Origin of the sequence: Providencia rustigianii (genome assembly GCF_900637755.1) — a bacterium.
Taxonomy (GTDB): Bacteria; Pseudomonadota; Gammaproteobacteria; order Enterobacterales; family Enterobacteriaceae; genus Providencia; species Providencia rustigianii.
On sequence record NZ_LR134396.1, the window covers coordinates 3228111 to 3343453 of the forward strand.

102 protein-coding genes, 1 tRNA gene and 6 pseudogenes (1 of these 109 only partly in view) are annotated in these 115343 nt (G+C 40.9%); 39 read left to right on the plus strand and 70 right to left on the minus strand.

Annotated elements, in window-relative coordinates; translation table 11 throughout:
* The 3 genes in view from EL244_RS14850 to EL244_RS14860 are tightly spaced (at most 1 nt apart) and all read left to right on the plus strand, a layout consistent with a single transcriptional unit that may run on beyond the window.
* On the plus strand, positions 1-239 hold the 3' portion of the coding sequence (locus tag EL244_RS14850; RefSeq protein ID WP_126461887.1) for a beta-eliminating lyase-related protein. The gene continues 325 nt to the left of window position 1, outside the view; 239 of the gene's 564 nt are visible here — the last part of the coding sequence; its start codon lies off the left edge, out of view; the stop codon is at positions 237-239.
* 1 nt (position 240) lies between these two features.
* Positions 241-1407 (plus strand): MFS transporter, encoded by a 1167-nt coding sequence (locus EL244_RS14855; RefSeq protein WP_230084809.1) that lies wholly within the window; start codon positions 241-243, stop codon positions 1405-1407.
* On the plus strand, positions 1379-2599 hold the full coding sequence (locus EL244_RS14860) for an ATP-grasp domain-containing protein (RefSeq protein WP_126461890.1): 1221 nt from the start codon (positions 1379-1381) through the stop codon (positions 2597-2599). Before EL244_RS14855 ends, EL244_RS14860 begins: the two co-directional genes overlap by 29 nt.
* A 111-nt stretch (positions 2600-2710) precedes the next feature.
* Here EL244_RS14860 and EL244_RS14865 read toward each other — a convergent pair whose 3' ends face one another.
* Both EL244_RS14865 and EL244_RS14870 read right to left on the minus strand, forming a co-directional pair.
* The gene (locus EL244_RS14865) at positions 2711-3412 is read right to left on the minus strand and encodes a tryptophan 2,3-dioxygenase family protein (protein WP_126461893.1); all 702 of its coding nucleotides are present in this window, start codon (positions 3410-3412) and stop codon (positions 2711-2713) included.
* A gap of 303 nt (positions 3413-3715) precedes the next feature.
* The gene (locus EL244_RS14870; RefSeq protein ID WP_112837363.1) at positions 3716-5296 is read right to left on the minus strand and encodes a methyl-accepting chemotaxis protein; all 1581 of its coding nucleotides are present in this window, start codon (positions 5294-5296) and stop codon (positions 3716-3718) included.
* Positions 5297-5735: 439 nt separating this feature from the next.
* On the opposite strand from EL244_RS14870, the gene EL244_RS14875 reads away from it, so the two are divergent.
* Positions 5736-6173 (plus strand): DUF411 domain-containing protein, encoded by a 438-nt coding sequence (locus tag EL244_RS14875; RefSeq protein ID WP_006814266.1) that lies wholly within the window; start codon positions 5736-5738, stop codon positions 6171-6173.
* 75 nt (positions 6174-6248) lie between these two features.
* Here the strand turns inward: EL244_RS14875 and EL244_RS14880 are convergent, their stop codons facing one another.
* The 6 genes from EL244_RS14880 to EL244_RS14905 all read right to left on the minus strand — a co-directional run bounded on the left by EL244_RS14880 (position 6249) and on the right by EL244_RS14905 (position 11933).
* Positions 6249-7415 carry an aromatic amino acid transporter gene (locus EL244_RS14880; RefSeq protein ID WP_230083566.1) on the minus strand — a complete coding sequence of 389 codons (1167 nt, stop codon included), beginning with the start codon at positions 7413-7415 and terminating at the stop codon, positions 6249-6251.
* 149 nt (positions 7416-7564) lie between these two features.
* Positions 7565-8968 (minus strand): tryptophanase, encoded by a 1404-nt coding sequence (locus EL244_RS14885; RefSeq protein WP_006814268.1) that lies wholly within the window; start codon positions 8966-8968, stop codon positions 7565-7567.
* A 535-nt stretch (positions 8969-9503) separates the two neighbouring features.
* Complete coding sequence (locus EL244_RS14890; RefSeq protein ID WP_006814269.1) at positions 9504-10160, minus strand: DUF799 domain-containing protein; 657 nt, start codon at positions 10158-10160, stop codon at positions 9504-9506.
* Positions 10157-10513: a DUF4810 domain-containing protein gene (locus EL244_RS14895; protein WP_006814270.1), complete on the minus strand. Its 357-nt coding sequence runs from the start codon at positions 10511-10513 to the stop codon at positions 10157-10159. Before EL244_RS14895 ends, EL244_RS14890 begins: the two co-directional genes overlap by 4 nt.
* Before the next feature lie 6 nt (positions 10514-10519).
* The gene (locus EL244_RS14900; RefSeq protein ID WP_126461896.1) at positions 10520-11194 is read right to left on the minus strand and encodes a CsgG/HfaB family protein; all 675 of its coding nucleotides are present in this window, start codon (positions 11192-11194) and stop codon (positions 10520-10522) included.
* 382 nt (positions 11195-11576) lie between these two features.
* Complete coding sequence (locus tag EL244_RS14905) at positions 11577-11933, minus strand: YcgJ family protein (RefSeq protein ID WP_006814272.1); 357 nt, start codon at positions 11931-11933, stop codon at positions 11577-11579.
* A gap of 244 nt (positions 11934-12177) precedes the next feature.
* On the opposite strand from EL244_RS14905, the gene EL244_RS14910 reads away from it, so the two are divergent.
* Complete coding sequence (locus EL244_RS14910) at positions 12178-13470, plus strand: MFS transporter (RefSeq protein ID WP_006814273.1); 1293 nt, start codon at positions 12178-12180, stop codon at positions 13468-13470.
* 52 nt (positions 13471-13522) lie between these two features.
* On the opposite strand, the gene EL244_RS14915 is transcribed toward EL244_RS14910, so the two are convergent.
* Together EL244_RS14915 and EL244_RS14920 are read right to left on the minus strand one after the other, a co-directional pair.
* Positions 13523-14653: a hypothetical protein gene (locus EL244_RS14915; protein WP_126461899.1), complete on the minus strand. Its 1131-nt coding sequence runs from the start codon at positions 14651-14653 to the stop codon at positions 13523-13525.
* Positions 14653-15903 carry a hypothetical protein gene (locus EL244_RS14920; RefSeq protein WP_126461902.1) on the minus strand — a complete coding sequence of 417 codons (1251 nt, stop codon included), beginning with the start codon at positions 15901-15903 and terminating at the stop codon, positions 14653-14655. The genes EL244_RS14915 and EL244_RS14920 overlap by 1 nt, the downstream gene beginning before the upstream one ends.
* A 284-nt stretch (positions 15904-16187) precedes the next feature.
* Here EL244_RS14920 and EL244_RS14925 point away from each other — a divergent pair, with 284 nt between their 5' ends.
* Positions 16188-16901: a UTRA domain-containing protein gene (locus tag EL244_RS14925; RefSeq protein ID WP_126461905.1), complete on the plus strand. Its 714-nt coding sequence runs from the start codon at positions 16188-16190 to the stop codon at positions 16899-16901.
* Positions 16902-17050: 149 nt separating this feature from the next.
* Here EL244_RS14925 and EL244_RS14930 read toward each other — a convergent pair whose 3' ends face one another.
* The 7 genes from EL244_RS14930 to hutU form a co-directional block, all read right to left on the minus strand.
* Positions 17051-18733: an electron transfer flavoprotein-ubiquinone oxidoreductase gene (locus tag EL244_RS14930; protein ID WP_126462870.1), complete on the minus strand. Its 1683-nt coding sequence runs from the start codon at positions 18731-18733 to the stop codon at positions 17051-17053.
* Between the two features lie 12 nt (positions 18734-18745).
* The gene (locus EL244_RS14935; protein ID WP_126461907.1) at positions 18746-19696 is read right to left on the minus strand and encodes an electron transfer flavoprotein subunit alpha/FixB family protein; all 951 of its coding nucleotides are present in this window, start codon (positions 19694-19696) and stop codon (positions 18746-18748) included.
* Between the two features lie 15 nt (positions 19697-19711).
* Entirely contained in the window at positions 19712-20467 is a 756-nt protein-coding gene (locus tag EL244_RS14940) for an electron transfer flavoprotein subunit beta/FixA family protein (protein WP_126461910.1), read from the minus strand.
* A gap of 159 nt (positions 20468-20626) precedes the next feature.
* Positions 20627-22066 (minus strand): purine-cytosine permease family protein, encoded by a 1440-nt coding sequence (locus tag EL244_RS14945; RefSeq protein WP_006814280.1) that lies wholly within the window; start codon positions 22064-22066, stop codon positions 20627-20629.
* A 273-nt stretch (positions 22067-22339) separates the two neighbouring features.
* Positions 22340-23476, minus strand: a complete 1137-nt coding sequence (locus EL244_RS14950; protein ID WP_006814281.1) for an acyl-CoA dehydrogenase family protein — start codon at positions 23474-23476, stop codon at positions 22340-22342.
* Positions 23473-24657 carry a CaiB/BaiF CoA transferase family protein gene (locus EL244_RS14955; RefSeq protein ID WP_126461913.1) on the minus strand — a complete coding sequence of 395 codons (1185 nt, stop codon included), beginning with the start codon at positions 24655-24657 and terminating at the stop codon, positions 23473-23475. The genes EL244_RS14950 and EL244_RS14955 overlap by 4 nt, the downstream gene beginning before the upstream one ends.
* A 57-nt stretch (positions 24658-24714) precedes the next feature.
* Positions 24715-26382 (minus strand): urocanate hydratase, encoded by a 1668-nt coding sequence (hutU, locus tag EL244_RS14960; protein ID WP_126461916.1) that lies wholly within the window; start codon positions 26380-26382, stop codon positions 24715-24717.
* Between the two features lie 595 nt (positions 26383-26977).
* Between hutU and EL244_RS14965 the strand changes: the two genes are divergently transcribed.
* Positions 26978-27787 carry a hypothetical protein gene (locus tag EL244_RS14965; protein ID WP_126461919.1) on the plus strand — a complete coding sequence of 270 codons (810 nt, stop codon included), beginning with the start codon at positions 26978-26980 and terminating at the stop codon, positions 27785-27787.
* Positions 27788-27858: 71 nt separating this feature from the next.
* On the opposite strand, the gene livF is transcribed toward EL244_RS14965, so the two are convergent.
* The 5 genes from livF to EL244_RS14990 all read right to left on the minus strand — a co-directional run bounded on the left by livF (position 27859) and on the right by EL244_RS14990 (position 32750).
* A complete protein-coding gene (gene livF, locus EL244_RS14970) occupies positions 27859-28560 on the minus strand; it encodes a high-affinity branched-chain amino acid ABC transporter ATP-binding protein LivF (protein ID WP_006814286.1) in 702 nt (233 codons plus the stop codon).
* Positions 28560-29339 (minus strand): high-affinity branched-chain amino acid ABC transporter ATP-binding protein LivG, encoded by a 780-nt coding sequence (gene livG, locus EL244_RS14975; protein WP_006814287.1) that lies wholly within the window; start codon positions 29337-29339, stop codon positions 28560-28562. Before livG ends, livF begins: the two co-directional genes overlap by 1 nt.
* Positions 29336-30607, minus strand: coding sequence for a high-affinity branched-chain amino acid ABC transporter permease LivM (locus EL244_RS14980; RefSeq protein WP_006814288.1), 1272 nt, complete (start codon positions 30605-30607; stop codon positions 29336-29338). The genes livG and EL244_RS14980 overlap by 4 nt, the downstream gene beginning before the upstream one ends.
* On the minus strand, positions 30604-31530 hold the full coding sequence (livH, locus tag EL244_RS14985) for a high-affinity branched-chain amino acid ABC transporter permease LivH (RefSeq protein WP_039854771.1): 927 nt from the start codon (positions 31528-31530) through the stop codon (positions 30604-30606). The genes EL244_RS14980 and livH overlap by 4 nt, the downstream gene beginning before the upstream one ends.
* Before the next feature lie 110 nt (positions 31531-31640).
* Positions 31641-32750 carry a branched-chain amino acid ABC transporter substrate-binding protein gene (locus EL244_RS14990; protein WP_039854774.1) on the minus strand — a complete coding sequence of 370 codons (1110 nt, stop codon included), beginning with the start codon at positions 32748-32750 and terminating at the stop codon, positions 31641-31643.
* Positions 32751-33130: 380 nt separating this feature from the next.
* Between EL244_RS14990 and panM the strand changes: the two genes are divergently transcribed.
* Together panM and gloA2 are read left to right on the plus strand one after the other, a co-directional pair.
* Positions 33131-33541, plus strand: coding sequence for an aspartate 1-decarboxylase autocleavage activator PanM (panM, locus tag EL244_RS14995; protein ID WP_126461922.1), 411 nt, complete (start codon positions 33131-33133; stop codon positions 33539-33541).
* 1 nt (position 33542) lies between these two features.
* Entirely contained in the window at positions 33543-33929 is a 387-nt protein-coding gene (gloA2, locus tag EL244_RS15000; protein ID WP_126461925.1) for an SMU1112c/YaeR family gloxylase I-like metalloprotein, read from the plus strand.
* Positions 33930-34005: 76 nt separating this feature from the next.
* On the opposite strand, the gene rpoH is transcribed toward gloA2, so the two are convergent.
* From rpoH to ftsY, 4 genes are all read right to left on the minus strand, one after another.
* Positions 34006-34881 (minus strand): RNA polymerase sigma factor RpoH, encoded by an 876-nt coding sequence (rpoH, locus tag EL244_RS15005; RefSeq protein WP_006814293.1) that lies wholly within the window; start codon positions 34879-34881, stop codon positions 34006-34008.
* Positions 34882-35110: 229 nt separating this feature from the next.
* Positions 35111-36088, minus strand: coding sequence for a permease-like cell division protein FtsX (ftsX, locus tag EL244_RS15010; protein WP_006814294.1), 978 nt, complete (start codon positions 36086-36088; stop codon positions 35111-35113).
* On the minus strand, positions 36081-36746 hold the full coding sequence (gene ftsE / locus EL244_RS15015; protein ID WP_006814295.1) for a cell division ATP-binding protein FtsE: 666 nt from the start codon (positions 36744-36746) through the stop codon (positions 36081-36083). The genes ftsX and ftsE overlap by 8 nt, the downstream gene beginning before the upstream one ends.
* Positions 36747-36752: 6 nt before the next feature.
* The gene (ftsY, locus tag EL244_RS15020) at positions 36753-38711 is read right to left on the minus strand and encodes a signal recognition particle-docking protein FtsY (RefSeq protein ID WP_126461928.1); all 1959 of its coding nucleotides are present in this window, start codon (positions 38709-38711) and stop codon (positions 36753-36755) included.
* A 216-nt stretch (positions 38712-38927) separates the two neighbouring features.
* Between ftsY and rsmD the strand changes: the two genes are divergently transcribed.
* Together rsmD and EL244_RS15030 are read left to right on the plus strand one after the other, a co-directional pair.
* Complete coding sequence (gene rsmD / locus EL244_RS15025) at positions 38928-39509, plus strand: 16S rRNA (guanine(966)-N(2))-methyltransferase (protein WP_006814297.1); 582 nt, start codon at positions 38928-38930, stop codon at positions 39507-39509.
* Positions 39510-39517: 8 nt separating this feature from the next.
* Positions 39518-39808, plus strand: coding sequence for a DUF1145 family protein (locus EL244_RS15030; protein WP_006814298.1), 291 nt, complete (start codon positions 39518-39520; stop codon positions 39806-39808).
* Positions 39809-39811: 3 nt separating this feature from the next.
* Here EL244_RS15030 and EL244_RS15035 read toward each other — a convergent pair whose 3' ends face one another.
* A complete protein-coding gene (locus tag EL244_RS15035) occupies positions 39812-40165 on the minus strand; it encodes a DUF2500 domain-containing protein (protein WP_006814299.1) in 354 nt (117 codons plus the stop codon).
* Between the two features lie 160 nt (positions 40166-40325).
* Here EL244_RS15035 and EL244_RS15040 point away from each other — a divergent pair, with 160 nt between their 5' ends.
* From EL244_RS15040 to EL244_RS15050, 3 genes are all read left to right on the plus strand, one after another.
* Positions 40326-40955 carry a lysoplasmalogenase gene (locus EL244_RS15040; RefSeq protein ID WP_006814300.1) on the plus strand — a complete coding sequence of 210 codons (630 nt, stop codon included), beginning with the start codon at positions 40326-40328 and terminating at the stop codon, positions 40953-40955.
* 141 nt (positions 40956-41096) lie between these two features.
* Positions 41097-43433: a zinc/cadmium/mercury/lead-transporting ATPase gene (locus EL244_RS15045; protein ID WP_126461931.1), complete on the plus strand. Its 2337-nt coding sequence runs from the start codon at positions 41097-41099 to the stop codon at positions 43431-43433.
* A gap of 256 nt (positions 43434-43689) precedes the next feature.
* Positions 43690-43956: an RpnC/YadD family protein gene (locus tag EL244_RS15050; protein WP_230084808.1), complete on the plus strand. Its 267-nt coding sequence runs from the start codon at positions 43690-43692 to the stop codon at positions 43954-43956.
* Between the two features lie 43 nt (positions 43957-43999).
* Here EL244_RS15050 and tusA read toward each other — a convergent pair whose 3' ends face one another.
* Positions 44000-44254, minus strand: a complete 255-nt coding sequence (gene tusA / locus EL244_RS15055) for a sulfurtransferase TusA (RefSeq protein WP_126461934.1) — start codon at positions 44252-44254, stop codon at positions 44000-44002.
* A 167-nt stretch (positions 44255-44421) separates the two neighbouring features.
* Between tusA and EL244_RS15060 the strand changes: the two genes are divergently transcribed.
* Positions 44422-45090, plus strand: a complete 669-nt coding sequence (locus EL244_RS15060) for a 7-cyano-7-deazaguanine/7-aminomethyl-7-deazaguanine transporter (RefSeq protein ID WP_126462873.1) — start codon at positions 44422-44424, stop codon at positions 45088-45090.
* Positions 45091-45186: 96 nt separating this feature from the next.
* Here EL244_RS15060 and glpC read toward each other — a convergent pair whose 3' ends face one another.
* Genes glpC through glpA form a run of 3 tightly spaced genes read right to left on the minus strand, consistent with a single transcriptional unit; the run spans position 45187 to position 49320 of the window.
* Positions 45187-46383 (minus strand): anaerobic glycerol-3-phosphate dehydrogenase subunit GlpC, encoded by a 1197-nt coding sequence (gene glpC, locus EL244_RS15065; protein ID WP_006814307.1) that lies wholly within the window; start codon positions 46381-46383, stop codon positions 45187-45189.
* Complete coding sequence (gene glpB, locus EL244_RS15070) at positions 46380-47675, minus strand: glycerol-3-phosphate dehydrogenase subunit GlpB (RefSeq protein WP_126461937.1); 1296 nt, start codon at positions 47673-47675, stop codon at positions 46380-46382. Before glpB ends, glpC begins: the two co-directional genes overlap by 4 nt.
* A complete protein-coding gene (gene glpA, locus EL244_RS15075; RefSeq protein ID WP_126461940.1) occupies positions 47665-49320 on the minus strand; it encodes an anaerobic glycerol-3-phosphate dehydrogenase subunit A in 1656 nt (551 codons plus the stop codon). Before glpA ends, glpB begins: the two co-directional genes overlap by 11 nt.
* Positions 49321-49756: 436 nt before the next feature.
* Between glpA and glpT the strand changes: the two genes are divergently transcribed.
* Positions 49757-51106, plus strand: coding sequence for a glycerol-3-phosphate transporter (gene glpT, locus EL244_RS15080; RefSeq protein WP_126461943.1), 1350 nt, complete (start codon positions 49757-49759; stop codon positions 51104-51106).
* 166 nt (positions 51107-51272) lie between these two features.
* Positions 51273-52346: a glycerophosphodiester phosphodiesterase gene (gene glpQ / locus EL244_RS15085; protein ID WP_126461946.1), complete on the plus strand. Its 1074-nt coding sequence runs from the start codon at positions 51273-51275 to the stop codon at positions 52344-52346.
* A 133-nt stretch (positions 52347-52479) separates the two neighbouring features.
* Here the strand turns inward: glpQ and EL244_RS15090 are convergent, their stop codons facing one another.
* From EL244_RS15090 to epmA, 9 genes are all read right to left on the minus strand, one after another.
* Complete coding sequence (locus tag EL244_RS15090; protein WP_230084807.1) at positions 52480-53601, minus strand: hypothetical protein; 1122 nt, start codon at positions 53599-53601, stop codon at positions 52480-52482.
* Positions 53601-53864, minus strand: coding sequence for a PAAR domain-containing protein (locus EL244_RS15095; RefSeq protein WP_006814313.1), 264 nt, complete (start codon positions 53862-53864; stop codon positions 53601-53603). Before EL244_RS15095 ends, EL244_RS15090 begins: the two co-directional genes overlap by 1 nt.
* 12 nt (positions 53865-53876) lie before the next feature.
* Positions 53877-54878: an SEL1-like repeat protein gene (locus EL244_RS15100; RefSeq protein WP_126461952.1), complete on the minus strand. Its 1002-nt coding sequence runs from the start codon at positions 54876-54878 to the stop codon at positions 53877-53879.
* A 5-nt stretch (positions 54879-54883) separates the two neighbouring features.
* A complete protein-coding gene (locus EL244_RS15105) occupies positions 54884-55888 on the minus strand; it encodes an SEL1-like repeat protein (protein WP_126461955.1) in 1005 nt (334 codons plus the stop codon).
* A 5-nt stretch (positions 55889-55893) separates the two neighbouring features.
* A complete protein-coding gene (locus EL244_RS15110) occupies positions 55894-56898 on the minus strand; it encodes an SEL1-like repeat protein (RefSeq protein ID WP_126461958.1) in 1005 nt (334 codons plus the stop codon).
* 5 nt (positions 56899-56903) lie between these two features.
* Positions 56904-57845, minus strand: a complete 942-nt coding sequence (locus EL244_RS15115) for an SEL1-like repeat protein (RefSeq protein WP_230084801.1) — start codon at positions 57843-57845, stop codon at positions 56904-56906.
* 2 nt (positions 57846-57847) lie between these two features.
* Positions 57848-59638, minus strand: coding sequence for a phospholipase D-like domain-containing protein (locus EL244_RS15120; RefSeq protein ID WP_126461961.1), 1791 nt, complete (start codon positions 59636-59638; stop codon positions 57848-57850).
* Between the two features lie 2 nt (positions 59639-59640).
* Positions 59641-62367 carry a DUF2345 domain-containing protein gene (locus tag EL244_RS15125; protein ID WP_126461966.1) on the minus strand — a complete coding sequence of 909 codons (2727 nt, stop codon included), beginning with the start codon at positions 62365-62367 and terminating at the stop codon, positions 59641-59643.
* 279 nt (positions 62368-62646) lie between these two features.
* Positions 62647-63624, minus strand: coding sequence for an elongation factor P--(R)-beta-lysine ligase (gene epmA / locus EL244_RS15130; protein WP_126461969.1), 978 nt, complete (start codon positions 63622-63624; stop codon positions 62647-62649).
* Between the two features lie 784 nt (positions 63625-64408).
* On the opposite strand from epmA, the gene frdA reads away from it, so the two are divergent.
* The 5 genes from frdA (at position 64409) to EL244_RS15155 (ending at position 68456) form a co-directional block, all read left to right on the plus strand.
* A complete protein-coding gene (frdA, locus tag EL244_RS15135; RefSeq protein WP_006814320.1) occupies positions 64409-66205 on the plus strand; it encodes a fumarate reductase (quinol) flavoprotein subunit in 1797 nt (598 codons plus the stop codon).
* Positions 66198-66932 (plus strand): succinate dehydrogenase/fumarate reductase iron-sulfur subunit, encoded by a 735-nt coding sequence (locus tag EL244_RS15140; protein WP_006814321.1) that lies wholly within the window; start codon positions 66198-66200, stop codon positions 66930-66932. The genes frdA and EL244_RS15140 overlap by 8 nt, the downstream gene beginning before the upstream one ends.
* A gap of 14 nt (positions 66933-66946) precedes the next feature.
* Positions 66947-67342 carry a fumarate reductase subunit FrdC gene (gene frdC, locus EL244_RS15145; RefSeq protein WP_006814322.1) on the plus strand — a complete coding sequence of 132 codons (396 nt, stop codon included), beginning with the start codon at positions 66947-66949 and terminating at the stop codon, positions 67340-67342.
* A 15-nt stretch (positions 67343-67357) separates the two neighbouring features.
* Positions 67358-67711, plus strand: a complete 354-nt coding sequence (gene frdD / locus EL244_RS15150; protein ID WP_006814323.1) for a fumarate reductase subunit FrdD — start codon at positions 67358-67360, stop codon at positions 67709-67711.
* 160 nt (positions 67712-67871) lie between these two features.
* A complete protein-coding gene (locus tag EL244_RS15155; protein ID WP_126461972.1) occupies positions 67872-68456 on the plus strand; it encodes a TetR/AcrR family transcriptional regulator in 585 nt (194 codons plus the stop codon).
* A 35-nt stretch (positions 68457-68491) separates the two neighbouring features.
* On the opposite strand, the gene EL244_RS15160 is transcribed toward EL244_RS15155, so the two are convergent.
* Positions 68492-69685, minus strand: coding sequence for an MFS transporter (locus tag EL244_RS15160; protein ID WP_126461975.1), 1194 nt, complete (start codon positions 69683-69685; stop codon positions 68492-68494).
* 52 nt (positions 69686-69737) lie between these two features.
* Positions 69738-70514: a hypothetical protein gene (locus EL244_RS15165; RefSeq protein ID WP_112837372.1), complete on the minus strand. Its 777-nt coding sequence runs from the start codon at positions 70512-70514 to the stop codon at positions 69738-69740.
* A gap of 219 nt (positions 70515-70733) precedes the next feature.
* Here EL244_RS15165 and EL244_RS15170 point away from each other — a divergent pair, with 219 nt between their 5' ends.
* Entirely contained in the window at positions 70734-70985 is a 252-nt protein-coding gene (locus EL244_RS15170) for a helix-turn-helix domain-containing protein (RefSeq protein WP_126461978.1), read from the plus strand.
* An 86-nt stretch (positions 70986-71071) separates the two neighbouring features.
* On the opposite strand, the gene sugE is transcribed toward EL244_RS15170, so the two are convergent.
* Positions 71072-71386: a quaternary ammonium compound efflux SMR transporter SugE gene (sugE, locus tag EL244_RS15175; protein WP_039854780.1), complete on the minus strand. Its 315-nt coding sequence runs from the start codon at positions 71384-71386 to the stop codon at positions 71072-71074.
* A 266-nt stretch (positions 71387-71652) separates the two neighbouring features.
* Between sugE and EL244_RS15180 the strand changes: the two genes are divergently transcribed.
* The 3 genes from EL244_RS15180 to EL244_RS15190 all read left to right on the plus strand — a co-directional run bounded on the left by EL244_RS15180 (position 71653) and on the right by EL244_RS15190 (position 75433).
* Positions 71653-72561 carry an EamA family transporter gene (locus EL244_RS15180; RefSeq protein WP_126461981.1) on the plus strand — a complete coding sequence of 303 codons (909 nt, stop codon included), beginning with the start codon at positions 71653-71655 and terminating at the stop codon, positions 72559-72561.
* Positions 72562-72902: 341 nt separating this feature from the next.
* Complete coding sequence (cstA, locus tag EL244_RS15185; protein WP_392397985.1) at positions 72903-74996, plus strand: pyruvate/proton symporter CstA; 2094 nt, start codon at positions 72903-72905, stop codon at positions 74994-74996.
* 233 nt (positions 74997-75229) lie between these two features.
* The gene (locus tag EL244_RS15190; protein WP_006814332.1) at positions 75230-75433 is read left to right on the plus strand and encodes a YbdD/YjiX family protein; all 204 of its coding nucleotides are present in this window, start codon (positions 75230-75232) and stop codon (positions 75431-75433) included.
* A gap of 105 nt (positions 75434-75538) precedes the next feature.
* Here EL244_RS15190 and efp read toward each other — a convergent pair whose 3' ends face one another.
* On the minus strand, positions 75539-76105 hold the full coding sequence (gene efp / locus EL244_RS15195) for an elongation factor P (protein WP_006814333.1): 567 nt from the start codon (positions 76103-76105) through the stop codon (positions 75539-75541).
* A gap of 42 nt (positions 76106-76147) precedes the next feature.
* On the opposite strand from efp, the gene epmB reads away from it, so the two are divergent.
* Positions 76148-77176 carry an EF-P beta-lysylation protein EpmB gene (gene epmB, locus EL244_RS15200; RefSeq protein ID WP_006814334.1) on the plus strand — a complete coding sequence of 343 codons (1029 nt, stop codon included), beginning with the start codon at positions 76148-76150 and terminating at the stop codon, positions 77174-77176.
* A 51-nt stretch (positions 77177-77227) separates the two neighbouring features.
* On the opposite strand, the gene EL244_RS15205 is transcribed toward epmB, so the two are convergent.
* The 4 genes from EL244_RS15205 to EL244_RS15220 all read right to left on the minus strand — a co-directional run bounded on the left by EL244_RS15205 (position 77228) and on the right by EL244_RS15220 (position 80653).
* Positions 77228-77572 carry a DUF4156 domain-containing protein gene (locus tag EL244_RS15205; RefSeq protein ID WP_039854784.1) on the minus strand — a complete coding sequence of 115 codons (345 nt, stop codon included), beginning with the start codon at positions 77570-77572 and terminating at the stop codon, positions 77228-77230.
* A 400-nt stretch (positions 77573-77972) separates the two neighbouring features.
* Positions 77973-79616, minus strand: coding sequence for a chaperonin GroEL (gene groL, locus EL244_RS15210; RefSeq protein ID WP_006814337.1), 1644 nt, complete (start codon positions 79614-79616; stop codon positions 77973-77975).
* 53 nt (positions 79617-79669) lie between these two features.
* Positions 79670-79960: a co-chaperone GroES gene (locus EL244_RS15215; protein WP_006814338.1), complete on the minus strand. Its 291-nt coding sequence runs from the start codon at positions 79958-79960 to the stop codon at positions 79670-79672.
* A gap of 159 nt (positions 79961-80119) precedes the next feature.
* Positions 80120-80653 carry an FxsA family protein gene (locus EL244_RS15220; RefSeq protein WP_006814339.1) on the minus strand — a complete coding sequence of 178 codons (534 nt, stop codon included), beginning with the start codon at positions 80651-80653 and terminating at the stop codon, positions 80120-80122.
* A gap of 401 nt (positions 80654-81054) precedes the next feature.
* On the opposite strand from EL244_RS15220, the pseudogene aspA reads away from it, so the two are divergent.
* Together aspA and EL244_RS15230 are read left to right on the plus strand one after the other, a co-directional pair.
* Positions 81055-82478 (plus strand): annotated as a pseudogene (gene aspA, locus EL244_RS15225) (aspartate ammonia-lyase).
* A gap of 139 nt (positions 82479-82617) precedes the next feature.
* Entirely contained in the window at positions 82618-83940 is a 1323-nt protein-coding gene (locus tag EL244_RS15230; RefSeq protein ID WP_006814342.1) for an anaerobic C4-dicarboxylate transporter, read from the plus strand.
* 79 nt (positions 83941-84019) lie between these two features.
* Here the strand turns inward: EL244_RS15230 and EL244_RS15235 are convergent, their stop codons facing one another.
* The 8 genes from EL244_RS15235 to EL244_RS15270 form a co-directional block, all read right to left on the minus strand.
* The gene (locus EL244_RS15235) at positions 84020-85129 is read right to left on the minus strand and encodes an acyl-CoA desaturase (RefSeq protein ID WP_126461984.1); all 1110 of its coding nucleotides are present in this window, start codon (positions 85127-85129) and stop codon (positions 84020-84022) included.
* Positions 85113-86240: a sterol desaturase family protein gene (locus tag EL244_RS15240; RefSeq protein ID WP_006814344.1), complete on the minus strand. Its 1128-nt coding sequence runs from the start codon at positions 86238-86240 to the stop codon at positions 85113-85115. Before EL244_RS15240 ends, EL244_RS15235 begins: the two co-directional genes overlap by 17 nt.
* On the minus strand, positions 86237-86851 hold the full coding sequence (locus EL244_RS15245; RefSeq protein ID WP_154600431.1) for a phosphatase PAP2 family protein: 615 nt from the start codon (positions 86849-86851) through the stop codon (positions 86237-86239). Before EL244_RS15245 ends, EL244_RS15240 begins: the two co-directional genes overlap by 4 nt.
* Complete coding sequence (locus EL244_RS15250) at positions 86851-88128, minus strand: F390 synthetase-related protein (RefSeq protein WP_126461987.1); 1278 nt, start codon at positions 88126-88128, stop codon at positions 86851-86853. Before EL244_RS15250 ends, EL244_RS15245 begins: the two co-directional genes overlap by 1 nt.
* Complete coding sequence (locus EL244_RS15255) at positions 88125-88925, minus strand: MBL fold metallo-hydrolase (protein ID WP_126461990.1); 801 nt, start codon at positions 88923-88925, stop codon at positions 88125-88127. Before EL244_RS15255 ends, EL244_RS15250 begins: the two co-directional genes overlap by 4 nt.
* Positions 88922-89929, minus strand: coding sequence for an NAD-dependent epimerase/dehydratase family protein (locus EL244_RS15260; protein ID WP_126461992.1), 1008 nt, complete (start codon positions 89927-89929; stop codon positions 88922-88924). The genes EL244_RS15255 and EL244_RS15260 overlap by 4 nt, the downstream gene beginning before the upstream one ends.
* Positions 89926-90924, minus strand: a complete 999-nt coding sequence (locus EL244_RS15265; RefSeq protein WP_126461995.1) for a 3-oxoacyl-[acyl-carrier-protein] synthase III C-terminal domain-containing protein — start codon at positions 90922-90924, stop codon at positions 89926-89928. The genes EL244_RS15260 and EL244_RS15265 overlap by 4 nt, the downstream gene beginning before the upstream one ends.
* 160 nt (positions 90925-91084) lie before the next feature.
* A complete protein-coding gene (locus tag EL244_RS15270) occupies positions 91085-92239 on the minus strand; it encodes a glycerate kinase family protein (RefSeq protein WP_126461998.1) in 1155 nt (384 codons plus the stop codon).
* 525 nt (positions 92240-92764) lie between these two features.
* Between EL244_RS15270 and EL244_RS15275 the strand changes: the two genes are divergently transcribed.
* From EL244_RS15275 to EL244_RS18405, 7 genes and pseudogenes are all read left to right on the plus strand, one after another.
* Positions 92765-93058 carry a helix-turn-helix domain-containing protein gene (locus tag EL244_RS15275; protein WP_006814351.1) on the plus strand — a complete coding sequence of 98 codons (294 nt, stop codon included), beginning with the start codon at positions 92765-92767 and terminating at the stop codon, positions 93056-93058.
* Positions 93059-93276: 218 nt separating this feature from the next.
* A complete protein-coding gene (gene dicD / locus EL244_RS15280) occupies positions 93277-93849 on the plus strand; it encodes a division control transcriptional repressor DicD (protein ID WP_409339372.1) in 573 nt (190 codons plus the stop codon).
* Positions 93850-93974: 125 nt separating this feature from the next.
* A tRNA-Phe gene (locus tag EL244_RS15285) sits at positions 93975-94050 on the plus strand.
* 195 nt (positions 94051-94245) lie between these two features.
* Entirely contained in the window at positions 94246-95520 is a 1275-nt protein-coding gene (locus tag EL244_RS15290) for a tyrosine-type recombinase/integrase (RefSeq protein ID WP_126462004.1), read from the plus strand.
* Positions 95521-95680: 160 nt separating this feature from the next.
* A pseudogene (locus EL244_RS15295) lies at positions 95681-95872 on the plus strand (integrase); the annotation flags it as partial.
* A gap of 338 nt (positions 95873-96210) precedes the next feature.
* The gene (locus EL244_RS15300) at positions 96211-96795 is read left to right on the plus strand and encodes an antirestriction protein ArdA (RefSeq protein ID WP_126462010.1); all 585 of its coding nucleotides are present in this window, start codon (positions 96211-96213) and stop codon (positions 96793-96795) included.
* 158 nt (positions 96796-96953) lie between these two features.
* Positions 96954-97283, plus strand: a pseudogene (locus EL244_RS18405) (integrase core domain-containing protein); the annotation flags it as partial.
* Positions 97284-97547: 264 nt separating this feature from the next.
* Here the strand turns inward: EL244_RS18405 and EL244_RS15315 are convergent.
* From EL244_RS15315 to EL244_RS15365, 11 genes are all read right to left on the minus strand, one after another.
* Positions 97548-97757 (minus strand): hypothetical protein, encoded by a 210-nt coding sequence (locus EL244_RS15315; RefSeq protein ID WP_126462013.1) that lies wholly within the window; start codon positions 97755-97757, stop codon positions 97548-97550.
* Between the two features lie 23 nt (positions 97758-97780).
* Positions 97781-98803 carry a UDP-glucose 4-epimerase GalE gene (gene galE / locus EL244_RS15320; RefSeq protein WP_126462016.1) on the minus strand — a complete coding sequence of 341 codons (1023 nt, stop codon included), beginning with the start codon at positions 98801-98803 and terminating at the stop codon, positions 97781-97783.
* Between the two features lie 9 nt (positions 98804-98812).
* Positions 98813-99802, minus strand: a complete 990-nt coding sequence (locus EL244_RS15325; RefSeq protein WP_232004555.1) for a polysaccharide biosynthesis tyrosine autokinase — start codon at positions 99800-99802, stop codon at positions 98813-98815.
* Between the two features lie 151 nt (positions 99803-99953).
* On the minus strand, positions 99954-101120 hold the full coding sequence (locus EL244_RS15330) for a nucleotide sugar dehydrogenase (protein WP_126462020.1): 1167 nt from the start codon (positions 101118-101120) through the stop codon (positions 99954-99956).
* A gap of 51 nt (positions 101121-101171) precedes the next feature.
* Positions 101172-102170: an NAD-dependent epimerase gene (locus EL244_RS15335; RefSeq protein WP_126462023.1), complete on the minus strand. Its 999-nt coding sequence runs from the start codon at positions 102168-102170 to the stop codon at positions 101172-101174.
* Positions 102171-102294: 124 nt separating this feature from the next.
* Positions 102295-103383, minus strand: a complete 1089-nt coding sequence (locus EL244_RS15340) for a glycosyltransferase (RefSeq protein WP_126462026.1) — start codon at positions 103381-103383, stop codon at positions 102295-102297.
* A 79-nt stretch (positions 103384-103462) separates the two neighbouring features.
* A complete protein-coding gene (locus tag EL244_RS15345) occupies positions 103463-104596 on the minus strand; it encodes a glycosyltransferase (RefSeq protein WP_126462029.1) in 1134 nt (377 codons plus the stop codon).
* On the minus strand, positions 104593-105837 hold the full coding sequence (locus EL244_RS15350; protein ID WP_126462032.1) for an O-antigen polymerase: 1245 nt from the start codon (positions 105835-105837) through the stop codon (positions 104593-104595). Before EL244_RS15350 ends, EL244_RS15345 begins: the two co-directional genes overlap by 4 nt.
* A 113-nt stretch (positions 105838-105950) precedes the next feature.
* Positions 105951-107168 (minus strand): oligosaccharide flippase family protein, encoded by a 1218-nt coding sequence (locus EL244_RS15355; protein WP_126462035.1) that lies wholly within the window; start codon positions 107166-107168, stop codon positions 105951-105953.
* Between the two features lies 1 nt (position 107169).
* Positions 107170-108285 (minus strand): Rossmann-fold NAD(P)-binding domain-containing protein, encoded by a 1116-nt coding sequence (locus EL244_RS15360; protein ID WP_126462038.1) that lies wholly within the window; start codon positions 108283-108285, stop codon positions 107170-107172.
* Entirely contained in the window at positions 108285-109286 is a 1002-nt protein-coding gene (locus EL244_RS15365; protein WP_126462041.1) for an ATP-grasp domain-containing protein, read from the minus strand. Before EL244_RS15365 ends, EL244_RS15360 begins: the two co-directional genes overlap by 1 nt.
* 341 nt (positions 109287-109627) lie before the next feature.
* Between EL244_RS15365 and EL244_RS15370 the strand changes: the two are divergent.
* A pseudogene (locus tag EL244_RS15370) lies at positions 109628-110808 on the plus strand (IS3 family transposase).
* Here EL244_RS15370 and EL244_RS15375 read toward each other — a convergent pair.
* Positions 110786-111430 (minus strand): annotated as a pseudogene (locus tag EL244_RS15375) (reverse transcriptase/maturase family protein); the annotation flags it as partial. The pseudogenes EL244_RS15370 and EL244_RS15375 sit on opposite strands and share 23 nt — an antisense overlap.
* A gap of 166 nt (positions 111431-111596) precedes the next feature.
* Between EL244_RS15375 and EL244_RS15385 the strand changes: the two are divergent.
* Positions 111597-111722, plus strand: a pseudogene (locus EL244_RS15385) (IS3 family transposase); the annotation flags it as partial.
* An 89-nt stretch (positions 111723-111811) separates the two neighbouring features.
* On the opposite strand, the gene EL244_RS15390 reads toward EL244_RS15385, so the two are convergent.
* Together EL244_RS15390 and EL244_RS15395 are read right to left on the minus strand one after the other, a co-directional pair.
* The gene (locus tag EL244_RS15390) at positions 111812-112021 is read right to left on the minus strand and encodes a helix-turn-helix transcriptional regulator (protein WP_126462044.1); all 210 of its coding nucleotides are present in this window, start codon (positions 112019-112021) and stop codon (positions 111812-111814) included.
* A 94-nt stretch (positions 112022-112115) separates the two neighbouring features.
* A complete protein-coding gene (locus tag EL244_RS15395) occupies positions 112116-112685 on the minus strand; it encodes an inovirus Gp2 family protein (RefSeq protein ID WP_126462047.1) in 570 nt (189 codons plus the stop codon).
* A gap of 1107 nt (positions 112686-113792) precedes the next feature.
* Between EL244_RS15395 and EL244_RS15400 the strand changes: the two genes are divergently transcribed.
* Positions 113793-114776 carry a hypothetical protein gene (locus EL244_RS15400; RefSeq protein ID WP_172597528.1) on the plus strand — a complete coding sequence of 328 codons (984 nt, stop codon included), beginning with the start codon at positions 113793-113795 and terminating at the stop codon, positions 114774-114776.
* Positions 114777-115343 lie beyond the last annotated feature (567 nt).

The following is a 115343-nucleotide window of genomic DNA, read 5'->3' on the forward strand; positions in this document are numbered from 1 at the left end:
ATGCAGCTCATCTTGCGTCTATTGCATCAAAGTATTTTCAATTGGCTTACCCTGTGGAAACCAATATTGTCATGGTAAAAACTCAAGATGCAGATAAGCTTGTGCAGTCACTAAAAAGCCATGGAATATTATCGACTGCTTGGACATCCGATATTGTACGTTTTGTTACTAGCAGTAATATTTCAGAGTCTATGATAATGCAGATAGACCCCCTATTTCAAAAAATAGAGTTTTTTTAATATGATAAATAAAATCATGAAAACTCGATTTTTATCGGGTATCTCATTTTACAGTTTCCTTCCATTTTTTTCTTTATACCTTCTTCATTATAAAAATATAAACGAGAGCCATATTGCTATTATTATATTTACATTCTTATTCATTAGCCGAGCATTTTCTCTTTTCACACACTTTATTATTAGCTATCTGAACTATAAAATAACACTATTTTTAAGTTACTTAATTTCTTGTTTATCCATTCTTTCTATCTATTTCATTTCAAATTTTTACTTTATATTTTTATCAACTGCTTTTATCGGTGCAGGGTTTTCTATTGCTAATGTCTGTTGTAGTTTATTCATCGCTGAAAGTCATAATCATTCAGAAAGAGTGAAAAATTTTCCAATATTAAATGTTATTGTCAATCTTTCATCTGCATTGGGAGGAGCTATAGGAGAGTGGTTTTATAATGGATTTTATTCTGGTGTAATTTTTCTTCCTGCCTGCATTATGTTTTTTGCTGCTCTATATTCACTAACTATCATTGATATAAAGCATGTTAAGCCAATCCCAAACCAACAAAACAAAATAACCGTCAGTCTTTTTGAATGGATAGTTTTTTTGGGTTATAGCGCTATTCCCTTTTTTATGTTGGGTTTAGTTTTTCGAAATCTGGCTTACTTGTTTGAATTAAATTATCAAGGTGGTAGCGACTATATTAGTGTCTCTTATTTGTTTATTTTGAATGCGTTTATGATCATATCCCTCCAAATAAAAATCACGCAATTAATTGATAAACAAACAAAAATAGCCCAATCCATTATTTATAAATTTAGCATAATCTTAATAGCGGTACTGTTGTTATTTCTAAACTTTAGTGCATTGATGCAAATCTATTTACTCATCATCTTATTTACCTTCAGCGAGCTCATTTGGAGTCCATACAACAATAGCCTCGCGATTGAAAAGTGCCCATTTAACAACCAAAAATTGTCACTTTCGATCTGTATTTTCTTTTGGGGGCTCGCAGAATCCTTTGGGGCATATGTCGGGATTATCGCTAATCAAGATCAAATACATATTTTTATCCCAGTGACATTGCTTTCACTACTGATTCTCTTATTTGGAATTGAATATATTATCAGCATGAGGAAACAACATGAAAACCATCATATTTCTGGAATGTAATATCTCAGGCACTGGCGTCAAGGCCATTAAGATAGCCAAAGAAAGAGGGTATCACACTGTACTTTTTACTAAAGAAAATGATTTTTATAACCTATTAGCAGATAACCCAACGCTCTATGTTGATACCCTCGTTGAACTAAATACAGACTGTATTGCCTCCATTCTTAGTCATGCAATGGAGCTTGATACCCATGGTATCGTGGCTTTTGATGACTACCGACTCATCAATGCTGCCGCTGTATCCCATGCTCTAGGGCTGCCTGCACCAAACTTAACTTCACTTGCAACTTGCCGATATAAACATCAAACTCGACAGCAGCTACATCACCTTGATGCCAATTGTCGCTATAAAGTGTGTAATATCAATAGCACATTAGATATCTCAAAAATGTGTTTTCCTTTAGTCGTTAAACCTTGTGATGACAGTGGCAGCAGTAAAGTGACGGTTTGCCATTCAATGGAAGATCTCGATTTAGCTATAAAAGAATTAACCGAATTCAGAACGAACCATCGAGGATATAAACTTTCGTCAACCTATCTCGTTGAAGAGTTTATTGAAGGTGATGAATATAGCGCAGAGGCTTATTGGGACACAACATTAGCGTGCTGGCAAATTTTGGGGATCACAAAAAAATATACGACATCAGGAAAATATTCCGTCGAAATTGGTCATGACTTCCCTTATGAATCACCATTATCTGCAAAGATAATACAGACGGTTATTCTCTGGCTAACTCACGTTAATTTATCCCATACCGTCGCCCATGTTGAATTTAAGCTGCATAACAATGATATAAAACTGATTGAAATTAACCCTCGAGTCGCCGGAGGGATGATTGATAAGCTTTGTGAAAGAGCTACAGGCTTCGATTTAATCGAATGTTATCTTTCTTTGCATGTCAAAAACATGGCGTATACACCACCGCAGCATCATGTCCCGAAATATACTGCAATTCGTTTTTTAACCTCCGAAAAATTAGGCGTTATAACAAAGATCCAAGTCAATTCATTATCCTCGACGCCTTTATTATTCAATTTTGTACCGACACCAATACAAGTTAATGCACTAAAAGACAGTTACAGCCGTCTTGGCTATGTCATCACCGAAGCTCAAAAAGCTGAGTTAGCTGCTCAATTCGCAGAAAAATGGTTAAGAAGCGTAGAAATTCAATACCAAGAAAAACCAATATAAACCTAAGCCTATACTAAATTTTTATTCCGTATTCGAACATTTATCGACTTTATCTTCAGCTAACAGTTTTTATTTCCCGTTAGCTGAAATTTATTTGGATAAATAATAATATTAATTTGTTGTAATTTCTGTAAGCCTAGCTCTTAACTCCCATAACCTAGGGAAATACTTTATATTTAATTTTTCAGAAAGTTTATCTAGATTATCACCCTTAGTCCCAATACTTCCATGCCCAAGGGTTCTAACTGCAATTTTATAATGACGAACTCTCCATGTCGATATCATGTCATCCCATTGAACCAAAATCTCACATAGATTATATAATTCACTGTGTGCTTGATGAATATATATCTGTATAAGATCAATTTCATTTTCTTTTATATATTGTTCAAATTGCTCGGCTAGAAATCGTCCTTGTATACCTAAATTTTTCCAGCCCGGTGATTCCATTCCGGAACCATTTCCAAATGCAGGGCGAATTTTTAAAAAATCCCAAGGAGTCATAAATGTTAAAATTTCGAGTTGTCCGATTATTAAACGAATACACTCAAGAGCACGTGTGACTAATGCGATCACTTTTGATAGCTTCATATCTTTTAGCTGATTTAAGGCTTCTTTGAGCTCCTCATTATGCAGTTTTAGCCATAACTCTGTAGATTGGTGGGTTATTTGAAATAGCAACTCATCGCGGTCTAACCATTGTTCACTATTTTTTTGCAAAGATAACAATATTTTTGATTTTATATATTTTTCATAATCATTATTCCCATCACCTGAAAGTAATGATTTAGAATAATCTTTATTTTTATTCATAGTTAGTCCTTATAATAATTTAGCTTATAGAATAAAAAATCACTGATTTATAATTAATATAGCCAGAATAACAATAGCAAAAAAAAATCAATTAAATTTTAAATATTAATTTAAGCATCATAATAAAGTTTAACACTAGCTAATAAACACGTATAAAAATCAAAAAATAAATTATTGGAACCTTAAATTTAAGAATAAAATAAAGCATTAAAAACTCTGATGGTAACCCAAGAAAACCCAATATAAGCCCTAAGCCTATACTGAGTTTTTATTTTTAATTGTGACTCAATCAATCTTACTCAATTAGGCAACTTTAGGTTCAGCTAACACTCGGGTATCACTCGTTAGCTGAAACTTACTCACCGACTGTTGTAACTCTTCAGTTTGGTGCTCTAAAGAGCTAGCGGCCGTGGCAACTTGTTCAACTAAAGATGCGTTCTGCTGCGTCACACTGTCCATCTGAGTGATAGCAACACCGACTTGAGCAATACCTTTACTCTGTTCTTCTGAAGCCGTCGTGATCTGCTTCATAATTGCGGTCACTTGATTAATACCTTGCAGAATATTGGTCATCGTTGAGCCCATTTCATGAACTAAATGCGTCCCTTTTTCTACACATGTACTCGACTCGGCAATCAATTTTTCAATTTCCATTGCGGCATCGGCACTATGACTGGCCAACTTACGAACCTCGGCGGCAACCACCATAAACCCGCGACCATGAACCCCAGCTCTCGCGGCTTCAATCGAGGCATTTAATGCCAAGATATTGGTTTGAAAACTGATATCATTCATCATGCTAATAATGTCTGAAATCTTCTTCGAACTTTGCGAAATTTCGCCCATAGTACTCACAACCGACTCAACGATGGAATCCCCTTGATTCGCCACCACAAATGCATCTGCTGCCAGCTGATTCGCTTGATGGGTATTTTCAACATTGAGCTGTACTGCGGCGGTGATCTCTTCCATACTCGCAGCCGTTTCTTCTAACGCTGCAGCCTGTTGCTCCGTTCTTGATGATAAATCACTATTCCCATTAGAAATTTCTGTCGCGCCTCGATAAATACTTTCACTCCCATTGCGAATAGTGAGTACAGCCTCGCGTAAACTATTTTGCATCTCATCTAATAATGGAAATAAACGCCCAGCACAGTTACGCCCAAAAGGTTCTATTGGTTGGCTTAGATCTCCTTTGGCAATTTGCGTAAAATACTGGCGGATCCTATCCAATGGTCGCTGCATCATATGAACCAGATAGCGGTCTGTAAAAATCAGAATGAATAAACCAAAAATGGCAGCAACGACAATAACAATACGAGTGATGCTCATTAGCCCATCAACTGTCTCCCGCGTGTGTTCAATCATGACATCGGCACTTTGATTGAATTGAGTGATAGCCGCACCAAAAGCGCGACTTAAAACAGGGGTCACATTATGTGCATGAGCAAGATAGGCATTTTTATCATCTCCCATAGAGATAGCCAGTTGAGGTTTCACGCCCTCATCAAGTAACGCCTGCCATGAATTAATCACTTGATCCGCAATCTCTTTATCCATGGGCCCCGGAGAAATAGATTTCATTTCTTCCAGATATTTCTCCATGTTAACCAACGCGTCTTTAACTAGGGTATAGTCACCCTCTTTTCCTTCATTTTTAGTTTCCATGACTCGGGTTAAACGGGTAACAAAACGAAAATACTGGTCATTTCCCTGACTCAGTACGGTCATCTGTTTTACCAATTGCCGGTCAACATGAATACCATCGGAAATACGGGAAAGGGACCAGCCGGTAAATAGACTGATTCCACCTAAATTTAGACATAGAATGCCTAACAGTACGAGCATCACAGCACGTATTGAATAGTTACGGAGTTTCTGCATGGAATTTCTCTTTTGGTGAGATAAAATGGTAATTGTTTAATTTATCGGCTTCATAACGAAAAATTTTAATAATTTACAATCACTTCTTTCTCTTTTTATTGAATAAATTCCTCACAATACCCTTACTTTAAACATGGCTTAGCGCTTGATTTTTAAACACTCTTTTTTATTTGCTTTAAGATACACAGCAAATTAATTCCACTTAAACAAACTACCCAGTTTGTGATTGGTATCCCAAACATCAGTTTCTGTAAATTAAAGCAAAAATCTGTTTTCTCTCTTGAGCTTCCCCCTACAGGAAGTTATATGGTAGCAAGCGTATTAAGACAACTAAATATTAGAAAAACTGCAAAAATAACCTGCTGTTATATTGATAGATTGCCATTTCCACCCACATGGAATGGACATTATTTAATTTCTCTGGAGTGATAGGTAACTTATGAAAAAGCTATTATTAACCGCCCTGCTAGCCACCTCTTTCTCATCGATGGCAGCGATCAATACGATTGAGCTATATAAAGATGAAAATTGTGGCTGCTGCCATCTTTGGGGGGAAGCTGTTAAAGCAGCAGGATATGATGTCAAAGTGAATGATGTCTCTTACGAAGAAATCGATAAGATTAACCAAGAAGCTAACTTACCGCTGTCTTTACGTAGCTGCCATACCGCTAAAATTAATGGGAAATTGATCGTTGGGCATGTGCCACTCGATAGTTTAGCAAAAATAAGTACACTTCCTGCTGATGTTGTAGGTATCGCGGTAGGCGGTATGCCTGCTGGTAGTTTAGGCATGGAACAGCCTAGTGGATTTAAGCAACCTTATTCTGTAATGAGTTTTAAAAAGGATGGCAGCCAAGCCGTTTTCCAAACCTATTAATCCTTTCTCCTAAAAAAAGGTACAGCAAACCCTGCTGTACCTTTGACAGTTATTTTTACAACGAGATTTGAAAAATTAACGGTATATCGGTAACAAATTAAACTGCGCTAACAACTGACAAATAATGCCAACTACACCAAAGGCTATAACGGCATAGATTAGCCCCTTGCCTCCCCAGACTTTAAACCGTGATTCAGGGAAGCGCTCTCTCACTTTTAGTGCCATAACTGCTGGACAAATAATTGCCCAGATACAGGCTGCCATTCCCGCATAAGCAATCGCAATTAAAAAGCCATTAGGAAATAGCATGCACAAAATCAGTGGTGGTAAGAAACATAATAGTGCAGCTTTCATTCTGCCTGATGAATTATCGTTAAGATTTAAAGAGGCAAGAATGTAATCAAATAAGCCAATTGCCACACCTAAGAAAGAACAAAATACTGCACTGATAGAAAACCATAATAGGAAGGTTGCAATATGAGGGCTACTTAATACTGCATACAGAGATTCAATGAATGCATCAAGATTCCCCCCTTTATTGATAATAGTTAAAAACTCCGTTCTTGGTAAATTACCCATCGTTCCCAATATCCAAAGGAAGTAGAGTACTAATGCCAACACGCACCCAATCACGCAGCTTTTCACAACCTTTCTTTCATTTTCATGGTACAACTTATACAAACTACAGACGTTTCCATGATACCCAAACGACGTAATCGCATAAGGAATAATAATAAAGACAAATGGTAACAAAGATAACTGACTATCTCCGACTGGAGATTTCAATAATAAATCAGTTTTGACAATTAAAAATAGCCCTGAAAATGCAAGAATAAACAAAACAATTTTAATAAATAAGAACAGTGAAGTTAAGCGACTAGCTGCTATTCCGCTCCACCAAATACTGGCACCTAATACTAAGGTAAAACAAATAAATACAATATTTAAATTAACTTTAAATCCATATATTGCTGAAGCTTCTTTTATCACTGATCCAGCCGCAGAAATATAGGCGTATATCAATATATATAAAACAAATATCAATGCTGCATTGGCTACATAGCAAGCCCACTTAGGTAATAATTCTTTAGATATATAAAAGTAGTTAGTGCCTGCTCCATATTTAGAAATGCATTCTAAAATATAAATCCCTGAATGAAACATAAAAAAACAAACAATCAGTAATATTACAATCGAGTTAATAAACCAAGCTCCTGCCATAATAGTTGGCAAGCTAAACATACCCGCCCCTATCATTGCACCGCCTAGCACAAAACCCCCTACCATAATGGAGGGTTCTTTCTTGGCTGTCGAATTGTTCATGTTGTTGTTCACCTTACGAAATAAGGGATAAGGTTCCCGCATTGCACGGGAACCCACAGAGCGACTTATTATTTGATAGGTTTTAATCTTGCAGTAAAGTGTCTCAATACTGGTGGCTCATATTCGAAATCTAAGCCTTTCAGTGTGGCAAATTTATCTTTTAAGCCAATCAGAGCATCTGCAATATAATCCATATGGTCGTTGGTATAAACACGTCTTGCGATGGTTAAACGCATGAACTCCATATCCGCATGTTTTTGTTTACCTGTTTCAGGGTCACGACCTAATAAGAATGAACCGATTTCAACAGCACGAACCCCTGACTCTAAATACAATGCATTTATCACTGCTTGAGCTGGGAATTGATCACCAGGGATCTGCGGTACCAATTTTTTACAGTCAACGAATACCGCATGCCCACCGGTAGGATATTGAATCGGAATGCCGCCTTCACGTAAACGATCGCCCAAATACTTCACTTGACCGATACGATAATGCAGATAATCTTCCCCAGCACCTTCTTCTAAACCTTGCACCATTGCCGCCATATCACGACCGGCTAAACCGCCATAAGTTACGAAGCCTTCCATTGGTACGCAACGCTGTCTTGCTAAGGTAAAGATTTTTTCATCATTTCTAATCGCAACCAGACCACCAATATTTAATAGTGGGTCTTTTTTCGCTGACATGGTTAATGCGTCAGCATATTTGTACATATCCAGAATAACTTCTTTGATCGTCGCGTTTTTATATTTAGGGTCACGCTCTTTAATGAAATAGGCGTTTTCACAGAAACGAGCAGAGTCCATAACAACAAAAATATTATGTTGTTTTGCAATTTCATACACTTCTTTCAAATTATCCATTGCGACTGGCTGACCACCAGCACTGTTACACGTTACTGTGGAAACGATAGCAACCACGTTTTCAGCACCATGTTTTGCAATATTATCTTTTAATTTTTGGATATCAAAGTTACCTTTCCAATCATCATAAGTTTCTGAGTCATAGGCTTTTTCGGTAACGATGTTAATTGCTTTACAACCATTTAATTCAACATGAGCAGCGGTAGTATCAAAGTGGAAGTTAGAAATAAATACTGGCTTTTTCCCACCACCTTGCTCTTGTTTTACTTTGAGTAAAACAGGGAACAACATATTTTCTGCACCACGGCCTTGGTGAGCTGGGATCACATAATCATAGTCAAACATCTCTTTGACTTTATCTTTCAAATCATAATAGTTGCGAGAACCAGCATAAGCCTCATCACCCGTGATCATTGCTGCCCATTGGCGGTCACTCATTGCGTTAGTACCGGAGTCAGTCAGTAAGTCAATATAGACCGCGCTACTTGGTAATAGGAATGGGTTATAACCTGCTTCTTTCAATGCAGCTTCACGTTCTTCTCTTGATGGAATACGGATGTTTTCTACCATTTTAATGCGGAACGGTTCTACGATTCTTTTAGCCATGATAATACCTTTAATTTTTCATCAAATAATAAAAATAAAATAGCAATTCGAACTTATAAAAATAAGCGAATAAGTCTTTTGAGAGAGAAAAAAGAAAGGTTATTTATTTGGAAAGAAAAAGGCTAAAGAAATGTCAACATTGAACCATTTCTTCATATAGAAGAAATGCCTAGATTTGAGGGACTCACTTAACAAGAACATACTATTACTCCTATCAGCAAGGAATTAGTACAACCATGAGTATGGTATATAACAATTTTTAGATAAAATTAATCGTAATTGTCTATTATTTGTATCTCTATCACAGAATGAATCAAATCCGCCTACGCATTATGATTAGCATCACAGTATTTATATATTAATTAAGTTTATTAGCTATTATACAATAGTTAATTATTAGTGTTTTTATATTGAAATAATTCTACGTAATAAAATCTTTAATCATCTAAAACTAAAAGACTATTTAACTTAGGTTGGAATAAATATAAGTAAAGCCAGATACAATGGCTTTACTTATTAAAATAATGATTAACAATTATTCGGCATCTTTGCCATATTTTGGTGATCTTGGCCCATACAGAATGCCATTCGGCTTACCAGCAGATAACAATCTCACACTCGTAATGCCCGCAATGCCATAACTCTTATCAGTCATTGTATCTGCGATTTGGTTAACAACGGCAGAGACTAAGATACCGACAATACCATTAGATGATGAGTTACCTTCTGTACTTGATGCCGTCGCCGACCCACTCCAGAGTAAAGCGCCTGTGCGCGCATCAACTAATTTGGCACTCGCCGTGACTCGGGTATCACTTGCAATGACCTGATAGCTAGTTCCATATTCAGTAATGCTCAAATACAAAATGGCATCATTACCAAAAATTTCACGTAATTTTGCAGGAGGAACAGCCTGAATATCACCCGCGTTTGTCATCCCATTTTGTTTGAAAGTTTCTTCAACAACAGCAACAGGGAAAACATAATAACCCGCTTCCGCTAATGGCAGGGTTGTTTGGGCTAATAACCCATGGCTAGCTTGTACTTCAGGCGTACTATTTTGAGGCAATAAAACCAAAATACTTTTAGGCTTACTTTGCTTAAATGCACTGTAATCTACTTTAGTTGGTTGCGCACACCCAGCCAGCAGCCACGCCATAATTAAACTACTCATAATCATTAAGCGTTTCATTTTATTTTCCCTTTATTTTTCATTAGAAAATCCATGTAAGCGGCAGATTCTGGATACAACGCTTTTTCTGTTTTGAATTCAGCCATCGCTGAATCAATCGCACCTGTTGTTGAATACAGTAATCCTAAATGCGCATGTAAACCTGGGGCGACTGCGAGCCCTTTGGCTTTACTTGTCTCAATATTTTTTTTCAGTACTTCAATTTGTTCTTGCGGGCTAGTTTCAGTTTGCTGGTAATATTGATATACCGTTGTTTGATAGCCATCCCAGTTATATATCGGCTTTGGTTCATTAGCACAGCCATTTAATAAAATAGCACTTGCGATAATGAGCAATAATTTAGTTTTCATCATATTCCCTTATTTTGCAGGCTGCCAAGTACCACTTTCAATGCCTGATACTAAGTTATTTACCGCTTCCCTAATCGCTAAGTCTAAAACTTTACCATTCAAAGTAGAGTCATAACTTGCAGTACCACCGAAGCCAATCACCTCTCTGTTAGAGAGTTCATATTCCCCTGCACCTTGAGCAGAGAATACAACTTCCGATGTTTGAACATTAACAACATTTAAATTTACTTTGGCATAGGCTATTTGTGATTTACCGCGGCCTAAAATACCAAAGAGTTGGCGGTCGCCGACTTCTTTGCGTCCAAACTCAGTGACATCTCCAGTAATAACATAAGTCGCCCCTTTTAATTGTTGGGTCTGACCTTTAATTCCGGCTTCTTCTTTTAATTCCTGCATATTAGTACGGTCTAATACATTGAATCGCCCAGTTTGTTGCAAATGTGTTGTCAGAATAGTTTTTGACTGATTACCTAAACGATCAACGCCATCAGAAAAAATACCATTCATATAACTAGAACGATTATCAAATTTTCCTATTGATATTGGGTTTTTAGGACCAGAGTAATTCGTATTATAGGTAGCGACTTTCTCTACCGCTAACGAGCGTGATGACTCACTAGCACAACCACTTATTAATGCACTTGCAACAAAAATAGAAGCAATACTTATTTTGGATATATTCATTTAGCACTCTCAATTAGATTTCATATTTATATTATTTATTACTTTTTTATTTTGCATCAATAGCAGAAATTACTCCAGTTCAAATAGCACTCTCACTGAGATAATTTGAATGTGTTTAAGATATTTATATTTATACTTTATTTATGAATAAATTAAACACAATGAAATAATTTAATCTAATTTCATTTATTTAGGATTAGTCTATTTTTAATATAACAAAAAAGTAACGCTATTCGTTCATTACGTTAAAGAATATTTGAGAATAATCTCAATTGAATTAGATAAGAGTGAAATTTAACCACTCTAACGATTTACTCAATAGAAACCACATAATTCAATAGTCTCTATGTGGTTTCTATCTCAATTTGAATATGCTTAATGTTTATTTTCCAAATAACTTTTTAGTATATTTGTCAGATATTGCACTTCTTTTTCCATCCGCTTCAAAATAGCGATCCACATGGCACTTTTGCTCATTCACATCGCAAAAAATACCATTCGCAAACGTCACGGCGGTTTTATCAAAATCCCCCGCATTTTGAATCGCCTTGGCTTGCTTGCTACCTAAATATTTCTGCGTTAACTCAACAGAAACGCCCTCTTTTCCGCTGACACAAACAAACTTATCGCATAACACATTTTTTTCTGGCGATGTTAATACTGGCGCTGTTTTAGCATTGGCCAGCATGGGAGATAGTGCAATCGCGAGTCCAAATACTGAGATAACGTTTAAATTCATATGGCACCTTCAAGCTAAGTAATAACCGTAATGATAACGTCAGATTTGACTATAAAAACCGATTTTAATTCCATGAATTTCTAGCCATCTCATCTTTACTGCAAACAATATCCAAATCCTGCACAATTTTAACCTTTCATTAACATAACGGATTGTGCTTTCCCGTAGAAAAGATAAGTGTAGTGGGTGGCAATTTAAACAATAAAAAACACCTGCAATAATACTCCAAATAAGAGAGTGAAATATGACAATAGAGACAGCCGCAATAACCTCATTCGGCTCAACGAAAACGACTTCAAAGGTACTGTTTATTTGTTGGATGAGTATCTTATTCGAAGGCTATGACGTAGGCGTCATGGGCGCAGTACTGCCAACCCTCGCAGAATACAAACAATGGGATCTCAGTCCGTTAGAACTAGGCGCACTAAGCAGTTATGCACTGGTTGGTATGTTTTTTGGCGCATTTATTATTGGCACGCTGAGCGAACTATATGGTCGTCGTCGTATGCTGTTAGCCTGTGTGACATTATTCTCAATAACCATGTTAGCTGCCGCTCTTGCACCGACACCGTGGTTCTTTGGTTTAATGCGTTTTATCGGTGGTATTGGGCTTGGTGGCGTTATCCCCGTAGCCGCAGCGCTCACCATCGAATACTCCCCCGCGGAAAAACGGTCATTCAACTATGGCATCATGTACTCGGGGTATTCTTTAGGTATTTTAAGTGCTGCCGCGGTTGCCATGTGGCTACTTGAGCACTTTGGTTGGCGCAGTGTCATCGGCTTTGGTGCTTTACCTTTATTACTGATCTGGCCGATGGCTCGACTTCTACCAGAATCCCTCGAATATCTCTCTCATAAAGGGCTTCATACCGAAGCAAAACAGCTCGCGCAAAAATTGGACATGGATTATCAAGCACCTCCTGAGCAGCAGAAGCATCAACCACAAAGTCTAAAACAGATTGTCTCTGTGGTATTTGCATGGAACCATTTACGAGCCACGACGTGTTTCTGGATTGCTCTATTCTGTGGGATGTTACTGGTTTATGGTTTAAATACCTGGCTGCCATCGATTATGAGAAAAGAGGGATATAACCTCGGTTCTAGCCTGACATTCTTAATTGTGTTCAGTTTAGCGTCTGCGTTAGGCGGGTTATTCTTAGGAAAAATTGCAGATAAATATGGTGTTCGCGGTTCTGTTGCCTTTTTCTTTTTACTTGGGGCAATCGGAATTGGCTGTATGGTATTCAAACAAAATATCTATGTGAACTATGTCCTCGTCGCTTTCGCTGGTGTCGGGAGTATTTCAGCGGCATTAATCCTAACGGGCTATATTGCCAACTACTATCCATCCAAGGCTCGCGCTTCAGCAACCGGATGGGCACTGAGTTTCTCACGCATTGGCGCGATGTCGGGCCCCATGTTTGGTGCTTATATTGCCAGCCTAGGCATTGCAACTAGCTGGAATTTTATCGCATTCTCCATTGTCGCCGTGATTGCGGCTATCGCCGTCTTTTTACTGCCTCGTACTCGCCCATAGATAGCTGGCTAGTTAGCAAATAGGGGCTTATCGCCCTTATTTGCTTTTGAAATTAATACGCGAGACGGTAATGCAACTTCTCGCCTGCGGTCAACTCTGGAGAATCACTGTAATTGCTTGGTAATTCAATGAACCCATGTAATTCAGGAATGTATAATTTTTGATACCACTCTAACTCTGAACGCCGGTGCAATTGATTGCTGGCAAAATCTAATATCAAATATTTCTGTCCACTTCTCGCTGATTCCATCACTAGCAAGCCATCGTCCCAGATAACCATATCTTGCAGATGGTTATAACCCGCTTCCTTGACCAGCTGAAAATTCCCGTCTTGATACTGATAAAGGGAAAATAATCGGCGAGAAGGCTCTTGAGCCGCCAGATAAATATCCCCTTTCTGATTCTGAACCGCCTCATTAATACGAATAGGCAACCATCTATGGCTCACCACGTTTTTCTGAGCGATGTTCACCACCACTTCAAGAGACCCCATTTCATTACCGTAGCTGTACCACACAATTACATTGCCATCATGGACCGCATAAGAAAATGTTGAATTATCCGCGATTTCTTCGGGATAAAAGCGCCTCACGAGTTCGCGAGGATCCATCAAATATTGCCACGTAAGCCCTTTATCCGCGCTGGTGAAGATTTTTTGGTTGTCGATCAGGACATAAGGCTCCCCCTGACCACTTTGGTACATTTTCCCGGTAATTGCCGCATAAATGTATTCACCATACCCGTCTTTCCATGGCGTTAGCACAGTGATCGAATTGTCCGCTAAATTCACCGTCCGATGCCCATCGCGCACCATTAAAAGGCACTGGGAGTCTTCACACACCGCGTTATAAAAACTGTCGCTAAATTGCGTGATAAAATGCACACCATCTTTATTGGCAAATAACACCTGATAACTATCTTTCTGTGCAGGCGAAAACAAATCGGATCGATTGTAATAGTAGGATGAGCGGCCATTTTTCTGCGCAATAATCAGCGTGCCGCCTTTTGCAGGGTAAGTTTTGGCGTAATCATAATCTGCAATATAAGCATTGTTCTCTTGGCTATTATCTTTCCACTGCCATGACGTATCATTCCCACCAAATACCAGCATCGATGTTGAGCCTAAACACACCAAGAAAACGGCACCTGTCACCAGAAAACGCCAACTTAGAAATGGATTCATTAACGTACCTCCATGACATAAGCATCTTTACCTTGCTGGCATCGTAATAAGCTCAAGATAGCTTGGGTTTGGTAATAGCCATTACCCCGTTTCGAAAACCGATAATAAGCCGCCATACCAAGGGCAATTAAAAAACTGATACCAAGGGTTATCGAGCTGGCAAAACCAATAAATATTAGGTCATTATCGAGCAAGTACAGCCAATCCCAATAATCCCAGTGGCTTCCTCGATCGACAACATCGCTAATCGCCATCGCGCCAAACATTGCCAAAAATAGTGCCAAAATAATGCCGGTGATCCCCCATAACGCTAGATACAGCCCGCGCTCTTGCGCCATACCTCGAGCAGACAGCGTATAAGCTAAATCATCTTGGTGGTTATACATGCCAAATACGACGCTATCGGGAAACCCATTTTCAACTTTGGAGTGATAGACCTCTACCTCATCCCCTTGAGCGAGAAAAAAACTGTGGTTATTAAAGAAAGGCTTTGAGGCATCTAACTTGAGATTCAAATGGCTTTTATTCACTTGAAGCTCTATTTCATTGCGGGTGTATGTGCCCCCTCGATAATAATATTCAATCGTCTTGATACTCTTAAGATTCACTTTGCCTTTTGTCACCTGCAACGAGGTTTCAGGGATAGGCTTTTGCTTTCGATGATCTATTTTGAGCGGTTTGGAATGCGGGTTTTTAATTCCCTCAATCTGAATCAGATTTTCACCAGAATTTACCTGAAACTTGCCCGCTATCACTAAATCTAATGCACGTAAGATGGTTTTTCGTTTTCGGCTAAAAATAGTGAAAGTTTGTGAAATACACATAAACAGCAGAACGCCTCCCACAAAAGCCGCCATTGCTAATAATGACCCTAAAACAATTAACCATGTACTCTCTTCGTCATTAAACACGCAAAAGAACGCAGGGATAAAGAGGGCAACAAGCCCAAATGATAGCAGGTACTGTTTTACTAACCCTTTGTCGAATTTAAGGTTTCTATCGGGTTCCAAACGGCCATGCTCGGGATGGTAAACCCATTTCAGCCAATAGCTCCCATCATTCAGCTGTTCAGCAGAAATAATCAAAGTGTCGTCTTTATTCAATCGTTCCAAAAATATTTGGCTGTTTTCAAAATCTTCAGTATTGAAAAAGAACACTTTATCCGAGGCAATTAACCTCACCATGCCCACGGGAGTTACATTTTGGTAATCGCACTGAACAAGCTTAACGTGAAAATATTGAACACCCATTAAGATGCCTATTTGTTATAGTTAATTTAATATTATGATAATAAATAAAGGTATGCAGCCCTAGAGGAACTTTCCTTATAATAGACAAATTCAGATAATTACAGGTTCAGTAATGAAACTATCCTTACCTGATAAAGTCTATTTTGCTCTGAAAAGACATCTAGACTCTGGTAAAGGAAATAATTGCTGCTAGACTTGCGCCTATTGGCTATTTTGAATGCAATAAATCTCAAATAAATGCATTATTTTATCCTTACCGTTAACGACAACTTTGAATAAAAGCGATGACATCACAACCTGCATACAAGCAAATTCAATCTTACATTTTACGCAGTATTGATTTAGGGATTTTTAAACCTGAAACTCAGATCCCCACGGAACTTGAGTTATGCGCACAATTTAATGTGAGCCGCATGACAGTGAATAAAGCAATCTCTGAATTAAGCCAGAAAGGAATTTTGAATCGCATTGCAGGGAAAGGCACTTTTGTTGCGACCCAAAAACATGAACTACCTGTCACAAAAGCATTTGATATTTTTGATGAAATATCGACAAGCGGCAACAAATACAGTGGACACCAATTACAGCTAAAAGTGATCCCCGCCTCCTCAGAAATCGCCCTACAACTCGGGGTGACGGAAGGAAGTGAAATTGGCTATTGTAAAATGCTGCATTTCGAAAATGATATCCCTCTGATGCTTGAAGAACGCTATGTTAACCATGCCATTGTCCCTGAATTTACTCAGCAGCACTATGGGGATAACGAAACGCCCAGTGGCTATTTACAACGTCATTTTCCTGTCAGTGAAATGGAGCATACCATCGAGGCTATCTTGGCAAGTAAAGCGATTGCCAATGCGTTGTCCATCAAAGAGAATGCTCCCTGTTTACAGCTAAGCCGCCGTACTTGGACAGAAAATACCTTAATTAGCTACGTTAATATGATCAGTGCGGGTTCACGCTATAAATTAAAACTACATTCTCGTATTGATAATTAAGCGATAAAAAAAGGGGCAAACTTGCCCCAAAACGACTGATAACTCATTAATATACCTTCGATAATTCCTGTAAATATTGTTGAATATTCTCAACAGCATTCAACAAGAAATATGGTCGGTATCAACACATCAACATCACAACAAATCACTTACATACCTTGATAAATAGGGCCTTCTCCACCTTGCGGCGCTGTCCACGTAATATTTTGCCGAGGATCTTTGATATCACAGGCTTTACAATGCAGGCAGTTTTGCGCATTTATTTGCAGTTTTTCTTGCTGTTTATCATTCACAATTTCATAAACACCCGCCGGACAATATCGGGTTTCTGGTGCCGCATATTCAGTAAGATTCACCTGAATTGCTACATCAGGGTCACTTAAGCGTAAATGGCAAGGCTGCTCTTCTGCATGGTTCGTATTAGATAAAAATACCGACGAGGGTTTATCAAAACTTAATTTGCCATCAGGTTTTGGATAACTCATCGGTTGGAAATATTTGGCTTCTCTTAACCCTTGGTGATCCTCGGTTTTCAACTTTAATGTCCACGGAACTCGCCCTTTAAACAGAAGTTGCTCAGCTCCAAATAACATGGAACCTACCACCAGCCCTTTTTTCATGTATGGCTTAAAATTACGCGTCTGATAAAGTTCCTGATACAGCCAGCTATTTTCAAATTGAGACTGGTATTGGCGTTTAAATTCTTGATGGTCAATCTGTTCATCGACCCAAGATTCAAATAAGGCTTCAGCAGCTACCATGCCGCTTTTCACTGCACAATGGCTGCCCTTAATCCGTGCCGCATTGAGAAATCCAGCATCATCCCCGATTAATGCACCACCCGGAAAACTCAGTTCAGGTAAGGCGGGTAGCCCTCCTGCGACCATAGTTCTTGCCCCGTAACTGACCCGCTCGCCTCCCGCTAAAAAGGCACTAAATGCAGGATGGGTTTTCAAGCGCTGAAACTCTTCAAATGGCGACAGATAGGGATTTTCATAATTCAGACCAACCACTAACCCAACAGCAACTAAATCTTCCCCATAGTGATAAGCAAACCCGCCGCCATAAGTTTGGTTATCCAGCGGCCAGCCCACCGAGTGGATCACGAGCCCCGCTTGATGCTGTGCTTTAGGAATTTGCCAAATCTCTTTCAGCCCCAATCCATAGGTTTGTTTACCGCTATTTGCGGCTAAATCAAATCGCTCAATAAGCTGTTTACCTAACTGACCGCGACAACCTTCTGCAAAGAAGGTCATTTTTGCCATCAGATTCATTCCTGCCTGATACATCGCGGTTGGGTGACCTTGTTTATCTAATCCCATGTCCCCTGTAGTGACACCAATAACGTGTCCATTTTCATCAAACACGATTTCGGTCGCGGCAAAACCGGGAAAAATATCAACGCCAAGCTGCTCCGCTTCTGCTGCTAATGCCGCACTAATTTGTCCAAGACTACCAATCAAATTGCCATGATTTTTTAAACATGCAGGTAGCAGCGATAAAGGCAATTTATTCGCTTTATTTTCTTTCAGCCATAAAAAACGATCCTCACTGACAGGGGTCAGTGGAACAGATATTTTTTGTTGCCAATTCGCAAATAATTCATCAAGCCCACGGGGATCAATTACCGCTCCCGAAAGAATGTGCGCCCCAATTTCTGCACCTTTATCAATTAAGCAGACCGAAAGATCTCGCCCATTCTGGCTGGCTAACTGTTTTAGACGTATTGCCGCAGATAATCCCGCAGGTCCACCACCGACAATCAGGACATCAAATTCCATCGATTCTCGCTCTGGAGCCTCATTGATATTTACACTATTGTCGATAGTCATCATGTCCCTCTCTTATGCCAATGCTTTGTCGAATTCAGGCAAAATCTGGAATAAATCCCCCACAATGCCATAGTCAGCAACTTGGAAAATTGGCGCTTCAGGATCACTGTTAATTGCGACGATCACTTTGCTTTCTTTCATTCCCGCAATATGTTGGATCGCACCGGAGATCCCCACCGCGATATACAGATCGGGTGCTACGATCTTACCCGTTTGCCCAACTTGGTAATCATTTGGAACATAGCCCGCATCAACCGCTGCACGAGATGCCCCCACCGCAGCCCCCAATTTGTCAGCGATAGTTTCAAGCAGCGCGAAATTCTCACCAGAACTTAATCCTCGTCCCCCCGAAATCACCACCTTGGCAGAGCTGAGCTCAGCTCGACTCACTTGGGTCAGTGATTGGCTGGTTAATTCAGAAAGTGGCTCAATGGGCTCCACAGCGATATGTTCAACCGCTGCTGCTGCTTGCTGTACTTGGCTTCCAGAAAATGCGGAGTTACGTACTGTTATCACCACTTGGTTGCCATTATTTTGTACCGTTGCTAGAGCATTCCCTGCATAAATAGGGCGTACAAAAGTCTGAGCATCAATAATTTGGGTAATATCTGAAATTTGAGAAATACCGAGCGTTGCTGCAACCCGCGGCGCAATATTTTTGCCAAAAGTCGTCGCAGGAAACACTAAGTGGCTATAGGATTTAGCAACCGCTACGATGGCGTTAGTCATCGGTTCAGCGAGCTGATTTTTTAATTCACTTTCATCAATGGCAATGACCTTATCAACACCACCGAGAGTGGCCGCTGACTCAGCGACTTGGCTAATATCTCTCCCAGCGACTAACACATGTAAACTTCCTCCTTGGGATACAAGTTCACGGGCAGCGGTCATACAGTTATAGGTTGCTGATTTTATTGTTTGGTTATCATGCTCAACAACCACTAAAACGGATAATTGGCTCATGGTTAGGCTCCCTCGTTAAATCACTTCTTTTGCTTGCAATTCAGTCACTAATGCCGATACATCATTAAACAAGGTACATTGTCCTGTTCGTTTTTTCGGCTCCGCTACACTTAGAATTTTGACTTGCCCTAATGGCGAGAAATCCAACGTGGCGACATCAATAATTTCCAATGGTTTTTTCTTGGCCTTCATAATATTAGGGAGCGTTGCATAGCGAGGTTCGTTTAAACGTAAATCTGTCGTCACTATCGCCGGAAATCCCATGGATAAGGTTTCTAGCCCTCCATCAATTTCACGGGTCACTTGCACGCGCTCACCTTCAATCACGATTTGTGAAGCAAATGTGGCTTGAGCACATCCCAATAATGCCGATAACATTTGTCCCGTTTGGTTGCAGTCATCATCAATCGCTTGCTTGCCTAATAAAATTAAATCGGGTTGTTCTTTGGTGACTATTTTCTGTAATAGGCGAGCAATATCGAGGGGCTCCAGCACCATTTCTGTCGGTCTTTGAACCAAAATGGCACGGTCAGCCCCTATTGCCATGGCACTGCGTAATGTCTCTTGAGCGGTGGCATCGCCAATAGAAACCGCAATCACTTCCGTCGCCTTTCCGGCTTCTTTAAGGCGTACCGCTTCTTCTACTGCAATTTCATCAAACGGATTGATCGCCATTTTGACGTTGGCGAGCTCAACCCCTGAACCGTCTGCTTTGACACGAATTTTTACGTTATGGTCAATAACACGTTTCACAGCGACTAAAATTTTCATAACCACTCCTAATCACGTACTTTGTTGCTATTTGTTGGATGTTCGACCTGTTTTTCAGGTTGAGGAAGCCCATAGCAGTGAATGATTCACTACTAAGGACAACACTCGATTTATCGTTTTATTTATCAGTAAGTCAGATTCTAGGTAGGTCAATACACCCTATTTGGCTTCTGGCAATATCAGGCGGTCTGCCACTGACATAGGCCAAATCTTCACAGCGGCATAGTAAATAATTCCAGTGGCAACTAACCCAATAATCCATGAAATATCCACGCCACCGAGGCTTTCAACGAGAGGCCCGGTATAGAATCCCGTCGCAATAAATGGCATTTGAATCAGAACGCCGATAACGTAGGTGATGATGCCGACTTTATTCCAACGACCATAACGTCCATTTGGATTCGACAACTGAGGAACGTCATAGCGCCCTTTTGTCACCCAGTAATAATCCACTAAATTAATAGCACTCCACGGTGTGAAAAACGCCAGTAAGAACAGTAAGAAAGCCGAGAATAGTTTCAGGAATGAATGTTGCCCTGCTAACCCGAGTAGAGTCGAGAAGCTAACCATTAAGATGATGAAAAACAGTCGTTGACCGCGGGTAATCTGATGCTTCCCTTTGAAACCGCACCAAATCGCAGCCATCGACATAAAGCTGCCATATGCGTTCAGTGCAGTAATGGTCACTTTGCCGAAGAAAATACTGATATACAGCAGAGCCGCAATCAGCCCTGTACTGCCCAACCCAACGATATAAGAGACTTCATGTCCAGCAAACTGATTTCCCGCCAATGCAGCGGCAAAAACGCCAAGGATCATCGATGCTTGAGTACCAATCACAGTCCCGGAACCCACGGCTAAAAAGGCTTTGATGGTTGGGGTTTTGGTTGGTAAATAACGAGAATAGTCAGCAACATAAGGTCCAAATGCAATCTGCCAAGAAGCTGATAATGACATCGCAAACAGAAAATTAGTCCAATTGAAATGACGATTTTCCAATAGTACAGAAACATCATTCATATAAAATAGACGGAAAAACAGGTAGAAAAAGGCAATAACGCCAATAACACTCGCCGCTTTACCCAGTATATGGATAATTCGATAACCACAGATAGTGATCCCAATAATCACTAAACCAAAAATAATAATCCCCACCCAGTCACTTACATGCAAGAGTTGCCCCACCGCTTGACCAGCTAATACGGTACCGCTGGCAGAGAAACCCACATACATTAAGCAAACCAATAAAATAGGAATTACAGCGCCATAAACCCCGAACTGAACACGGCTGGAGATCATTTGTGGTAGACCCAGTTTAGGCCCTTGAACCGCATGCAGTGCCATGACTGCACCACCTAATAATTGGCCGATAAATAAGCCAATCAGTGACCAAAACACATCACCACCCAGTACTACGGCCAGCGCTCCGGTGACAATTGCCGTGATTTGTAAGTTAGCACCAAACCATAATGTAAATTGGCTGGATAACGTGCCATGGCGTTCTGATTCGGGAATATAGTCGATGGAACGAGCTTCGATAAGGGGAACGTTATCTTGTCGAGGCTTTTTTTGCTCAATAATATCGTTGGAAACTGTCATGGTAATTCCTCTTTAAGCAAGGCTGGCCTAAAGAATGAGACAATTAGTCGTCACGAATGAATACACTGTGTTGCAAGAGACAGCCATTCGGCGCTACGCGGATAATTTATTTTTATATCTATCCGTCATTAATAATTGAAATACATTCTTAAAACCTGATTGTTGTTGTGTTTTTATTCCATGATCCTGTTGTCAGGGACTGCGTCCTATTGATGATTTTGAAACTCCCAGCAGATACCTGTCCTATCTACTGGGTCTAACGCATGCAAATCTTTACGCATCTAATACTGCGCGAGAAATAATGATTTTTTGAATCTCGGAGGTGCCTTCAAAAATACGTAAAATGCGGGCATCTCTAACATAGCGCTCGAGGGGTAAATCACGAATATAGCCATAACCGCCGTGCAACTGTAATGCCGCATCGGTGACAAAACCGGCACACTCAGCAGCAAACAATTTTGCGGTGGCGGATTGCAAGCTAAAACGCTCACCAGAATCTCGTAACTCTGCCGCATTCCATGTCAGTAAACGTGCCGCTTCCAGCTGAGTATGCATATCGGCAAGTTTCCACTGTGTACCTTGGTAAGCCGCCAGTGGTTTTTTACCAATTTGACGCTCTTTGACCCAGCCTAATGCACTTTCCATCGCTGCACGAGCAATGCCTAGTGAGGTCGCTGCAACTTCGACACGTCCTTTATCCAAGACTTCCATTGCGGTATGAAAACCTTTATTTTCCTCCCCCAATAGTGCAGATTCAGGTAACCAACAATTCAGCGCTAACTCATAAATGGTACTGCCACGAAGCCCCATGGTTTTTTCTGGATGGGAGAATGCCACGCCTTCAGTGCCTTTTGGGATCATAAATGCACTGATCCCACGAGCTCCAGCCTCAACATCCGTTTTGGCGTATAACACAATAAAATCCGCTTCTTTGGCATTAGTAATATAGTGTTTATTCCCCCGAATACGCCAGCCACCATTTTCACGAGTCGCAACAGTTCGCATATCAGCAGGGTTAGAGCCTGCTGCGGGTTCCGTTAAGCCGAATGCCCCTAACAATTCCCCACTGGCGGCTTTCGGTAGCCAATAATTCTTTTGCTCTTCCGTTCCACCAATTAGGATAGAATCGGTCGCTAAAAAATGAGCGGTTAATGATGATGATGTCGAGGCACATGCCGCGGCAACCGCTTCAACAATCATACTCATGGCGATACTGCCGATACCAAACCCACCGTATTGTTCTGGTAAGTTAATTCCCCAACAGCCTATTTCACCCAGTGCAGTTAAGCTTTCTGCACAGAAAGTTTCTTCTTCATCATAACGTTGAGCATTCGGTTGTAAGATGTCGCGACATACTTTTTCTACCGCATCAACAATGGCGTGTTCTGTTTCGTTAATATTAAAACTCATTGGATAGTCTCCGCGCTTTTCGTCGTTATTGTTGTCGGTTTATATTCCGCATTTCCTTCCCCAAGCTGTGGCGCTCTTTGGGTCACATGGGGTTTTGTCCCATTAAAGAAAACAGGCTGAGAAATCAATGGAGTACCGCCATCATGGAGATGAGTAAGTACTTGGCGGACTTGCGCATGCTCGCTTTGGGTCGCTTGCTGTAAATTGTGGATGGGCGAAGCAGGAACCCCAGCGTTAAGCAGTAAGTCACACACTTCCTCGACACTTTTTTGCTCTGTCCAACATTCAATTTCTTGGCGTAAAGCTGCTTGGTTGATAGTACGGGTTGGATCATCCCGATAACGATGGTCTTGGGATAACGTCGGTTTTTCCATGCATTCGCAAAGACGCTGGAATAATTTTTCACTGGCAATCGCAATGACCACCAAGCCATCTTTCGCTTGGTAAGTATCAAACGGAGTGGATACCGGATGGCGATTTCCCACTAAGCTCGGTGCTTTATTGTTGGCAAATAAGTTAGAGAGTCCCGTCAGTTGCATGCTGAGCAACACATCCACCATCGCCACATCGATATATTGAGCACTTTCACCATGGCGCTCTCTGGCAAATAACGCACTGCTAATCGCCCATGCAGCAAATACGCCAGCGCATACATCACCGATAGACTCGCCGCTGCGAGTTGGGCCCGTTTCAGGGAATCCGGTCACACTCATTAACCCTGACATGGCTTGCGCGACAATGTCATATGCGGGATAGCTAGCTAAAGGGCTATTTTGTCCAAAACCCGAAATACTGGCATAAATAATCTGTGGGTTATGCTGTTTCAGACTGTCAAAGTCGATCCCAAGACGTTGAGTTACACCGGGGCGAAAATTTTCGACCACCACATCGCTCTCTTTGATCAATTGAAAGAGGATCTCGCGGTCGCTATCTGATTTCAGATCCAGTTCAATGCTGCGTTTTCCTCGGTTGATCAAACCGTAATAGACACTTTTCCCATCAATAAACGGTCCCAAATGACGGCTATCATCACCATGATCAGGCACTTCAATCTTGATCACTTCCGCACCAAGATCCGCCATCATGCCGGTGCAATACGGTCCCGCTAGAACACGGCTTAAATCAATGACTTTGATCCCCGCCAGTGGCCCTTGTCTTTTTTGAGTGGATGCAGCATTCATACTGAATTCCTTATTTAAGGCTAAACGTTGCCGACCCCATCGAGTCGGCATTCGAGATTACTTCACCATCGGCAAGTTGAGCCCTTGCTGTTTCGCACAGTTAATGGCAATGTCATAACCCGCATCCGCATGGCGCATAACCCCCGTCGCAGGGTCATTGTGCAGAACACGAGCCAAACGTTTATCTGCGGCATCCGTCCCATCACATACAATCACCACACCCGCATGTTGCGAGAAGCCCATTCCTACCCCACCGCCGTGGTGTAAGCTGACCCATGTTGCGCCGCCAGCAGTATTCAACAGCGCATTCAGTAATGGCCAATCAGATACAGCATCAGACCCATCTTTCATCGCTTCCGTTTCACGGTGTGGACTCGCTACTGAGCCTGAATCTAAATGGTCACGACCGATGACAACAGGGCCTTTTAGCTCGCCATTTTTGACCATTTGGTTAAAGGCACGACCGAGTCTTTCTCTGTCTTTAAGACCGACCCAGCAAATACGCGCAGGTAAACCTTGGAATGCAATGCGCTCACGCGCCATATCTAACCAATTGTGCAGATGCTTATCATCAGGGATCAGCTCCTTCACTTTTTGGTCAGTTTTATAGATGTCTTCAGGGTCGCCAGAAAGAGCTACCCAGCGGAATGGTCCAATACCTTCACAGAACAGAGGGCGAATGTAAGCAGGAACAAAGCCTGGGAAATCAAATGCGTTCGTTACGCCTTCATCTTTTGCCATTTGGCGAATATTATTGCCGTAGTCAAATGCCGCTGAGCCGCGTTTTTGCATTTGCAGCATGGCATCTACCTGCACTGCCATGCTTTTCTTCGCGGCTTTAGTCACTTCAGCAGGGGCGCTTTGTTGCTTTTCACGCCATTGAGCTAATGTCCATCCTTGCGGTAAATAGCCATGAATAGGGTCATGAGCACTGGTTTGGTCAGTGACTGAATCAGGTGTAATATTGCGCTTCACCATCTCGCTATACACATCCGCAGCATTGCCTAACAAGCCCACGGAAACTGGCTTACCGCTAGCTTTCGCTTCTTCGATATAGCCCAGCGCTTCATCTAATGAGGTGGCTTTTTTGTCTACATAACGGGTTCTTAAACGGAAGTCGATGCGGCTTTCATCACACTCAACCGCAATCATGCTAAAACCAGCCATGGTTGCTGCCAGAGGCTGTGCACCGCCCATTCCTCCCAAGCCTCCCGTTAAGATCCAACGACCCGACGGGTTACCATTAAAGTGTTGTTTTGCTAGAGAAATAAATGTTTCATAAGTGCCCTGAACAATGCCTTGAGAACCGATGTAGATCCATGATCCTGCGGTCATTTGTCCGTACATCATCAAACCTTTGCGATCTAATTCATTAAAATGATCCCAGTTAGCCCAATGTGGAACGATATTCGAGTTAGCAATTAAAACTCGCGGCGCATCTGCGTGAGTTGGGAAAACACCCACTGGCTTGCCCGATTGAACCAGCAAAGTTTGGTCATCTTCGAGGTTTTTTAATACTTCCAAAATTTTGTCGTAGCATTCCCAGTCACGAGCTGCGCGACCAATGCCACCGTACACAACGAGACTTTGTGGATGCTCAGCAACATCAGGATCCAAGTTATTTTGGAGCATGCGGTACACCGCTTCTGTTAGCCAGCTTTTACAGGTTTTTTGGCTACCGTGAGCCGCTCGGATCACACGCGTTGAATCTGTACGGTTTAACATTATTCAGTCCCCTATCCATCCATTTGGTTTAACTTAAAATTAACAATAAATTCAGTAAGGTCATCGTTAAGTGTGCTGCTTGCGGCTAATTCATTGCTAAGTAAACTTTTAAATTTGATATATTTATCATTAAGTTAAATTTAAATTAACCTGCCGCATGATGATTTTCCTGTTAAATCTACTTGTTCGATGAGTAAATATATATACATTTGCTTCACAAAGTATATACATTTAAATTTGAATTTTTGTACCAACAGTGAAGATGGGATAAGAAGAAAAGTTAGACAACAATAACTAGATAGCTGTTTCTACACAAAAACTTGTATATACATTTGAATTTCGACGAAGAAACAAACAAATAGCAAAAATGAGAGAAGCTTCACATTAAGTATGGGTAATCTAAGTTTGATGGAGTGCAGCAATGCGTACCATTGCAGATTAATAGCCGTAAAGTTTTACTTTGATATAATTGATAATAACACTATACACAATGCATATAAGAACATTGATTATCATTCTTTTTTGCAATATTTAGCATGTTGACTCGTTTAAAATAAAAGCAATATATGATTAACTAATAAACTATGAGTCAATTATGTCTAAAATAAATCAAGTAACAACCAGCCAACTCCATGTCACTCACCATCTAGAAAATAATGTTAAAAATGTAGAGATAAAAAAAATAAATCAAACTAATGATTCGTTTTTTAATAAATTTTGCCAACTATTTAAAAATAATACAGCACAATCTGTAACGCAAAATAGCGCGAATACATTCTTAAAACAGACTTTCTCCATCCCTGAAAATGCCCACATGATATCTGCCAGTGAACAGATAACTTACTGTTGGAATGAGTCGTTAGATAGCTATATTCCGAATGCAGCAGATCAGAAAATTGATACAAATAACCACGGTTACACGGGTAAACTTCCAGCACAATTTATTAAAGATTTCAATAGAATGAACTATAGCATGACATTTTTAGGTAATGATATGCCAGAGTTTAGCAACGAGTTTTCTCAAGAAGATAGACTGCAATTTTTCGCTGAATTTGTCACTCTTCCCCATGCTGAAAAATTGTGCCAAATTGCTCATCAAGGTCATCTCGCCGAGCCTTATATTTTACTCACTCTGAAAAATAAAAATTTTGACTTTATTATTCCTCAATCAAAAGAGAATGATAAATTAAAAGTAAACATTGAGAAAACAGAAGATAAAAAATATATTATAACCTCTAGCAATGAATATTATTTAAAACAAATTCAACCAGAAATTATTTTAGATAAGACTATTTTATTCACTGAAAGAAAAACCCACTTAATCACTAATCAACATGATCAGCTATCCTTAGACCCAAATCAGAAAGATCTTCTTACGTTTAAAATCACCCAAAAATATAATTAATACCCATGAAATAAAGCATCCCATAATTATGAATAATAATTATGGGATGCTTAGATTAAAAATATGTTTAGTTATCCACCCAAATAAGCGCTACGTACTGCTTCATTGGCGAGTAATGCTTTACCGCTATCTTCCAGAACAATATGCCCATTTTCTAATACATAGCCTCGATCGGCTAATTTCAGCGCTTGGTTAGCGTTTTGCTCCACCAGGAAAATCGTCATTCCCTCTTCCCTTAGCTGCAAAATAGTATCGAAAATTTGCATAATAATTATCGGCGCTAAACCCAGAGAGGGTTCATCCAATAAGAGTAATTCAGGTTGGCTCATCAGCGCACGTCCAATGGCAAGCATTTGCTGCTCACCGCCAGACATCGTGCCAGAACGCTGATGACGACGTTCATGTAACCGTGGAAATAGCGTATAAACACGTTCAATACGCTCATGATATTGTTGGCGATTTGCAAAGAATCCCCCCATCGCCAAGTTTTCTTCTACCGTCATCCGAGAGAAAACTCGCCGACCTTCAGGTACGATAGCAATATCTTTGCGCATGATTTGTGGCGTAGGCAACGGAGTAATATCCATACCGCGATATAACACTTGCCCTGAAGATGCCCGAGGCTCACCGCATAATGTACTGAGTAATGTCGTTTTTCCTGCGCCGTTAGCGCCTATCAGAGTAACGATTTCACCCTTCTGAATGTTCAAACTGACATTATGCAAAGCCTGAATTTTTCCATAATGGGTGGAAACTTGTTTAAATTCTAGCATTAGTAAGCCTCCCCCAAATACGCTTTGATAACATCAGGATGCTGACGTATTTCACTCGGTGAACCATTGGCCAATGGCGTACCTTGGTTCACTACATAAATACGATCAGAGATACCCATCACCAACTTCATGTCATGTTCAATCAAGAGGATTGATACATTATGATGTGTACGTAACTCCGCAATCAGCTCATCCAAATCATTGGTTTCTTTTGGATTCAATCCTGCCGCCGGCTCATCTAACATCAGAATTTCCGGTCGTGTGACCATGCAGCGCGCAATTTCGAGTCGGCGCTGCTGCCCATAGGCTAGATTTCCTGCTTGGCGGTTAGCAAATTCTAATAGATTGACACGTTCAAGCCATTTAACCGCATTATCTACCGCTTCCGCCTCGGCACGACGAAAAGCTGGAGTTTTCAATAACCCGGAAAAAATCCCATTTTTCAAATGTTGATGCTGAGCGACTAATAGATTTTCAATCACCGTCATCTCTTTAAATAAGCGAACATGCTGAAAAGTACGGATGACGCCAAGACGAGCAATACCTTGACCTGATAAGCCTTCTAAATGTTTGTCACGATACATAATCGTGCCGCTAGTCGGTTTATAAAATCCCGTTAAGCAGTTGAATATCGTCGTCTTACCCGCACCGTTAGGGCCAATCAAGGAGACTATTTCCCCTTGGTTTAAGGTTAATTCAACATTGTTTACCGCCAACAAACCACCGAACCGCATAGTTAGGCCTGTGACTTGCAACAAAGGCGTCGCTAAATTTGTCATGATGCTCCGCCTCCTTGCGCATTTTTCAGTTTCATATGGCGACGTTGCATCGGTAATAAGCCTTGTGGCCGCCAGATCATCATCAATACCATTAGAGCACCTAGCAATAACATGCTGTACTCATTCAGATCTCGCATCATTTCCCGCGATACGACGAGAATAATCGCCGCTAATATCACCGATGTTTGTGAACCCATCCCTCCAAGCACCACAATCGCTAACACGAATGCGGATTCCGCAAACGTAAATGATTCTGGGCTAATAAATCCTTGCCGTGCAGCAAATAATGCCCCTGCGAACCCAGCAAATGCCGCACTGATAGTAAAGGCGGTTAGTTTAATTCGAGTTGGACTTAAACCAAGAGAGCGGCACGCGATTTCATCTTCGCGTAGCGCTTCCCACGCACGCCCTAGAGGCATACGTAATAATCGATTGATCACGATAAAAGTGAGTACGACGAGTAATAACGCCACAAAGTAGAGGAAAATAATCCGGTCACCAGGGTTATAATCTAAGCCGAAAAAATTATGGAACGTATCCCAGCCATCTTTGGCTGTGCGGCTAAATTCTAATCCAAAAAATGTTGGTTTAGGTAACTGGCTGATCCCATTAGGACCACCTGTGATTTCCGTGTTATTCAGTAATAGAATACGCACGATTTCCCCAAAGCCGAGGGTCACTATCGCCAGATAGTCACCTCTTAGCCTCAAAACAGGAAAACCGAGTAAGAATCCAGCTAATGCCGCCGTGATCCCTGCAATGGGTAAGCTTTCCCAAAAACCAAAATCATAATAGTGGTTTAGCAAACCAAAGGTATACGCGCCGATGGCATAAAAGCCTGCATAACCCAAAACCAGTAAACCTGATAACCCAACAACCACGTTCAGCCCCAAACCAAGCATCACGTAGATTAAAGTCAGCGTCGCAATATCCACACTGCCCCGAGAGACTATAAATGGCCAAATGATCGCCGCAACGATAATGAGTATACCGATAATTTTTTGTCTAACTGAACCCCCATCAAAATCAGGTAAAGCCCAAGACTGCTTAGGTACGCCTTGCCAGACTTTACTCAGAGCGGGACGGATCAATTGATACACAAAAATGATCCCAATACCGGCAAAGATCCAATTCCAACGAACTGAGTCTCCTGATTCAACCACTAGTTTGGTACCATCAAGGCTTAACTTCAGCCCCATCATAAATACCGCTAAGATGAAAAAAGTGACAGAGGCAATAATGGCGCTGATCCAGTTTTCTTTTCTCATACTTTTTCGACCTCCGGGCGGCCCAGAATACCGGTCGGCATGATTAACAGAACGCCAATCAATAGCCCGAATGAGACAACATCTTTATATTCTGTACTTAAATAAGCAGACGTCATGGCTTCAGAGACACCAAGGATCAAACCGCCCAACATTGCGCCCGGAATACTGCCAATTCCGCCTAGCACTGCCGCTGTGAAAGCTTTCATTCCTGCCATAAACCCAATGTAAGGGTTGATAACACCGTAAAATTGCCCCAGTAAAACACCCGCAACCGCAGCCATTACCGCACCAATAACAAAGGTCAATGAAATAACACGATCTGTATTGATCCCGAGTAAACTCGCCATTTTTAAATCTTCAGCACAAGCACGGCAAGCACGACCCATTCGGGAATAGCGGATAAACAGCGTTAAGGCCAACATGGATAGAAATGTTACGATCCAGATAACTAGCTGCATTTTAGATATTGTGGCTTCAAAACCGTCACTTTCACCTAGTACCCACTGCCCAGTGATCAAACTGGGTAAAGCCAGATCACGAGAACCTTGGGATAGGCTGACGTAGTTCTGCAAGAATATCGACATCCCGATCGCAGAGATCAGCGCAATCAAACGCTTAGAATGGCGAACAGGTCGATATGCAACACGCTCAATACTCCAACCATATGAGCTAGATACCACAATTGCCGCAATAAACGCGGCCGCAATTAAGATCCAACCCACATCGATCCCCAGCATCATTAAGCCAGCAATCGCAATAAAAGAGACGTAACTGCCAATCATGTAAACTTCGCCGTGAGCAAAGTTGATCATCCCGATGATGCCATACACCATGGTATAGCCAATAGCTATCAGGGCGTAGGTGCTCCCTAATGTTAAGCCGTTGAGGAATTGCTGAATAAAATACAGAATTTGGTCTGACATAAGATTATCCTTTCGAACTACTGTCCCTCTATGGAGAGCAGAAGCCGGAAGCCCGTTATTAGGCTCCCAGCTCATCGCTTGACGACTTAATATTTCTCAACTCGAGGGAATTACTCTATCGGTGTAGAGGTTCCATCTTTGTGCCACTCGAACACACCAAATTCAAAACCTTTCAAATCACCGTTTGGCTGCCAGCTCAATTGCCCCATAACGGTATCCACAGGATTCGCTTTCAAATCTTTCGCTAGCACTTCAGGCTCTAAACTTCCAGTGCGCTGCATTGCGGTGGTTAAACCTTGAATAGCTGCATAAGTTGTCCAGACGAATGGTCCCGTAGGATCTTCTTTTTTCTTTTTCAGTGCATCGACTATCGGTTGGTTAGCTGGCAGTTGGTCATAACGTTTTGGTAGCGTCACTAACATACCTTCAGATGCATCACCCGCGATATTCGATAACGAAGAGTTGCCCACACCTTCAGGTCCCATAAAGCGAATATTTAGACCAGATTGCTTAGCTTGACGCAGAATTTGCCCCATTTCCGGGTAATATCCCCCAAAGTAAACAAAATCGACGTTCTCTTTTTTCAGTTTTGCCACGAGTGCAGAGAAATCTTTGTCCCCAGCGGTAACCCCTTCAAACATCACTTCTTTAGTGCCTGACTTATTCAAACTTTCACGCACTGAACGAGCCAAACCTTCACCGTACTGTTGTTTGTCATGAATCACAGCAATGCGTTTAGGTTTAATTTTTTCGAGGATATATTTTGCCGCAGTAGGCCCTTGGTCAGAATCTAAGCCCGTCGTACGCATGATCAACTGATAACCACGGGTGGTTAAATCTGCATTTGTCGCTGCTGGAGTGATCATGATGATGCCTTCATCTTCATAAATATCGGATGCTGGCTGAGTTGAAGAAGAACACAGATGCCCGATGACATGGCGAATACCGTCGTTAATGACTTTGTTTGCCACCGCAACCGCTTGTTTTGGATCACACGCGTCGTCGTATTCGACAGCAACTAATGTGTCTCCGTTAATTCCACCTTTCGCATTAATATCAGCGATCGCTTGGCGAGCGCCAGTAAACTCCATATCACCATATTGAGCGACAGGACCGGACATCGCACCAACAACCGCGATTTTAATCTCTTTCGCCCATCCTGCTGGACTTAATGCCATTGCGATACAGCCGGCCAATAATGCTTTATTAATATTCTTCATTCTTGCGTCCCCGCCATCGTGGTTATGAGTGTTTGTGATTGATTTATAATCAGTTATTATAGGTGACAGGTTCATTGCCTGATATTTCAAAACATAGCCAATAAGGCTATATATTTCATATCATTAAACAAGAGAATTATGCTAAATAGCAAATGGATATAGTAGCTATTTACATCAGATACAGAATAAAAAACTAATGGTAAAAAGTGTATTTTTTGTAAATACTAGTGTTATATTCCAGTTAAATTTACCTTAATCCGAGCTAAACTCGGAAAATTCACTCATGCGACATTTTTCTCTCTAAAATTAAAAAATCAGTTCCAGATCACTCTGCGGATAAAATAGACTGCAACACACACCAATAAAGGGATCACAATAAGATGAGACTCACCATTATTCCTCTGGTCAATCCTACTGAGCAGCAATACATTGACCTCTCGAAGATCTGGATAGACCAGAGCCGCGAGAAACTGATGCAGTTACTTGGATCAGGGCAATTGTTTTTTGGGGCACGTTTTAATGATCGACTCTTGGCTGCCGCCAAAGTGACTGTTCATCAGCATCAAGGGGTCATTAGTGATTTTTGCGTTCGCGAAGTCACACGCCGTCGTGGTGTGGGTTTATATTTATTACAGGAAATTATCCACCAGTTACCCGAAATTACACTGTGGATTTTTAACTTGGGTAATTTAGAACCACAACATAAAATCACGATGGAAAAATTCCTTACCGCCGGTGGATTTCACCAAGTAACCCAATCAGACCGTTGGGAGCTAAACGCGAGTTATTAGTATGAAATTAAATAAAATTCATCATATTGCCATCATTTCATCGGATTTTGTTCGTAGTAAAGATTTTTACTGTAGGATCCTTGGATTAAGCCTATTAGCGGAACATTACCGCCCAGAGAATGACTCGTGGAAAGCAGATTTAGCTTTTGGGGATGTGTATCAAATTGAGTTGTTTGGCTTTGCTAATCCGCCCAAAAGAGTGAGTTATCCCGAAGCCGCTGGGCTTAGGCATTTAGCTTTTGAAGTGGACGATTTAGATCAATGGATAGCTTACTTGACGCAGCAGGGAGTGAGATGTGAAGAGGCAAGAGTAGACCCTTACACTCAGAAACGCTTTACCTTCTTTGCCGATCCTGATGGGTTACCTTTAGAGCTTTATTCCCGCTAAAGGCTAATTGATTATCTGCATCTATTGCTAGCCGATAATGGCCCAAGCAATAAATGCAGATGGCTGAAATGAGAACTTACATCTCGTCGTCAGACTCTTCCATTGCCAAACGCAATTTTTTCATCGCATTTTTTTCGAGTTGACGGACACGCTCAGCAGAAACGCCGTATTTATCCGCCAGCTCTTGCAACGTGGTTTTGCTGTCATCATCTAACCAGCGAGCACGGATAATATCTTGGCTGCGCTCGTCTAATGAAGCTAAAGCATCGGATAAACGGTCAGTGGCATGGCTTTCCCAGTTATCATCTTCAATGGAACCAGCAAAGTCCGAAGATTTATCCTGTAAATAAAGTACAGGTGCAATAGGGCCACCGAAATCACCACTATCATCGTCATCAGACATATCAAATGCCATATCCTGAGCCGCCATGCGAGATTCCATCTCTAGCACATCTTTGGTGCTAACGCCCAACTCTTGAGCCACCATATCCACTTCATCTTGGTTAAACCAGCCCAAGCGCTTTTTATTTTTTCTTAAATTAAAGAATAATTTACGCTGAGATTTTGTAGTGGCAACTTTGACGATACGCCAGTTGCGCAGAACATACTCATGGATTTCAGCTTTGATCCAATGCACAGCGAAAGAAACCAGACGCACACCCACTTCAGGGTTAAAACGGCGCACCGCCTTCATCAGACCGATGTTACCTTCCTGAATTAAGTCCGCTTGCGGTAAACCATATCCCGCATAACTACGCGCAATGTGAATAACAAAGCGTAAGTGGGATAAAATCAGTTGCTTGGCCGCCTCGAGGTCACCATCGTAATGCAGCCGTTCAGCAAGTTCCTTTTCTTCCTCTGCACTAAGCATTGGGTAAGTATTAGCGGCTCTGATGTAAGCTTCAATACTTCCTTGTGGAACAAGAGCTAATGATTGCATATCTTTGGTCATTAAGATCCTCTATGAATATATACAGAAATGGAGTTAATTCGATACTAGTCAACTGCACCAGTAAAACAGATAGCTAATGGATAGTCTATCAGCTTAACTGCGTTAAATAAATTATATACAAGAATAGTTAACAGCAGGTCAATGTCAGACAAGTATTATCGAAATAAGTTCGCCAAAAATGGTTTTTCATCGGTGCTAATTGACATAGCACCGATGACATGCGGTGAGATTATTCAGGTCTAAAGTGGCGTAAATGCTGTAATGTCGCTAACCAAGCAGCAACCCAACCAATCATTGCCGACATCAGCAAAATCAGTAACGCCTCTTCCCACAACAGCCCTTCAATTTGGAATTGTGTCCCAAAAACGCTGGCAACTTGAGCAACCAAATCCGACATTTTCCACACGAGTAGGTACGTCATGATGAGAGAGATAATGGCACCCAAAGCGCCTAATACTACCCCGCCATTTAAAAATGGCCGCATAATAAACCCATCGGTTGCCCCAATCAGTTTCATCACATTGATAGTGTCACGGCGAGCAAAGATATTCAGCCGTACGCTATTCCCTATCACTAAGAATAGAGAAACAATCATCAATATACCGATCACTGATGCCACTTGCCCGACTAATCGTGTTAAAGCCGCCAGTCGTGAGAACCAACTGTCATCCATGCGAACTTCTTCAATACCATTCACTTGGCTGACTCTATCACGCAAAGTCGTCAATGCGTTGGAACCTTCAAAATCGAGCTTCGGCGTAATGATAGCTACTGCTGGTAATGGATTTTCTTCTAGCATATCTAATGCTGTACTGAACCCAGACCAGCTGCGAAACTCACTCATGGCTTGGTCACGAGACAAATAATTGACATGAGCAACACCATCCAACGCTTGCAACTGAGTCACCACATTTTGTCCCCCTTGCTCATCAAGGGACTTATCGAGATAAACCGTCAACTGTGGCGTTGGATACCATTGAGTTGCCGCTTGGGAAACGTTTTTCCAAACGACATAACACAAACTTGGCAAAGCTAATGAAATGGCAATGACCATCACGATTAAAAATGTTGCCAGAGGTTGTCTTAGCATGTCAGCCAAAGCATTTAGCCAAGAGTAACGCCACTGTTCGCGCCATCCACCTTTTAATGCCTTGCTTTTTGATTGCATGGCACGTTCAGGTCTCGCTTTACGGACATTCTTAGCCATGTTGACCTCCCAGCATCCGACCTTCGCTTAACGTCAATACCCGATAGTGACGACGTTCAATTAACGCGAGATCATGAGTTGCCATCAGCACAGTGACCCCAACACGGTTAAACTCTTCAAATAAACGCATAATTCCTTCTGATAACTCGTTATCAAGGTTACCCGTTGGTTCATCCGCTAAGAGCATGGTTGGCTTATTGACTACTGCACGAGCGATACCGACACGTTGCTGTTCACCGCCAGACAGTTGGATAGGAAAGTTTCTGGCTTTATCCAACAGCCCGACTTTATCCAATGCAGCGGAAACACGACGGCGAATATCTTCACCGCTTGCCCCGGAAATAATCAGTGGCATAGCCACGTTATCGTATACCGTTCTGTCATATAACAAATGATGGTCTTGAAAAATCATACCGATCTGTCTACGTAAGAAAGGGATCTCACGATTTTTTAATCGGCTGATATCATGGCCATTAAATAATATGTGACCTGCACTTGGGCGCTCAATACCGCAAATCAGTTTCAGTAATGTACTTTTACCTGCACCTGAGTGACCGGTTAAAAATGACATTTCTCCAGGCTGTAGATGAAAATCTACCCCTTGAAGTGCTTGGCGGCCACCGCGATAAGCTTTACTAACGTGTTCAAAGCGAATCATCGAAAATTATTCCTCTCGGGCAAATAGAGCCTCGATAAAGTCATCGGCTTTAAATGGACGTAGATCCTCAATGCCTTCACCGATCCCGATATAACGAATCGGAATACCAAATTGATCAGCAATAGAGAAAATGACGCCACCTTTTGCAGTACCATCGAGTTTTGTCAGTGTAATTCCGGTCAAACCTACGGCGTCATTAAAAAGTTTAGCCTGACTTACCGCATTTTGTCCGGTACTTGCATCTAATGTCAGCATGATTTCATGAGGCGCAGTGTCATCCAACTTTCTCATTACGCGGACAATTTTTTTCAGCTCTTCCATTAAGTGCGCTTTATTTTGTAAGCGTCCCGCAGTATCTGCGAGTAGTACATCAACACCTTTTGCTTGGGCAGACTGAATGGCATCAAAGATCACTGACGCAGGATCCGCACCAGTATGTTGAGCAACCACAGAAATTTTATTACGCTCACCCCAAACTTGTAACTGTTCTACCGCCGCAGCACGGAATGTGTCCCCTGCCGCTAGCATGACAGACTTACCTTCAGACTGATATTGGCGAGCTAATTTACCGATTGTGGTCGTTTTACCGACACCATTGACGCCAACCATAAGAATAACATAAGGTTTTTTACCTTCGATCACTAATGGTTTATCCACGGTAGCGAGAATATCAGACATTTCTTCGCGTAGCTTTCCATAGAGCGCTTCGGCGTCCTTTAGCTCTTTACGACTGGCATGAGCAGTTAAATTATTGATAATTTTACGGGTAGTATCTACCCCAACATCTGCAATTAATAACTGCTCTTCGAGTTCCTCAAATAAATCATCATCAATTTTTTTGCCACTAAATAAGCTGAAGAAACCCAATCCTAGGTTTTGACGCGTTTTTAAGAGACCTTTTTTCAGTCGACTAAAAAAACCTTCTTTTTTCGGCTTTTCTTGTTCCACTGACGGTAATTTCGCGTCTTCTTCTGCTTGGCGTTCACGTTCCGCTTCTTCCTCCGCTAAACGGGCAGCTTCCGCAGCTTGGCGTTCGCGTTCCGCTTGCTCTTCCGCTAAACGGGCAGATTCCGCGGCTTGACGTTCGCGTTCCGCTTGCTCTTCCGCTAAACGGGCAGCTTCCGCAGCTTGGCGTTCACGTTCGGCTTGCTCTTCCGCTAAACGGGCAGCTTCCGCGGCTTGGCGTTCGCGTTCGGCTTGCTCTTCCGCTAAACGGGCAGCTTCCGCGGCTTGACGTTCGCGTTCCGCTTGCTCTTCCGCTAAACGGACAGCTTCCTCGGCTTGGCGTTCGCGTTCGGCTTGCTCTTTCGCTAAACGGACAGCTTCCGCGGTGTGACGTTCACGTTCTGCTTGCTCTTCCGCTAAACGGGCAGCTTCCGCGGCTTGGCGTTCGCGTTCGGCTTGTTCTTCCGCTAAACGGGCAGCTTCCGCGGCTTGATATTCTTGCTCAGCCTTTTCTTCTGCAACTTTGATTGCCGCTAATTCAGCTTGATGCTGACGCTGAGCATCTTCTTCCGCCGCTTTGATTGCCGCTTGCTCAATTTGATTTTGACGCTCAGTCTCTTCTTCAGCTCGACGCAATGCTTCTGCTTCTAAGGCATCTCTTGCGGCTTTTTCTGCTGCAACACGCGCCTCTTCCGCCGATTGTCGCTCTTGCTCAGATTTTTCCGCCGCAATCTGCAATGCTTCAATTTGAGCTTTACGCTGGCTTTCAGCTTCTTCAGCCGCTGCGGTTATTGCAGCTTGCTCAGCTTGATACTGACGCTCTGCTTCATCTTCTGCCGCTTTAATCGCATCTTGCTCAGCTTGATGCTGACGTTCGATTTCTACATCGATAGCATCTTGATGTTCAACCTCTTGGGTTACATCATTTTTTTGCTCTAGTTCCTGCTGTTGAGTTTCTTCTTCATTTTTACGACCAAAACCCAGCCATGAGAAAAAGCCTTTTTTCTTATCTTTAGCCATCTGCCACTACACTCCTCGCGGTAAAAACATGGCGTTTAAAAATTAAATCGCAATAAAATTACATGCAGTCTATCATTTCATCGCGCGGCAACACATATCTGAAAGAAAAATCATGACAATTTATTCTTATTTTATGTTAAAACCGTGAAAATGAAGCGCTACAATAGCCCCCATTAATTTATACATTTCTCAATGAGCTAAGCAACAATACATATTATGGCAAAAAAACCACAAACAGCCTCTTTAGGGCAAATTCGTGTGATTGGTGGTAAATGGCGAGGGCGAAAACTGCCTGTACGCGATAGTGAGGGCTTACGTCCCACCACGGATAGAATCAAAGAAACTCTTTTTAATTGGTTGATGCCAGTGATCCGTGATGCCCGCTGTCTCGATTGTTTTGCGGGGAGTGGCTCTTTAGGATTTGAAGCCTTATCGCGTTTTGCCAACCATGTAACATTTATTGAATTAGAGAAATCAAATGCTCAGCTTTTAAATGAAAATAAAGACCGTTTACAAGCCGATAACGCAACAGTAATTAACAGTAACAGCCTCAGCTTTTTAAGCCAGAATGGAACCCCCTATGATGTGGTTTTCATCGACCCACCATTTCGTAAAGGGCTACTCAGTGAAACTGTTCAATTACTCGAAAAAAACCAATGGCTAGCGGATGAGAGCTGGATTTATGTTGAGTCAGAAGCGGAGTTACCACTTACTGACATTCCTGCCAATTGGCAGCTACATCGTGAAAAAGTTGCAGGCCAAGTGGCTTACCGTCTTTTTATTCGTCACGTAATTTAGGGGAAAAAATGCTGATTAATATTGGGCGTTTATTGATGATTTGTGTTTGGGGTTTTATGGTATTTAATTTGATTCACCCATTCCCTAAGCCATTGAAATATTTTATGGATATAGCGATGGTGTTTATGATTTTCATGCATGCATTGCAAACTATTTTTCTCAAAGCAAGTCTACCGAAAGATCAGAAACTCACGGGGGCACAGCAGACTAAAATCTTCTTCTTTGGTGTATTTGAGATGCTTGCGATGCATAAAAAAACCAAAGCTGCATTAGATGCAGCTAAAGCCAAAAAGAAATAAACGTTATTCTGACGGTTCAAAGCGGATAAACCGAGTACCCTGCATGTAGAGCTTACCTTTAGCACCAAGTTCTACATCTCGGTACTGTTGTTCACTCACAATCACTTTCATTACCTCCCCTGAAGAGAGGGGCTGAAAGTAGATTTCATAGCGAAAAGTTTCAGGCGATACTACATCCCGCTCTCGAGATCGCATATTCGGATACGGATAATCTTTCTTATCTTTAACGTGGACTAAGTAGCCAACCGTTAATGCGTTATCGTTAATCTCATTCTGCTTTTTTTGGTCAAAAAAGCGTTTGGTCGCAAACACTGCGATAATGGCTAAAACAATAATTAAAAGAATTGGCTTATTCATAATTTATATATTTCGCTTAGAATTGCTGTAAGTATAACCCCTGTCTGGTTTAAATTGCAGATGAAACTCAGACAATTTTACTTCACCCGTGTATAGTTTATTTATTCAGCTAAAATAGCGGTATAATCTTTTTTTTCCAGAAATTTATAAGGATATGTGTATGATTAGTTGGCCATTCCTCGCAGTCTTATTTTCTGGTTGGTTGTATGTTGATGCAGCTTACCGCGGTCCAGAGTGGCAACGTTGGTTGTTCCGCCCAATTACCTTATTGCTTTTATTATTCTGGGGATGGAGCTCTGACGACTTAAATATTCAAACCTATCTTATCTTAGGCGCTCTGCTGATTTCCTTGGTTGCTGACCTTTCAAGGATGCTTTCAAGTGAGCGCTTACTTGCATCTTTGGGTCTGATGTTTTTGAGCTATTTGGTTTATGCCATTAGCTTTGGAATGCAATTTAATTTTGGCCTGTATCTCCCTTGGTTAATCGTACCGTTGGCGATAGCTGCGGTGACATTGGTCTTGATTTGGGGAAAACTAGATAACCTACAGCCTATCGTTTTTGCATCACTGATTATGAGTATGATTATGGCTTGGGTCGCAGGTGACCAATATTTTGGTCTGGCGCGCGAGTTTAACTTCTCAATCATGGTAGGCGCCAGCATGCTATTTATTTCTCATTGCATCTGGTTAATTGCGCATTTCCGCTTCCCATTCAAGGCATCAAAAGCAGTAATCGCGGCCTTCTATTTCCTTGGACAATTCTTTATTATCCGCGCAATTTATTTATAACTCGCTTTTCGCCAATTGATAAAAAGTGCTATTTGAGAATTTTATCAATTGGCTCCTCCCTTTTTATTTGACTCTGGAGTCAACTCCAAAGTGTAGACTTAACCATAATAAAGAAACGGGTTAGGATAAAAGGGGGCGCATATGCACTCACACTCTCATAAAGATACACATAATCATACAACCTCTTGTTGCTCAGGAGGTCAGTCTTGCTCATCAGCAACCACTGAAACGAATACAAATATTAGTCATGACTCACAAGCTCATGAACATCATCATGAGGATGAAAAAAATCATGATGATGAAGATAGTGCTCATCATCATACTCACTGCTGTAGCTCATCATCCGCAGCAAATGATGATATCGAACCTACTCAAACTAGTAAAAAGCGTTTTAGTTGGATTATTCGGGGTATGGACTGCCCGAGTTGTGCAGCAAAAATAGAAACTGCCGTATCGCAAATTCGCGAAGTATCTCAAGCTAAGGTTTTATTTACGACAGAAAAATTAGTCGTTGATGCCGATAGTGATATCAGTGCAGCGGTACGCACGACTGTGGAAGCTGCCGGCTATGAACTCCATGATGTAGGGAGTAATAACGCATCATCTGTTCAACCTCAAAGCTTACTCAGCGAAGCTAAACCCGTCATTATTCTCGCCATATTAATGGCCCTAAGCTGGGGATTAGAATTTGTTAATCCACAATTAGGTAATATTGCATTTATTCTAACCACTTTATTTGGGTTATACCCCATTGCTCGTAAATCGCTACGCTTAATGCGTACCGGTTCACCGTTTGCTATTGAAACATTAATGACTGTTGCCGCTGTCGGTGCCATTTTTATTCAAGCAACTGAAGAAGCTGCAATGGTGATTTTACTGTTTATGCTCGGTGAGATGCTGGAAGCCTATTCCGCAGGTCGAGCTAGACGTGGTGTTAGTGCCTTAATGGCGTTGGTACCCGAAGATGCCATACTCATTAAGAATGGACAAAAAACCACTGTCCCTGTCGCCCAGCTCCGTCCCGGTGATGTAATTGAAATTGCGCCTGGGGGTAGGTTACCTACTGATGCTGTACTGGTTTCCGGATTTGCCAGTTTCGATGAAAGTGCATTAACGGGTGAATCGGTGCCCGTAGAACGTAATGCTGGCGAAAAAGTGGCCGCCGGATGTTTATCCGTCGATAAAGCCGTCCAAATGGAAGTGGTTTCAGAACAAGGGCAAAATGCGATTGACCGAATTCTGCAATTAATTGAAGAAGCAGAAGAACGTCGTGCGCCAATTGAGCGCTTTATTGACCGCTTTAGCCGGATTTATACCCCAATCATCATGCTAATTTCAGCACTCGTGATTGTGATCCCGCCGGTATTCTTTAGCGCACCTTGGGAAACATGGATCTACCGCGGCTTAACGTTACTGCTCATTGGGTGTCCATGTGCCTTAGTTATTTCGACACCAGCCGCCATAACATCTGCACTGGCTACAGCAACCCGTCGTGGCGCCTTAATCAAAGGCGGTGCAGCTCTGGAACAGTTAGGTACCGTTACCACGATTGCACTGGATAAAACGGGTACGCTGACTGAAGGTAAGCCTCATGTTACGGATATCGTCCCTGTTGAGGGTATGACTGAAGATGAGCTAATCCGAATTACGGCATCGGTCGAAGCTGGCTCTCATCACCCATTAGCTAAAGCCGTTATCAATAAAGCTGAAACTTTGTCTATCAAGGTTGAGGAAGCTGAAGAACGTAAGGCATTAGCGGGTAAAGGTGTTGAAGGGCTTCTCAATGGGAGACACATTTTAGTTAGTGCGCCAGCAAGACTCAATCCTCCACTAGAAAATCAGTGGCAACTCAAAGTCGAAGAGTTAGAAGCTCAAGGTAAAACAGTCGTTGTTACGTTGGAAGATAATCGCGTCATTGGTTTAACCGCACTACAAGATACACTACGTAACGATGCTATTGATGCCATGACTATGCTGAAAGCGTTGAATGTTAATGCCGTGATGCTAACCGGTGATAACCCTCGAGCAGCCAGTGCCATTGCAGGTCAACTAGGCATGGAATATCGTGCAGGTTTATTGCCTGAAGATAAAGTCACTGCGGTCATGGAACTTAACCGTAACCATAGCACTATGATGGTAGGCGACGGGATCAACGATGCTCCGGCGATGAAAGCCTCGAGTATTGGAGTTGCCATGGGAAGTGGTACCGATGTCGCCCTAGAAACTGCGGATGCAGCATTAACCCATAACCGTCTAACTGGATTGGCTGAGATCATTGCACTTTCCCGAGCGACTCGCAAAATTATTCGCGAAAATATTGCGATTGCTCTGGGCTTAAAAGGGGTATTTTTAGTCACGAGCTTGCTGGGCATTACCGGTTTATGGGTTGCAGTTTTAGCCGATTCCGGAGCTACAGCCTTAGTCACTGCCAATGCTATCCGCTTGCTTCGAGTTAAACTGCCAGAAGTGAAAAAATAACCTTTATCTAGATTGATTTATCTACGCCGTAATTATCTTAATTACGGCGTTTTTATATAGAAACAATTAAAATAACGAATTAGAGCAATGAGTTAAACAAATCATTCACTTCGTGAATTTAGGAGTAACTTTTCTCCTGCACACAAAATATTGAGTAATATCTCGGTCATCGATAACTCTTGGTGAGCGTGTATATGGCAAATCATTTAAGTTCAGCCCCCCATGATGCCGCTTTTAAAGGTTTCATGACTAAACATTGAATTACTTATTTATCATCATGGATTCACCTTATTACACCCATATCGTTAAGACGTTAATCGACCAATCCGAAAATCATCGAGGAGCTATTATGAATATTGCAGGGCGGTTAAAAAATGAAGGAAAAGAAGAAACACTACAACAGGTTGTATTAAAGAGCTTACAACTTGGCTTAAGCATCGACATTATCAGCACGCTCACAGGTTTATCGTTAGCGGAAATTCAAGCGCTAAGCAATCGACCATTAACAATGGTAGCCCCTTGATAAACAAAGAGGCTCCCCATCAACCTATATGCCAATCGGGCAATTACAAGCTGCTGGATTTTTTGCGCAATAAATAGCGATACGGCACATGCTCGGCTTCAACGGCTAAGAGTTCATGCTCCATAAAACGGCAAAAGCCAGGAATATCGCGGGTAGTTGCAGGGTCATCAGCAATAATCAACAACGTATCGCCGTCAGCCATATTACGTACCGTTTTACGCACCAACATGACAGGCTCAGGACAACGGAGTCCCAATGTATCAAGGGTTTTCGTTGGGTTAGAAAATAAGTCAGACATAATACTGCATTCTCGTTGGGATCAATTTGGTGATTATATCGTAAAATTGATGATATAGGATGAACAGTTTTGATTTTGTTGCGCAACAAGAGTATGATGCGCTCTTCCCGATTTTAGGGATATTTTTCATGGGTTCCCTCACCCCATTGCGACTAAAAAGGTACAATATGTTTACGTTTACTCCGCAGCAAAAAGCCACTGCGTTAATTTGGCTATCGTTATTCCATATTTTAATTATTACATCCAGCAACTACTTGGTGCAGTTACCCATCAATATTTTTGGGTTTCATACCACTTGGGGTGCGTTTACCTTTCCCTTTATTTTCCTTGCAACAGATCTCACCGTCAGGATCTATGGGGCACCTTTAGCTCGCCGAATCATTACTGCGGTCATGCTACCTGCACTCCTAATTTCCTATGTGATTTCTGCCTTATTTTTCCAAGGAGAATGGCAAGGTTTTGCTTCTCTCATGATATTCAACGTGTTTGTTGCACGTATTGCCGCTGCAAGTTTTATGGCGTATGTACTTGGACAAATTCTTGATGTGAGTGTGTTTAACCGTCTGCGTCAAAATAAACGTTGGTTTGTAGCTCCAGCTTGCGCCATGTTTTTTGGAAACCTGATTGATACAATCGCATTCTTTTTTATCGCGTTTTATCGCAGCAGCGATCCCTTTATGTCCGCCAATTGGATGGAAATTGCGTTAGTCGATTATGTATTCAAACTGCTCATTTGCATGCTATTTTTCTTGCCTGCTTATGGCGTATTACTGAACGTTATTTTGAAATATTTCTTCGATAGCCACAGTAAAAAACAGTTAGCGACTCAACACTAAAGACCTAAAAAAGGGAGATAAGCAAAAACTTATCTCCCAAAGGGTTAACTTGATTAATACCTAACAACTTTTCACATCATTTGACACAAAAATTGATTATTCGAGCGCGCGAGCCAGCAATGAAATTGGATGTTCACATTTCTTACTGGTCGACATTTCAATCTGCCATTTGCAGGTTTCACAATCGGTGATCACCATATCCGCACCACTCTCTTCAATCTGACGGAACAGTCCAGCACCAATGCCTTGAGATACCTCATAGTTCTCTTTTTTGAACCCGTAGGTGCCCGCAATACCGCAACATTGTGAATCTAAAACAATTAACTCCACGCCAGGAACTCGTTTAATCAATTCAAGGGTATACGACGTCCAGCCCATTTTTTCCATATGACAAGGGGTGTGATACACCACTTTCAATGGCGTATGTTTGAGTTTTAGCTCACGGCCTTCTTCCAATAGACGATAAATATAGCGAGTCGCTAGTTCGATATTGTCACGTAATTCCGATGTATCAACATCCAGAACATGAGTATATTCATCACGAATAGTAAACGTACAAGTTGATGACGTAGCTACCACCGGAATATGTTTCTCAAGGATCGCATCTTGAAGCGACTCTAAGTTAACATTCGCTTGGCGTTTCGCTTGTTTCATAAAACCATTGGCAATCAGTGCCACACCGCAACACTTTTCGCGCTTAAGCAATTGAACACCAATATTCATCCCATTAAAGACTTTAATTAAATCTTTGCCGAGCTGTGGATGGTTATAGTTCACATAGCAACCGTGGAAAAATGCCACTTGCTCTTCAAATTTTGCTTGCTCCGCAGCCTGTTTACCGTACCAGCGACGGAAGGTTCCAAAAGAGTATTTTGGTAGTTCACGACGATGGTCAATTTTGAGCGCTTTATCCAGAATTTGACGCACAGGTTTTAAGCCCGTGATGGTATTAATCACCGGTGCAAATGGAGTGGATAGCGTTCCCATAATATCGGTATGGCTCAGGATTGCATCCCGCAATTTTGGTTTCTGCTGGCTATAAGTACTACGTGCACGAGCAATAATATCGCCAATTTTAACATCCGATGGACAAGCCACTTCACAACGCTTGCAGTTGGTACAGAATTTCAGTGCATCGTCATACATCATCGGATCTTTTAAGCGTAAACGCTCACCATCTGGACCCGCTTGCTTAGGACCTGGATATAACGGATTTGCCTTGGCTACTGGACAATATGTGGTACAAACCGTGCATTTTATACAGCTTTCAAAGCTTGCATCATGAATACTCATTGTGCCACCTCCGCCTGCATGGCTTTATTTTGCGCAAATTCATTAACAATTTCATTCGCGACATATAAACCGCTGATGAGTGATACGCCTGCCCCGCAGCCTTGGGTTAGCGGATCAAATCCACCTAATACTGCCCCCGCTACATACAAGTTTTCGATAGTATCACCCTGTTTTTTCCCACGCAGGGTATGGTCGGTTTGTACCCCAAATGCCATATAGGGTTGGGATGCAAAGAATTCTTTATTCGTCCACGTTGATCGCTCTGCGATATCGCAAAGATCTAAGTTCATTAATGGCTCATACACACGGTCAAATTTCGCCACTAATCCATTGTTAAAGAAGCTTCCCGTTGCCAGAACAAAATGTTTAGCTTTCAATGAAATATTACCGTGATTGCGTGTTTGTACCGATTCAATGCGTGACCCCACAAAATTTACGGATGTCACTTTATCACCCGGCATCATCACGCCACCTTGACGACGAAATTGGCGTAACAGCGTTTCGTGTAATCGAATACCTAATAAAGATGGCGGTAATGTTGGCAATAAAAATAGAGGTTTACCGAGTTGCTTCTGTAGCTCCAACATGGGTTCTTCGCTATCTAAGCCAATACAGGCTGGCATGAATACCGTGTCAGCATTAGCCACCAATGGTGCAATTTCTTCCACCATTTGTGCCATGTTTTCAGGTCTATCTAACCACCGAGCGACGTTAATCGCACGAAACTCACTTGGGTTTTCTCTTAAGCGGTCTAATAGCGGTAAATGGACATAGCAGGCTTCTGCCTCTAACCCTTCACGGTCTAGCTCATCGGCGACCATTTGTGGTTGAAAATCGAGAAAACCCTCAATACCTAGAACCGCAATTTTGCCCAGATTCATTGATTGATGAAGACGCACCGTTGGCACAGATTCAGGGCTTAACCATGTCATTCGCTTATGACCCAATGGCGTCACGCGATAGTGATTTTCTTCCCATGAACCTTTCAGATTTACCCCCGCCTGCTGCAAGGTGGCTTGTGCTAGCTGAGCCAACTCAGTCACTTTCGCAGAACCAATAAGGCTATAAGGGTGATTTGGGGCTTGCTGTTTTAATTCATCTAGCATAGAAAGCGGCTTTTCAACCACACGTCCATCAGGTAGATGCGTTAACAAATCCAAGGAACCAGAGGAGAAATGCAATGCGTTTTGCCCTGCACTCACAATCGCGCAAGATAATCCCGATTGCGTTAAATGAATTCCACAGATAAGACCGGCAAGGCCTCCGCCCATCACGACCACATCATATTTCATTATCAGTCTCCTTCTGCACTTCCTTGCCAAGTGTATTTTCATTCATTCCACATAAACCATGGTACACCCAGCTAGTAAATTCACTTTCTCGTAACGCATCGCCCCAAGCAATCGGTCTCACCCCTTTCCAACGCTCATTCAAGAAGTGCCCCAGTTGCTGCTCTGTCTCGTGTGGTGTGGTGACGTTAAAACGATTGAGTAATCCAGCAGCGCGGCATGCACACAGTTCACCTTGGCAAGTTCCCATACCAACACGAGTACGGCGGCGTAAATCGAGTAAATTATTCACGGTGAGAGATTCAACCGCATAACGCACTTCTCCAGCGGTGACAGCTTCACATTCGCACACCAGACTTTTATCAAGTCGATTCGCACTCAAGATTGAAGATGCCCGGTCGCCATGACGATAAACGGCAGAGCCTCGAATGGGTGCCGGAATAGAAACCACATTGCGCAGTGCTTCTTCAGCACTGTGTTGAGATCCCGGAAGTGGCGCTTCAGCAGTGGTACATGGCGTCGTTACTCCGAGTTTTTCACACACTTTGTTGGTCGCCCATTCAGCCATTAAGCGATAAGTCATTAACTTACCGCCAGTGATGGTAATAAAGCCCTCTAAACTGTCGCGTTTCGCATGGTCAAGTAACACAATACCGCGGCTCACGTTACGACCGGATGGGTCATCATCACTTGCCACGAGTGGGCGAACCCCTGCATAAGCACGCAGGATGCGCGTTGTCGCCAATGCTGGAGATAGCATTGAACCTTCACGAATTAAAATATCCACCTCTTCCGGGGTGACATACATATTATCGATTTGGTCATATTCAATATGTGTGGACGTGGTGCCAATCAAAGAAATAGTATCACCGGGAACAAGAATATCGGCATCGGCAGGCTTACGGCAGCGGTTGATCACCATGTTATTAAGGCGATGGCCTAAAATTAATAACGCCCCTTTCGCTGGGAACATTTTAATTTTCAGATCCGCGTATTCAGCAATTTTTTGCCCCCAAATTCCCCCCGCGTTCACCACGATCTGAGCATGAATATCATATTGCCTTTTGGCTTGATGGTCATAGACTGTCACACCACGAACTTTATCACCTTGGCGGATCAAACCAATAACTTCATGATAAGTTAATACTTTCGCACCATGCTCCCGTGCATCAAGCATGTTTGCCGCCGTTAAGCGGAAAGGATCCACCGTACCATCAGGCACTCTGACTGCACCAATCAAACGTGGATTCACTGAAGGTTCTAAGCGAATAGCTTCAGCAGGATCAATCGCTTGAGCATCAATACCCGCAGATTGGCAAGCGGTTATAAATTGCTGCTGATACTCAAGGCTATCTTCAGGTAACGTGATAAACAGCCCATCCGTTTTCTCAATACAATGGTGGGCGATACGCTTTAGGATTTTGTTTTCTTCTATACACTCACGCGCTGATTCGCTATCTGTCACTGCATAACGAGCACCACTGTGTAATAGGCCATGGTTGCGCCCCGTTGCACCTGTCGCAATATCATGTCGCTCGAGTAAAATTGTCTTTAATCCACGACGAGCGCAGTCACGAGCGACACCTGCACCTGTTGCGCCACCACCGATAATGATGACATCCGTTTCAGTCACAGATGAGCCATTCATGTCGCATTCCTCACATTAATCAATCTTCACTATCCGATAAGTATAGTTTCTATTTTTATAGTCTATAGTTAATATAAGCTCAAAAATGCAACCGATGTTTGATAAGGAACAAAAACGAAAACTATTAGTCCATTTCGAGCATAAAAAAGCGCTGATTCGTGATTCCTCTCACAAAATAATTTACATTTCTAGTTCCATTCCATTCACAAATCGCATTTACTATGCAGCCAGATAAACAAAAACAATAATTGTGCGTTAGATTACAGATAAAATGTTTTTTAACGATTACCATTGAGCGCAATTAAGAAAATAAAAGCGCTTTATAAAACTCGATTATTTTCGTTTTTGTTACTTCACCAATAATAAACGCTCAACATTTCGACAACAAATGTGAAATGAGGCGTAAATAAATAATTAGCATGCCATCGGAGGCTTTATGTTACGCATGTTTAAACCAGCTCCTCATATCGAGCGGTTGCCCGCTGATAAGATAGACCCTGTCTATCGTAAATTACGCTGGCAGATTTTTCTGGGGATTTTCTTCGGTTACGCAGCATACTATTTAGTTAGAAAAAACTTCGCCCTTGCAATGCCTTACCTTGTAGAACAAGGTTTCTCTAAAGGTGACCTTGGTTTTGCATTATCAGGAATTTCAATCGCCTATGGTTTTTCTAAGTTCATCATGGGTTCATTCTCTGACCGAGCAAACCCTCGCTACTTCTTACCAGCAGGTTTGATTCTCGCCTCCCTCGTCATGCTATTCATGGGCTTCGTACCATGGGCAACCTCTAGCATCATGGTGATGTTCGTGCTGCTGTTCTTATGTGGTTGGTTCCAAGGTATGGGTTGGCCTCCTTGCGGACGTACCATGGTTCACTGGTGGTTACAAAAAGAACGTGGCGGTATCGTATCTGTTTGGAACTGTGCGCATAACGTAGGTGGTGGTCTTCCTCCACTACTGTTCCTGTTAGGTATGGCATGGTTTAACGACTGGAAAGCGGCGCTGTATATGCCTGCATTGGCTGCGATTTTAGTCGCACTGATCGCTTTCGCATTAATGCGTGATACCCCGCAATCTTGTGGTCTTCCACCAATTGAAGAGTACAAAAACGATTATCCAACAGACTATAAAGCGTCTGATGAAGAAGAATTAACTGCAAAAGCTATCTTCATGAAGTATGTGTTCCCTAACAAACTTCTGTGGATGATCGCCATTGCTAACGTATTTGTTTACTTACTGCGTTACGGTGTTCTTGACTGGTCACCAACTTACCTGCGTGAAGTGAAACACTTCACCATGGATAAATCCTCATGGGCTTACTTCATGTATGAGTACGCGGGTATCCCAGGAACGCTGTTATGTGGTTGGATGTCGGATAAAGTCTTCCGCGGAAACCGTGGTGCTACAGGCGTGTTCTTCATGACCTTAGTGACTATTGCAACTATCGTATTCTGGATGAACCCTCCGGGTAACCCTGGTATTGATATGGCATGTATGCTGATCATCGGTTTCTTAATCTACGGTCCAGTAATGCTGATTGGTCTACACGCTCTTGAACTTGCACCTAAAAAAGCGGCAGGTACTGCGGCAGGTTTCACCGGATTATTCGGTTACCTCGGTGGTTCAGTAGCAGCAAGCGCCATTGTTGGTTATACCGTTGACTACTTCGGTTGGGACGGTGGTTTCGCTGTCATGATCGGTGGTTCAGCACTAGCAGTTGTCTTACTGTTCATCGTTATGCTGAGCGAAAGCAAGCATAAACGCGAATTAGCTAACAACCGTTAAGCCTCAGCTTAAGTTGTACTAACTCACTGAATTGATGGGTTATATCAATAAAAGGATATAGCCCATTTTTTTACCCAAAATTTGTTACCTCGAGCTGATATACCTACAAACTATTTACCTATAAAGCTGTTTACCTATAAACAATGAGTACCAAGGAGATTTACTGATGAATTTTCAATTAAAAACATTAGTTGCAAGTATGGTCTTAGTGATGTCTGTATCCGCCGCTGCCGAAACAGCGGGTAAAGTGGTTATTGCGCATCGTGGTGCAAGCGGCTACTTACCGGAACATACATTACCAGCTAAAGCGATGGCTTATGCACAAGGCGCTGATTTCTTAGAACAAGATTTAGTGATGACTAAAGATAATGAACTAGTTGTCCTGCATGACCATTATCTGGATCGTGTTACTGATGTCGCGGATAAATTCCCAAATCGCGCACGTAAAGACGGTCGTTATTACGCGATTGATTTTACTTTACCTGAAATCAAATCCCTGCAATTTACTGAAGGTTTCGACATTGTTGATGGTAAGAAAGTTCAGAGCTACCCAAATCGTTTCCCAATGGGTAAATCTGACTTTCGTGTTCACACTTTCCAAGAAGAAATTGAATTTATTCAAGGTTTGAACAAATCAACAGGTAAAAACATTGGTATTTATCCAGAAATCAAAGCGCCTTGGTTCCACCAGCAAGAAGGCAAGGATATCACCAAGAAAACCTTAGAAGTCCTGAAAGAGTACGGCTACACCACGAAAGACGCTAATGTTTATCTGCAATCATTTGATCCGAATGATCTGAAGCGCATTAAAACTGAATTGATGCCTAAAATGGGCATGGATTTAAAACTGGTTCAGTTAATTGCTTATACCGATTGGGAAGAAACTCAAGAGAAGAAACCTGATGGGACTTGGGTAAACTATAACTATGATTGGATGATGAAGCCGGGTGCGATGAAAGAGATTGCAACCTACGCAGATGGCATTGGCCCTGACTACCATATGCTGGTGAGTGAAGATTCCACACCAACCAATATCAAAATTAACGGTATGGTGAAGGAAGCTCATGAAAATAACATGGCGGTTCATCCATTCACAATTCGCGTCGACAAACTGCCTAAATATGCCAAAGATGGTCAGCAGTTGTATGAAATCATCTACAACCAAGCGGATGTTGATGGCGCCTTTACCGACTTCCCTGATTTAGGCGTGAAATTCTTAGAGCAGCAAAAACAGAAATAATTTTCTTTCACTCCCCCTTGTCAATTGCAAGCCAATGACTCGGGGGAGTTTATTCAACCAAAATTCAACGATACCATTGTAAAAGTCCAGAACACTCGAGTGGCAAGTAAAATCTAATGCTTTCAATTAGCCTTTAAGCCTGAATTTGCTGCAATAAAAGTTGCGTCCCATTTTGATGAACAATAAGACCGCAATGGGAATATTCACACACCAGAGACAAAGCCACCACATGACGCGCAATACCGCCTTTGCCTAAAAGTGTATCAATGTCATAAAGGCGTTCTGATAAATGAGGCACATTCTGTCGGGCATAGTTTTCGATACACTTTCCTTTATCGTTATCCTCTACGCCACTGTGCCAAATTCCATCTAATTGTTCACCCGAATACTGGAATTCACTCTGTGTTTTCAATGCGTCAGGGAATGACTCTATATCCGTGGATATAGGGCGCAGAAGTTTCGCTTTGATAGGCGTTCGTAAACGCTCGTAGAATCCTTGAGGTGCAAGTAATAGACTAGCTGCTTCTTCACTCGCCGTTGAGTCTAATTGAAACGCTAAAATAGCGTATAACTTGGGTTCAAATGAATTTTCATACAGTGCTAACAACCATTCACTTAATGAGTCATATGCCAATGTTTCAACGGATTCAAGCTCTAATGATAAGCGCATGGCTTCCTGCTGAATGAGTGCTGGCCAATCAGCCTCGTTTTCTTCTGTTTGCCAATATAGGGTAATCGGCTGAGTGAGGGCATGTTGATGGTAATATTCGGCAATGGGGGCAAGTAACTTTCGCACCGCCATTTCTTGTTTCTCCCATAAAGAAAGTGATTTGAAGGCGCTTAATTGCAATATATTGTCTTTATTAGGTGGCAATGAAGATAAAGAAACCCCCTCTTGATTCTCTTCATCGACTTGAGTTAACCGGGTATCCGTTAGTATCCCAATGTGCTTGCCAGCCCAATAATGCCATTCTTGACGGGCATCATCTAACATATTGGTAAACTGCCGATGGTCATATGACGTTATCGAATAAACCAATAGACGAATAAACAGCATAACAACCACTGGAAGAACACCAAATAAAGCGATTATTTGATTATTACTGACTTCACTAGACAATACCTCAATTGAAGATAAATAAATGCCTATGCCAAATCCGATAACACCAATAATCACGACCAAGAACAACCAAAGCATCAAGCGAGGTAATTTAGGCTTAGGTGGATGCTCTAAAGAGGGAGTTTTCCAGCTCATCATGATTGTTCACCCGACGATGACAGGCTTGCAATAAGGGTACAGCCACATTCGGTTTGAAAACCATTCAGTGCCGCCTGACGACCGGATATTAAAATGCGCGTTGAACCAGGTAAAATCGCATTAACTCCATGACCTTTTTTCGGACAATTCACTTTGTCTCCCACTAAAGCTATCGGTTTGCCGTACATCACAGAGCCAGAAGCCGTGATCACTTCGCCGCCATGAGTGGTTTTGTCACCTAAACGAACAAGTGCGCGCATGTTAAAATCCTTTTATTGGTTATCTGCCTGTTTTTTATACTCAAACATGCCATCCCATTCAGGGAGTTCGGCAGGGGGAAGTGGAACGATTTTATCGATATCAGGAAAGCGCGCCTCGGGATTATTTCTAATCTCATCAGCAATAGCTTCATAACGGAGAGAACGTTCAGAATCAGGTTTTACAGGCAAATAATAATAGGAATTTTCTTTTACATTTGGCTTGAATGCACCTTCAAATGTTGATGCTGCGGCTCTATACCCATTTTTTGTAGATAGTTGATAGTATTTTAATGTTCCACCAGTATCTTCTTCAACATTCCATAAGTAATTTGCCAGACGATATGCGGCTTCCCCATTACCTTGATTTGCTGAACAATCTAACATTTTTTTCCCAATTTCAGGGCGATAAGCTGGGTTATCGCTGTCTGATAAACGCTTAGAGGTTAATATATCTCCAATTATATTCTGTGCCTCAGGACTGCCTAAATCAGCAGCTTGACGAAAGTAAGCTAAAGCTTTAGTACGATCAGCTACGACTCCATAGCCCGTGTCGAGATAGTGCCCCATTTGGTAATAACCATAACTGATGTTTAATTTAGCCATTTTTCGGATAATATCCCACACTTCTTGTGCTGGACCTTTACCTTCAACCGGAGGGACTTTTCCATAACTGATTAAGTTACTTAAGTTAAGCATGGCTTTGGGGTGATTACGCTCTGCGGCTTTTCGGTAAAGCTCACCAATTCTGACATAATCGCGTTGAGATTTATTGACCTTTTCAAGTTCACGGGCTTGTTTAAACCAAATATCGGCTTCTGAATCAACGGGCGGTAGCGTGTCTTTTTCATACACACAGGTGAACGTTAAATCCGGTTCGGTTTTTTGAGCCGGCGGCTCTTCCTTTTTATCCATCGGATTGCAAGCGCTCAGCATCAACATACTACAAATCAATGCACCGCATTTAAATATGCGACGAGCAACGGATTGATGATGAGATGAAAAGGAGAGATTCATCTTGATTATTGCCCCTCTGCCTGTTTTTTATATTCAAACGTACCATCCCATTCGGGGAGCTCGGCAGGTGGGAGCGGAACGATTTTATCAATATCGGGGAATTTGGCTGTTTCATCAGAAGCGTCGATTTCTTTGACTATTACTTCATAGCGAGCTGAGCGTTCTGGATCAGGTTTTACACTAAGATAACCATAATTTTCTGGTATAGTTTTTGGGTTGAAAGCCTCAGTTAAAGTTGACGCAGCATGTCGATACCCATTTTTTGTTGATAATTGATAATATTTTAAAGCACCATCAAAATCCTTACTTACGTATTTTAAATAACTTGCTAATCGGTATGCGGCCTCTCCATTGCCTTGTTTACCTGCACAATCCAACATACTTTTTCCTATTTCAGGTCGATACGCTGGGTTATCTCTATCAGATAAACGCTGTGAGATAAAAATATCTCCAATTATATACTGTGCTTCAGGGCTACCTAAATCCGCCGCTTGACGAAAATAAGCTAAGGCCTTGGTGCGGTCTGCAATAACTCCATAGCCCGTGTCGAGATAGTGCCCCATTTGGTAATAACCGTAGCTGATGTTCAATTTCGCCATTTTTTGAATAATATCCCACACGTCTTGGGCTGAGCCTTTACCTTCAATTGGGGGGACTTTGCCATAACTGATTAAGTTACTTAAGTTCAGCATGGCTTTAGAATGATTTCGCTCGGCGGCTTTACGGTAGAGTGCACCAATTTGAGCATAATCCCGTTGAGATTTATTGACCTTTTCAAGTTCACGGGCTTGTTTAAACCAAATGTCGGCTTCAGGATCAACGGGAGGTAGCGTGTCTTTTTCATACACACAGGTAAAAGTTAAATCCGGTTCGGTTTTTTGAGCCGGCGGCTCTTCCTTTTTATCCATCGGATTGCAAGCGCTCAGCATCAACATACTACAAATCAATGCACCGCATTTAAATATGCGACGAGCAACGGATTGATGATGAGATGAAAAGGAGAGATTCATCTTGATTATTGCCCCTCTGCCTGTTTTTTATATTCAAACGTACCATCCCATTCGGGGAGCTCGGCAGGTGGGAGAGGAACGATTTTATCGATATCGGGGAATTTGGCTGTTTCATCAGAGGCATCGATTTCTTTGACTATAGCCGCATAGCGGGCTGAGCGTTCTGGATCAAGTTTAACTGCTAGGTAATAATAGTCTTTTTGAGTTGTGCTAGGAGCAAATGACTGGCTTAATATAGATGCTCCCATCCAGTATCCATTTTGAGTGGATATCTGATAGTACTTTAAAGCTCTATTAAAATCTCTCTCAACTGTATGTATGTAAAACGCTAAATTATACGCAGCTTCTCCATTTCCTTGCTTAGCGGAACATTCAAGCATTTTTTTCCCAATTTCAGGACGATAAGCAGGATTATCTTTATCGGATAAACGCATAGATATCAGAATGTCACCAACCACATTTTGTGCCTCGGGACTGCCTAAATCCGCAGCTTGACGAAAATAAGCTAAAGCTTTAGTACGGTCAGCGACGACTCCATAGCCCGTATCGAGATAGTGTCCCATTTGGTAATAACCATAGCTAATGTTCAATTTCGCCATTTTTTGGATAATATCCCATACCTCTTGGGCGGGGCCTTTTCCCTCAATCGGTGGAACCTTGCCATAACTGATTAAGTTGCTTAAGTTAAGCATGGCCTTGGGGTGATTCAGCTCCGCGGCTTTACGATAGAGTTCCCCAATTTGAGCATAATCCCGTTGAGATTTATTGACCTTTTCAAGTTCACGGGCTTGTTTAAACCAAATGTCGGCTTCTGGATCAACGGGGGGCAAGGTGTCTTTTTCATACACACAAGTGAAAGCTAAGTCGGGTTCTGTTTTTTGAATCGGCGGCGCTTCCTTTTTATCCATCGGATTGCAAGCGCTCAGCATCAATATGCTACAAATCAATGCACCGCATTTAAATATGCGACGAGTGACGTATTGATGATGAAATAAAAAGGAACGATTCATCTTGGTTATTGCCCCTCTGCCTGTTTTTTATATTCAAACGTGCCATCCCATTCAGGGAGCTCGGCAGGGGGAAGTGGAACGATTATATCGATATCGGGGAATTTGGCTCTAGGATTAAGTGAAAGCTCTTTTTCTATCAATTTATAACGACGAACCCTTTCAGGATCAACATGTTGTTCCATATAGTATATTTCATTCTTAGGGTCTGATGTGTTAAAACTTTCAGATAACTTATACGCTGATTGATCGCTACCATATCGGATAGCTAATTGATAGTATTTCAGTGCCTGTCTATAATTTTTATCACGAACTTCATAATTCATCGCAAGAGAATAAGCTGCGTCTGTATTACCTTGTTTAGCCGCACAATCGAGTAGTTTTCTGCCTAAGTCCAAACGATACAACGGAGTTCTCGCATTAAGGAATTGCTCCGAAATGGCAAGTTGTCCTTCTGGATTCCCCATTATTGCGGCTTTTAAAAAATAACGCATCGCTGCATCTGAGTCTTGTTTTACTCCGAAACCTCTTTGGAGATAAGTCCCCATAATGTAATGACCAAAGGGAATATCCATTTGTATCAGTTGCTCAACTAAATCAATCACCTCTTCAGAGCGTTTTTTACCTATCATAGGTTCAGCTTGACCTGTTGCTATCATATTCTGTAAGTTACCTATAGCTTTGTAATGTTTTTTTTCAGCCGCTTGACGATACAATGTAGCAATATGACCAAAATCTTTAGGACCTTTTTTAATTTCTAAGCGACGTGCTTCTTTAAACCAAGCATCAGCTTCGGGATCTAATGGTGGAAAACTGTCTTTTTCTTGTACACAGGTAAATTGAAAATTTTTTAAGGTATCATTCATTTTATTTACTTCCTTTTGTTCACATCCTGCCAACAATGGAAAAAAAATCACCATTAAACTTAAAAGTATTTTTTTAAATTCCATAACTAGTCCTTGTTATCCCATTTTTTATTTCCATCAAAAAACTCAATTAACGATGCAGAAGGTGTGGTTGGTATTTCACTATTTCTAAGCTCTTTATTTCTTTTAATGATTTCTTTCCAATGTTTAAATTCTTTTTTAAAATCATCACTAGCCCGTTTTGTATGCATTTTCCATAAATGCTGTCGGATAGGCGGTATAATATTTGTCACATCAGTATCTTGAATGGCGATATTAAATTCGCTGTCAAATAACATACTGCGTAAATTCACATTACTAGACCCCAATGTCATAAAGGTGTCATCAATCATCAGCACTTTGCTATGAACATAAACAGATTTCCAATGCGGTGTAGTTGAATCAGGTGAAACCAATGTGCAAATATGCGATTTTATTCCAGGAATTGAACCTGCGGTTATTGATTCCTCATCACCCAATTTATGCTCTTTACGATGATAATTTGGCACCATATCTGGGCGTTGTAACGCTTCAATCATTTTATACGTTTGATAACTTCCGGAATGTATCGCTGCATCATTAGAGCTATTAGTGACAACAAAGAGATAGAGTGGATTTTGTTCTATATCATAGCCTTCTTTAACTCGCTCATTGACCGCTTCTTGTAATAGCTTGACAAAAGGAGGATAACGAAAATATTGGTTTTCAATATAAATATATTTCCTTGCCCTTACTAACGTATGCTTATATAAGCGTAAAACATCAAATTCATTATACTGAGGTTGAGTACGACAAATTTGAGCCATGACTTTTTTTAATGGGATCATCCCGCCTACAGTGATTGAATTAATCAATCTATTATTAATTTTATCCATCCTCTGTTGGGTGAATTGATGATCTTCCTCGGTAAGGGATGCTCGTTGCCTCAATTCAGCATCTTCCCCAACATTTTTTTCCCACGCTTCGACAAAGTTGTGATTAATATGCGTTAAGACAGCACCACAAACACACGAGGAATTATCTTGCCATGCTGTATCAGCATCTCGCCCAATAAGTGCTGAAAACTGGCGTTCAGAGTGGGAATCTTTATCCCAATAGGTGGAAAGAGAGTTGTGTCCCATGACAAACCCGACAGCATCATCTGGTATTTCATAATCAACTAAGATCACTTTTTGGTGGTGGGTTGGGTATAAAGCGAGTAGCCGTCCTTGTATATAACCAATATCACCATATTCTTTTACATGATGGCTAGCTTGTCGTTCTGTCGCTTCTTGAACATCATTCGTCCAATTTAATTCTCGGTGTCTAACAAGTATATTTCCCTTGCCTCTTTTTTGAAGTGAAACTTCCCAATGCCATTGACAATCATATTCATAATCTTCAGCTGTTTGGTATGGTAACTGGTTACCGGAAGCACTATAAACATCAGGAGTATAAACTGCATAATTACCATAACCAAAATTTTTAGGCCTAGCTTTCCATCCCGGGAAATTGGGATCTTGACTATCTCCTCCTAATGTATACCAGACTAATACACGAACCTTAACCCCGCGATTAGCTGCTTCAACAAGTAAGTCCCCCACCCTTTTAGCCTCGTCTTTACTTCCCCGAGTGAAATACATGGATGCTTGAAATCCCCATGTGATGATATCTATACTTTTTTGTGCCTGCTCAATAGCCTTAGCAATCGTGGCAAAAGCACGTTCACCATTAATTAAAGGTGCAAAACCTGCCGCAATAGGTGCATATTTACCACTGATAAACCATTGAGGTGTCAGTATTGCACTGTCATTTTCCCCTAACACGAGATTGATGGTTTGTTCCGTTGCATCGCTCATGACTATTTTTCCTCTTGGTTATCTTTCAGTGATTCACTCATCAATAATTTTTTGAAAATATCTCTATGTGTCATACCTGAAAGTTTTTTGCCTTCCATGCCCGGCATTGGTTTGAGAGCACGAAATCCTTCCCTTGAAGCCTCATCTTCTTGAGTATTTTCTGAGTCTGCTTTTAAAAGATTGATGGTGAATTTTTCACCGTCCAATAACTCTACTCGATATTTTTCTATCGACGTATCATGTTCAATCTGAATATTTCCATTTTCATCGGTGAATCCTTTCGCTAATAGCGCTCCATTACCATATAAAGTATACGGCTCAAACGCACGACCTTTCATCGGGCTTTGCGGTGACGAACTCAGTTGAAAACGTAAGATTTGTTTTGGCATTGATTGCGGAAATTGCGGATGGGTCACATCCATCGATGCAGCGCCTTCGACGACCCAGTTAGTCGTTTTGACCGTTTGGTTATTGGGGCTGCCATACTCTATCTGCCCGCCTTTTAAGCGAATATAGGCACCACCACAGGTCAGCAATAACTCGTCTTTAGCGGCGACGATAGTTTTACCGCCGGTACTGGTGACGGTCATGTCTTTGAGTGACGTGAGATGCATTTCATCACTTTGCGCTTGAATTTCCACCTTGCCTTTTGCCGCAAAAGCTTTAATCCCCAGAGTATGAGCAAACAAGCTAATCGCTTGACCTGCGGCTAAGGTAATCTTTCTGCCCACAGAAATATCGGCCTGTTTATTTGCCGTCAGGGTAATGTTTTCACCGCTGTTCGCCTGTACCGTTTTGGGGGAGGTTAACGCAATACCCGCAGGGGCGCTGAGTAACAATGCCGCTTGTTGCAGTTCATAAATCGATTGGGAAAGTAGCGTTTGTTGGGCGTTTAAATCCGCCAGTTCAGCTTTTGCAACGTCAGCGGCTTCCCGTAGTGAGCTCACTAAGTTTAATGCATCATCCAATTGCTGCTTGGCTTCGCGCATATCCAGTTGCTCGGAGGATGCTTTGGTGCGTAAGTCTGTACTGATAAACAGCCCTTTACCTGCTCGTATTGCCCCCCAACTGTCGGTGCGCAGTTCAAAGCCGTCACCGCGTTTTTCACGTCCCTGATTGACCAAATGCCCTAAATTGAGTTGGGATTTACCGCCGTATTCGGTGCTGAGCTTGATGTGCTCTTCCCCGCGCTTATCTTCCATGCGAAGCTTATTATTAGCAGGGGTACGAATGACGTTGCGGGTATTATTTTTATCCGTGATGTGGTCTGTGCGATGGGAGTCATGCAAGGCATGGGCGATATACGGTCTATCCGGGTCGCCTTCATGGAAAGCAATAGCAACCTCTGTCCCTTGGATTAAGGGGAAGTGTATTCCGTAGGTATCTCCCGCATAGGGTTTCGCCAGCCGCACGGGCATACTTTCATAGCCCGTCGGTTTTTCATCACGGTCTGCATCAAATTTGACCCAATAAAAGCCATGCTCATCTTGATGGGCGTAGATATCGTTGGTTTTAACACTGGTAATCCGTGCCGTTAACGTGCCTGCAATCACCGGACGTGGCTTAAGGATCGGGCGCCAACACAAGGCTTCGGTGTACGGCGCCGCATCAAACTGAATCACTAACGCGCTGCTGCGACTGCCTGAAAAACGCAATCGCGTGATTAAGATTTCCGATTGAAAATCCGTAGGCAACGTGGACGGCAATTGGCTGTCGATGATTTTGAAAACCATTAATGGCGTCAGGCGAGGGGAATTACTTTTTCCTCGCAGTACCGTTTGACGTGCGAGAAAGCGTTCATGGTCAAGTCGTGACCAAAAATGCGCCGTTTCTGTTTCGGGTTGGTATTTTTCACCGCGCTCAAGGTGGCGGGGTTTGTAGTGGTAAACGTCACCATAGTTGATATTCTCACCTTCACCTCGAGTCATGTCCGTCTCAATGGATTGCAGGGTTAGCATCGCTTGGCGGTGATTATAATCTTTGGCGGTGACACTGCGCTCGACCACTTGGTGGCGCAGTGATAATCCCCACACACTCTCCACGCCATTGTCATTCATGCCTGATGGGCTATTCAGCGGTAATTGCAGGTCATACACGTAAGCGCGTTGGCTATCGCCAAAATGAATAACCTCAGTCTTCGTGTCAGCTTGAAGACTAAAGGAATAGAAAATTCCCACTTCACTGAGTAAACGCTCTATAAATTGCCAGTCGCTTTCATTGATTTGGTTAATTTGCTCTCGCTTGGGGTATTGGCGCTGCAAATGAAACTCAAACTCCCAGCCTTTCATGTCATGCTCACGTAGAATGAGGTCAATGACTTCCGGCACCGATTTGTTTAAGAAGAAACGGTGGGAACGCAGTTGATGGCGAAGCAACGAAACAAAGGGTTCAATGACAATTTGGTACTGGGCTTCATCCACTGAACCGGACAACCGCTTAAAATGCGTGATCACACCATGTACCCGTTTTTGCGGTTCATTCAGTGAGCTTAAATCGACCAATGGAATAGTGGGTGATGAAAAGGTAAAGTGAGTGCTGCGACGAAGAAGCCGTTGGGCTTGCAGGTTTTTGTCTGGGGACGTAAAGGTAATCTGGTAACGATAAGTCTCACTAATGGCTTCTCGTCCAATGAACGACTCAACATCTAATGGCGTCTGGCAGTCTTGAATAGCCAGTTGATAGCGATTGTGGGATTGAAGTGACCGTTGTGCAGCATCCAGCAAGCTCATTCTGTATTCCTTCTCTATGAGTTTCGTGGTAACCCGCAACAGAGATCAAGACAGAAGGTCACCAATGCAAATTCAATGCATTTAACTTAAGTAGAGACAGAAAAGCAGCAAATGAAACTAAAAGCAATCATAATTCTTACTAATGGGATATATAGAAGAATTATCTGAAGCAATCTAATCAATTTGAGGTAGGCGATGCAAACAATAAAAATGCACCTTAGTCTGTTGATATTCAACTTTTGGGGTGCATTTATTTTCAATAACAATTTTAATTAGTAACTATGCAATCGTCACAGGGAACGCAATTACATCACTGATCCGTTCGGCATTGAGCGCTAGCATCATTAAACGGTCAACCCCTACTGCGACACCAGAACAGTCAGGAAGACCATGTTCAAGAGCGGCAAGTAGATGCTCATCAATCGGCTGGATAGGTAATCCCATCGCTGCACGCTTACGATTATCTTGTTCAAAACGCTGGCGCTGTTCATGTACATCCGTCAACTCGTGGAAGCCATTCGCCAGTTCCATACCTTTATAATAGACTTCAAAGCGTTCTGCGACACGATGGTCTTCAGTACTAATAACGGCTAATGATGCTTGAGTCGCAGGGAAATGGTAGACCACTGCTGGCTTATCTTTACCTATATGAGGTTCAACGCCCATCGTAAATAGCAACTGCAATAACGTATCACGATCCTCTTCTTGATCCGCAATATTGCTTAAATCTAAGCGTGCGGCCACGTCTCTCAGTTCATTTTTTTCTGCTGATAACGGATCAATATTCAAATGGCGTAAGAAAGCTTGCTGATAGGATAATAATTCAGCACTGTCACATTCGAGAACTTGCTGTAGAAGGTCATCCACTTCATTGATTAAACGGTACATATCAAAATGAGGACGATACCATTCTAGCATTGTAAATTCAGGATTATGGTGTCTTCCAGCTTCTTCATTACGGAAACTGCGGGACATTTGATAGATAGGACCGCTCCCCGCTGCCAGTAATCTCTTCATATGGTATTCAGGGCTGGTCATTAAATATAAGTTAATGCCCTGAGCAGCGCCGGGTCCCACAAAGCGAGTTTCAAATGGAACAAGATGAATGTCAGTCACGGTTGCCTGACTCATGGCGGGTGTATCTACCTCAAGTACACAGCGATCAGCAAAAAAGCGTCTGATTTCCGCAATAATTTTTGCGCGCTGTAACAGGTTAGCGATGGGGGCAGTTGGCTGCCAATTCGCTACTTCACTCATTAAAATGACTCCAAAATAAACATAGTCGTGCAGTGTACTCACCTCATACCCAACACACAATGGAATATTGTGGATAAAACGCTCTATTTGAGTACCGATAGATAATAGCGAAGTAAGGTGAGAAAGATGGAGGGATTATCTCCTGCTTTATACGATTAGGCAAAAAGCTTTCCCATCAACTTTTAACAATTGATTAAAAAAAACAAAAACATGATTTTTTCTTATAACTTGTGATGTGATTGTTAAAAAAAACAATCCCCCGTTACTTACTTGGCACATTTAAAAAATGATTTCTCAGTAAAAAAGTTAAACCGTTTTTTAAATAGTGAACTCATTCGCAATTTTCTATTCGATATGAATTTAGAATTTTCCCCAAAAGCACCCTATTATCGACTACAAACAGGTTAAACCCGACGATTTTAGTTGGTTTTTCATGCTAGGAATTCGTGTAAGATTAATGATAATTATTTGATATTTCTTTTTATTATTTCCATTTCCTCTCTAAACGTCTTAGAGAGAGAAACAATTTACAAAAAGAAGACGCAGATCACATTTTGTAGGTAATATCACCCAAAACACCTTTCTATATCAAATTTATCCCAGACACTATTCGCTATAATTACCAACATAATAAGTCGTTATTAGCTATTATATATCTACGATTAGAAAAAGATTTTTTGCAGTTTAGCCTAAAGGCAAGCTGGAATTGAGATAGCTAAGCACTAAAAGTATTTAAAAGAATTTATTAATTTACTAATTTACACTTGAACAATGGAGAAGCGCAGTGCAAACCTTCAATGCCGATTTAGCGATTATCGGGGCCGGGGGCGCAGGCTTACGAGCAGCAATTGCTGCTGCTGAAGCAAATCCCAATATCAAGATTGCTCTGATCTCAAAAGTTTACCCAATGCGTAGCCATACCGTGGCAGCAGAGGGAGGATCAGCCGCAGTTACTCAAGCCCATGACTCCTTTGACTATCATTTCAATGATACTGTTTCTGGTGGTGACTGGCTGTGTGAGCAAGATGTCGTCGATTATTTCGTCGAGCACTGCCCAACAGAAATGACCCAACTAGAACAATGGGGCTGCCCGTGGAGCCGTAAACCAGATGGTTCAGTTAACGTTCGCCGTTTCGGTGGGATGAAAATTGAGCGTACATGGTTTGCCGCGGATAAAACCGGCTTCCATATGCTGCACACCTTGTTCCAGACATCATTGAAATATCCTCAGATCCAACGTTTCGATGAGCATTTCGTTCTCGATATTATTGTCGATGAAGGTCAAGCTCGTGGTTTAGTTGCTCTGAACATGATGGAAGGTACTAAAGTACAAATCCGTGCAAATGCTATCGTTATGGCTACTGGTGGTGCGGGTCGTGTGTATCGTTATAACACCAACGGCGGTATCGTAACAGGTGATGGTATGGGTATGGCACTTCGCCATGGCGTACCACTACGTGATATGGAATTCGTTCAGTATCACCCAACAGGTCTGCCAGGTTCAGGTATCCTGATGACTGAAGGTTGCCGTGGTGAAGGTGGTATTCTTGTCAATAAAGATGGTTACCGCTATCTGCAAGATTACGGAATGGGTCCAGAAACCCCACTGGGCAAACCAGAAAATAAATATATGGAACTGGGTCCTCGTGACAAAGTTTCTCAAGCATTCTGGCACGAATGGCGTGCAGGTCGCACTATCAGCACTCCTCGTGGTGATGTTGTGTATCTGGATCTGCGTCACCTCGGTGCTGAAAAACTACATGAACGCCTACCATTCATTTGTGAATTAGCAAAAGCTTACGTCGGTGTTGACCCTGTTAACGAGCCAATTCCAGTTCGTCCAACAGCGCACTACACCATGGGCGGTATCGAAACCGACCAACGTACAGAAACTCGCATTAAAGGTCTATTTGCTGTGGGTGAATGTTCGTCTGTTGGTTTACATGGTGCAAACCGTTTAGGCTCTAACTCACTCGCAGAATTAGTGGTATTCGGTCGCTTAGCCGGTGAAGAAGCTGCACGTCATGCAGCGGAAGCAACTCCAGCAAATGCAAGTGCTATCGAAGCTCGTACTCGTGATATTGACAACGACCTACATAAACTCTTAAACCAAAAAGGTAATGAGAGCTGGGCGAAAATTCGTGATGAATTAGGGTTATCAATGGAAGAAGGTTGCGGTATCTACCGTACCCCTGAATTGATGCAAAAAACAGTTGATAAGATTGCAGAACTGAAAGAGCGTTTCAAGAAAGTCGAAATCACTGACCATAGCAGCGTATTCAATACTGACTTACTGTACACCATCGAGCTGGGCTTCGGCTTAGACGTCGCGGAATGTATGGCTCACTCTGCGATTAATCGTAAAGAGTCCCGCGGTGCTCACCAACGTCTCGACGAAGGTTGCACTGAACGTGATGATGTAAACTTCCTGAAACACACGCTGGCATTCTATAATCCAGAAGGCGCACCACGCCTTGAGTATTCTGATGTGAAAATTACTAAATCACAACCAGCGAAACGTGTGTATGGTGCTGAAGGGGCAGCTCAAGACAAGGCGAATAAGGAGCAGGCTAATGGGTGAGATGCAACACTTAAAAATGGAGATCATGCGCTTCAATCCAGAAACGGATAGTGAGCCCCATTTAGTGACTTATGATGTCCCTTACGATGCGCAAACGTCTTTGTTAGATGCATTGGGTTATATCAAAGATAACTTAGCGCCGGATCTGTCTTATCGCTGGTCTTGCCGTATGGCTATCTGTGGTTCTTGCGGCATGATGGTTGATAATGTACCGAAGCTGGCTTGTAAAACATTCCTCCGTGAATACCCACAAGGAATGAAAGTTGAGCCACTGGGTAACTTCCCTATCGAGCGCGACCTTGTTGTTGATATGACTAGCTTTATCGAACGTTTAGAAGCGATCAAACCGTATATTATTGGTAATGATCGTAAACTGTCTGAAGGTCCGAATAAGCAAACTCCTGCTCAGATGGCGAAATATCACCAGTTCTCTGGCTGTATTAACTGCGGTCTGTGCTATGCAGCTTGCCCGCAATTTGGTCTGAACCCTGAGTTCTTAGGCCCTGCGGCTATCACATTAGCAGAGCGCTACAACCTCGATAACCGTGACCACGGTGCAAAAGAGCGTATGCCACTGTTAAATGGTGACAACGGTGTTTGGAGCTGTACGTTTGTAGGCTACTGCTCTGAAGTCTGTCCTAAGCATGTCGACCCTGCGGCCGCTATCCAGCAAGGTAAAGTTGCCAGCGCGCAAGACTTTGTTATCGCCATGCTGAAGCCACGATAAGGAGAATTGAAGTCATGACAACAAAACGTAAACCCTATGTACGGGAAATGAAAGGCGACTGGTGGCAAAAACTCGGTTTTTACCGTTTTTACATCATGCGCGAAAGCACTTCCGTTCTTCAGGTCTGGTTTAGTATTTTAGTCCTGTACGGAGTCTTTGCTCTGAAAAGTGGTCCAGAATCATGGGCTGGCTTTGTTGGATTCTTAAGTAATCCAATCATTCTGATCATTAACTTAGTGACATTGGCTGCCACACTGCTACACACCACAACATGGTTTAAGTTAGCACCGAAAGCTGTCTCTATTATTGTGAAAGATAATAAAATGCCAGATGAGCCTATCGTTAAAGGCTTCTGGGCTCTGACTATCGTCGTCACTGCGGCTATTTTAGCAATCGCATTACTATTTTAATCGAAGGAGAATCTGATGAATCTAACGCCTAAACGTTCCGATGAGCCGATTTTCTGGGGATTATTTGGTGCAGGTGGTATGTGGAGCGCCGTTATTGGCCCTGCAGTCATCATCTTACTGGGTATTTTAATCCCATTAGGTGTTGCACCAGAAATGCTGAGCTATGAGCGCATTATGGCATTTAGCCAAAGCTTTATCGGTCGTATTTTCTTATTACTGATGATTATTTTGCCTGTATGGTGTGGTATGCACCGTATCCACCACACCCTGCACGATTTTAAAGTGCATGTTCCTGCAACAAAATGGGTGTTCTACGGCAGCTCTGCAATCATTAGTGTTATCGCGATTATCGGTGTATTCACTCTGTAATCATTAAGTCGATAATATAAGTTACGAATAAATACCCCATCAACTCATTGAGTGCTGGGGTATTTTTTTATCTTCAGAATATTGTTCCCTACATTTAGAATTACTTTATTGAATGCTATGATGCGGCTATTCGCTGAAATAATGCTAAGAGATAACCAAGATGGACACTCAACCGAAGAAACCAAGAACTAAGCCTGCTGAAGAGCGTTTGAATGAGCTAATGAATGCAGCTGAGCAACTATTTCTGTCGAAAGGTTTTGTGGCGACAACGGTGAGTGATATTGTCGCAGCAGCTGATGTGGCAAAAGGGACTTTTTATCATTATTTTCAATCTAAAAACGAAATAATGGATGCGCTACGAACGCGTTATATGGATTGGTATTTAGGGCATATTGCGGAGGCGCTTTCACAGTATCAATCAGCGTCTTCACAGTTAAAATCATGGTGCGAAAACAGCGTTAAATACTATGTTGAAAAACAATCGCTCCACGATATGCTATTTCACGATGAATATCATGGGCATACAAATAACCATGAACGGCGAGCCATAGAGCAAATTAAGCAGATATTAGCCCTTGGTGAGCAACAACAAGAGTGGCAGGCATCACCACCTGAACTTATCGCCACAATGATTTATCATTCAATGCATGCAGCGGTGGATAACCTAGCAACTTCACATGAATATAACCAAGATACTTTGAATAAGCTGCTTTATAACTGCTTCTTAAAATTACTTAGTAAATAAGAAATACCCCGCAGATTCGCTACGGGGTTAATCATTTAATTAAACTCTAATTCTTTTGATTTGGGTAACCAACGGGTCAGGAAGAATAATGCGCCGCACAATGCAATAAAACATCCAGCATACCCTAAGTGAAAATCACTCAAATAAGTAATGACCAGCGGTGTTACTCCCCCAATACATACAGAAGCTCCATTATAGCCAGCACCTAACATTGCGGTATTACCATGAACAACTCTCGCAAGTACAGCAGGTAAATTTGCCAATATCATTGAAGAACACCCTGCAATCGAGAGCTGTGCAAAGCAAACTAACATTAGGTTATCAAGCTGAAGCGTAAAATAAACCGGGGCTGCTAATAGCACTAGTGCAGCGACTCCAATCCGGTATATTCTCAATGGCGAGCTATATTTTGTTGTCCACCAACAACTTAAAATAATCAGTGCTAACAAAAGCCCAGAAGATATTAGAGGAAAAATATCCTTTAATACATCATGCTTCAAATGCCTCACAATAACTGAACCAGACAAGTTTTGTGAATAAAAAGCAACTGAAGCAGGCGCTGTTAACAAGAATAAGTAAATAATGCCTAGCCAATTAAACGCTCGCTTTACTGGTCTGTTTGCCCGTTTTTCTGGTAGCTTCGTTCTAAACCAAAAACTCATTCCTATATTGAACAAGCCTACCAATAGAGGGATCCGCCAACCAATGCTATGCATTGTTTCTTTATCAAGAACTTGCTGTAAAAAAAACACTAATCCTGTAGAAATAATAACACCTACAACTATGCTTCCAGAAATCAACGCAGCAATTTTAGCTCGCTCATCTTCTTGCACATCAGAGAATAAATACGTTACCAAGGATGGATATTCCCCCCCAAAACTAAAGGATAGAGCAAGCTGAAAAATTAGAATAGCAAGGGGCGTATAGACTCCTAGTAATTGAATCGGCAACAATGCCATACATAATGTCGCGATCCCCGTGATTGAACTTGTTAGGACTAATGCTGCCTTTTTCCCCGCAGTATCGGCATAACGCCCTATAACTACACCACCAATAGGTCGAATTAAAAAACGTAATGCAAAAATACCCCATACCATTAATGTTGATTGGGAATAACCTAGTTTCTCCAGTTCGGCACTCAGGTAAACAGATATTGCTGCAAATACTGCAATATCATAATATTCCAGCGCATTTCCTGCAGCTGCACCAAATCGATATTTCCATTTCATTGTGTCATCCTTGTTGTAAGATTTTTATCCTTAATACATATTCATGAAAAAATTAAGGATAACTCACTAGCATTTCTAAACAGGCTAATGTAATTCCATGATCTTTAAGAACCGTAAATAATCCACTTGAGGAAACATGTGGGCAATTTAATTTTTCTTTAATACGCTGAATGCGCTTATGCTCATTTGCTTCCGCACAGCCTTGAATATAACTAATTTCTTTTACCTTACAGTGGGAAAGTAATAAACGAATAGTGATCATTTCTTTACGTGTAAAACGAATGTTACCGAAACGCATATATTGATGTATGTCGAGTAAATCATTATCTACTTCATTTTTGGAACCATTCCCCCCGGTTGATAAAATAATATTTTCTCTTTGTGGTAAAAAAGAATCATCATCTTTCTGCCAAATACTTTGTGCATAGTCTGAAACAATAGCCCTATATTTATATATTGCATTAATTTCCTTTATCGATAATTTACTTTTCGAATTAATTGATGCTAATTCAAAAACATTCCCATATTTCGTACAGAGATCAACTTTAATTTTTTTCTTATCTACTTTTACTAAAGTATCTGTATATGCCTTAGAGTAATTATCCCAATATTGAATTCCCGATGATAGCCGCTCACTGATTAAAAGGTCGAGATCATCGCTCCAATAGATTAAAACCCACTCATAATTACTTGATATGGTGAATATTTTCCTCTCTGACAAATCAACCCTACTGAAGGATAAATCCATATCATCCCAATTAAACTGACTAGAAAATATATTTCTTAATCCATTACATGATTTCTCCAAAAAATCACTTTCAATATTCATTTAATCTTCCTTTTTAAATTACACATGAAATATTCATATTTTAATATCGCCAATATCTTTAACATAAAAAAATTAACAACAAAAGATTAAATTAATAAGCATTTGAAAATGAAATTTATTTATCTAACTTAATATCTCTGCAATCACAAAATACATATCAATTAAAATATACATAATTAAATTTTAAAATTAATTATTATTTAATTATCGGAGGGTAATATGAAAGAAGATTGGCATCCTGCGGATATTATTGCCGCAGTCAGAAAGAAAGGTTCGACATTATCAGCAATATCTAGATCTGTTGGACTAAACTCCTCAACATTAAACAATGCTTTATCGCGACGCTGGCCTAAGGGTGAAAGAATTATTGCTGATTTTTTAGAGATAACCCCAGAAGAAATCTGGCCTTCACGTTATATTAACCATCAGATTCAGAGAAAAAACATTTCTAATGTCGTCTTGAAAAAGTAAAAACTCTTATTATGTCACTTATAATAATATTTTCTTTGAGTAAAAAAATGGGAGAATATTCATTCTCCCATTTTTGTTTCAATTGATTAACTTGAGACTTTTAAACCAATCAACCCCAGTACTATCAACCCTAAGCTTAATAAGCGGAAGATATTCGCCGATTCACCCAGAAAGATAATACCGACAATTGCGGTTCCCACTGCCCCGATCCCCGTCCAGATAGCATAAGCGGTTCCTGCTGGAAGATCTCGCATGGCATAAGCCAATAAGCCCATACTTGCAATAATGGCAAGAATGGTAATGATGCTTGGCGTTAAACGCGTAAAACCGTGGGTATATTTTAAGCCCACTGCCCATACAACTTCTAATAAGCCAGCAAATAAAAGGATGATCCAAGCCATGGTCATTTTCCCGTTAACTTAACGGGGTCGTCCCCAGTAATTGAATGTGTGATTTCAGGTCGTCCTGAACACCGATGATTAGGAATGCATTATAAACATTCAATTTATGAGATTCAAGCAATGATAAATAATAATTAACACCAAATTAACAATAATATTGCACTTATTCCTACTATATTTTATCCACTAGCACCAATACCATCGCATGATTTTAAATCCACAGGTAAAGTATTCACTACTCTCGAATCATGCTCTGAGAAATATCCATGAATATCAAAGATATATTATTAGCACTCTGTGTCGTCGTCATTTGGGGCGTCAATTTTGTGATCATAAAGCTTGGCGTAACCGCCCTACCACCTTTATTACTTGGTGCACTACGCTTTGTATTCGTGGCATTTCCTGCAATTTTTCTGTTTAAACGCCCTAATATCCCATTTAGGTTATTACTGATTTATGGACTCACTATCAGTTTTGGACAATTTGCATTTCTATTCTGCGCTTTACATGTCGGTATGCCAGCAGGTATTGCCTCGGTGATCTTACAATCTCAGGCCTTTTTTACCTTACTACTCGGTGCCATCATCTTAAAAGAGTCCTTACAACTCAATCATTTTATTGGGATGTTCATTGCCATCGCCGGTCTAGCCGTTTTAGCCAATGGGGCAACTGCCGGCGGTATTGATGATATTCCACTGATTGGCTTAGTATTTATATTAATTGCAGGATTATCTTGGGCGACAGGCAATATCACCAACCGTATTATTATGCAAAAACAAGGTGATGAAAAATGTAGTGCTCTATCACTGGTTAGTTGGAGTGCTCTGATCCCCATTATCCCTTTTCTATTAAGCTCATGGATTTTCGAAGGTGAAACTGCCATCGTCCAAGGTTTAGCCGGGTTTAATTGGTCTATATTTGGCGTGATTGTTTATCTTGCTTACTTATCAACATTTGTTGGTTACGGTTTATGGGGCGTTTTATTAGGCCGTTACGAAGCCTGGCGAGTTGCCCCATTCTCCCTTCTCGTTCCCGTTTTTGGTCTCAGTAGCAGCGCATTATTCCTTGGTGAGCATATTAATGGCATACAAGTCGCTGGGCTGATTTTGATCATGATAGGTCTGATAACAACGCTATTTGGTAATAAAATTATTCAAATGCTGAGACAGCGATAGCTAACTTATTAAAATACCGGAAAGTTTAATCCGGTATTTTTTCCCTACGATTTTATATTCCCACTATTCGCTACACCCTAATTATAAGTTTATTACACTAATTAAATCATAATTATTGAAATAAAAATTCAAAACAAAAACACCACATAGACAAAAACAAGATAAAATCCAATATTCATTCATATTTTAGTGATGCCAATTGCAATAATGAAATTTACTTAAAATTTCAATTAGGTGTCTCGTTTTAGCTACTTTTTCTTTTGATTTACTCTCGCTATACCTGTTTCAGTTTCACTTAAATAAATAATAATGACTCGTTAATGAAATGGATGGGGAAGGCTATGGGTAAACAATTGATTTGGATTGCTCTCGCTCTGCTCGGTGCTTTTTCACTCGGTTATATTGCACTAAACCGTGGTGAACAAATAAATGCCTTGTGGATTGTTGTTGCTGCTGTCTGTATTTATCTTATTGCATATCGCTACTATGGACTGTTTATTGCGAAAAAGGTCTTACAAGTCGATTCAACACGTATGACACCAGCTATTCGTCATAATGATGGTCTGGATTACGTCCCGACAGATAAAAAAGTGTTATTTGGTCACCACTTTGCCGCTATCGCAGGGGCCGGTCCACTTGTCGGACCGGTGCTAGCAGCTCAAATGGGATATTTACCAGGAATGTTATGGCTGCTGGCAGGGGTTGTGCTTGCCGGTGCTGTACAAGATTTCATGGTGCTATTTGTGTCCACTCGCCGTGATGGCCGCTCTTTGGGGGAATTGGTTAAAGAGGAAATGGGGAATACTGCTGGGGTTATTGCCCTGATCGCCTGCTTTATGATCATGGTGATTATCTTAGCTGTTCTCGCGATGATTGTGGTGAAAGCGCTGACACACAGTCCTTGGGGAACCTATACCGTGGCCTTCACGATTCCACTGGCTATTTTCATGGGGATTTATACTCGTTATATTCGCCCCGGTCGTATTGGTGAAGTTTCTGTCATAGGCTTAGTTTTTCTCGTTTTTGCTATTATCTCTGGGGGTTGGGTTGCAGAAAGTGAAACGTGGGCACCTTATTTTGACTACACCGGCGTTCAATTAACATGGATGCTCGTGGGATATGGTTTTGTAGCTGCCGTATTACCCGTTTGGTTATTGTTAGCACCTCGTGACTATCTGTCTACATTCCTGAAAATTGGTACCATTATTGGTCTCGCTATTGGTATTTTAATTTTAAATCCAAGTCTACAAATGCCAGCGCTAACCAAATATATTGATGGTACGGGTCCTGTGTGGGCGGGTGATTTATTCCCATTCTTATTTATTACCATCGCTTGTGGTGCCGTATCAGGCTTCCACGCCTTAATCTCATCGGGTACCACACCGAAGATGTTAGCCAATGAAAATCAAGCATGTTTTATTGGTTATGGTGGGATGTTGATGGAGTCATTCGTTGCCATCATGGCATTAGTGGCTGCTTGTGTGATTGACCCCGGTGTTTATTTTGCGATGAACAGCCCAATGGCAATGTTGGCACCAGCCGGTACTACAGATGTGGTGGCGTCAGCCGCTCAAGTGGTTAGTAGTTGGGGCTTCCAGATTACACCGGAACAACTCACTCAAATTGCCAATGATGTCGGTGAAACCAGTATTATTTCCCGTGCAGGTGGAGCACCAACCCTTGCAGTGGGTATGGCGTACATCCTCCATGGTGCTTTAGGTGGCTTGATGAATGTGGCTTTCTGGTATCACTTCGCCATCCTGTTTGAAGCGTTATTTATCCTGACGGCAGTGGATGCAGGAACCCGTGCTGCGCGCTTTATGCTACAAGATTTATTGGGTGTGATTTCTCCATCGTTGAAAAGAACCGATTCACTCCCGGCAAACTTAATTGCCACCGCGTTGTGTGTATTGGCATGGGGTTATTTCTTACACCAAGGGGTTGTGGATCCATTGGGTGGTATCAACACATTGTGGCCACTATTTGGTATCGCCAACCAAATGCTAGCAGGTATGGCATTGATGCTGTGTGCAGTTGTTCTGTTCAAAATGAAACGCCAAGCTTATGCGTGGGTCGCACTATTACCTACCTCATGGTTGCTGGTTTGTACTATGACTGCGGGTTGGGAAAAGACGTTCAGTGAAGATGCCCGTGTTGGCTTTTTAGCTGTCGCCAATAAATTCCAAGCGATGTTAGACAGCGGTAACATTCCACCACAATACACGGAGTCACAGCTTACTCAGTTAATCTTTAATAACCGTTTAGATGCTGGCTTAACAATTTTCTTCATGATTGTCGTCGTGGTTCTCGCTATTTTCTCTCTGCGTACCGCATTAAAAGCATTAAAATCTAAGGAGCCAACGGCTAACGAAGTGCCTTACGAGCCAATGCCAGAGAACTACCAAGACATTGTGGCGAACACCCGCCATCATTAAGAGCAATGGAGATCGAGGAATGAGCAATTTTGTTTTAAGCATTTATTTTTCTTAAATATTTTTTCAAAACTCACTCTCTTTCTCCAAAATCACTGGCTACAATGCAATCCTCTAAATAGTTTGTGTTGTAGCTAGGCAGCAAGCGAGGATATCCCTGGGAACATAGATAACTATGTGACTAGGGTAGCCAAGTGAAGCTAACAACGCTACAACACAAAATATGACGAGGATTTATGTTTGGGAACTTAGGGAAGGCGGCCCGTTACTTGGGCCAAGCCGCCAAAATGATGGTCGGCGTCCCCGACTACGACAACTACGTTGCTCACATACAGCAAACCCATCCTGACCAAACGCCGATGACTTATGAGGAATTTTTCAAAGAGCGGCAAGATGCGCGTTATGGTGGCAAAGGTAAAGGTGGATTTAAGTGCTGTTAACTCTTCAATAAAAAAGCCGAATACAGCACAAAACTGTATCCGGCTCTTCTTGATCTCATCGAGTCACTCACTATAATGACTCGCTTGATCTACTCGGCTCGGCAATTATTTTACGCGTGATACGTATTCACCTGAACGGGTGTCAACTTTAATCACTTCGCCGACCTGTACGAACAGAGGAACTTTAACCACTGCGCCAGTGCTCAGTGTTGCTGGTTTACCGCCAGTACCTGCAGTATCACCTTTCAGACCTGGATCTGTGTCCGTAATTTCTAACTCAACGAAATTCGGTGGTGTTACGGCGATTGGACGACCGTCCCATAAGGTTAAGATACATTCAGCTTGGTCGACCAGCCATTTTGCGTTGTCACCAACTGTTTTTTCATCAGCTGCTAGCTGTTCGAAAGTTTCATTGTTCATGAAATGCCAGAACTCACCGTCGTTGTACAGGTAAGTTAAGTTCATATCCATGACATCTGCACCTTCGCAAGAGTCAGTAGATTTAAACGTTTTTTCCAACAGTTTGTTAGAAATCAGTTTACGGAGACGCACACGTGCGAACGCTTGACCTTTACCCGGTTTAACGAATTCACTTTCAAGAATTGCACACGGCTCACCATCTAACATGATTTTAAGACCTGAGCGGAATTCATTGGTACTATAAGTAGCCATGGAGATCCTCTATTTATAAACTAAAAATGGCATAGCCAAAAAATGGTCGATATTATAACTCAAAATACCTCATCCAGAGAAGTCTGGATACAACAACTTGCTGAAGCAGTCACTAATCCTGATGAATTGCTGCAAATACTCAATTTGGAAGACCATTTACCATCGCGAGAAGGCAACGAGGCTCGGAAATTATTCCCCTTACGCGTTCCTCGACCTTTTATTTCTCGAATGAAAAAAGGCGATCCATCAGACCCTCTGTTATTGCAAGTGTTAACCGCAAAGACAGAGTTTGATATACATCCAGGTTTTTCTACTGATCCACTAGAAGAGCAGGATAATGAAATTCCAAGTTTACTGCACAAGTACCACAACCGAGCATTAATGCTGGTTAAAGGGGGATGCGCGGTGAACTGTCGTTACTGCTTTCGCCGGCATTTTCCTTATGAAGATAACAAAGGAAATAAAAATAACTGGTTGATGGCGGTGGATTATATAAAAAACCACAGTGAACTCAATGAAATCATCTTTTCTGGTGGTGATCCATTGATGGCTAAAGATCACGAACTTGATTGGCTTATTAGCCAACTTGAGGATATTCCTCATATTACACGCTTGAGAATTCATTCCCGTTTGCCGGTTGTAATCCCAGAAAGGATCACCAATACACTCTGCAAGCGCTTGGAACAATCGCGTTTACACGTGATTATGGTCACCCATGTGAACCATGCCAACGAAATTGACGACTCTTTTACTCATGCTATGCAAAAATTAAAACGTGCGGGGGTTACTCTGCTCAACCAGAGCGTGTTACTGCGCCAAGTTAACGATAATGTCACTGCATTAGCTAACTTGAGTAATGCATTATTTGAAGCCGGAATTCTGCCTTACTATTTGCATGTTTTGGATAAAGTGCAAGGTGCTGCCCACTTTTTAGTGAGTGATAACGAGGCAAGAGAATTAATTCGTGAGTTATTAAGCAAGGTTTCGGGCTATTTGGTACCTAAATTAGCTCGAGAGATCGGCGGGGAACCCAGTAAAACATTATTGGATTTGAATTTACGACAAAGCTAAAGAGATAAAAAAACCCGCTTATTCACTAAGCGGGTCTTCACGATACTTAAATTATTGGCACTTATAAACTTGACCAACCATTTTGCTATCGACGGGAACAAAGCTGGAGAGGACGGTTTCGCTTGGGCTTGACGCACCAAAAATCACATTACCACCCATTGCCGCTGCTTTGTTACGTAAATCGTTCGCTGCTCCACGCATAGAGCTAGATTCATTATTAACGCCGCTCAGCCAGTTGCTTTGAGTTCCAATTACCTGACCAAGAAGTTGACATTCACTTCCCGGTTGATTTTCAACAAAACGAACTTGTGAGCCTGCCGCAGTTAGATCATTGGTTGATGTACAACCTGCTAAAGTTAGTAATGCAGCAGCACCAAGCAAGACTTTAATTCGCATGTTTTCCCTCATTTTTTATTGTGTTTTTGCAGCTGGTTGTAGAACCTTTATCGCTCCAATCACTCAAAATTCTGTTTTATGGCAGTGAATTAGCTTACTAGATGCAGCGGTAAACTTTTTAAAAACTACCAATCGTTCAGAGTTTATCACAAAACTATCAAGACGCTCGTGATGTTCTTTACTTATTTAAACCATTTTTTACCTTACGTTAAATATAACCCGATGAGCCATACAAACGCAAAAATAAGTGATAGCCCTAATGAATGCAGATCTCAAAAATATCAATTCAATACATATAAAAAAACCGGCACTGCTAGAGAAACTAACAATGCCGGTCTATATTGGCTGGTAGCGGCTAACTTAGTTAACAGCTACTTGAGCAAGATGTTTGCCGAATGGCTTACATCATGCCGCCCATTCCACCCATGCCGCCCATGCCAGCGCCACCTAAGTCTGGTGCATCTGATTTAGGAGCATCAGTGATCATTGCTTCAGTAGTGATCATCAGGCCTGCGATAGATGCAGCGAATTGCAGTGCAGAACGAGTCACTTTAGTTGGATCCAAGATACCCATTTCGATCATATCGCCATAAGTATCTGTTGCCGCGTTGTAACCTTCGTTACCATTAACCGCTTTAACTTTGTTAACAACTACAGAAGCTTCTTCACCTGCGTTGGTGACGATTTGACGCATTGGAGATTCCATTGCACGCAGTGCAACACGGATACCAACGGTTTGATCTTCGTTGTCGCCTTTCATACCTTCCAGTTTCGCAGCAACGCGAACCAGAGCAGTACCACCACCAGCAACCACACCTTCTTCAACCGCAGCGCGAGTTGCATGCAGAGCATCGTCAACACGAGCACGTTTTTCTTTCATTTCAACTTCTGTCGCAGCACCGACTTTGATTACCGCAACACCGCCAGCTAATTTAGCAACGCGCTCTTGCAGTTTTTCACGGTCATAATCTGAAGAAGATTCTTCGATTTGCTGACGAATTTGAGCAACACGACCCGCGATAGCGGCTTCGTCACCGACACCATCGATGATGATAGTGGTGTCTTTGTTGATCACGATACGTTTTGCTTGACCTAAATCTTCTAACGTTGCTTTTTCCAGCTCCATACCGATCTCTTCAGAGATAACAGTACCGTTAGTCAGGATAGCGATGTCTTGCAGCATTGCTTTACGACGGTCACCGAAACCAGGCGCTTTAACCGCAGCCACTTTCACGATACCGCGCATAGTGTTAACTACTAATGTCGCCAGTGCTTCACCTTCAACATCTTCCGCGATAATCAGCAGTGGTTTGTTTGCTTTAGCAACACCTTCTAATACTGGGAGCAATTCACGAATGTTAGAAACTTTTTTGTCAACTAACAGAATGAATGGGTTTTCCAGTTCAATAACACCAGTTTCTGGTTTGTTAATGAAGTAAGGTGATAAATAACCGCGGTCAAACTGCATACCTTCAACCACGTCTAATTCGTCTTCCAGACCAGTACCTTCTTCAACAGTGATAACGCCTTCTTTACCGACTTTATCCATTGCTTCTGCGATTAAACGACCCACAGTTTCGTCAGAGTTTGCAGAAATAGTACCAACCTGTGCGATTGATTTAGTGTCTGAACATGGAACTGACAGTGTTTTCAGCTCTTCAACCGCTGCGATAACCGCTTTGTCGATACCACGTTTCAGATCCATTGGGTTCATACCCGCAGCAACGGCTTTCAGACCTTCAGTGATGATAGATTGAGCCAGAACTGTTGCGGTAGTTGTACCGTCACCCGCAGCATCGTTAGCTTTAGAAGCAACTTCTTTCACCATTTGAGCACCCATGTTCTCGAATTTATCTTCTAATTCGATTTCACGTGCTACAGAAACACCGTCTTTAGTGATAACTGGTGAGCCAAAAGATTTGTCTAAAACAACGTTACGACCTTTAGGGCCTAAAGTCACTTTAACTGCATCAGCAAGAACATTGACACCACGAAGCATTTTTACTCGTGCATCATTACCAAATTTAACGTCTTTAGCTGCCATTATTTCTTTCCTTTAAATTCTTTTCGTTTGATGAAAGTTTTAAGTGAAAATGATTATTCAACAATTGCTAAGATGTCGCTTTCGGACATGATTAACACTTCTTCATTGTCGATTTTTTCAGCTTTTACGCCATAACCGTCGTTAAAAATCACGATGTCGCCAACTTTCACATCCAGCGCTTTGATTTCACCATTTTCCAGGATGCGGCCTTGGCCTACAGCGATAACTTCACCACGAGTTGATTTGCCCGCAGCACTGCCAGTTAAAACGATACCACCAGCAGATTTTGATTCGATTTCTTTACGCTTAACGATAACGCGGTCATGCAATGGACGAATGTTCATTAATAGTTCTCCTACAAATAAAGTCCATACGAGTAAAAGGACGATACCAAGATGATCTTCACCAGTACCATGATTCAGGAGATTGGGGTTGGTTTATCAGACTTCAAGGGGTGGGAGATAAATTTTTTCATTATTTATCTCCCTACAAAAACAATGGAATTAGTACTTCGGACGCTCATCTTTATCAGACTCGGCAGATTTATCCTCTTTATCACCCTGATTAGGGCTATCTATCGTATAAGATGCATCATCTTGCTTACGTTGAAATTCACCTTCAAAAGTATTGCCATCTTGAAAACCATTACGGCCTGTACCATGAAAGCCATTACCCGGTTGATAAAATTTAATATGCGGGATTAAACGCATGACAAATAATTTTTGTACTGGCGGTAATAATAAAAGTAGACCAATAAAGTCAGTAAAGAATCCTGGAACAATTAGTAAAAATCCAGCTAACACCAACGCCACACTTTTAATCATTTCAGCGGCGGGACTTTCACCATTCATTAATTTTTGTTGTATTTGCATTACATTTTTCATCCCTTGGTTTTTCACAAGTGAAACCCCTAAACAGGATGTGAGCACCACTAAAATAAGTGTCATTAACACACCGATTTCATCAGCGACTCGGACAAAAATTACCGACTCTATATAGACCAAAACACCTATCAAAATTAGTGGTAACCAGCGCACAAGTACTCCTTTATATCAATAAGCTACTGCGTTTTTCGAGGTTAAAAGAAAACCTTTGTGAACTATCTCTAAGAGACTATCATCAGTATTCGCTTTTTTCATTAGTATAGCCATAATAATTGGGTCGCTTATAACGATTTTCAACTCACGAAGAAATATCATTAATTATGCTTATCCGTGATTTAAATCACACAATATGAATTCTGTTTCACTAATCAATCCATAAAATGATCTAGGTTCAAGGTATGGAGTGATAAAAGGCATATGATCTACCCATAAGTCAGTAGAACATAATGCTGATAACGGAGTAGTAGGTGGTAAACACCTATAAGTTTAGTTTTAGGATATATTTTTAAAGCGCATAAACGGACAGTAACTGTAATCTAATTAAGAAGGTTCTCATGTCAAACAATACTCGTATCGAAGAAGACCTGTTAGGTAAAAAGAAGTTCCAGCTGATGCCTATTATGGTGTTCATACTCTGCGTGCGATTGAAAACTTTTATATCAGCGACCGCACTATTAACGATGTCCCAGAATTTATTCGTGGCATGGTAATGGTAAAAAAAGCAGCCGCGCTTGCTAACAAAGAACTGCACACGATTCCTCGTAATATCGCAGATACCATCATCAAAGCATGTGATATTGTTTTGAACGAAGGCAAATGCATGGATCAGTTCCCAGTTGACGTATTCCAAGGTGGTGCGGGCACATCACTGAACATGAATACCAACGAAGTTCTGGCAAACATCGGTCTTGAACTGATGGGCCATAAAAAAGGTGAGTATGAGTTTTTAAACCCAAATGACCACCTAAATAAAAGCCAATCAACCAACGATGCATACCCTACCGGTTTCCGTATCGCAGTTTACAACTCTGTTCTGAAATTAATCGACTCTGTTGTTTACCTGAAAGAAGGCTTTGAAAGAAAAGCTGAAGAGTACAAAGACATCCTGAAAATGGGTCGTACTCAGTTACAAGACGCAGTACCAATGACTGTTGGTCAGGAATTCCATGCTTTCGCGACTCTTTTAAAAGAAGAAGAGAAAAACTTAAAACGTAGCATCGATTTACTGCTCGAAGTTAACTTAGGTGCAACAGCTATCGGTACTGGCTTAAATACAGCGCCTGGCTACCAAGAATTAGCCGTTAAGAAATTAGCTGAAGTAACAGGCTTAGCATGTGTACCATCAGAAGATTTGATTGAAGCAACTTCTGACTGTGGTGCATACATCACCGTTCACGCTAGCCTGAAACGTTTAGCCGTTAAACTGTCTAAAATCTGTAACGACTTACGTTTACTTTCCTCTGGTCCTCGTGCGGCTCTGAAAGAAATCAATCTGCCAGAATTACAAGCAGGTTCTTCTATCATGCCAGCAAAAGTTAACCCAGTAATCCCTGAAGTTGTTAACCAAGCATGCTTTAAAGTTATGGGTAATGACATCTGTGTCACCATGGCTGCTGAAGCAGGTCAATTACAGTTAAACGTAATGGAACCAGCAATCGGTCAAGCAATGTTTGAATCAATTTCACTGATGAGCAATGCATGTCGTAACTTAGTCGAGAAATGCGTCAACGGTATCACAGTAAACAAAGAAATCTGTGAAGCGTTCGTATTCAACTCTATCGGTATCGTGACTTACCTGAACCCATTCATTGGTCACCATAACGGCGATATCGTTGGTAAAATCTGTGCTGAAACTGGTAAGAGCGTACGTGAAGTTGTCCTAGAACGTGGACTTCTGACCGAAGCAGAATTGGATGATATCTTCTCTGTAGAGAACCTAAAACATCCAGCATATAAAGCAAAAAGATTTGATGACTAATTATTTATGAGTTTCATAGATAATTCTTAAGAATAAGGGCACGACTTTCCACCGGATAGCGTGCCTTTTTTCATGAACGCACACACAAATAATTAACATAATAGTTTCATAATTTTCATTTTGTCGAGGAGTAAACACTATGTTAGCCGTAGAATTTGTCATTGTTCTGCTGGCCATTTTTTTAGGGGCCCGTCTTGGTGGGATAGGTATCGGCTTTGCCGGTGGCCTTGGTGTTCTGGTACTCGCTGCTATTGGCGTGAAACCGGGTACCATTCCATTTGACGTAATCTCTATCATCATGGCTGTTATTGCCGCTATCTCTGCAATGCAAATTGCAGGTGGTCTTGATTACTTGGTTGCTCAAACAGAAAAATTACTGCGCCGCAATCCAAAATACATCACTATTCTTGCCCCAATCGTGACTTATTTCCTGACCCTGTTCGCAGGTACCGGTAATATCTCATTAGCAACTCTGCCAGTTATTGCAGAAGTTGCGAAAGAGCAAGGTGTGAAACCATGTCGTCCACTGTCTACTGCGGTAGTGGCAGCTCAGATTGGTATTACTGCTTCCCCAATTTCTGCAGCGGTTGTTTACATGGCGTCAGTCATGGAAAACCCAGCAATGGTTGGTGCAGGTAACACCGTTAGCTATATCACGCTGTTAGGTGTTTTATTACCATCGACATTCCTTGCCATTATTTTAATGTCATTTATTGTTTCTTGGACATTTAACTCTAAACTGTCCGATGACCCAATCTATCAAAAACGTTTAGCTGAAGGTTTAGTTGAACTGCGCGGTAGCCAAGTCAAAGAAATCAAACCAGGTGCAAAATCTTCTGTTCTGCTGTTCTTACTCGGCGTTGTCGGCGTAGTTTGTTATGCAATCATCAATAGCCCAAGCGTGGGTCTGGTTGAAAAACCATTGATGAATACCACTAACGCTATCCTGATTATCATGCTGACTGTTGCGACATTAATCACTATCCTGTGCCGTGTTAACACTGATGCAATCCTGAACTCAAGTACCTTTAAAGCTGGTATGAGCGCCTGTATCTGTATCTTAGGTGTTGCTTGGTTAGGTGATACTTTCGTACAGCACAACTTAGACTGGATCAAAGCAACTGCGGGTGACCTGATTCATGAACATTCATGGATGTTAGCGGTTATCTTCTTCTTCTGTTCTGCTCTACTGTATTCTCAAGCAGCTACCGCTAAAGCGCTGATGCCAATGGCACTGGCTCTGAACGTTAGCCCACTGACTGCAATCGCATCTTTCTCTGCGGTATCTGGTCTGTTCATTCTACCTACTTACCCAACGCTGGTTGCGGCGGTACAAATGGATGACACCGGTACAACTCGCATTGGTAAGTTTGTCTTCAACCACCCATTCTTTATTCCGGGTACTATCGCTGTCGCATTTGCCGTTACCTTCGGCTTCCTGTTCGGCGGTATGATGTTGTAGTCAATATTCGTTAAGTTAATTATCGAATGATAAAAGCCGTGGCATTAAAAACCACGGTTTTTTTATTCTCGAAATACCATCACGATATAGCCCCTTCCCCCGTTCCCATTCGCTTCAAAAACAATTGCTGATAACGCCACAGGGTTTTGGCATCAACACAATGATAATCCATATCAAATTGTGCGGCGGTTTGCTGAATAATATTGGCGAGAGCCGGATAATGTCGATGATGCCAGTTGGGAAAAATATGGTGCGTTAGGTGTAAATTCAGCCCACCTAACCAATACGTCAGCCATTTGGGCGTGGTTTGCCAATCGTAGGTGGTTGAAAAGGTATGGGTATAAAAACCCTGCGCCATACGCCCTGATTCTGGTGCGGTATAAAAGGTAGCTTTTGCCCAGTGTGTACCGAGGATCAGCACCACAAAAATTAGCGAGGCGAGCATCTGGCTAAACAGATAAACCGCCAATACTGTGCCGATACCGATACCATAAGGGGATAAAAACCAATACGGTAATAAGAGTGCCAAACAAAGATGCAGCACTTTACTCAGCAAAAATATGCAGATACCTTTGGCACCCTGATGGCGCATTTTCGGCGCGACACGTGTGAAATGAAAGCGGTCAAACCAATCATATCCCCAAATCAGCGCAGGAAACGTCATCGCCGCAATCAACGGCCAATATAAATGCTGCCAACGCATAAATGGATACCAGCGTTGATAAGGCGTTTGCCGCAGCAAAAAGTTTTCTTCTATATCCAAATCATAATGACGAATATTCGTATGGGTATGATGAAAGAGAATATGCCGAACCCGCCAGCAATCTGGGTCTAATCCAAGGGGAATGGTCACCCCAAAATTCATCCATCGATTTGCCCAGCCATGCCGAAATACTGCATTATGGGAGGCATCATGCACCACATTGATCGCCAGTAATAAAGCAAAAAATATAAACAGTGGATAGCCAATAAAAAAAGTGATTCCCCCCTGAGAGGTCATCATTAAGAAATAGCAGCTAAAACAAGCCAGAATTAATAACGTACTTTTCAGGTATACCTTGGCATTCGCAAAACGGTGGTCACCCTTTTCTTGCAGGTACCCGTTTGCCGCTTGCTGTAATGCGCGATGAAACGCCAAGTCATCTTTATGACGAAAAGAAAGTGGGGGTAAATCACTCGGTTTGCGCATCGGTTTTATCCACCTTAGTCACTCCGAATCCTACCAGCACCAATAAACTGTGCAGCCACAATACGCCACTCACAACCAACCAAAATGGCATTAACCAACCTGCACTTAACACCCATGCCGCAATCATCGTCGCCACCAAAAACCAGCTCCATTTACCCCATAGATAACCGCTTGATAACCCCGACAATGCTACGGTTCCTAAGGCTAACAAGATAAAGAGCCCAACTTGCACGCCAGTGGTGCCATTAAAACCGTAGCCATACAAATAAATGTAGCCAATCACCAATGTGAATAGCAACAATGTACCGCTTACCAAGAAGATTTCCTTAATCTGATAATGGGTTTCACGCGGCTGTTTCAGCCCATTTTTCATACCCAAAATACGGAGAAAAGGACGGTTGCTGTCAACAAATGGATTTTGGGTCGCAGATTCTCCCCCAATACCGTATTGATGAGGGGTTTCAGGAGGTTCAGAAAATGAACCAAATAGTTTATCCCAAATAATAAAGCTGCCACCAAAGTTACGATTGGCATATCCCCCCGATTTAATGTGATGAACTCGATGGTGGTGCGGTGTCACCATTAATTTTTCTAGCCATCGGAAACGGGGGATCACACCACTGTGATTAAAGAATTGGATGGTGTAGTGCAAAATAGAAATTGCCATAAATACCGCCAATGGCACGCCCATTAAAGCAAGCAGTAAAAAGAATGGAATCGAGGTCAAGGAGGAATACCACGAGTTACGTACCCCAAGGGACAGGTTAAAATGCTCCCCTTGGTGATGAACAACATGTACCGCCCACAATAACCGGTAGCGATGGTGTAAGCGATGCAACCAATAGAAGCCAAAGTCCCAAGCCACTAAGGTAAATAACCACACCAGCCAGATCGGCCAGTGATCAACAATCCCCAATGAAAAATGAGTGACCACAAACCCATAGCAAAATAGCTCTAATCCACGAAACAACCACAGCATGATGTGCCCGGAATTAAGGTTAAAAACTACATCCCGCCAACTAAATGAAGCGCGTTTCTGCCGCGCGATAATCACGGCTTCAGCCATGACAATCAGCAACATAAAAATAACGGGGAACGTTAATTCATTCATTTGTTGCCTCCTCTACACCTTATCTCCCTGAAACACTGAATCACTAAAATAGCGATTAATGCACACACGGCACCACCAGCGACATCAATAAACAGATGCCGCTTAAGCTGCAAGACAGAAAAAATAATCACTAACGCCCACACTAGCCACAGTAAATTTTGAATGGGTTTTCCTTGTCGCCATAACGCAACCAACGAAATTAAGGTTAAAGAGACATGCAAAGATGGCAGCATATTTTGTGGTGTATCCACTTGCAGTAATCCGACTAAGGCTTGTTGCGTCAATCCATTACCGAGCTCTTGAGGGAAAATCGCAGTAGTTGGGTAGAGTAAATAAACCACCCCAGATAGCACCGCACACAAGATCATTTGCCACATTAGCGGCTTCACTTTTACTGACTCAGACAACAGATAGCCACAAGGAATAAACAGGAAAAATGATAGATACAGCCAAATAGCACTTGGGGAATAGGCAATATAATTATCAATAATACTCGGGGAAATAAGGTGCGCAGCATCGTGAAAATGCCCAGTAAAAGAATAAATAATGCCTACTGTTCCCCAGCCAAGTAATAAATAACTGCCTCGTAACACTAATGAAAAGGATTTCATCACTCCGCCTCCCGCGTGATACGGCGTCGCTTCACCGCCATCGAGCACACTGGCAAATGATGCCTCAGTGTCCACTGCACATTGGAGGTTTCCGCACCTTGCTGCGCAAAATAGTAAGTTAGTGCTTGCTGACATTTCTGTAACTCAGCATCATCGCATTGCGCCGATAAGGTAAATTGAAGTCCTTTTTGATGCAGTCGAAAATCGGTTTCAGTGGGCAATGTATTGCAAATAACGCGGTTGCACGCGTCCGCAAATAAGCGAATCAGTTCCCCTTGCGAATTTTTTAATATTAATTGGTCGTCGCAGCGCCCCTCAATACGCTCAATGGCGGTTTGCACATCACCGCAAGGGCATGGTGCTTCCCGTATCACCAGCACATCATCCAGTTGATAACGAACAATAGGCTGAGTTTTGCGCGTAAAATCCGTAATAATTGGGGAAAATCGGCGTTCATCCAGCCAATGTTTCTCAATATGAAGAAATGCTTCATTAAGATGTAAAGTTCCATGGGAACAGGTGCAGCCAAGAAACCCTTCTGTTGCCTGATACACTTCTCCCACCGCAGAAAAAACCCGTTGAAGTTTCTCTTTATCTTCTTTCTCAAGCACCTCTGCCACTGAAATCACTTTCTTTGGGGTTAGCGAGCACTCACCAAGCTGCTGACGCCGAGCAATTTCAACCAGCACCTGAGCAGGTGCAACAATAATAGTTGGCTTCCATTGAGCTAAAGATGACAAATTTTCGTCAAAATCCCCTAATAGATCGTAAAATTGAAATGACAGCCAGCGGTTACTCACGCTTTCATATAAATTATTGTTAGCTCGAAGAAATAATGCGACTCGCTCACCAGCAAACAGTCCTTCAGGCAACATTTTAGCTAACATAATTCCTGACCACTGTGCTTGCTCATTCGGACTGACGGCAAAAACACCTCGACGCCCCGAGGTACCTGATGATAATCCCACACTGAATTTCCCAACCGTGGGTGAAAAATCCCGTGAGGATTCACTGCGTTTTGCACAAGCTAGCAGTTCATCAACCTTGAGTCCTTGGGTATTCATGCTATCAAAGTGCTTCATCATCAATACCTTATTCATCAAAGGCCATTGAGTTAGTGGTTGCTCACAATAACCTGCAAAATAGGGACTGTGACACAAATCGCGCTGAATAAATTTCGAGAGTTTACCTTGCTGGTATCGCTCTAAAGCCTCACTGTCTTTAAATTTCAATCTGCGCGCTCGCCAGTAATACCACAAAATTTTCAGCAGCTTCACAAATCGCCCTCATGGCATAATTGGATTGGTATATGCCGTTTATCAATATGATGCAGTTTATTTAGAGTTTCGTAATAAGCTTGGCTGTCATCCATAATTAAATTGGCAATCGCCATGGGACCACGCATTTCTCGGTAATTAGTCGGCGACCATGCTGCATCCCCAGCTAATAAAATCCATCCATTATCCGTTGCGACACACAGCCCGGTATGCCCCGCCGCATGCCCCGGTAACGGTACTGCAATCAACGTTTTTTCTGCATTGATGGCAAAGCCATATCCCAATTCGGCTAGCTCAGCGGGTAAATCTATCTTCTCAAACGCCTCATAAAATTGAGCCCTCACCTCAAAATCTTCAGGGATCAACCCTCGAACAAATGCCTTACGTAGCGCCGAAAATCCGGTTAAATCCCGTGTTTTTTCCCAGCCTTCCCCAGAGCATATGAATGGCACATTAGGAAAATCACGCAGCCCAGCAATATGATCTCCATGGAAATGAGAAATAATGACGCCAGTAATATCCGATGGCGTGATTCCATCAGCGTTGAGTTGTGACACTAACGCATCTTTGGCGTCAAAATAGACTGGCGTGACTGCGCGATAAAAACGAATAATGCCATGACGAGTATGATCATAAAAATGGTCGGCATAGCCAGTATCAAATAGCCAACGTTGATCATTTCCTTCAATCAACCACGCTCGCGCAGGGAATTTACAGGCTTTCATACTGGCGCCTTTGAGAGCAACACAGCCGGGATGAGTACAATACCCCACTTCAAATACCCGAATATTCATCATTTCTCACCCTTTTGATGTTGATTAAGCCACCGAGCGGTACGAGCAATCCCTTCAGCCATTGAATAACGCGGATAGTAGCCTAGCTCATTCTGAGCTTTCTCATTATTCAACGTCATTGTGAAATAGGCGGCACCCAAGCTATAACGGGTTAATAACGGCTCTCTGCGCTGTAAAACCGCCATTTTCTCCAAACAAAATGCCAGTCCATATAACAATGGATAAGGTGCAGATTTCACCTGACACTGGGTTTCTGTTTGTGAAAATAGCGCTCGAAGCGTGGTAATCAATGGCTGTGGATCTTGATTGGTAATATTAAATACCGAGCCGCTTTGCAGCGGTTTTTGGGTTGCCAATATCATCGCATCCACTACATTTTCGACGTAGGTCAAATCAAAGGTATTCTGCCCACCACCAGGTAAAATAAGTTTTCCATGACGAGCACGAATTTGAGCCATTAACCGTGGTAACAGCACTCGGTCATAAGGGCCAAATAGCCCTCGAGGGCGCAAAATTACAAATGTGGTTGCTGGATAACGAGGCACCATGCTGGCAATTTCCTGCTCTGCCAGAAATTTGGTTCGAGCATAATCGTTGGCAAATTGGCGGTTTGTTGTCGACTCAGGGATATCTTGTTGATGGGTAAAATTAAAATAAATTGCTGGCGTGGAAATATGAACAAATCTTTCGATACCTTGCTCTGCGGCGGCTTGAGCTAATGTCCGTGTGGCTAGCCAATTCACTGCTTCAAATTCTTGGCTGTCTCCCCAAGGTGCCGATAATGCCGCGCAGTGCCAAATTCCCTGACAATCTGCCATCAGTTCGTGAGCCGCTTCTCGTGTTAACGTCCCCAGATCAATGGGACGAAAACTCGCACCTGCCTCAGTCAATAAATGACCTACCGCCAAATCACGTCCACAGGCGACCACTTCGTGACCGTCTCGCAGCAACTTTTCCGTCGCATTACGCCCTAACCCGCTTGTCGCTCCCGTGACGAGAATTCTCATGGCACTATCACCATCGCAGATAAAGCTAGACCCGCAGCCGTTCCCACCAGCATGACTAACGATTTTCCATAAAAGCGGTCAGTAATAATGGCTTCATGTAATGCTGAGGGAATCGATGCCGCCACTTGATTACCTCTTGTGGCGTAAATATGCACCAATTGCGCTGGAGTGACACCCAGTCGTTTTCGCATATGCTCTAGGGATAAATGGCTCGCTTGGTGAGGTACCACCGTATCAATTTGTGACAAACTCACTCCCGCTTCGGATAAAATGCGCTGCATAAAATCTTCCACCATTGCAGACGCCATCTTAAACAGCGGTTTGCCTTTCATATGGAATAAAAAGTCACTTTCTTGCATGCCTGAACGTGGATTACATCGCGTACCACCGGCTCGAATTTCACACAGGTCTAAGCCCTCTGGATACGTTTCCAGACGAAATGACAATATGCCACTATGACCATCGCCCCGTTCCACAATCGTACAAGCTGCACCATCACCAAAAATTAATGATGACTCTTCATGCTCCCAATCAATTCCTCGGGAAGCAATATCCGCGGAAACAATGGCAATTCGCTGATATTGGTTCGTCGCCAATAACCCAGCGGAGACTTGCAAAGCGGATAAATAGCTCACACAGCTAGCATTGATATCAAAGCAGGCAATTCCAGAAAGTAATGATGAGCAAGATAAAATATGTGCCGCGCTACAAGGTAGTGCCTGAACAGGGATAGCCGAGGCACAAATCAAAGCATCAATCGAGGATGGGGCAATATTTTGGCGGATCAATGCATCTTGAATCGCTGCCGCGGCAAGTTCGGCTTGGCTATCGGTATTTGAAGCATGATAGCGCCAGCGAATACCTGAGCGTTTTTCAACATAGCCGTTGGATTTATTTAGGCGTTTATCAAGCTCTGTTGATAAAACTTGCTGTGAAGGTAATGCAACACCGGATGCCACTATTTTGAGAGGAACCAGCGAAGTCGAGTTGAGCATCTGTTTATTTACCTATTATTTTTTATTAATCCTACCATTTATCAAATTACGTAACGTCATGGTATAGGAAAAAGCGCATATAAAATAAATAGCGTCAAAACAGAGATAAAACTTACCTAAAAATCCTACCCAACTTTTTTGAGATCACTTCACGCTATCCTCATCTAATTTCTGATGAAAGTGATTGTCCGATTTTAATCACTCTAGCCACATTTAATGCAGCAACTTCTAAGTTGTGTTCCCCCTCGCTCAATACTTTTTCTAAGGGGTCTAAGCGAGGCAAAATACTAAATAACGCACTCACACCTTGTGCATGCAAAGAATTTGCGCCGTCACCGAGTACACCACTTAACGCAATCACCGGAACTTGATGTTTAGCCGCTAATTTTGCTACGCCAATCGGGGCTTTGCCTCCAGCAGTTTGTCCATCCATACTCCCCTCACCAATGATCACTAAATCTGCATCCATCAAATGCTGCTCTAAATTCAGCGCTTCCATGACGAGATCAATACCCGATTTTAATTGCCCATTTAAAAATGCAGCAGCCGCAACGGCAATACCACCAGCGGCCCCCCCGCCTTGAAGATAGCGGTAATCGTGTCCAGTCAACTGTAAAATAAGCGCTGCATAATGATTCAGCGCGTGATCTAACATTATCACCATTTCTGAAGTCGCCCCTTTCTGAGGGCCAAAAATAGCTGCGGAACCTTGTTGCCCCACCAATGGGTTAGTTACATCACAGGCGACATCAATAATGCAGTCTTGTAAGCGGGAGTCTAAACAGGAAATATCAATTTGATCGATTTGGCTTAATATATTGCCTTCAATACCAAGAAGCTTCTGATTTTCATCATAAAATTTGACGCCTAATGCTTGAAGTGCACCGACACCACCATCGATAGTTGCACTACCACCAATCCCTAAAATAATGCGTTTTGCTCCTCGGGATAAAGCATCAAGGATTAATTGTCCCGTCCCATAGCTGTTAGTCAGCATTGGATTACGTTGTTCAGGCGCTACCAGCATTAAACCGCTTGCTTGCGCCATTTCAATAACCGCAGTCTGTTTTTCTGGCAACAAGCCATAATATGCAGTAATCGGGGCCCCTAGAGGATCGCGAACGGTCAACGTAACTTTATCCCCTTGCAGAGCCGCAATCAGTGTGTCTAATGTCCCTTCCCCACCATCAGCAACAGGCAATGCCACATATTCTGCTGCCGGAAATACGTGACGAAAACCACGAATAATCGACTGCGCCGCAACATTAGCACTTAGACTTTCTTTGAATGAATCTGGGGCGACGATAATTTTCATCAGTTAGCTGTCCTTTATATCTCTAAGATGCACTCAAATATAAAATAACCTATTTAATCTAATCATCAAAAACACTAAAAAACGATTTATTTATTACTAATTAAATATGAATATTTCTTACGAAACACTTGTATTAATAATATATATATAAGTGTAACAATCCATTGCTTTATTCATATTCTATTATTATTTTTTGATTAAATTTACGATTATATAGACGAGAATTTAAAACCAAATTGAAATAAAAAATTCAGGGGATTTAATATTATATTTCTAAATAAGGTGAATTTACAAAATATATAACCTATTAATCAAAGTTACTATCCATGAATGGAGTGAGTACAATAGTTATAGTCTATCGAAATGAGTCAATCAATCCGCGATAAAAATTGGTAATAATGGGGGCTTCCTTGTTAAATACACATCATGATTGTAACAATCAAAATTAGACAACTTCGACTCACTAAAGATAATATTTTTTAATTATTGATGCGATTATCTTAATAATCCTCGCATGGAGGTATCATGCTCACTGATCAACAATTCGATAGTATCGAAGTCTCGACGTATATCGGGACATTTCTAAAACGTCGTCGAAAGGGGGCTGGATTAACGGGGGCTGAACTCGCCTCACGCTTAAGCATTAGCCAACAGCAGATTTCTCGCTATGAGCGCGGTGTTAATGCGATTACGATCCAAAGTCTTTTAGGAATTCTGCATGCTTTAGAGTTAAAGAAGCATGATATTGATGATTTCCTACAAAATATTTTCCATTTTTACTATATCGACATTGATATGGAAAATAAATTATTGAATTAGAAAATTTATTTTTAATAAAAACAAATAATTAGTCATGGAGAGGAACTTACCTCTCTATCTCTTTTGTCACTCTATTTTTGTCAATTTAATCCCTTCTCCCCATCCTTCCTCCTCAAATACCTTTGAACTTATAACAAAGTAAATCCCTATAAATCGGTTTTGATCATTGCTATGATGAGAAAAAATCTGCAAATCTGGTGATGGAGATAATAATGAGTATCCAGCGAGACACGATCCTGAGTCATGCACTAAACCAACTAGAAAAACAGGGTTTATCTGCATCCACCGAAAACTTACTGACTGAAGTCGAATCCGATTTTACCACGCTCCGCCAATTCTGGCCTGACGATGAAGCACTGGTTTATGACGCTCTGCGTTATCATGGACAACAAATTGAAATTTGGCAGCGTCAAACATTATTAAATGAACAATTCAGCCCACAACAGAAATTAATGGCTCGCTACCAACAATTATCAGAGAAAGTCCGTGAAGGACGTTTCCCCGGCTGCTTATTTATTTCCGCCTGTAATTACTATCCGGATGCTGAGCATCCAATTCATCAGCTTAGCCGCCTGCAAAAAGCCAACTCATTTAACTTCACTAAGCAATTGTTAGATGAACTTGATATTGAAGATGCCGAATTGGTCGCTAATCAAATGGAGTTAGTCCTTGAAGGCTGTTTAAATCGTCTGTTGGTCAATCGAGATATTAATGACGTCGAAATTGCTCAGCAACTTTCTGAAGATATTTTAAGCATCGCATTGTGCCGTAAAAAAGGCGCTTTAAGCTAAAAAAAACCATTCGCGCGTTAAACAGGCTGTTTTTGTCGAAAAAGAAAACACTCGATCACAAAAAGGTTTTTTTTATCAAAAATGCATTGACGAGAACAGCCTAATACGGTTTAATGCGCCCCGTTGCCCGGATAGCTCAGTCGGTAGAGCAGGGGATTGAAAATCCCCGTGTCCTTGGTTCGATTCCGAGTCCGGGCACCACCTTTATATCAACAGACGTCAACCGACGTCTGTTTTTGTTTGTAACGCCCGCTAAAATCAACACTCTCCCAAAGTTTCAACTCAACTGAATTCTACTCGATTCTACCCGTATCAACCCCATTGCGTGGGTACAATTGCGGGTATACACTAGTTCGATAGAATTTTGTACCCATTTTATCCCTCAGGAAGCTCACTATGGCTCTAACTGACGCTAAAATTCGGGTCGCTAAACCCGACGTAAAACCCTACAAATTAACCGATGGTGCAGGATTATACTTATTGGTTCATACCAATGGTTCGAGGTACTGGCGATTACGCTATCGCCAATTAGGTAAAGAGAAAACCTTAGCATTGGGTTTATACCCTGATGTTTCTTTATCTGAAGCAAGGCTTAAACGCGATGAAGCCAGAAAGCTGATTACTGACGGTATTGACCCCTGCGAGCAAAAACGTGCTTCTAAGGCCGTTTCAGATACCAACCTGTCTTTTGAAGCGATTGCAAGACAATGGCATGCCAGTAATAAAAAGTGGTCTGAATCCCACAGTGAAAAAGTTTTAAAAAGTTTGGAGTCGCATGTATTTCCTTATATTGGGTTACGTGATATCACCACCCTCAAAACACCTGATCTACTGATCCCTATCCGTGCAGCAGAAAGTAAAGAGATTTATGAGATAGCGGCGCGTTTGCAGCAACGCATTGCCGCTGTCATGCGTTATGCTGTGCAATCCGGCATTATTGGTTATAACCCAGCCATTGATACCGCAGGGGCTGTAACGACAGTACAGCGCCAACACCGCCCTGCCCTTAATCTTGATCGCCTACCTGAACTCATTGCCCGTATCGAGGTTTATAAAGGGCAACCCGTCACTCGCCTAGCCGTGATGCTAAATCTATTAGTGTTTATTCGGTCAAGTGAACTTCGCTATGCCCGTTGGTCTGAAATTGATTTTGAGAAAGCATTATGGACTATCCCCGCAGAGCGAAAGCCTATACTCGGTGTTAAGTTTTCACATCGGGGCGCTAAAATGCGTACTCCGCATTTAGTACCTCTTAGCCAACAAGCTATCATTATACTGAAAGAGATTAGGGCATGGACAGGTGAGCATGAACTCATCCTAACGGGCGCTCATAATCCCTTTAAGCCGATGAGCGAAAATACCGTCAATAAAGCCTTACGTGTGATGGGCTATGATACCAAGACTGAAATCTGCGGGCACGGTTTTCGAACTATGGCATGCAGTTCATTGGTTGAATCAGGATTATGGTCGAAGGATGCAGTAGAAAGGCAAATGAGCCACCAAGAGCGTAACTCTGTCAGAGCGGCTTATATTCATAAAGCCGAACATATTGAGGAAAGGCGATTGATGGTGCAGTGGTGGGCTGATTATTTAGATGCGAATCGGGAGCAAACAATATCACCTTTCGACTTTGCCAAATTGAATAACCCAATGATTAATACTGGCGGTTAAAAATCAAACGAAAAACAGTTTAATTCTGTCATCTGGGGGCCTATTTGGGGGCCCCTGTATTCGATATAGACAAGAGCCCCCAAACAGTCTAAAAAACACTATAAATTAAAATGTTAATCAAGGTTAACCTATAAATTGCATTTATTTCTACTTTTTGATTATGAGTACGATCTTACATGAAAAAGACTTTAACAGCGTTTGGATTGAAACACTGCTGGCTCATGGCGATAAGAATGCGATCCGAGGTACGTATAACCACGCTCAGTATATGGATGGACGTAGCGAAATGATGCAGTGGTACGCGAACTACATTGATTCTCTGGAAAGTCAAAGTAAAGTAATTTTAGAGTAGCTTACGACTGAAACTATAATCATGGGTAAGTTTTGATTATCAAATATTTTATTTCTTAATACTTCCCCTCCTCAAGCGAGAGCCTCTGTCTATCAGGACAGGGGCTTTTTTTCTTTTTAGCCAACGTAAAAGAAAAACATGATGGAAAACATAGGGTGTTGCCGAGTCTGCTAGGCAGTTCATCATCCTTAACTAAAATGTCATTAATCACTTTTTAAGTGAATAGTCTGTTTTTCAGCTGATGAGTATTTCATATCAACACATTAAAGGGAAATAGACCCCTTTCTCAAAATATCGCCATTAATTAAAACACAATACATCAATAATAGGACATGAATATGCGCATAACAGCGACGGCTTCCCCATGCCTAAAATCGGGGATGATTTCTGTTTTTATAACGAATTTAGGAAAATATAATGAAGGAGAGCTGGTTGGTGAGTGGCTTGAGCTTCCGGCAACCTCAAAAGAGATCGAACACTATTTAGTGCGGATTGGTATTGATGGTATTCAGTATGAAGAGTATTTCTTGACGGACTATGAATCCTCCATTGATGGCCTTTCTTCCCACATTTCAGAATACAGCCCTTTAGATGAGTTGAATGAGTTAGCCACGCAATTAGCCATGTTATCGCCTGATGAAATTGACCTTTATCAGGCGGCAATTGAAATCGGTACTTCAGCGAGTTCAATTCATGATTTAATTCATTTAGCGGATAATTTAGATTCTTTCCAGCAATTAGCGGGGGTCAATAATGAATATGATTTAGGTTATTACTGGATAGAAGAAAGTGGTTGTTATGATTTAGCACAACTGGGTCATTTATCCCATTACTTTGACTATGAACGCTATGGACATGATGTTTGTCTTGAACAAGGGGGTATTTTTCACAATGGAGGATATGTTTATCATACGGGTGGGTAGATAGGACAACAAAATGAGAGTCAATTCGCTTTCATTCCTTAAGGCGGGAAATAAAAAATGTCGTGGTATCCCAATGATATCCATAAGCGAGAACGTCAGTAAAATACCACCTCTAAAAGAAGTGGCTTTAAATTGGGCCCCCTATAAGGGGAGTGGACATAAGCAATGACACCCCATACTCAGAGTCGTTATTTAAAACAATAAAGTACTGTCCCTCATGGCCAATGGATGGGTTCTCTTCCATAGAAGATGCTCGGTGTTGGGTGGGTAACTTTATAGATTGGTATAATAATGAGCATAAACACAGTGGTATAAAATATGTCACACCTCAACAGAGACACTGTGGCGAGGATAATGAAATTCTCCATCAGCGTATGCAAGTCTACCGCCACGCTCAGTTGGCTCATCCAAGTAGATGGAGTCGGCAAACTAGAGACTGGAGTTATATCGATGAGGTGTACTTGGACCCTGAAAAGAGTACTGCGTAACCATTCATGTTACTGAATTGTAAAAAAGACGACAATTTGCTTGAAAAACAGCTAGAGCCGAGCGGATGATGGGTTTTGTGCTCAGGGATAAGAGGTGTTATTTTTTCCGAGAGTTCATCGCTAATCTGACAATAACCGCCTACCATACGCCCCCTCAGAAATTACCATAACTCATTGTATTATAAAATAACTCCTTTTAGGATTGGCTCTTAAAGTAATAATTTGCATATTTTATCCATCAGCTCTTTGAGCTTTAGTGATAGTTTAACTTAATGTTTCATTCTCATTAATATTCTGTGTTTTATCTTCAAAGTGTTGTTTAAAAATTAAAACCTCACTCATTTTTACCTTACCATGCCTATTTCTTTTAGGTAAAGGCAATCCTTCTAATTCACATGTAGTTCTATATAACATAGCCAAATACCCCACCTTAACACAAATATACAGAGCAAAGGAATCTATATCAATATTCATATTTTAACCTAAATAAAATAAATCTATTTATAGCCATTAGGGTTTTGCGATTGCCAACGCCAACTATCGTTCACCATATCTTGTACGGAGTACTGAGCTTGCCAGCCTAAATCAGTAAAGGCTTTATTAGGGCTAGACCAGCACTCAGCAATATCACCGGGGCGGCGAGCAACTATTTTGTATTGTATCTGTTTGCTTGATGCCTTTTCGAAAGCAGCGATCATTTCTAATACACTAGTGCCTTTACCGGTGCCTAAATTATAAATATGGAGCCCTGCTTTTTGACTAACACCATTCAAGGCTGCAATGTGTCCACTCGCTAAATCCATAACATGGATATAATCACGAACACCAGTACCATCTGGTGTTAGGTAGTCAGCACCAAATACCATCACTTCTTTGTGGCGGCCAACAGCAACTTGAGCAATATAAGGGGTCAAATTATTTGGAATACCTTGAGGGTCTTCCCCCATTAAACCTGAAGTATGAGCTCCGACAGGGTTAAAATAACGTAATAAAGTCAGTGACCATTCATCATGCGCAATATGTAAATCGGTAAGAATGCGTTCAACCATATATTTGCTAGTACCATATGGGTTGGTTGTACCACCTACTTTCGATTCTTCAGTTAACGGTACTTCTTCAGGATCACCATATACCGTCGCCGAAGAACTAAAAATGAGGCTTTTTACACCCGCTTTGTGCATTAATGTAATTAAAACCAAAGTTCCATTAACATTATTGTCATAGTACTCAATCGGTTTTTGAACTGACTCACCTACGGCTTTTAGCCCTGCAAAGTGAATCACCGATGCAATTTTATGTTCAGCAAAAATGGTATCTAAAATTTTGCTATCACGTACATCACCGACGTAGAAAATAGGCTTGGTACCAGTAATGGTTTCAATGCGATTTAGTACTTCAGGATTAGCATTGCAGAGATTATCTAAAATAATTGGCTGCATGCCTTGCTCAATCATCTGTACACAGGTATGGCTACCAATATAGCCAAGCCCACCAGTGACTAATACTTTTGCGTTTTTCATTGTACTTTCCTAGTACTCATAAACATAATTATAATCGTCTGACTTGGCATCGATACCATTTAAGATCACACCCGTAATTTCGATATCGTTTTGCTTAAAGCGTTTGAGCGATAGCTCAATATCTTTCACCGTGTTCACACCATAATAGGCGATAAGCAATGAGGTCCCAACATACTTACCAATAATGGCTGAGTCGGTGATTGCCAGTATTGGCGCAGTATCAATCACGACGATATCGTATTGACCTTTCACCGTATCAAGTAAACGTTTAAAGCGCTCGCTCATCAGCAATTCAGAAGAGTGCGTGACATTCTTACCGCGACAAATCACGTCAAGGTTTTCAATCACACTGTTATGAATATTTGGCTGGCTAGTATCTGATTGTGAGAGATAATCGGATAGACCTAATTTATTGCTTAATCCAAAGGCTTTATGGATACGGCCTTTACGTAAGTCAGTATCGATTAACAATACTTTTTTGCCTGCATTTGCTAGCACCACCGCCATATTGGAGGTAACAAAGCTTTTACCTACACCCGGTGAAGCACTGGTGACCATAACCAGATTATTACCTTGGTTCATTACCGAGAAGTAAACACTAGTACGCAAAGAACGAATGGATTCAACCGCCGTATCGGCAGGGTTTTCTAGTGCGAGTGGATGTTTATTACCTTCTGCAATAAATTTCTTCTCATGGGTAGAGAAAGGAATAGTGGCATAGACGTTGATACCCAGTGCATCAATATCCTCAGTGCCTTTAATTTTATTATTAAAGAACTCACGAGCAATCACATATGCACAACCCACAATAAAGCCGAGTATTGCAGCTAACAGTTTTGGTGAAATCGGGTAGATATCCACAAATTTAGAGATATCACGATCGCCAGTGTCGACGACATTTTTGCCTGATGTAGGCATATAGACACCAGGGGTAACGGTACAGCCGGTGAGCAAAATGCTTGCTGCGAGTAGTGTCAGTGGGAGACGCTTACTAAGCACAAGACCATCCTACGATAAAAAATGTTTAGATAAGGTATAAGTGATGGGTTGCTATCATCATCCCACTTATACGTGTTTAATATAATTTTTAAATAGTTTATAGCGAAGGTAAATTTTTGGCAAAAGCAGAACGATAAATTTAGCCTATCGGTTAATCATTGCCAAACAGATCACGTGTATACACTTTCTCTGCGACATCTTCGAGTTCAGGCACCATCCGGTTGGCTAAAATAATATCGCTATCGGCTTTGAATGCTTCAAGATCACGATACACTTTGGAGCGGAAAAATTCGTCCTCTTTAAGCACCGGCTCATATACAATCACTTCAATGCCTTTCGCTTTGATGCGTTTCATCACACCTTGTACCGCCGAGGCGCGAAAGTTATCCGAACCCGCTTTCATCACTAAACGATATACCCCAACTTTACGTGGTGCTTTGGCAATAAGAGCATCCGAGATAAAGTCTTTACGGGTACGGTTAGATTCCACAATCGCATTAATTAGGTTATTCGGTACATCGTCATAGTTAGCCAGTAACTGCTTGGTGTCTTTTGGCAAGCAATAACCGCCGTAACCAAATGAAGGGTTGTTATAATGGCTGCCAATACGTGGGTCTAAAGACACCCCTTCGATGATTTGACGTGCGTTCAAGCCACGGCTCTCTGCATAGGTATCTAATTCATTGAAATAGGCCACACGCATCGCTAAGTAAGTATTGGCGAATAATTTAATGGCTTCCGCTTCAGTGCCATCGGTAAACAGCACAGGGACATCTTTTTTGATAGCGCCTTCCAGCAGCAAATCAGCAAAGATTTCCGCTCGCTCAGAGCGTTCACCCACCACAATGCGTGATGGGTACAAGTTATCCCACAGCGCGCGACCTTCACGTAAAAATTCAGGGGAGAAAATCACATTGGTGTAGCCAAACTCTTCACGCAAGCGCTCAGTAAAGCCAACAGGGATGGTGGATTTAACAATAATGGTGGCTGCTGGGTTGATTTTCTGCACATCATGAATGACCGATTCAACTGACTGAGTATTGAAGTAGTTACTTTTCGGGTCATAGTCAGTCGGTGTGGCTACAATCACATACTGTGCGCCTGTATAGGCTTCAACAATATCTTGGGTTGCGCGAAAATTGAGTGTTTTTTCACGCAAAAACTGTTCAATTTCGGTATCGATAATCGGCGATTGCTTATTGTTCAGCATCACCACTTTTTCAGGCACGATGTCGACGGCCACCACTTCGTGGTTTTGTGACAGTAACATGGCGTTAGACAGACCCACATAGCCTGTACCTGCTGTTGCTATTTTCAAAACTGACCTCTCAAATCCATCTTAGGGCATTACAGGGAAATTGATGATATTTTACAGGCGGTAGTAGGATTGATACCAATCGACAAATGCCTGTACGCCCTGCTCAATAGAAACTTGTGGACGATAACCGGTGACCTTAAATAGGTCTTCAGTGTCCGCCCAAGTGGTATACACATCCCCAGCCTGCATCGGTAAAAAGTTTTTAATCGCTTTTTTCCCTAATGATTTTTCAAGTGCAGCAATAAAGTCCGCCAATTTGACGGGCTGCCCATTCCCAATATTATATAAACGGTATGGCGCACTGCTTTGTGCAGGTGAAAGCGAACAGTTTTCTGGGTCTGCTTGTGGGATTATATCGGAAATACGGATGATCCCTTCCACGATATCATCAATAAAAGTGAAATCACGGCTGAGATTGCCGTTATTATAAACATCGATTGGCTCACCGGCTAAAATAGCTTTGGTAAATTTGAATAGTGCCATATCTGGACGGCCCCACGGACCATACACCGTGAAGAAGCGCAAACCGGTCGTCGGGAGCTGATACAAATGTGAATAGGAATGCGCCATCAATTCATTGGCTTTCTTCGTTGCCGCATACAATGAAACGGGATGGTCAGTAGGCATATCCGTACTAAATGGCGTTTGGTCAGTGATCCCGTAGACTGAGCTAGAAGACGCATAAACTAAGTGCTTGATTTTCGCTTGTCGGCATCCTTCCAAAATTGCTAAGTGACCGGTTAAGTTACTGTCTGCATAAGCAAATGGATTTTCTAATGAGTAACGTACACCTGCTTGGGCGGCAAGGTGAATAACACAATCAAAATCGTTACCCATAACTATTTGATTAATAGAGTTTAAATCAGCAATGTCAACTTGTATAAATTTGAACAAAGGATGATGGATTTTTTCTAGTCTAGATAACTTTAAAGAGACATCATAGTAGTCATTAATGTTATCAATTCCAATGACTTCGTGTCCTAACATATTGAGTTTTTTAATTACGTGGCTACCAATAAAACCAGCAGAACCTGTTACTAAATATTTCATCCTTTGACCTACAATAATTAGAAAGTATTAAAATGAGGTTGTTTATATATTAACCATGCTAAAGGTATTTTAATAAGACGGGCTACTGTTAACATAGAATATGTTTATTCTTAGTGTAGTAAGGCTAAATTTGATACTTACTACCCGTATTAAAATCTAATAGTATTTTCAATATTTGAGCATTTTTTTCTTGGCTACTAAAATTATTTTTAGCATAAGTGTTAGCTCTTTCGATATAACTAGTCAATTTATTAGTATTTAACAAGGATAGTACTTTTTCCGCAATACCGTTAACATCCTTGAATTTTACTAATTCACCATTTTCACCACTTCTAATAGCATCTCTAACTCCTGGTACATTATATCCTATTGTTGGAATACCAACAGAGCTAGCTTCCATAACACATACTGGAAATCCTTCTCGAATAGATGGTAATAATAAAATATCTGAAGAATGATACCAATCTAAAACATTTTCAGTAAATCCTACAAATTCAATATTTGAATTAAATTCAGATTTTAATAATTGTATATCATTTGCATTTAGAGATGATGGATTATTAGGATAAATATCCCCAACTAATGTAAGCACTACATCTGAACGAATAGAAGAAATGATTCTAAATGCATTGATAGCATCTCTGATCCCTTTGTCATTAATTAATCGGCCAATATATAGTAAGCGATAATAATTCTTTGATGGAATACTGCTTTTTTTTATGAATTTTTCTAGCTCAATACCTATACCATTTGTAACAATATCTGATTTTTTCCCAATAAATTGCTTTTCAGATTGATTGCAAAACAATCGTACTGCATGGTTATGGATTAATAAAAATCTCAATAGATATCTAAAAATTGTTTTTTTTGCAAATAGACTACCTAACCCCTCAGTATAGATAATTAGCTTTCTATTAAATGGAATAAGGCTAGGATAACACATTAAGAAAGTTATTAAAAAATGGCAAATAAAGGATGTTTTTTTTTTGAAGCGATACTTTGAAATAAAATAATTCATATGAATTATGGATATTAATCGATTAGTAGATACTTTTTCAACTACAACCCCCATAGACTCTAATTTTCTCTTTGATTTATCATCATCATTTGGTGCAATTACGATAACATTACCATGTTTTAATAATTCTTTTATATATCCAACTCGAAATATTAAAGTCGTTTTTACTGAGTTTTGAATAATTATAAAATTCATTATGAGTTGTACCGAGGATTTATACAGGAAAGATAAGATGTCTCTATTTATAGATAAAAGCTACGTAGTTATAAACTAACTATGATAATAGATCTATATATTTTGCTATAGCAGTAGGTGCATCATAGTTTGATGCTCTATCTTTTGATTTCTCACTATAATATTTGATTAAATTATTAGAAAATATATGTTTAACTGCTGCTGTTAATTCAAATGTATTACCTACTGGATACAATATGCCAAACTCCTCACATGAAAAAGAGTCATTGTATTGCTTTATATTCAAAAGATCAGCTTGTTTTGATAAAATTTCTTTTGCACCAGTTAAATGATCAGATGAAATAATAGGTAACCCACATGCCATGGCTTCAACAAGTGCATTAGGAAAGCCTTCACAAGACGAAGAAACTATGAACAGATCACATTGAGAAATAACAGAGAAAGGATTCTTAAGATTGCCAGTGAAAATGATTTGATCAGAAATATTTAATTCTTTAGCTAAATTTTTACAATCAAGTAGTTCTTCTCCATCACCAATAAGCACTAGACCATATGATTTATCTAAATGGCTTAAAGCAATAATTATATCTTTTTGTCTTTTTTGTGGGTGAAATCTGCCTACGCTGACAATTATTTTAGTGAAGTCATAGTCGTTTCTATTAAAAATAGTTGAACTAACTGTACTTAGTTTATTTATTTTTTTAATATCTATTGGATTATAAATTACTAGTTCATTTTTAATACGCGTATATTTTTTTAAATCTTCAAGCATAGCTTTAGATTTTGTAATTGTGATATTTGAAAATCGATATAATAAGCGAATCATTAATTTACTCAAAATACTTTTGATACCATGGGTATATTTTGTACTTACACAATCACAGTTAACAATTTGAACTTCATGTTTACTACCTAAAATTTTTGCTAATATATTAATATAGTTTGATCTATACATGTGACTTTGTACAATTCTAATGTCATTAGCTTTTATTATTTTTTTTAACTTTAAAGCCAAGAGTAATATTGATTTGTTTTTTTTGTTTTTATTTTCATCTAATGTGAAATAGTTAAGATTATTATTAAATTCATGGAACATGTTGTTTTTTATAAAAACAATACCTGTACTATCTTTTGTAAGCGTATGTGATAATATGGAAACTACTTTTTCTGCACCGCCTGATTCGCCTGAATTTATAAGTATTAAGGATTTCATTTTAATTTAAACCTAAACATGATTTTTATTAGAAAATATGAAAACGGTATTGACAATAGCCAAAAAATGAATAGATCAGTAAAAAACACATTAAAACCAATACCCCATGGCATTGTCCAAAAAGGGGATGCTATTAAGCAAACGAATAGAAATATATTATTTTCTGTAGATTTCATTAAGTTAGAATTAATGACTTTTATTATATAACCAGAAAAAACACCAATGAATAATACGCCTAAAATACCAAAATTGAAATAAAACTCACCAATCCCACCAAAATTAAATATCCAAAAATCCTGATTATATATTTCTTTTGTCATAAATGCATCGCTTGAGCCAAGGCGATCTGGATAAATATCTCTAGGTATGAATCTTAAGAACAATGAGTATATTGTTAGCCCAAGTTCAAAATCATTCTTTTCATAAACGTGAACTACAAGGTCATAAATTCCGTTGAATAAGTCAGAACGATTGAGAAGTATTGATAGCAAGTAATTGCCATCTACATCTAAATGACCAGCATCTCTATATATATTCATTATGGGTATTAATGATACTAATATCAAAACAGGAAAAGCTAATAACATAGCATTAATAGGCTTATATAATAGTGAATAAATAGAAACAGGATATAACAACCACAGTAATGCATATTTAGAACCACCTTGAGCAGAAACTAGCATCATGATGAGGCACATAAATAATGCTATTTTATAGTTTTTATTCTTTATGGACAAAGCAATACAAAGAAGTGCTACTATTTTACTAAAAGCATTAACAAAAAAACTAAAATAAACTGTGATTCCCCCCCAAGTAATTTCTTTTCTATTTTCTTTCATGGAGGAAATAGATTCTACAATATTTAAAGTTCCATATTTATTATAGTTATAAAACAACATGATTATTACTAAAATGAAAAAGAGGAATACTATTTTTCTTGTTGATGTTTTAAGTATGAATTCATTCTTCGTGTAAAAAAAATTCAATTTAAAGATTTTTATAAAGGTACCTGATAAAAAGCCTAAGAAGTATACAAACACAATAGATAAGGATAAATATAAAAAATCTAAATCATATTTTTCGTTATAAATAAAATAAGGTATTTTTAGCCAGAAGTAATATCCCCACCATAAAAGTAAGAAGAAACTACAGTTCATTTTTATTTTTAATCCAATGCCACCAATTTTGATTATTGATATGATGGATAAAAAAAGAATTCCGAAATATAAAACCAAGTCCATTATTTTTCCAAAATATAAAATTGAGCGATATAATTAATCTTTTTAGGATGATAGAGTTGAATGAATTTTATTTTTTAGAGCAATAACTCTAATGTATATAGGATATATTTATACTAATAATGATTTTTCTTGAATTTAATGTAGGTAAGATAATAATCCATAAAAAACAAGAATCGAGCTAAGGTAATCGATATAGCTCCACCGATTAATCCAGAATAGTATATAAAAAATATACAAATCACTGCAGATAGAATAGATATCCTCAATGATATATTTCTATATATACGGTCTAACCCTTTAGGTAAAAAAAAACCTTTACTGAATGCATTAGATAAGCCAATAAAAAGTACCCCAATAGTAAAAATTATTAAATATAGGTTAACATCAGAGAAATTTTTTCCTAGAAAAAAAAGTAAACAACGTTCCCCCCAGATCAATAAAAATGCAATTGGGAATATAGAAATTATGCTATTTAGTAGTAACAATTTAATGACGGGACTTTCCTTAATTCTAGAAAGAACAGGATAGAGTGCCTTAGCAACAACATCTTGTATTGTTACAACTACTGAAGCTAATCGAGAAGCAATAGCAAAATTAACAAATTCTGAAGGGGGATAAATAGTACCTAAAACAATTGTTGGAATAGAATTATATAAATTTGGGGCTAATAAACCTAAGAACACATCAAACCCATTACTAAGTGACATTCTTAACTTAGTAAATATGGGATACCTAACATGGTATTTCTTATGAGCTATATAGCTTAGGATTACTCCGCCTAGTAACATTGGAATACATAAAGAAGCAATTACAATTATTATATCATTTGGTGTTTTAACAAAGAGTATAATGACCAATAGGTTTATCAACTTAACCAACAAAGAAATTTTCATTGCTGTATCAACAGCAGCAATACCTTGATAAAACCATACTGGAGTGATTGTGTAACCTAATAAATAGGTTAACATTGAAGCCACAATAAAAGGCAATGATTCAATATTTGTAAAGAATATAAGATATAATACAACTAATATACTATATAATGAAAATAAAAAAATTCTAAGCCCTTGGGTTTCAGAATATATAGCCTTTATACTATTTTGATTTTTTCGATTATTTGCTAGTGTCCTAACTGCTGTATATTGAGTGCCATAGTCTATAACCGTATGCCCAAAATATAAAATTGTAACTATTAACATATAAATGCCATATTGATAAGAGCCTAAAGCCCTTGTCAATATCGGCATTGTTATTATTGGGATTAATAGTCCAAATATATCTATGGAGCCAAAGCTTAATATATTTTTAATAATTTCCTTTTTATGTGACATATTATTTTCTTACGTATGGATAGTAAGGCTCTCTATTTTGAAAATTAATTATGGTTTTATTAATTATAACGCCATTTTCAATTTCAGTAGCAGCTGCCAGCACTGGATTATTTTTCCAATTATCAGTTACAAAATCAGATAAATAATCTATTATTGATTTAGTTATTTCGTAAGATGCTGAGTCCCAATATAAAGTTGGGGTATGGTCTATACAGTAGTAATTTATATACTTCCCAACTTTAAATGATGGCCGTTCAAATGTTGTTGGTTCTGCGAAATAAAAACCCATCCCTTTATCACAACTAATATCAATGATATCTATTTGTTTTTTAATGAGAGGAGCATCATTCTCATCGATAAACATCATAGGGTTGGTAGGGTCTTGAAGTACACAATTTATGATAATATCATAATTTTTCAGAACTTCGATCGGTCTAATAAATGTTTGATATTGATCACTTTCAAACATTGTATGATCTTTCTGTCTTAATATTTGTTTATAATTAATACTCTCAATCGGTGCATTTAATAAATAGCTAGGTCGTTGGCTATATACACTGATATCTGTAATACCTAAAGATTTTAATGAATTTATTGCACCTCTTGCTGTAGCGCCAAACCCAATAACAGCAGCTTTTAATTTGCGACCAAAATAACCTGTTTTTCCATTTAACATCATCATATGTTGAACTGCTGCATAACCTGCAAGTTCATTATTACGATAAAATATATGTGTTCTATCTGTGCCTCCATACATTGCTTCCCATGCAACCATTGTCATTTGAGCATCGATAGCGGCTTGTGTAATCTCATATCCCTGGACACAATGAGGCCAACCCCATAATATTTTTCCTTTTTGGAAGAAGGCAAAGTCTGATTGATCAGGTTTTGGTAATAACCAGACATCTCCCGCGGAAAATAGTTCTTCTCGTGAAATTACGCCACCAAAGTTTTTGCATAAGAAGCTGTCTTGAATACCGAGAGAGGATGCGTAACCTTCTTCAAATATTAAGTGTTTACGGACATGGGTTGGAATGTACTGAAATAAGGACGGATGAATAGGTATTCTTTTTTCATTTTTCTTATGTGAAGTACCAAACACGCTGATTTTAAGCATTATTTATTGGTTCCATCTAGTATAGCGATAAAATCAGAAACCCTTGGGTTCCAACATGCATTTTGGCAATGTATTCCTTCTTCGAAGACAAATGTGCCATCTTGGAAAATAAAACGACCCGGTTTTCCATCAACTTTCATCTGATAAGGACGATATGCACCGATAATAGTTTGCATTTCATTTACATAGAAGTTGCCATCATGGGTCTCAAAAATATCAAGTGTCATGCAACGCATACCCATTTTTTCAGTCGTATCATGAAGAAACATTAATAATTTTTCAGAAGGCGTTTCCCAACCAACAAGCTCCGAACCACTAGCGAATCCATTACTTCCAAGTAGTTTTTGATGTCCGATGTAGCTATCGCCTATTCTAATCATTCTCCATTCCCACTTAATATCTAGATATTCTTGAAGCAATAAATAGTGTTTTTGTGTTCTGCCAAATCGTGGTAATGGGATTCTTTTTTTTATTTGAATTGGGTACCACCCAAATGAAAACTCGGGATGAAATCGACCAAAAATACGATTAGAGAGCTGCTTTAATTGACTCTTATTTTTTATGATTCTAACAGCACTCCCCCCAGCGCCAATATTACTTTTAGAAATTATTGGAAAATTGAATTCGCTAATATGATTTAAAACGTCCGATTTTCGCATGAAAACTTGCGTTTTTGCGTGGGGAACATTGTACGCATTCAAGAATAAATGCATATTACGTTTGTTTTCGTATGTGTACAATTCTTCAAATGAAGGATAGATATTCTTTTTTAAAACTTTATTTAATAAATAAATCCTTTCATCAAATATATTTTTATGTTCCTGATATGAACAAGGAGGACGTATTAAGTAGCCATCAATATCTTCAGTGCATTCATTTAGCCAGTTAGGGGAAGTGAAGTCTATTTCTTTAAAATCAACGTTATTATCTGTACATGCTATTTTTATTTTATCTAACTCCATATTTGGATAACAGATAATGCCTAATTTATATTTTTTCATATCAGTCACTTATTTTAGTAGCACTAGCAAAATTGCGATATTAAATTTATTTAGTTATTTTGCATAGAAATAGGTTATAAGTCGTATTTTGATTGTGAAAAACAGAGAGCTAAAAGTAGTTACCTCATGATTTTGGTACGCTACCGCCCCGGGCTTACAGCTACCTGTTCACTGATAATTCTTAATTTACTCAACTGATTTTGGCTATTATACCCAAATAAGCTCGAGTGAGATAGTTGTTAACTAAACTATCTATAAATAAGATATATGTAGTGGCATAGTTAATTTGGTCACCAAGTCAGAGGTGATATCATCACCTCATAAACAGATAGGTGACAATTATGGCAAAACGTATAAGACGACTTTTCAGTGCTGAATTCAAACTTGAAGCGGCTCAACTGGTTCTTGACCAAAACTATTCCGTGGTCGACGCGGCCAACGCGATGGGCGTCGGTAAATCCACCATGGACAAATGGGTTCGACAACTTAAACAAGAGCGTAAAGGTGTTTCACCGAAGGCATCCCCAATGACTCCAGAGCAAATTGAAATCCGTGAATTGAAAAAGAAAATTACCCGCCTTGAAGAACATAACGAGATCTTAAAAAAGGCTACCGCGCTGGTGATGTCGGACTCTCTGAACAATTCTCGCTGATCGAGAAACTCAGTCGGCGCTTTAGTATTAAACAACTGTGTGATGTGTTCAGCGTTCATCGCAGTAGCTATCAATATTGACGTCAGCGCTCAAAAACACCGTCAGCGGAGCAAACACGGCTTAGGGCTCTTGTTCGAGAAGCCCATGAAAGTAGTCACGGTTCTGCGGGCGCTCGCACTATTGCTAACATTATATCGAATACAAAACAGGTTCCTTTAACACGCTATCGGGCAACTAAACTAATGAGATTACTTGGATTAGTGAGTCGCCCAACACCAAAACATCGATATAAAAAAGTGACTCAAGAGCACGTTGAAATACCGAATCATCTCGGACGTCAATTTGCCGTCACGGAGCCAGACCAAGTTTGGGTGGGTGATGTCACGTACATTTGGTCAGGTAACCGATGGATGTATCTTGCTGTTGTGATGGATTTATTTGCGCGAAAACCCATTGGTTGGGCGATGTCGTTTTCACCCGATAGCCAACTAACGGGAAAAGCATTATCAATGGCTTTTGAATCAAGAGGTAAGCCAGCAAATATCCTATTTCATTCAGATCAAGGAAGTCATTATACAAGCCGCGAATATCGCCAATTATTATGGCGTTATCAGATCAAGCAAAGCTTATCCAGACGCGGTAATTGCTGGGATAATGCGCCGATGGAGCGATTTTTTCGAAGTTTAAAGACAGAATGGGTACCCATTTTAGGCTACCGTAATTTTATCGAAGCGAAGCAAGAAATAACACGATATATCACTGGGTATTATAGTCAGCTTAGGCCCCATCAATATAATGGTGGACTAACGCCCAATGAATCAGAACGATTATATTGGGAAAACTCTAAAACTGTGACCAATTTTTATTGACCACTACAACTTTGTTTTCACTGTAATTGCCTGATAACAGTGCTGTCAGCGATGCGGCGAAGTTTCTGGCTTTGTCCTGAGGGATCGTCGAGACCACCCGCATATCACCATAACGACTGCGTTTACGGATGATTCAGTGTCCCAGAAAGATAAAGCCATCATTAACATGGGTGATCCGGGTCTTGTCCATGTTCAGCCTGAGTTTCAGACTGCCTTCGAGCACGCCCCGGCACTCCTCCCTGATGGCTTCCGCCTGCGCTTTGGTGCCTTTGACGATAAACACAAAATCATCGGCATACCGGCAGTACGCCACAGCAGGTTTCCATTGCCAGTTTTCTCTGACCGCGGTACTTCGGCCCCGCTGGATACTGTTATTCCAGTACCAGCGATCCTTTCTGGCTTTTCCACTTAGGTAACGTTCATGCAGATACTGTTCGAACTCATTGAGCATGATATTCGACAGTAACGGTGATATTACGCCCCCTGTGGCACCGCCTTCACTGGCCGCATGAAAGAGACCGACATCGATATGTCCCACTTTAATGGTTTTCCACAGCAGGACCATGAAACGTGCATCGCTGATCCTGCGGCGTACGGCCTTCATCAGTAGTCGATGATATAATGCTGCACGAATATCCCACCCAGCATCAATCGCCGCGGCACTGCCTGAGCGGTAATGTTTAAATGTATTGCATACATGGGGAATATCCTATTGCTGGCACAGCGGCAATAAATCGCGGGTAATTACTAAATCAAATGGCCCCGTTCTATCGCGAAACGCTAGCGTCCATACAGGAAAAGTGGCGGTGAATGAAAATAACCAGCGCTGGTGTTCAGATGGTTTTGAATTCCAATATGATAATGGTGAAAAACTGCGCGTCACGTTCGCTTCAGACTATTGTGTTCGCGAAGCCCCATGCCGGGCATGATATTTTTTATGGTTTAATTTCTAATGTGGTCTAAATGTCGGTGTTACTAACGCAGAATAAGGGGGATATGATGGTTAAGCTCTGGAGTTAGCAATACGTGCTTGTAGCCAATTCTCGACTTCACTTTTCAACCAGCGAGAGCTACGCCCTAACTTAATCGGCTTAGGAAACTCCCCCTCTTGGATTAACTTATAAAACCACTTATCGGTTAATCCCGTTAACGAACAAATAAATTTCATATCGACAAATTGGTCATTCAGTAATGAATAGGATTGTGCGCTCATCATTAACTCCTGCATTTAATTGAAAGGCAGAAGGAATATCGATAATTAAATCGGGATATTACTTCCTCACATAATATCCCTTCCCGGTAATTATTTACTTTGTGCTACAACCGAACGAACGGTATCCATCGTGATAACGCTTTGTATGATCTTTCGCAAGGTAACTTAAGTTCTGCATTATCGAACTTAATTTGATATCTGAATCCACCTTATTTTGATCTAAGTGGTCACGCCATGCAAAATTCACCAATCCTGAATGAGGCTGTATGTTTAATGCGCTACACCATGCCTGACTAATTAAGTTAGCTAAATTACCTACCTCATTAAAATCACCAAATGAATAATAGATATCTTTATTTAATAGCAAAGCCACATGATAATGTGTGTTGTTGTTAATATCGCCAACTTCCCTTACCCAAATGTAATCCAAATCATCAACCAGTGTTCTGCCCCACAGTTGAGACTTTCTTTTGATATCGTATTTTATCTTAGATTTTAGTGATTCGATAAAGCGCGTAATCACTTTTGAATCATTCCTATAGGGCGTGCTATTTAATGGGAAACGCAAATCAACTCGAAAGAATGAAATGCGTTTTAGTTTCCCCTTCACATGTGTGACGGTATCACTAATTCGACTTAAATAGACAGGGTTATGTGAATACATATACTTTTCAGCCTCGCTGTTATTTATCTTCATAGATAAACAACACGATGTAATTAAATACATATTCATTGATAGTTTCACATCAGGCATTATTTTAATTAATATTTTTAGTTACATCACTGCCTATACAACATCAAAAAATCACTATTATAAATTTATTTATTTTTTATACTTCATGGTATTCTTTATATATATTACTATACCGACATCAATGATGACCTATTCACTTCAATGCAATACATAAAACCACATTAAATCAAGGTGATTTAAAAAATAGATTACTCTGATGTTATTTTGTTACTGGCAGTGCAAGAATGCCGCTCTATTCACAATTGAATCTTGCCCACTGACGTCATGTAGCAGTTTTGCTTTTGAGGAAGCTTTTCAATGTTAATTCAGAAGAGAGCTGTAACGATAAAAGTCCTCAAACAACAAGAGTACGTCTCATTATGGTATTTATTAGATAATCGTTAATCATATCTATTATATTTGTCTTTATATTTCCAAGCACTTCTCATTTCATGAGATTTTGATAAGGAATTACACCTTATTGATTTAATCGTTCTATCGTGAAGGGGTTGTTACGTGATTTATTGTGATTCCTATTTTTCATTACTCAACACCACAACAAAACACAGTATTTTCATCAGATGAATTTAATTGTACATTGACCTCCCTCCATTACTGGCTATTACACTGAAGCATATCGCCAATTTACTCATTTTTAATTGCCTAATAAATCAATCGCTCATTGAATGATCAAAACAAAATATTACCCATAATCATAAATACACCCTGTTTCCATAAGCGCTTTTATCTTAAATCACGTTATTTGCAGTGTGAAATGACAAAATGCAGTATTGCTCAGCCTATTTTTAATCGCGAAAGTGAACTGCTATTGATTAATTTTACCCTCTAAAATCAATCTTCACCCTTGAAAATCAGTAGCCAGAGAATGATTTCAGCATTCAAATCACGACATATTGACTATGTAAATCACGCAATAACACATCATAAAAAATGCAATTTCACTACAAGAGTCACATTTATCATCATGATAAAATGTCAATATAACGTCAATTTCACTACGCCGTAATGGATGTTAAAATGCTTAATTTACAAACCATTTTCGACAATTTATTAAAGTCCAATGACATTATCAAATGTAAGTATTTTATTTTGCATGTTATAAATTATGATGGGATCTTGCAGGAAAACTATCTCCACTATAAACTTGATAATTGGGCTACAATTAAGGAAGTGCTAAAATCACTCATAAATAAAATCCCTCAAGGTGATGAGGGAGTTGTTTTTTCAATTTATCATTCAATGAGTAACAATGCCCTTGGAAGTAACCAACTTTTATGGATAGAGAATGATGAGGCAGCCTGTTCCTTCTTATGGTGTTATTTAATTTATAATCAAGACCACATACCCAAAAATGTATTACCCCCAATAAACCAGGGAAATAGACCATCAAGAACAGATAATTACATTCATAGCTTACTCAATAAGAATTGGGTGAATGAATTAAAGTTACAGGAGAATGGTAGTCATCATGAAGAGAGACTTTTGTCTATTAAGCTTTATTTAAATATCGCCTTTTTACCTATCAATAAATGCCAACTCATCTCTGATGTAAAACGCCATTGGAAAATGGCTTATGACGAAGTCAAAAACTTGAAATGGTTATTCTGTGATAATAATACACTCGAATGGGCCTGGGACTATTTAAATAAGCATGTGCGAGAGCAAAGAAGCTTACAACAATATTATTCAAATTTTGACTGTTTATCCTTCGATACTTTTAATCCAACCAATGAGAAAGAATGCTCATTAGCGATATATACAGCATTGAGAATTTGGCAACCCAGATTTCGTGGGGAAAAACGACTTTTACTTCAGGATATCAATAAAGCTTGGCGGCAACGAAAATTCAGGGCTGAACGAGAGAATAAAAAATCGCTAAATTGTTACTTGGATACCCAAGTTAAAAATCACTTGGATGAATTAGCAAAAACGTATGATAAGACCATTGTCGATATGGTGACATACTTGATTGAAAATGAATATCGCAACTCAAAACGATAAATACAGGGCTTGTTATTTGGCTGATATGGCATAGTGAGTTCAAACATTCCCAATAATTACAGCGTAGCCTTTGCCGATTCCCCATGCGTCGGCTTTTTTTCAACTGAACCTTTTGTTAATTAAATGTTATTAGATATACTTGAATTGCATACACAGGAAAACTACAACATCCCTACACGCCCTATTGCCGCCCGCTCCGTGGCGGCACTTTTTTCACTGTTCATCACATCCCTAGGAGTTAAATTAGACCGTCCGTCGCTTTGCAATTTCTGGATATTGTTCACGAATGATTTTAGCCGTAAAACGGGCTTGAAGTGTATTGATTCGGTAACCCTGTATTGACCATCAATGCGACGAGAGTGACCCCTTAACTCTCCAGCCGCCTGAGTTCACGTAAATTAGTGATAATCTATGGGTTAAAAACTGCGATTAGAGCGGCAAGTGTCATACCCTGTCATTTACAGCTGTTTTTACCACAAAAAAACCAGAAACGCTTTCATGTGATAATCGTATAAGAGAATAAATCAGTATCACACTTAATCGCACGCGTTATATACAACGCCAATA

Bases quoted from the DNA above. Each gene is read 5' to 3' on its own strand.
- EL244_RS14855 (WP_230084809.1), top strand. From the start codon at position 241: ATGATAAATAAAATCATGAAAACTCGATTTTTATCGGGTATCTCATTT.
- EL244_RS14860 (WP_126461890.1), top strand. From the start codon at position 1,379: ATGAAAACCATCATATTTCTGGAATGTAATATCTCAGGCACTGGCGTC.
- EL244_RS14865 (WP_126461893.1), bottom strand. From the start codon at position 3,412: ATGAATAAAAATAAAGATTATTCTAAATCATTACTTTCAGGTGATGGG.
- EL244_RS14870 (WP_112837363.1), bottom strand. From the start codon at position 5,296: ATGCAGAAACTCCGTAACTATTCAATACGTGCTGTGATGCTCGTACTG.
- EL244_RS14875 (WP_006814266.1), top strand. From the start codon at position 5,736: ATGAAAAAGCTATTATTAACCGCCCTGCTAGCCACCTCTTTCTCATCG.
- EL244_RS14880 (WP_230083566.1), bottom strand. From the start codon at position 7,415: ATGTTTAGCTTGCCAACTATTATGGCAGGAGCTTGGTTTATTAACTCG.
- EL244_RS14885 (WP_006814268.1), bottom strand. From the start codon at position 8,968: ATGGCTAAAAGAATCGTAGAACCGTTCCGCATTAAAATGGTAGAAAAC.
- EL244_RS14890 (WP_006814269.1), bottom strand. From the start codon at position 10,160: ATGAAACGCTTAATGATTATGAGTAGTTTAATTATGGCGTGGCTGCTG.
- EL244_RS14895 (WP_006814270.1), bottom strand. From the start codon at position 10,513: ATGATGAAAACTAAATTATTGCTCATTATCGCAAGTGCTATTTTATTA.
- EL244_RS14900 (WP_126461896.1), bottom strand. From the start codon at position 11,194: ATGAATATATCCAAAATAAGTATTGCTTCTATTTTTGTTGCAAGTGCA.
- EL244_RS14905 (WP_006814272.1), bottom strand. From the start codon at position 11,933: ATGAATTTAAACGTTATCTCAGTATTTGGACTCGCGATTGCACTATCT.
- EL244_RS14910 (WP_006814273.1), top strand. From the start codon at position 12,178: ATGACAATAGAGACAGCCGCAATAACCTCATTCGGCTCAACGAAAACG.
- EL244_RS14915 (WP_126461899.1), bottom strand. From the start codon at position 14,653: ATGAATCCATTTCTAAGTTGGCGTTTTCTGGTGACAGGTGCCGTTTTC.
- EL244_RS14920 (WP_126461902.1), bottom strand. From the start codon at position 15,903: ATGGGTGTTCAATATTTTCACGTTAAGCTTGTTCAGTGCGATTACCAA.
- EL244_RS14925 (WP_126461905.1), top strand. From the start codon at position 16,188: ATGACATCACAACCTGCATACAAGCAAATTCAATCTTACATTTTACGC.
- EL244_RS14930 (WP_126462870.1), bottom strand. From the start codon at position 18,733: ATGACTATCGACAATAGTGTAAATATCAATGAGGCTCCAGAGCGAGAA.
- EL244_RS14935 (WP_126461907.1), bottom strand. From the start codon at position 19,696: ATGAGCCAATTATCCGTTTTAGTGGTTGTTGAGCATGATAACCAAACA.
- EL244_RS14940 (WP_126461910.1), bottom strand. From the start codon at position 20,467: ATGAAAATTTTAGTCGCTGTGAAACGTGTTATTGACCATAACGTAAAA.
- EL244_RS14945 (WP_006814280.1), bottom strand. From the start codon at position 22,066: ATGACAGTTTCCAACGATATTATTGAGCAAAAAAAGCCTCGACAAGAT.
- EL244_RS14950 (WP_006814281.1), bottom strand. From the start codon at position 23,476: ATGAGTTTTAATATTAACGAAACAGAACACGCCATTGTTGATGCGGTA.
- EL244_RS14955 (WP_126461913.1), bottom strand. From the start codon at position 24,657: ATGAATGCTGCATCCACTCAAAAAAGACAAGGGCCACTGGCGGGGATC.
- hutU (WP_126461916.1), bottom strand. From the start codon at position 26,382: ATGTTAAACCGTACAGATTCAACGCGTGTGATCCGAGCGGCTCACGGT.
- EL244_RS14965 (WP_126461919.1), top strand. From the start codon at position 26,978: ATGTCTAAAATAAATCAAGTAACAACCAGCCAACTCCATGTCACTCAC.
- livF (WP_006814286.1), bottom strand. From the start codon at position 28,560: ATGCTAGAATTTAAACAAGTTTCCACCCATTATGGAAAAATTCAGGCT.
- livG (WP_006814287.1), bottom strand. From the start codon at position 29,339: ATGACAAATTTAGCGACGCCTTTGTTGCAAGTCACAGGCCTAACTATG.
- EL244_RS14980 (WP_006814288.1), bottom strand. From the start codon at position 30,607: ATGAGAAAAGAAAACTGGATCAGCGCCATTATTGCCTCTGTCACTTTT.
- livH (WP_039854771.1), bottom strand. From the start codon at position 31,530: ATGTCAGACCAAATTCTGTATTTTATTCAGCAATTCCTCAACGGCTTA.
- EL244_RS14990 (WP_039854774.1), bottom strand. From the start codon at position 32,750: ATGAAGAATATTAATAAAGCATTATTGGCCGGCTGTATCGCAATGGCA.
- panM (WP_126461922.1), top strand. From the start codon at position 33,131: ATGAGACTCACCATTATTCCTCTGGTCAATCCTACTGAGCAGCAATAC.
- gloA2 (WP_126461925.1), top strand. From the start codon at position 33,543: ATGAAATTAAATAAAATTCATCATATTGCCATCATTTCATCGGATTTT.
- rpoH (WP_006814293.1), bottom strand. From the start codon at position 34,881: ATGACCAAAGATATGCAATCATTAGCTCTTGTTCCACAAGGAAGTATT.
- ftsX (WP_006814294.1), bottom strand. From the start codon at position 36,088: ATGGCTAAGAATGTCCGTAAAGCGAGACCTGAACGTGCCATGCAATCA.
- ftsE (WP_006814295.1), bottom strand. From the start codon at position 36,746: ATGATTCGCTTTGAACACGTTAGTAAAGCTTATCGCGGTGGCCGCCAA.
- ftsY (WP_126461928.1), bottom strand. From the start codon at position 38,711: ATGGCTAAAGATAAGAAAAAAGGCTTTTTCTCATGGCTGGGTTTTGGT.
- rsmD (WP_006814297.1), top strand. From the start codon at position 38,928: ATGGCAAAAAAACCACAAACAGCCTCTTTAGGGCAAATTCGTGTGATT.
- EL244_RS15030 (WP_006814298.1), top strand. From the start codon at position 39,518: ATGCTGATTAATATTGGGCGTTTATTGATGATTTGTGTTTGGGGTTTT.
- EL244_RS15035 (WP_006814299.1), bottom strand. From the start codon at position 40,165: ATGAATAAGCCAATTCTTTTAATTATTGTTTTAGCCATTATCGCAGTG.
- EL244_RS15040 (WP_006814300.1), top strand. From the start codon at position 40,326: ATGATTAGTTGGCCATTCCTCGCAGTCTTATTTTCTGGTTGGTTGTAT.
- EL244_RS15045 (WP_126461931.1), top strand. From the start codon at position 41,097: ATGCACTCACACTCTCATAAAGATACACATAATCATACAACCTCTTGT.
- tusA (WP_126461934.1), bottom strand. From the start codon at position 44,254: ATGTCTGACTTATTTTCTAACCCAACGAAAACCCTTGATACATTGGGA.
- EL244_RS15060 (WP_126462873.1), top strand. From the start codon at position 44,422: ATGTTTACGTTTACTCCGCAGCAAAAAGCCACTGCGTTAATTTGGCTA.
- glpC (WP_006814307.1), bottom strand. From the start codon at position 46,383: ATGAGTATTCATGATGCAAGCTTTGAAAGCTGTATAAAATGCACGGTT.
- glpB (WP_126461937.1), bottom strand. From the start codon at position 47,675: ATGAAATATGATGTGGTCGTGATGGGCGGAGGCCTTGCCGGTCTTATC.
- glpA (WP_126461940.1), bottom strand. From the start codon at position 49,320: ATGAATGGCTCATCTGTGACTGAAACGGATGTCATCATTATCGGTGGT.
- glpT (WP_126461943.1), top strand. From the start codon at position 49,757: ATGTTACGCATGTTTAAACCAGCTCCTCATATCGAGCGGTTGCCCGCT.
- glpQ (WP_126461946.1), top strand. From the start codon at position 51,273: ATGAATTTTCAATTAAAAACATTAGTTGCAAGTATGGTCTTAGTGATG.
- EL244_RS15090 (WP_230084807.1), bottom strand. From the start codon at position 53,601: ATGAGCTGGAAAACTCCCTCTTTAGAGCATCCACCTAAGCCTAAATTA.
- EL244_RS15095 (WP_006814313.1), bottom strand. From the start codon at position 53,864: ATGCGCGCACTTGTTCGTTTAGGTGACAAAACCACTCATGGCGGCGAA.
- EL244_RS15100 (WP_126461952.1), bottom strand. From the start codon at position 54,878: ATGAATCTCTCCTTTTCATCTCATCATCAATCCGTTGCTCGTCGCATA.
- EL244_RS15105 (WP_126461955.1), bottom strand. From the start codon at position 55,888: ATGAATCTCTCCTTTTCATCTCATCATCAATCCGTTGCTCGTCGCATA.
- EL244_RS15110 (WP_126461958.1), bottom strand. From the start codon at position 56,898: ATGAATCGTTCCTTTTTATTTCATCATCAATACGTCACTCGTCGCATA.
- EL244_RS15115 (WP_230084801.1), bottom strand. From the start codon at position 57,845: ATGGAATTTAAAAAAATACTTTTAAGTTTAATGGTGATTTTTTTTCCA.
- EL244_RS15120 (WP_126461961.1), bottom strand. From the start codon at position 59,638: ATGAGCGATGCAACGGAACAAACCATCAATCTCGTGTTAGGGGAAAAT.
- EL244_RS15125 (WP_126461966.1), bottom strand. From the start codon at position 62,367: ATGAGCTTGCTGGATGCTGCACAACGGTCACTTCAATCCCACAATCGC.
- epmA (WP_126461969.1), bottom strand. From the start codon at position 63,624: ATGAGTGAAGTAGCGAATTGGCAGCCAACTGCCCCCATCGCTAACCTG.
- EL244_RS15140 (WP_006814321.1), top strand. From the start codon at position 66,198: ATGGGTGAGATGCAACACTTAAAAATGGAGATCATGCGCTTCAATCCA.
- frdC (WP_006814322.1), top strand. From the start codon at position 66,947: ATGACAACAAAACGTAAACCCTATGTACGGGAAATGAAAGGCGACTGG.
- frdD (WP_006814323.1), top strand. From the start codon at position 67,358: ATGAATCTAACGCCTAAACGTTCCGATGAGCCGATTTTCTGGGGATTA.
- EL244_RS15155 (WP_126461972.1), top strand. From the start codon at position 67,872: ATGGACACTCAACCGAAGAAACCAAGAACTAAGCCTGCTGAAGAGCGT.
- EL244_RS15160 (WP_126461975.1), bottom strand. From the start codon at position 69,685: ATGAAATGGAAATATCGATTTGGTGCAGCTGCAGGAAATGCGCTGGAA.
- EL244_RS15165 (WP_112837372.1), bottom strand. From the start codon at position 70,514: ATGAATATTGAAAGTGATTTTTTGGAGAAATCATGTAATGGATTAAGA.
- EL244_RS15170 (WP_126461978.1), top strand. From the start codon at position 70,734: ATGAAAGAAGATTGGCATCCTGCGGATATTATTGCCGCAGTCAGAAAG.
- sugE (WP_039854780.1), bottom strand. From the start codon at position 71,386: ATGGCTTGGATCATCCTTTTATTTGCTGGCTTATTAGAAGTTGTATGG.
- EL244_RS15180 (WP_126461981.1), top strand. From the start codon at position 71,653: ATGAATATCAAAGATATATTATTAGCACTCTGTGTCGTCGTCATTTGG.
- cstA (WP_392397985.1), top strand. From the start codon at position 72,903: ATGGGTAAACAATTGATTTGGATTGCTCTCGCTCTGCTCGGTGCTTTT.
- EL244_RS15190 (WP_006814332.1), top strand. From the start codon at position 75,230: ATGTTTGGGAACTTAGGGAAGGCGGCCCGTTACTTGGGCCAAGCCGCC.
- efp (WP_006814333.1), bottom strand. From the start codon at position 76,105: ATGGCTACTTATAGTACCAATGAATTCCGCTCAGGTCTTAAAATCATG.
- epmB (WP_006814334.1), top strand. From the start codon at position 76,148: ATGGTCGATATTATAACTCAAAATACCTCATCCAGAGAAGTCTGGATA.
- EL244_RS15205 (WP_039854784.1), bottom strand. From the start codon at position 77,572: ATGCGAATTAAAGTCTTGCTTGGTGCTGCTGCATTACTAACTTTAGCA.
- groL (WP_006814337.1), bottom strand. From the start codon at position 79,616: ATGGCAGCTAAAGACGTTAAATTTGGTAATGATGCACGAGTAAAAATG.
- EL244_RS15215 (WP_006814338.1), bottom strand. From the start codon at position 79,960: ATGAACATTCGTCCATTGCATGACCGCGTTATCGTTAAGCGTAAAGAA.
- EL244_RS15230 (WP_006814342.1), top strand. From the start codon at position 82,618: ATGTTAGCCGTAGAATTTGTCATTGTTCTGCTGGCCATTTTTTTAGGG.
- EL244_RS15235 (WP_126461984.1), bottom strand. From the start codon at position 85,129: ATGCGCAAACCGAGTGATTTACCCCCACTTTCTTTTCGTCATAAAGAT.
- EL244_RS15240 (WP_006814344.1), bottom strand. From the start codon at position 86,240: ATGAATGAATTAACGTTCCCCGTTATTTTTATGTTGCTGATTGTCATG.
- EL244_RS15245 (WP_154600431.1), bottom strand. From the start codon at position 86,851: ATGAAATCCTTTTCATTAGTGTTACGAGGCAGTTATTTATTACTTGGC.
- EL244_RS15255 (WP_126461990.1), bottom strand. From the start codon at position 88,925: ATGATGAATATTCGGGTATTTGAAGTGGGGTATTGTACTCATCCCGGC.
- EL244_RS15260 (WP_126461992.1), bottom strand. From the start codon at position 89,929: ATGAGAATTCTCGTCACGGGAGCGACAAGCGGGTTAGGGCGTAATGCG.
- EL244_RS15265 (WP_126461995.1), bottom strand. From the start codon at position 90,924: ATGCTCAACTCGACTTCGCTGGTTCCTCTCAAAATAGTGGCATCCGGT.
- EL244_RS15270 (WP_126461998.1), bottom strand. From the start codon at position 92,239: ATGAAAATTATCGTCGCCCCAGATTCATTCAAAGAAAGTCTAAGTGCT.
- EL244_RS15275 (WP_006814351.1), top strand. From the start codon at position 92,765: ATGCTCACTGATCAACAATTCGATAGTATCGAAGTCTCGACGTATATC.
- EL244_RS15290 (WP_126462004.1), top strand. From the start codon at position 94,246: ATGGCTCTAACTGACGCTAAAATTCGGGTCGCTAAACCCGACGTAAAA.
- EL244_RS15300 (WP_126462010.1), top strand. From the start codon at position 96,211: ATGCGCATAACAGCGACGGCTTCCCCATGCCTAAAATCGGGGATGATT.
- EL244_RS15315 (WP_126462013.1), bottom strand. From the start codon at position 97,757: ATGAATATTGATATAGATTCCTTTGCTCTGTATATTTGTGTTAAGGTG.
- galE (WP_126462016.1), bottom strand. From the start codon at position 98,803: ATGAAAAACGCAAAAGTATTAGTCACTGGTGGGCTTGGCTATATTGGT.
- EL244_RS15335 (WP_126462023.1), bottom strand. From the start codon at position 102,170: ATGAAATATTTAGTAACAGGTTCTGCTGGTTTTATTGGTAGCCACGTA.
- EL244_RS15340 (WP_126462026.1), bottom strand. From the start codon at position 103,383: ATGAATTTTATAATTATTCAAAACTCAGTAAAAACGACTTTAATATTT.
- EL244_RS15345 (WP_126462029.1), bottom strand. From the start codon at position 104,596: ATGAAATCCTTAATACTTATAAATTCAGGCGAATCAGGCGGTGCAGAA.
- EL244_RS15350 (WP_126462032.1), bottom strand. From the start codon at position 105,837: ATGGACTTGGTTTTATATTTCGGAATTCTTTTTTTATCCATCATATCA.
- EL244_RS15355 (WP_126462035.1), bottom strand. From the start codon at position 107,168: ATGTCACATAAAAAGGAAATTATTAAAAATATATTAAGCTTTGGCTCC.
- EL244_RS15360 (WP_126462038.1), bottom strand. From the start codon at position 108,285: ATGCTTAAAATCAGCGTGTTTGGTACTTCACATAAGAAAAATGAAAAA.
- EL244_RS15365 (WP_126462041.1), bottom strand. From the start codon at position 109,286: ATGAAAAAATATAAATTAGGCATTATCTGTTATCCAAATATGGAGTTA.
- EL244_RS15390 (WP_126462044.1), bottom strand. From the start codon at position 112,021: ATGAGCGCACAATCCTATTCATTACTGAATGACCAATTTGTCGATATG.
- EL244_RS15395 (WP_126462047.1), bottom strand. From the start codon at position 112,685: ATGTATTCACATAACCCTGTCTATTTAAGTCGAATTAGTGATACCGTC.
- EL244_RS15400 (WP_172597528.1), top strand. From the start codon at position 113,793: ATGCTTAATTTACAAACCATTTTCGACAATTTATTAAAGTCCAATGAC.